General features: G+C 42.5%; 89 protein-coding genes and 1 riboswitch (1 of these 90 running past the window's edge). Of the genes, 13 read left to right on the forward strand and 76 right to left on the reverse strand.

Annotated features, from left to right (window positions below; all coding sequences use genetic code 11):
- The 10 genes from resB to ACGTNI_RS04460 all read right to left on the reverse strand — a co-directional run.
- On the reverse strand, positions 1-1,456 hold the 5' portion of the coding sequence (gene resB, locus ACGTNI_RS04415) for a cytochrome c biogenesis protein ResB (RefSeq protein ID WP_085508735.1). The gene continues 170 nt to the left of window position 1, outside the view; 1,456 of the gene's 1,626 nt are visible here — the first part of the coding sequence; it begins with the start codon at positions 1,454-1,456; its stop codon lies off the left edge, out of view.
- A gap of 25 nt (positions 1,457-1,481) precedes the next feature.
- The gene (resA, locus tag ACGTNI_RS04420; protein WP_085508736.1) at positions 1,482-2,030 is read right to left on the reverse strand and encodes a thiol-disulfide oxidoreductase ResA; all 549 of its coding nucleotides are present in this window, start codon (positions 2,028-2,030) and stop codon (positions 1,482-1,484) included.
- Between the two features lie 54 nt (positions 2,031-2,084).
- Positions 2,085-2,828 (reverse strand): pseudouridine synthase, encoded by a 744-nt coding sequence (locus ACGTNI_RS04425; RefSeq protein WP_394460302.1) that lies wholly within the window; start codon positions 2,826-2,828, stop codon positions 2,085-2,087.
- Positions 2,829-3,092: 264 nt separating this feature from the next.
- On the reverse strand, positions 3,093-3,611 hold the full coding sequence (locus ACGTNI_RS04430) for a spore maturation protein (protein ID WP_062446466.1): 519 nt from the start codon (positions 3,609-3,611) through the stop codon (positions 3,093-3,095).
- Positions 3,608-4,198, reverse strand: coding sequence for a nucleoside recognition domain-containing protein (locus ACGTNI_RS04435; protein ID WP_394460304.1), 591 nt, complete (start codon positions 4,196-4,198; stop codon positions 3,608-3,610). Before ACGTNI_RS04435 ends, ACGTNI_RS04430 begins: the two co-directional genes overlap by 4 nt.
- On the reverse strand, positions 4,192-5,280 hold the full coding sequence (locus ACGTNI_RS04440; RefSeq protein WP_394460306.1) for a D-alanyl-D-alanine carboxypeptidase family protein: 1,089 nt from the start codon (positions 5,278-5,280) through the stop codon (positions 4,192-4,194). The genes ACGTNI_RS04435 and ACGTNI_RS04440 overlap by 7 nt, the downstream gene beginning before the upstream one ends.
- Before the next feature lie 281 nt (positions 5,281-5,561).
- Positions 5,562-6,077: a DUF3907 family protein gene (locus ACGTNI_RS04445; protein ID WP_394460308.1), complete on the reverse strand. Its 516-nt coding sequence runs from the start codon at positions 6,075-6,077 to the stop codon at positions 5,562-5,564.
- Positions 6,078-6,118: 41 nt separating this feature from the next.
- Entirely contained in the window at positions 6,119-6,532 is a 414-nt protein-coding gene (locus ACGTNI_RS04450) for a hypothetical protein (protein WP_394460310.1), read from the reverse strand.
- A 64-nt stretch (positions 6,533-6,596) separates the two neighbouring features.
- Positions 6,597-7,196 (reverse strand): SMC-Scp complex subunit ScpB, encoded by a 600-nt coding sequence (gene scpB, locus ACGTNI_RS04455; RefSeq protein WP_394460312.1) that lies wholly within the window; start codon positions 7,194-7,196, stop codon positions 6,597-6,599.
- A 3-nt stretch (positions 7,197-7,199) separates the two neighbouring features.
- The gene (locus ACGTNI_RS04460) at positions 7,200-7,946 is read right to left on the reverse strand and encodes a segregation/condensation protein A (RefSeq protein ID WP_085508743.1); all 747 of its coding nucleotides are present in this window, start codon (positions 7,944-7,946) and stop codon (positions 7,200-7,202) included.
- A 308-nt stretch (positions 7,947-8,254) separates the two neighbouring features.
- Between ACGTNI_RS04460 and ACGTNI_RS04465 the strand changes: the two genes are divergently transcribed.
- Positions 8,255-8,767 (forward strand): DUF309 domain-containing protein, encoded by a 513-nt coding sequence (locus ACGTNI_RS04465; RefSeq protein ID WP_394460314.1) that lies wholly within the window; start codon positions 8,255-8,257, stop codon positions 8,765-8,767.
- A gap of 52 nt (positions 8,768-8,819) precedes the next feature.
- Here the strand turns inward: ACGTNI_RS04465 and ACGTNI_RS04470 are convergent, their stop codons facing one another.
- The 23 genes from ACGTNI_RS04470 to ACGTNI_RS04580 all read right to left on the reverse strand — a co-directional run bounded on the left by ACGTNI_RS04470 (position 8,820) and on the right by ACGTNI_RS04580 (position 27,416).
- Positions 8,820-9,197, reverse strand: coding sequence for a GNAT family N-acetyltransferase (locus ACGTNI_RS04470; RefSeq protein WP_085508745.1), 378 nt, complete (start codon positions 9,195-9,197; stop codon positions 8,820-8,822).
- Between the two features lie 322 nt (positions 9,198-9,519).
- Positions 9,520-9,966 (reverse strand): site-2 protease family protein, encoded by a 447-nt coding sequence (locus ACGTNI_RS04475; RefSeq protein WP_176224045.1) that lies wholly within the window; start codon positions 9,964-9,966, stop codon positions 9,520-9,522.
- A 77-nt stretch (positions 9,967-10,043) separates the two neighbouring features.
- Complete coding sequence (locus ACGTNI_RS04480) at positions 10,044-10,481, reverse strand: peptidylprolyl isomerase (protein ID WP_085508747.1); 438 nt, start codon at positions 10,479-10,481, stop codon at positions 10,044-10,046.
- On the reverse strand, positions 10,478-11,791 hold the full coding sequence (gene lysA / locus ACGTNI_RS04485; RefSeq protein WP_085508748.1) for a diaminopimelate decarboxylase: 1,314 nt from the start codon (positions 11,789-11,791) through the stop codon (positions 10,478-10,480). The genes ACGTNI_RS04480 and lysA overlap by 4 nt, the downstream gene beginning before the upstream one ends.
- 231 nt (positions 11,792-12,022) lie before the next feature.
- The gene (locus tag ACGTNI_RS04490; protein WP_085508749.1) at positions 12,023-13,489 is read right to left on the reverse strand and encodes a spore germination protein; all 1,467 of its coding nucleotides are present in this window, start codon (positions 13,487-13,489) and stop codon (positions 12,023-12,025) included.
- Positions 13,490-13,536: 47 nt separating this feature from the next.
- Positions 13,537-13,887 (reverse strand): stage V sporulation protein AE, encoded by a 351-nt coding sequence (gene spoVAE / locus ACGTNI_RS04495; protein ID WP_085508750.1) that lies wholly within the window; start codon positions 13,885-13,887, stop codon positions 13,537-13,539.
- Positions 13,887-14,900, reverse strand: a complete 1,014-nt coding sequence (gene spoVAD, locus ACGTNI_RS04500; protein WP_394460318.1) for a stage V sporulation protein AD — start codon at positions 14,898-14,900, stop codon at positions 13,887-13,889. Before spoVAD ends, spoVAE begins: the two co-directional genes overlap by 1 nt.
- A gap of 11 nt (positions 14,901-14,911) precedes the next feature.
- Positions 14,912-15,367, reverse strand: coding sequence for a stage V sporulation protein AC (gene spoVAC / locus ACGTNI_RS04505; protein WP_062446497.1), 456 nt, complete (start codon positions 15,365-15,367; stop codon positions 14,912-14,914).
- Between the two features lie 17 nt (positions 15,368-15,384).
- Positions 15,385-15,801 carry a stage V sporulation protein AB gene (locus ACGTNI_RS04510; protein ID WP_062446499.1) on the reverse strand — a complete coding sequence of 139 codons (417 nt, stop codon included), beginning with the start codon at positions 15,799-15,801 and terminating at the stop codon, positions 15,385-15,387.
- Positions 15,782-16,405: a stage V sporulation protein AA gene (locus tag ACGTNI_RS04515; RefSeq protein WP_085508752.1), complete on the reverse strand. Its 624-nt coding sequence runs from the start codon at positions 16,403-16,405 to the stop codon at positions 15,782-15,784. Before ACGTNI_RS04515 ends, ACGTNI_RS04510 begins: the two co-directional genes overlap by 20 nt.
- Positions 16,406-16,524: 119 nt before the next feature.
- Positions 16,525-17,277, reverse strand: a complete 753-nt coding sequence (sigF, locus tag ACGTNI_RS04520; RefSeq protein WP_085508753.1) for an RNA polymerase sporulation sigma factor SigF — start codon at positions 17,275-17,277, stop codon at positions 16,525-16,527.
- Positions 17,278-17,286: 9 nt separating this feature from the next.
- A complete protein-coding gene (spoIIAB, locus tag ACGTNI_RS04525; RefSeq protein WP_394460321.1) occupies positions 17,287-17,727 on the reverse strand; it encodes an anti-sigma F factor in 441 nt (146 codons plus the stop codon).
- Positions 17,724-18,077, reverse strand: a complete 354-nt coding sequence (gene spoIIAA, locus ACGTNI_RS04530) for an anti-sigma F factor antagonist (protein WP_062446508.1) — start codon at positions 18,075-18,077, stop codon at positions 17,724-17,726. Before spoIIAA ends, spoIIAB begins: the two co-directional genes overlap by 4 nt.
- Positions 18,078-18,196: 119 nt before the next feature.
- Positions 18,197-19,360 (reverse strand): D-alanyl-D-alanine carboxypeptidase family protein, encoded by a 1,164-nt coding sequence (locus ACGTNI_RS04535; protein WP_394460324.1) that lies wholly within the window; start codon positions 19,358-19,360, stop codon positions 18,197-18,199.
- A 223-nt stretch (positions 19,361-19,583) separates the two neighbouring features.
- Complete coding sequence (locus ACGTNI_RS04540; protein ID WP_085508755.1) at positions 19,584-20,885, reverse strand: pyrimidine-nucleoside phosphorylase; 1,302 nt, start codon at positions 20,883-20,885, stop codon at positions 19,584-19,586.
- An 18-nt stretch (positions 20,886-20,903) separates the two neighbouring features.
- The gene (locus tag ACGTNI_RS04545) at positions 20,904-21,728 is read right to left on the reverse strand and encodes a purine-nucleoside phosphorylase (protein ID WP_085508756.1); all 825 of its coding nucleotides are present in this window, start codon (positions 21,726-21,728) and stop codon (positions 20,904-20,906) included.
- Between the two features lie 13 nt (positions 21,729-21,741).
- On the reverse strand, positions 21,742-22,920 hold the full coding sequence (gene deoB, locus ACGTNI_RS04550; protein ID WP_394460326.1) for a phosphopentomutase: 1,179 nt from the start codon (positions 22,918-22,920) through the stop codon (positions 21,742-21,744).
- 97 nt (positions 22,921-23,017) lie between these two features.
- Positions 23,018-23,908, reverse strand: a complete 891-nt coding sequence (xerD, locus tag ACGTNI_RS04555) for a site-specific tyrosine recombinase XerD (RefSeq protein ID WP_085508758.1) — start codon at positions 23,906-23,908, stop codon at positions 23,018-23,020.
- A 6-nt stretch (positions 23,909-23,914) separates the two neighbouring features.
- Positions 23,915-24,133, reverse strand: coding sequence for a YqzK family protein (locus ACGTNI_RS04560; RefSeq protein WP_085508759.1), 219 nt, complete (start codon positions 24,131-24,133; stop codon positions 23,915-23,917).
- 282 nt (positions 24,134-24,415) lie between these two features.
- Complete coding sequence (gene fur, locus ACGTNI_RS04565; RefSeq protein WP_062446520.1) at positions 24,416-24,868, reverse strand: ferric iron uptake transcriptional regulator; 453 nt, start codon at positions 24,866-24,868, stop codon at positions 24,416-24,418.
- A gap of 117 nt (positions 24,869-24,985) precedes the next feature.
- Positions 24,986-25,624 (reverse strand): stage II sporulation protein M, encoded by a 639-nt coding sequence (gene spoIIM / locus ACGTNI_RS04570; RefSeq protein WP_139823844.1) that lies wholly within the window; start codon positions 25,622-25,624, stop codon positions 24,986-24,988.
- 71 nt (positions 25,625-25,695) lie between these two features.
- Positions 25,696-26,871: an endonuclease Q family protein gene (locus ACGTNI_RS04575; protein ID WP_139823845.1), complete on the reverse strand. Its 1,176-nt coding sequence runs from the start codon at positions 26,869-26,871 to the stop codon at positions 25,696-25,698.
- 2 nt (positions 26,872-26,873) lie between these two features.
- Complete coding sequence (locus ACGTNI_RS04580; protein WP_085508761.1) at positions 26,874-27,416, reverse strand: NUDIX hydrolase; 543 nt, start codon at positions 27,414-27,416, stop codon at positions 26,874-26,876.
- A 93-nt stretch (positions 27,417-27,509) separates the two neighbouring features.
- Between ACGTNI_RS04580 and ACGTNI_RS04585 the strand changes: the two genes are divergently transcribed.
- Positions 27,510-28,430, forward strand: coding sequence for an aldo/keto reductase (locus ACGTNI_RS04585; RefSeq protein WP_394460406.1), 921 nt, complete (start codon positions 27,510-27,512; stop codon positions 28,428-28,430).
- A 704-nt stretch (positions 28,431-29,134) separates the two neighbouring features.
- Here the strand turns inward: ACGTNI_RS04585 and ACGTNI_RS04590 are convergent.
- From ACGTNI_RS04590 to ACGTNI_RS04615, 6 genes are all read right to left on the reverse strand, one after another.
- On the reverse strand, positions 29,135-29,359 hold the full coding sequence (locus ACGTNI_RS04590) for a YqkE family protein (RefSeq protein WP_394460330.1): 225 nt from the start codon (positions 29,357-29,359) through the stop codon (positions 29,135-29,137).
- Positions 29,356-29,688, reverse strand: coding sequence for an iron-sulfur cluster biosynthesis family protein (locus ACGTNI_RS04595; RefSeq protein WP_394460332.1), 333 nt, complete (start codon positions 29,686-29,688; stop codon positions 29,356-29,358). The genes ACGTNI_RS04590 and ACGTNI_RS04595 overlap by 4 nt, the downstream gene beginning before the upstream one ends.
- Positions 29,689-29,754: 66 nt before the next feature.
- Entirely contained in the window at positions 29,755-31,029 is a 1,275-nt protein-coding gene (locus tag ACGTNI_RS04600; RefSeq protein ID WP_394460334.1) for a Y-family DNA polymerase, read from the reverse strand.
- A 135-nt stretch (positions 31,030-31,164) separates the two neighbouring features.
- Positions 31,165-31,959, reverse strand: coding sequence for an SDR family NAD(P)-dependent oxidoreductase (locus tag ACGTNI_RS04605; protein WP_394460336.1), 795 nt, complete (start codon positions 31,957-31,959; stop codon positions 31,165-31,167).
- Positions 31,956-32,933: an MBL fold metallo-hydrolase gene (locus tag ACGTNI_RS04610; RefSeq protein ID WP_394460338.1), complete on the reverse strand. Its 978-nt coding sequence runs from the start codon at positions 32,931-32,933 to the stop codon at positions 31,956-31,958. The genes ACGTNI_RS04605 and ACGTNI_RS04610 overlap by 4 nt, the downstream gene beginning before the upstream one ends.
- 175 nt (positions 32,934-33,108) lie before the next feature.
- Entirely contained in the window at positions 33,109-34,728 is a 1,620-nt protein-coding gene (locus tag ACGTNI_RS04615; RefSeq protein WP_394460340.1) for a M20/M25/M40 family metallo-hydrolase, read from the reverse strand.
- Between the two features lie 79 nt (positions 34,729-34,807).
- Between ACGTNI_RS04615 and ACGTNI_RS04620 the strand changes: the two genes are divergently transcribed.
- The 4 genes from ACGTNI_RS04620 (at position 34,808) to ACGTNI_RS04635 (ending at position 38,999) form a co-directional block, all read left to right on the forward strand.
- On the forward strand, positions 34,808-35,539 hold the full coding sequence (locus tag ACGTNI_RS04620) for a glycerophosphodiester phosphodiesterase (RefSeq protein ID WP_394460342.1): 732 nt from the start codon (positions 34,808-34,810) through the stop codon (positions 35,537-35,539).
- A 25-nt stretch (positions 35,540-35,564) separates the two neighbouring features.
- A complete protein-coding gene (gene namA, locus ACGTNI_RS04625) occupies positions 35,565-36,584 on the forward strand; it encodes an NADPH dehydrogenase NamA (RefSeq protein ID WP_394460344.1) in 1,020 nt (339 codons plus the stop codon).
- Positions 36,585-36,685: 101 nt separating this feature from the next.
- Positions 36,686-37,615 carry a ribonuclease Z gene (gene rnz, locus ACGTNI_RS04630; protein WP_394460346.1) on the forward strand — a complete coding sequence of 310 codons (930 nt, stop codon included), beginning with the start codon at positions 36,686-36,688 and terminating at the stop codon, positions 37,613-37,615.
- A gap of 13 nt (positions 37,616-37,628) precedes the next feature.
- Positions 37,629-38,999, forward strand: coding sequence for an aldehyde dehydrogenase (locus tag ACGTNI_RS04635; RefSeq protein ID WP_085508770.1), 1,371 nt, complete (start codon positions 37,629-37,631; stop codon positions 38,997-38,999).
- Positions 39,000-39,242: 243 nt separating this feature from the next.
- Here ACGTNI_RS04635 and ACGTNI_RS04640 read toward each other — a convergent pair whose 3' ends face one another.
- The 3 genes from ACGTNI_RS04640 to ACGTNI_RS04650 are packed head-to-tail and all read right to left on the reverse strand — an operon-like array spanning position 39,243 to position 42,436.
- The gene (locus ACGTNI_RS04640) at positions 39,243-41,177 is read right to left on the reverse strand and encodes a DUF6449 domain-containing protein (protein ID WP_394460348.1); all 1,935 of its coding nucleotides are present in this window, start codon (positions 41,175-41,177) and stop codon (positions 39,243-39,245) included.
- A complete protein-coding gene (locus tag ACGTNI_RS04645) occupies positions 41,155-42,054 on the reverse strand; it encodes an ABC transporter ATP-binding protein (RefSeq protein WP_085508772.1) in 900 nt (299 codons plus the stop codon). The genes ACGTNI_RS04640 and ACGTNI_RS04645 overlap by 23 nt, the downstream gene beginning before the upstream one ends.
- The gene (locus ACGTNI_RS04650) at positions 42,047-42,436 is read right to left on the reverse strand and encodes a GntR family transcriptional regulator (protein ID WP_085508773.1); all 390 of its coding nucleotides are present in this window, start codon (positions 42,434-42,436) and stop codon (positions 42,047-42,049) included. The genes ACGTNI_RS04645 and ACGTNI_RS04650 overlap by 8 nt, the downstream gene beginning before the upstream one ends.
- Before the next feature lie 307 nt (positions 42,437-42,743).
- Between ACGTNI_RS04650 and ppc the strand changes: the two genes are divergently transcribed.
- Entirely contained in the window at positions 42,744-45,503 is a 2,760-nt protein-coding gene (gene ppc / locus ACGTNI_RS04655; RefSeq protein ID WP_394460350.1) for a phosphoenolpyruvate carboxylase, read from the forward strand.
- A 101-nt stretch (positions 45,504-45,604) separates the two neighbouring features.
- Here the strand turns inward: ppc and ACGTNI_RS04660 are convergent, their stop codons facing one another.
- The 7 genes from ACGTNI_RS04660 to ACGTNI_RS04690 form a co-directional block, all read right to left on the reverse strand.
- Positions 45,605-45,952, reverse strand: a complete 348-nt coding sequence (locus ACGTNI_RS04660) for a DUF4260 domain-containing protein (protein ID WP_085508775.1) — start codon at positions 45,950-45,952, stop codon at positions 45,605-45,607.
- A 195-nt stretch (positions 45,953-46,147) separates the two neighbouring features.
- A complete protein-coding gene (locus ACGTNI_RS04665) occupies positions 46,148-46,474 on the reverse strand; it encodes a CHY zinc finger protein (RefSeq protein ID WP_085508776.1) in 327 nt (108 codons plus the stop codon).
- Positions 46,475-46,633: 159 nt separating this feature from the next.
- Entirely contained in the window at positions 46,634-47,887 is a 1,254-nt protein-coding gene (locus ACGTNI_RS04670; RefSeq protein ID WP_085508777.1) for a DNA polymerase IV, read from the reverse strand.
- A 159-nt stretch (positions 47,888-48,046) separates the two neighbouring features.
- A complete protein-coding gene (locus ACGTNI_RS04675; RefSeq protein ID WP_394460354.1) occupies positions 48,047-49,174 on the reverse strand; it encodes a M20/M25/M40 family metallo-hydrolase in 1,128 nt (375 codons plus the stop codon).
- Positions 49,175-49,271: 97 nt separating this feature from the next.
- On the reverse strand, positions 49,272-50,819 hold the full coding sequence (locus ACGTNI_RS04680) for an acyl-CoA carboxylase subunit beta (RefSeq protein ID WP_394460356.1): 1,548 nt from the start codon (positions 50,817-50,819) through the stop codon (positions 49,272-49,274).
- 6 nt (positions 50,820-50,825) lie between these two features.
- On the reverse strand, positions 50,826-51,647 hold the full coding sequence (gene mce / locus ACGTNI_RS04685) for a methylmalonyl-CoA epimerase (protein ID WP_394460358.1): 822 nt from the start codon (positions 51,645-51,647) through the stop codon (positions 50,826-50,828).
- Positions 51,648-51,662: 15 nt separating this feature from the next.
- Complete coding sequence (locus tag ACGTNI_RS04690; RefSeq protein WP_085508781.1) at positions 51,663-53,327, reverse strand: acyl-CoA mutase large subunit family protein; 1,665 nt, start codon at positions 53,325-53,327, stop codon at positions 51,663-51,665.
- 239 nt (positions 53,328-53,566) lie between these two features.
- On the opposite strand from ACGTNI_RS04690, the gene prli42 reads away from it, so the two are divergent.
- Positions 53,567-53,677 (forward strand): stressosome-associated protein Prli42, encoded by a 111-nt coding sequence (gene prli42, locus ACGTNI_RS04695; RefSeq protein WP_254901837.1) that lies wholly within the window; start codon positions 53,567-53,569, stop codon positions 53,675-53,677.
- Positions 53,678-53,733: 56 nt separating this feature from the next.
- Here the strand turns inward: prli42 and ACGTNI_RS04700 are convergent, their stop codons facing one another.
- The 6 genes from ACGTNI_RS04700 to ACGTNI_RS04725 form a co-directional block, all read right to left on the reverse strand.
- Positions 53,734-54,246, reverse strand: coding sequence for a L,D-transpeptidase (locus tag ACGTNI_RS04700; protein ID WP_394460361.1), 513 nt, complete (start codon positions 54,244-54,246; stop codon positions 53,734-53,736).
- A 45-nt stretch (positions 54,247-54,291) separates the two neighbouring features.
- Positions 54,292-55,245 carry an aromatic acid exporter family protein gene (locus ACGTNI_RS04705; protein WP_085508783.1) on the reverse strand — a complete coding sequence of 318 codons (954 nt, stop codon included), beginning with the start codon at positions 55,243-55,245 and terminating at the stop codon, positions 54,292-54,294.
- Between the two features lie 94 nt (positions 55,246-55,339).
- Complete coding sequence (locus tag ACGTNI_RS04710; protein WP_394460364.1) at positions 55,340-56,644, reverse strand: PucR family transcriptional regulator; 1,305 nt, start codon at positions 56,642-56,644, stop codon at positions 55,340-55,342.
- A 195-nt stretch (positions 56,645-56,839) separates the two neighbouring features.
- Positions 56,840-58,387: an L-glutamate gamma-semialdehyde dehydrogenase gene (gene pruA / locus ACGTNI_RS04715; RefSeq protein WP_394460366.1), complete on the reverse strand. Its 1,548-nt coding sequence runs from the start codon at positions 58,385-58,387 to the stop codon at positions 56,840-56,842.
- Between the two features lie 34 nt (positions 58,388-58,421).
- Positions 58,422-59,339, reverse strand: coding sequence for a proline dehydrogenase family protein (locus ACGTNI_RS04720; RefSeq protein WP_394460368.1), 918 nt, complete (start codon positions 59,337-59,339; stop codon positions 58,422-58,424).
- Positions 59,340-59,598: 259 nt separating this feature from the next.
- Positions 59,599-60,036, reverse strand: coding sequence for a BrxA/BrxB family bacilliredoxin (locus tag ACGTNI_RS04725; RefSeq protein ID WP_166761427.1), 438 nt, complete (start codon positions 60,034-60,036; stop codon positions 59,599-59,601).
- Positions 60,037-60,199: 163 nt separating this feature from the next.
- A riboswitch (SAM riboswitch) is annotated at positions 60,200-60,310 on the forward strand.
- An 85-nt stretch (positions 60,311-60,395) separates the two neighbouring features.
- On the opposite strand from ACGTNI_RS04725, the gene ACGTNI_RS04730 reads away from it, so the two are divergent.
- Positions 60,396-61,448 (forward strand): homocysteine S-methyltransferase family protein, encoded by a 1,053-nt coding sequence (locus ACGTNI_RS04730; protein ID WP_085508787.1) that lies wholly within the window; start codon positions 60,396-60,398, stop codon positions 61,446-61,448.
- Positions 61,449-61,525: 77 nt separating this feature from the next.
- Here the strand turns inward: ACGTNI_RS04730 and ACGTNI_RS04735 are convergent, their stop codons facing one another.
- From ACGTNI_RS04735 to ACGTNI_RS04770, 8 genes are all read right to left on the reverse strand, one after another.
- Positions 61,526-62,842 (reverse strand): dihydrolipoamide acetyltransferase family protein, encoded by a 1,317-nt coding sequence (locus ACGTNI_RS04735; protein ID WP_394460370.1) that lies wholly within the window; start codon positions 62,840-62,842, stop codon positions 61,526-61,528.
- A gap of 18 nt (positions 62,843-62,860) precedes the next feature.
- On the reverse strand, positions 62,861-63,844 hold the full coding sequence (locus ACGTNI_RS04740) for an alpha-ketoacid dehydrogenase subunit beta (RefSeq protein WP_085508789.1): 984 nt from the start codon (positions 63,842-63,844) through the stop codon (positions 62,861-62,863).
- Between the two features lie 14 nt (positions 63,845-63,858).
- The gene (locus tag ACGTNI_RS04745) at positions 63,859-64,851 is read right to left on the reverse strand and encodes a thiamine pyrophosphate-dependent dehydrogenase E1 component subunit alpha (protein ID WP_085508790.1); all 993 of its coding nucleotides are present in this window, start codon (positions 64,849-64,851) and stop codon (positions 63,859-63,861) included.
- 18 nt (positions 64,852-64,869) lie between these two features.
- On the reverse strand, positions 64,870-66,291 hold the full coding sequence (lpdA, locus tag ACGTNI_RS04750) for a dihydrolipoyl dehydrogenase (protein WP_394460373.1): 1,422 nt from the start codon (positions 66,289-66,291) through the stop codon (positions 64,870-64,872).
- 15 nt (positions 66,292-66,306) lie between these two features.
- Positions 66,307-67,395: a butyrate kinase gene (gene buk / locus ACGTNI_RS04755; RefSeq protein WP_394460375.1), complete on the reverse strand. Its 1,089-nt coding sequence runs from the start codon at positions 67,393-67,395 to the stop codon at positions 66,307-66,309.
- Between the two features lie 30 nt (positions 67,396-67,425).
- Positions 67,426-68,520 (reverse strand): branched-chain amino acid dehydrogenase, encoded by a 1,095-nt coding sequence (gene bcd, locus ACGTNI_RS04760; protein WP_085508793.1) that lies wholly within the window; start codon positions 68,518-68,520, stop codon positions 67,426-67,428.
- 12 nt (positions 68,521-68,532) lie between these two features.
- Positions 68,533-69,438: a phosphate butyryltransferase gene (yqiS, locus tag ACGTNI_RS04765; RefSeq protein WP_394460377.1), complete on the reverse strand. Its 906-nt coding sequence runs from the start codon at positions 69,436-69,438 to the stop codon at positions 68,533-68,535.
- A 108-nt stretch (positions 69,439-69,546) separates the two neighbouring features.
- Positions 69,547-71,616, reverse strand: coding sequence for a sigma 54-interacting transcriptional regulator (locus tag ACGTNI_RS04770; RefSeq protein ID WP_394460379.1), 2,070 nt, complete (start codon positions 71,614-71,616; stop codon positions 69,547-69,549).
- Positions 71,617-71,774: 158 nt separating this feature from the next.
- On the opposite strand from ACGTNI_RS04770, the gene ACGTNI_RS04775 reads away from it, so the two are divergent.
- From ACGTNI_RS04775 to ACGTNI_RS04785, 3 genes are all read left to right on the forward strand, one after another.
- Positions 71,775-71,999: a DUF2627 domain-containing protein gene (locus ACGTNI_RS04775; RefSeq protein ID WP_062446592.1), complete on the forward strand. Its 225-nt coding sequence runs from the start codon at positions 71,775-71,777 to the stop codon at positions 71,997-71,999.
- A 736-nt stretch (positions 72,000-72,735) separates the two neighbouring features.
- Positions 72,736-74,646, forward strand: coding sequence for a DUF294 nucleotidyltransferase-like domain-containing protein (locus ACGTNI_RS04780; protein ID WP_085508796.1), 1,911 nt, complete (start codon positions 72,736-72,738; stop codon positions 74,644-74,646).
- Entirely contained in the window at positions 74,646-75,413 is a 768-nt protein-coding gene (locus tag ACGTNI_RS04785; RefSeq protein WP_085508797.1) for a 3'-5' exonuclease, read from the forward strand. The genes ACGTNI_RS04780 and ACGTNI_RS04785 overlap by 1 nt, the downstream gene beginning before the upstream one ends.
- A gap of 43 nt (positions 75,414-75,456) precedes the next feature.
- On the opposite strand, the gene ACGTNI_RS04790 is transcribed toward ACGTNI_RS04785, so the two are convergent.
- From ACGTNI_RS04790 to nusB, 13 genes are all read right to left on the reverse strand, one after another.
- Entirely contained in the window at positions 75,457-76,803 is a 1,347-nt protein-coding gene (locus ACGTNI_RS04790) for an aspartate kinase (RefSeq protein WP_085508798.1), read from the reverse strand.
- Positions 76,804-77,084: 281 nt separating this feature from the next.
- Positions 77,085-77,864 carry a sporulation transcription factor Spo0A gene (spo0A, locus tag ACGTNI_RS04795; protein WP_085508818.1) on the reverse strand — a complete coding sequence of 260 codons (780 nt, stop codon included), beginning with the start codon at positions 77,862-77,864 and terminating at the stop codon, positions 77,085-77,087.
- Between the two features lie 293 nt (positions 77,865-78,157).
- Positions 78,158-79,450, reverse strand: a complete 1,293-nt coding sequence (spoIVB, locus tag ACGTNI_RS04800) for a SpoIVB peptidase (protein ID WP_394460383.1) — start codon at positions 79,448-79,450, stop codon at positions 78,158-78,160.
- A 160-nt stretch (positions 79,451-79,610) separates the two neighbouring features.
- Positions 79,611-81,353, reverse strand: coding sequence for a DNA repair protein RecN (recN, locus tag ACGTNI_RS04805; protein WP_394460385.1), 1,743 nt, complete (start codon positions 81,351-81,353; stop codon positions 79,611-79,613).
- A gap of 67 nt (positions 81,354-81,420) precedes the next feature.
- Positions 81,421-81,870, reverse strand: a complete 450-nt coding sequence (ahrC, locus tag ACGTNI_RS04810) for a transcriptional regulator AhrC/ArgR (RefSeq protein WP_062447998.1) — start codon at positions 81,868-81,870, stop codon at positions 81,421-81,423.
- A gap of 160 nt (positions 81,871-82,030) precedes the next feature.
- Entirely contained in the window at positions 82,031-82,855 is an 825-nt protein-coding gene (locus ACGTNI_RS04815) for a TlyA family RNA methyltransferase (protein ID WP_394460387.1), read from the reverse strand.
- Between the two features lie 4 nt (positions 82,856-82,859).
- Positions 82,860-84,752 (reverse strand): 1-deoxy-D-xylulose-5-phosphate synthase, encoded by a 1,893-nt coding sequence (dxs, locus tag ACGTNI_RS04820; protein WP_085508821.1) that lies wholly within the window; start codon positions 84,750-84,752, stop codon positions 82,860-82,862.
- Positions 84,753-84,771: 19 nt separating this feature from the next.
- Complete coding sequence (locus ACGTNI_RS04825; RefSeq protein ID WP_085508822.1) at positions 84,772-85,371, reverse strand: hypothetical protein; 600 nt, start codon at positions 85,369-85,371, stop codon at positions 84,772-84,774.
- Positions 85,372-86,070: 699 nt separating this feature from the next.
- Complete coding sequence (locus tag ACGTNI_RS04830; protein WP_394460390.1) at positions 86,071-86,955, reverse strand: polyprenyl synthetase family protein; 885 nt, start codon at positions 86,953-86,955, stop codon at positions 86,071-86,073.
- Positions 86,955-87,191 carry an exodeoxyribonuclease VII small subunit gene (locus tag ACGTNI_RS04835; RefSeq protein WP_394460392.1) on the reverse strand — a complete coding sequence of 79 codons (237 nt, stop codon included), beginning with the start codon at positions 87,189-87,191 and terminating at the stop codon, positions 86,955-86,957. Before ACGTNI_RS04835 ends, ACGTNI_RS04830 begins: the two co-directional genes overlap by 1 nt.
- Positions 87,184-88,533 (reverse strand): exodeoxyribonuclease VII large subunit, encoded by a 1,350-nt coding sequence (gene xseA / locus ACGTNI_RS04840; RefSeq protein WP_394460394.1) that lies wholly within the window; start codon positions 88,531-88,533, stop codon positions 87,184-87,186. The genes ACGTNI_RS04835 and xseA overlap by 8 nt, the downstream gene beginning before the upstream one ends.
- Before the next feature lie 14 nt (positions 88,534-88,547).
- Positions 88,548-89,402: a bifunctional methylenetetrahydrofolate dehydrogenase/methenyltetrahydrofolate cyclohydrolase FolD gene (folD, locus tag ACGTNI_RS04845; protein WP_394460396.1), complete on the reverse strand. Its 855-nt coding sequence runs from the start codon at positions 89,400-89,402 to the stop codon at positions 88,548-88,550.
- Between the two features lie 20 nt (positions 89,403-89,422).
- A complete protein-coding gene (nusB, locus tag ACGTNI_RS04850; protein WP_394460398.1) occupies positions 89,423-89,803 on the reverse strand; it encodes a transcription antitermination factor NusB in 381 nt (126 codons plus the stop codon).
- A gap of 582 nt (positions 89,804-90,385) precedes the next feature.
- Between nusB and ACGTNI_RS04855 the strand changes: the two genes are divergently transcribed.
- Positions 90,386-91,346 (forward strand): IS110 family RNA-guided transposase (locus ACGTNI_RS04855; protein ID WP_394460400.1); only part of this gene is annotated, 961 nt, incomplete at its 3' end.

The following is a 91,346-nucleotide window of genomic DNA, read 5'->3' on the forward strand; positions in this document are numbered from 1 at the left end:
GGACGACCCCAATCATAAAGATTAATCCCCCTACAGCCATAAACGGCAGCGTATAATCTTTTTTCACAGCCAGTCCAGTAACATCCCTTGTATCGTAACCTGCCAGGCTCAGCTTATATTGATTTTCATTAGTCGGATCGATATTCATTCCGATACCGGCAAAACTGACCTCTGGATCGCCTCCATCTGGAGGATAAACGTAAAATACAAATGCCGGATTTTTAGGGAATTTAGATTTAGAGCGTGGCTGATTCTCGTCCATGTAATATTCTGGAAAATATTCATCGATTACTACCCTGGCACCGCTATCCAGCTCGTATTCCATCTCCGGATCCGTCAAATCGACAGTAAATTCACCCAGTACTGCTGATTCATCGTCCGTTTCATGGAGGGTAAAAGACATAGCAGAAAATTCATCTAACTGATAGCTGGATTGATATAGGGCAAAACCATCAAACTTAGCCGGTTTATTGACAACAATTTCTTTTTTTTGAATTTCTTCGAGTTCCGGCTCAGCTCCTACCACGTCATTGTTGGTACGCTCGTATATCACAGCATTGGTTTGATAGTTGCTGGCAACGGGAGCATTTTGGTTCATCAACGCTTCCTGGAATCGTTCGTCTTTATCAGGATCATAGTTTTCAAGAATGAAGTCTTCATTTTTAACATAATATTGACCGTCTGTGGACGGCACTACAGCAGTCTCACCTTCCCGAACCCATACGAAGTCATCGATATACATAGAAGGTAAAAAGCGTAACAATGCCCCTAAAAGAAAGATAATAAGCCCGATATGATTGACATAAGGACCCCACCTGGAAAATCTACCTTTCTCTGCGAGGATATGTCCATCTTCATCCCAAACTTTATACCGCTGCTTTCTCAGTTTTGTTTTAAAAGCTTCAACATCAGCTTGTCCGTTAGTTTCCCCAAAAACACGCTGGCGTTTCAAAAAAGTATGATGGCGTTTAGGCTTTTGTTTTTTTAGTGCCCTATGTAATGGAACCACCCGGTCAATGCTGCAAATGACCAAGGAAACACCAATGAGTGCAATCATCAACATAAACCATACCGTGCTGTATAAATTGTGGAATCCTAATTGATAATAGATTTTGCCTGCCAGTCCATATTGGTCTTCATAAAATGTCGCCGGGTCAGAGCCCGGAGGGATATACATCTCCTGGGGAAAAATCGTACCAAGGGATGACGCAACCAGGGTAATAATGATCAGCCAGACCCCGACTTTAACAGAAGAGAAAAAGTTCCATACTTTATCTACTATATTACGATTATAAGTCTGGGAACGACGAGCACTTCCTTCATAACGCATATTCAATAACGAGTCTTTCTTATTTCCATCAATATGCTGGTTGCCTTCAATCGGCTTCCCGCAGGCTTCGCATAATACTGTACCTTCCGGGTTGACGTGCCCGCATTCGCATTTGATCTTTTTCATAGTAAAACCTCTCTATACCTAAGACTTATGCTTCCGGTTGAATCTCTTTCAAATGTTCTTCCAGTTTTTCAAGTGTCAGAGGTCCGATGACTTTATCTACAATTTCGCCATTTTCATCAATGAAAAAAGTGGAAGGAATCGGGCTGATTCCATATTGATCCATTACCTGCCCGTTTTTATCATGAAGATTAGTAAAAGTGAGCTCATATTTATCAATAAAACGATTGACTACCAGTTTCGTGGAATCAAGGTTGACGCCCACTATCTCTACACCTTTTTCCTTATACTTTGGGTACAGCTCTTGCATGTAAGGCATTTCTTCTTCACAAGGCTTGCAATATGTAGCCCAGAAGTTGAGCATTACTCCTTTTCCTTTGAAATCATCCAGAGATTTTCTTTCACCCTCTGTACCGAATTGTTCCAGTTCAAAGTTCGGAGCCTGTTCACCTTCCGCAACAACCGCATCATCTTGAGACAAATTTCCAATAATCGCAAAAATGACAAGACCGACCAACACAGCTAATGTCAGGGTGCGAAATATCATCCGACGTTGTTTTTTCTTCTTTTTATCCATTTTCACCACTCCTTTTGCGATTATAACATTTAACACTATTGGTAAATGTGAAAGTTATTTAACATTTTTCTCCGCTAAATGCCTTAGCTGTTTCACTTCATGGGGGGTCAACTCACGAAGCTCCCCTGCATTTAAACCATGAAGATCAAGGAAACCATAACGTTCCCGTTTCAATTTATCGACAGGAAACCCGATGGAATCAAACATTCGACGCACTTGTCTGTTTTTCCCTTCGTGCAGGATCAATTGAATAATAGCTGTGTTCTTCTTTTTATCCACCGACTTTGTTTTGACATGTGCAGCTTTTAATACTTCACCATCAGACCGTATTCCTTTTGTCAGCTTAGCTAAATCTTCTCTTAAAGGGATTCCTTTTGTCTTCGCGATATATACTTTTTCAATTTCATGTTTAGGATGCATCAATTGATTGGCGAATTCCCCATCATTTGTTAATAATAAAATCCCGGAGGTGTCATAATCCAGACGGCCGACTGGAAATACACGTTCCTCTATTTCTTCAGGAAGAAAATCTGTTACTACTTTACGGTTTTTATCGTCTTTGACACTGGAAATTACACCGCGTGGCTTATATAGAAGAAAATAAACCGGTTCTTCTTTGGTCAATGGCACACCTTCCACTTCTACTTTATCATCGGCTGTCACTTTCGTCCCCAGTTCCTTAACGACCTTTCCGTTGACGGATACCTTTCCTTCCACAATCAGCTTTTCCGCTTTTCTTCTTGATGTAACACCACTTTTAGCAATTACTTTCTGTAAACGTTCTAATGAACCTGTCATACTAATCACCTACTTAGTTATTGTTATATAATATAATGGATAAATAATAGACGTCATTTCCCCCTTCATTAAGTGATTAACTCCATTAACTATTTCTATACAAACTTAATGAAAGCCATATACAATTTATAGTACGGGAAAAATGTTAACGCCTTATGAACACATGAGAGGAAATTAACTGACCAGGCAAGAAGCATCCAATACCCGACAGTAAGCCACGCTGAGATTTTCAGCGTGGCTTACTATCTGGTCTCCTTATCCTGCTCAACTGAAAAGGATGGTGACAACTATTATTGAAGCTATTATACCAATCATGTCAGCGGCTAGTCCAACTTTAAGCGCGTCCCCCATCTTTTTTATTCCGACTGCACCAAAATAAACGGTCAGTATATAAAAGGTCGTATCGGTACTCCCTTGCATAACAGATGCCAAATACCCGATAAACGAATCAGGTCCATAAGTTTTTATTAATTCACTTGTCATCCCTAATGCAGCGGTTCCGGATAACGGACGTACAAGTGCTAATGGCAATATTTCTTCAGGCATGCCCAGCAACACTGTAAGTGGTTTTACTAAAGTGATGAATGCTTCCATTGCTCCGGAAGCACGGAAGATAGCAATGGAGACCATCATCCCAATCAAAAAAGGCAGCAGGGAGATAGCTATATCTATCCCTTCCTTGCCTCCTTCCACAAACTTTTCATACGTTGGGACCCTTTTGTAGGTCGCTGTTAAGAGAATCAGCAATATAATAGCGGGGATTATCCAAATGCTGATACTCATTCTGCTCCCCTCCTGTATCTTCGCCAGTAAAAATAACGATCAATCAATAGAGCTCCTGTTGTGGAAATAGTGGTAGCTATAATAGCCGCTCCGACAACCGCCGTCGGATCAACAGAGCCATATTTCATCCGTATCGCTATTACCGTCGTCGGTATCAATGTAACGGAGGAAGTATTGATTGCCAGAAATGTAATCATCGATCGGCTTGCTGTATCTTTACCATGGAGCTGCTTTAATTCTTTCATCGCCTTCAAACCCATTGGCGTAGCAGCATTGCCTAACCCGAACAAATTGGCGGTCATATTCGATAAAATATAACCCATGGCTGGGTGATCTTTGGGGATGTCAGGGAATATCCGCTGAACGACGGGACGGAACAAAGCGGCAAGACCTCTCAGCAAACCAGCCTCTTCGGCAATACGTGTTAACCCTAACCAGAATATCAGCACCCCCATCATGGTCAGCGTTATCATAATCGCATCATCAATGGTACTGAAAATGGCTTTATTAACCTCTTCCATCGTCCCATTAAAAGCAGCAAATACAATTCCTATTACTGCGAGCAACGACCAGATAATATTTACCATGACGCCAACCCCATAAACCGATTGGCTCTTTCCCGCCAGTAAGAAAGTAATGTTCGCTCAGAAGGACTATCCACAACAGCTGTGGCCATGATTGGACTGTCCTCGAGATAGATTACATGCCTTCCGACAAGTGAGCTGTCAGTATTCGACAGCAAATTCAACTTTGAATGAAGTGACTGCTTCTCAGAAGCGGTTACCGGCCAAATAACATCTCTTGTATAATATAAAGATTTCTTATCGGGGACGTTTACTGGAACTTTACCTTTTTCCTGAAGGAGGACGTGATCAAAATTTTCAAAGCCCCACTCGTACATCCGTTGATGATCATTCCAGTCATCTCCTGCATTCAATGTCACAGCGACCAGTTCCATATCCCCTTTTTTTGCTGTCGATACTAATGTCCTGCCTGCTGCTTTGGTATATCCTGTTTTCCCTCCGGTACAATAATCATAATATTTTGTGAGGAGTTTATTTTTATTGAACCAGTAATAATCTCTGTTTTCAGATAAGTACCGGTCCGCTCCTGTTATTTCACGGAATGTATCATTCTGCATGGCACTTCGCATTAATACTGCCAAATCATACGCAGTAGAATAATGATTGTCCGAATCGAGACCATGCGGGTTATCAAAGTTGGAATGGTTCATTCCAAGCCAGGCCGCCTTTTCGTTCATCAAAAATGCGAACCCTTCCTGAGACCCGCCCACATGCTCTGCAATTGCCATAGCCGCATCGTTACCGGACCGGAGCATCAGGCCGTAAACGAGATCCTTAAGGGCCATCTTTTCTCCTTCTTTTAAATAGATGGATGACCCTTCGGTATAAACAGCATTATGACTCGCTTTCACTTTTTCTTCTAATTTTCCAGATTCAACGGCTATTAGTGCTGTCATTATTTTTGTCGTACTTGCAATCAACTCTTCTTCGTCAGCGGCCTTCTCATATAAAACTCTCCCTGACTGCATGTCCATAAGCACAGCATTCCTGGCAGAGACAGAGATCGCTGCTTCCGCTTGAAATGGATGAATAAGACTAACGATGAGGAAACTATAAATCAACCATATAATTGTGCGCTTCTTCAAAGCCGCTCCTCCTTCAATTCATAACTTACTATTTAATCTATGCGAAGGAGACGAGCGTATGATATAGATGGGCCTCTTTTAAATAGGAACAGCCGAAAATAAATCGTTTTGAACGAAACGAGCAGCAACATTTGCGAGCAAGCCATATCTCCTGGATAATTTTTTAATCTTACTTCTAACATATAAAAAGTATGAATCAGATCAAAAAAACTGCCTCATACGTCTATTACAGACTTATGGGGCAGTTCCTTTCTTATTCTTGTCATTTTGTTTCCTATCTCTCAGGATGCCGGACCCTCTTTCTTATTTCCTTCCAGGGCAGCTTTCGACTGGTTATTTGTCTCATAACATTCCAATTCTTGCCGGACTTTTTGAAAAGATGACTCCAGTTTCAACATCAAGTTTTTAAAGGAATGCGGTGGCTCGTAATGATAAAGGATTGCACTTTCTCCAGTATACGCGGCACGGCTGTCCTCATACCAAGTATCACTTTTAGGAGCAAAAAACTCTGCGATACATTGATGGTATATACCGTACAACGTCCGCTCTGCTGCTGCCGTTTTAAACCCTTCCGATTGAAGCAGGACAGCAATGGCGTCTTTAGCTTCATCACAAAACACTTCTAACCTGCGAAGCGACTTCAATAAAGAACGGTAGTATCTTTTTTCTTTACTTCCTTGTTCTTCCATTAAACTATCCAGTTGATGATAATCAAGATAGGCATCTAACTGCTCAACTATTAATGTTAAATAACTTCCTGCCACATTCAGTTGTGCCCGTATCATCTGTTTGCGCATAGCCAGCCTCCTAAGTGGTGAATATCTCATGAAGGTCAATCTCAAGCATGAAGAAATTCCAGGGTGGATTCGAGATCGAATCGCTTGCCATCGCTAAGCTTTAAGAAGGCCTGTTTGGCAGCTTCCCAATTCACATTCGTATACAGTTCCTTATATTTCTCATAATCATTAATATACACTTTTTTGCGATGTTTATAGCCAGGATTTTTCACAAGTGCAATAAAAGCTGCCATGTCCTTAAGCATGATTTCTTCCTCACCGAACACCATTACCGGGTTCTCCGAAAAAGGTGTAAACTCTTCAGGCTTTTCATCAAAATACCGTAAATATAGTAAAGAAAAACTGTGTTCTTTGCCCTTATCTTCATAAATTACTTCGGAGCGATTGAAAAATTCTTCAGGTGAATTGGACTTTTCTTTTACCAACTCTACGCCTTTCGCAGATATGATTTCCATAGGCTCCCCCTTATCAACATATGATAAGTATATTTTACCATAACCCTATTGAAAAAGTTGTATATTATTCTTCATCGGGTTGCTTCTCTGAAGCTGGTGCTTTGAATTCTTCAAAGAAAAGGTCGGCTTCTGTCTCCACATCTTCTTCATTCCCTTCTGGTAAAGGGGGCAAGTCTTCTAAGGAGCTTATTCCAAAGTAAGTTAAAAAATCTTTCGTAGTACCATACAAAATGGGACGCCCTATCCCCTCTTTCCTCCCGACTTCTTTAATCAGGGAGCGGGTAGTGAGGGTCTGAATTGCGCGTTCACTCTTCACTCCTCGCAGTTCTTCAATTTCCGACCTGGTAATTGGTTGTTGGTAGGCAATGATAGCAAGCGTTTCCAGGGCGGCTTGTGACAACCGGGATGCATACGGTGTATCTAATAATCGCTTCAAATAGGGAGCATGTTCAGCTTTAGTAGTCATATAGACCATATTGTCCACGGCCATAAGGGCAAGACCGCGTTTATTATCTCTGTAGTCAATTTTCAGGCTATCAAGTATTTCATCTAGCGCTTCTTGTTCTACTTCGAGTACATTTCTGAGTTTATTTGTGTTTATTCCCTCTTCCCCGGCAGCAAAAAGAAGCCCTTCTACTATCCCTTTATACTCATGAATGTCCATTAATTAATCCTCCATTTTATATACCAGCAATTCGTCAAAGTGCTTTTCTTGCACACAATAGATTTCTTTTCCTTTCATCAATTCCAACAAGGCCATAAAAGTTACGACAATATGTTGGCGGGATGGCTCCGGAAAAAGTTCAAAAAAACTAACAGCGTTTCCTGAGCTGTTAATATACTCCTTAATTTCAGTCATTCTCGTTTGTATCGGGATTTCATCACGTTGAATTTTGGTGTCGGTACGACTCCTCTCCTGTTTTTTACGGCCTTTCAGTATTTTAGCCATAGCTCCCAGGATGTCATAGATCGACCCCTCGCCTTCACGCACCACAGGCTTACCATCTTGAAAATCTTCGAGGTTCGAAGGGGGTTTTGTATACGTTCGGTCAGCATTTTCTTCCTTGTGTTTAAGGTGCAACGCGGCATCCTTATATCTGCGGTATTCAATCAAACGCCTCATTAACTCTTCCCTGGGATCTTCTTCCAGATCTTCTTCATCATCCAAATCAAAAGATTGATTGGGTAAGAGCATCTGGCTTTTCATTGCTAACAGGCTTGCTGCCATGACTAAATATTCACTTGCTATATCCAGCTCCAGTTCTTGCATCGTATGGATGAAAGTCATATACTGTTCTGTTATATCAGCGACAGGAATATCGTAAATATCGATTTCATACTGGTTGATCAAATGTAAAAGAAGATCCAGCGGTCCCTCAAATGCGTCTATCTTTACTTGATAACTTTGTTTCATATATGTATTTCCTCCACATTCCATTGGAATGATATCAATACCGCCTAAACAAAGAGCGGTATACTCCTTTAGTATCGTAAGATGTATCTTACCAAAAAATCAAAGCTTCGTTAACTGCAAGATACAAGGTGCGGTGAATAAAGTGGCGTTTTTACATTAAACCTCGTATTGTTCATTTCGTTTATACTTATAAAGCCGTTTAGTCCAGAAATAGACAGATAACAAACACTTGTCATAAAAATTTGGTGATTCTTTCTTCGCCCTCATATATGTTACACTCATGGTATCTTCTAAGAAGGAGCAATGTAATGATTTATCCCCAAGCCTATACAGATTTTCTAGTCCATTTCAATGGAACGAAGGACTTTTTTGAATGTCATGAAGTATTAGAAGAATATTGGAAAGAAACTACCCCATGCCACCGTGAGTCTGTCTGGGTATGGTTAATTCAGTTCGCTGTAAGCCTATACCATTACAGACGGGGTAACGAAAGTGGCGCCATCAAGCTGTTAAAACGTTTGGAACGCACCTGGAATGTCCAGGCAGACAATTTAGAAAGCCTGGGATTACATGCGCATGATATAAAGATTACATTAACCGAAGTTCACGAATCACTACGACAAAAAAAGCCTTATTATAATGTTAATATTTCAATACTGGATCCTGACCTGCAGGCTATCGTCCAGAGAAAATGTCTGAACTGGAATGTTCCTTATAACAGGGAAACAGACCCTGGCGACTACTTCCTTACTCATAAACATAAGTTAAGAGACCGTCATTCAAGCGAGGCGGTACAAGCAGACCAGCTAAGCCAAAAGTAAATCCCTTACCCAAATGAAATAAGCGCATGTCAATGACATGCGCTTATTTTTATCAGGCTTCAGCAGATTTAGCATCTGAACCAGTTGTGCAGCACTTTTCTAAAAAACCACTTGTGGCTTCGTCAGCACATACGTGATATTGGTCCTTATAAAAGCCCTTCACGCCTTGCACCATCTTTTTACCAATGCCCATATTTCGATGAGAAGGGTTGACAGTGACATGTTGAATCACCGCTCGTTCGCCTTCTTCTAATCGGACACCGACTGCCCCGAGGATATCTTCGTCCTTCCAAAGGAATAACTGCCAATCCTCATTGGTTTCATATTCTTTTATGGTTTGCTGGAGCTTCTTGACATCCTTCTCTTCTGGCATGAATGACAACAGCCCCATTGCAATTTTTTCAAATGTTTTCTTATAACGAATTAACATAGTAACCCCTCATTATGAAAATAACTTTCCTACTCCCATGATGGGCAGGATAAAGGCTGTTTCCTTAATAACCAGCCAAGATCATCTTATTACTATTTACCGCTTCAACCGATCATGGACAGGTGAAGCAATCAATCATTTATGGCTGAAATATATGCATATTTTTATAGTGCTATGAAAAACCAGTAGTATAATCCCCATAGTATGCTAAAGGTTAATAAAACGATAAACAAAATCACATTTTTCTTTCTCATTCAGCTTCCCCCGTGTTAATAACCTTTTTAAGCTTCAACGAATAGCATAAGCTAAACTAAAAAATTATTCAAGTTGTCTTATGTAATTGTTTATTTAATAATATATGGAAAAAACGATAGCCATCCGAATATTTTCCCTTCCAATAAAAGGGGATCAGATTGACAACTGATAAATATAAATTGAACCATAGAAAGGTATTACCTTCTTCTAACCATAGATAGAGCAAGAAAAAAAAGAATAGGTTCATCAGCGGTCCGCTTAAGGTAATCATCGCCTCTCTCCAAAGAGAAATTCCACAGTTATGCCTGCTCTCTGTATGACCGCCAAGGAAGAATATAGCGTGTATATATAAATGAAGCTTCCCCATTTTGATTTGAATCAATTTCGGTCCAAAGCCGATCCGTACCTTGGCTTCCCCCTGGTTGATTAGCACTGTCGGAATGGCATGCCCTAATTCATGGATTAAGATACCCAAAGGAACTACCCAGATCATAGCTGTCAAAAATTCCAACAAACGGTAATCTCTCCCCTCCCGTAAGGATATCATAGATAGAAAAATAGTGAGCCGAAACAGGCCCACTATTCTCCTACTTACTCTTCATCCCACACGCGGACTTCTTTCATTGTATCTCCCGGTTTGATATTCAAGACTGTATCCATTCCTTCAGTAACTTGTCCGAATACAGTATGGACGCCGTCTAAATGCGGCTGAGGTTCATGGACCAGAAAGAACTGACTGCTTCCTGTATCTTTCCCGGCATGGGCCATTGAGAGTGACCCGGCAACGTGTTTGTGCGGATTCCCTTCCGTTTCACATTTAATTGTTTTACCGGAGCCACCACGGCCGGTTCCGGTCGGGTCTCCTCCTTGTGCTACAAAACCAGGGATTACACGGTGGAAAATGACTCCATCATAGAAACCACTGTTGGCTAATTCTTCAAAGTTGGCTACTGTTCCCGGTGCATCTTCCGGGTAAAATTCCAATAAAATTTTTTCTCCTGTTTCAAACGTAATGCTGCCTTTTTTCATGTAAGACTCTCCTCTCCTTTTTTATAAGAGCAATCTAACCTTAGCAAATCTTCATAGCTTTCCCGCTCAATGACCAGTTGATGTTCGCCATTTTCCACGAAAACTACAGCAGCTCTTGGAAAACGGTTGTAATTATTAGACATCGAATAGCCATAAGCGCCAGTACTCATTACAGCAAGAATGTCATGATGAGATACTTCCGGTAGCTCCACATCCCATATTAGCATATCTCCGGATTCACAGCACTTCCCTGCTACGGAAACTTTTTCATGCAATGGAGCGTCCATTTGATTGGCAACAACAGCTTCATATTTCGCATGATACAATGCCGGCCTTAAGTTATCAGTCATACCGCCATCCACAGAAATATACTTTCGGACCCCGGGAATTTCTTTTATAGAGCCGATAGAATATAAAGTAACCGCGGCATCACCGACAATCGCACGGCCCGGTTCTATCCAGATTTCCGGTATTGGATAATTACGCACAGCAGCCTGTTCATTAACTTCATTAATAAGCGCGTGGGCATAGGCATCTAATTCCAGGGGATCATCATCTTTCGTATAACGGATGCCGAAACCTCCTCCCAGGTTAAGTACATCAGCTATAAACCCGTATTTCTCCCGCCATTCTCCCATGGAAGTGAACAGCTTTTTAGTCGCCATTAAAAACCCGCTTGTTTCAAAGATCTGTGAACCGATATGGCAATGGAGACCGATTAGATGTATGCGTTCAGTTGCATGGATACGTTCAAACGCTGCGTCAGCCTGACCACTGGATAAGTCAAAACCGAACTTAGAATCCTCCTGGCCGGTCAGAATATAGTCATGGGTGTGTGCTTCAATACCCGGTGTCACTCTTAACAGCACATCCATTTCTTTCTGCTTCTCTTCAAGGATAGCGGTTAGCAAATCAATTTCATAGAAGTTATCGACCACGATACAGCCGATTCCTTGTTCTACAGCCATCTCTAATTCATCTACACTTTTATTATTGCCGTGGAGATGGATCTTTTCTACCGGAAAGTCTGCCTTAAGCGCCGTATATAATTCACCTTGAGAGACGACATCAAGACTCAGGTTTTCCTGTTTAGCTACTTGCAGCATCGCCACAGAAGAAAAGGCTTTGCTGGCATAGGCAACCTGAGCCTTCATTCCTCTATCTTCAAATGTTTTTACGAATGCACGGGCATTTTTACGGATACGCTCGACATCATATACAAATAATGGAGTGCCATACGTTTCTGCTAATGACACTGCATCAATTCCTCCAATAAGTAAATGGCCTTGCTCATTATATGGTAAACTCATGTAGTTCCTTCCTTCCTCTATCAACCATCCAAAATATTTTGATTACTTTCTCCTTTATCATACGGATTGGACCAGTTCAGGGAAACGGCTTCATTTCCTTTTTTCGAAATGTACAATAATTGTTTCAGGAGAGCCACAATCAAAAAAGAATGCCCCCAGTGAGGGAAAGACATTCTTATTTGTAAATTATATTAAATTTATCATATGGTGCTAAAACCGGCAAATACCAAATTACGGCTGCCGGTTATTATTTTGTGGATGGACGATACTTGGCCGGACTTTGGCTAATGGAACAGAAAGACGGAATAATATTTGCATCATTGCCTTCATATTGAATGGCAAAAACGGCCAAAAATAAGGCGTGTTTAATGATTTTGTTCGTGCCAAGGCAAGGATATATATCGTAAAACCAATAGTAAATCCTTTCACTCCAAAGAATGCAGTAAACAACAATAGAAGGATTCTGCTGATTTTATTTGCTACACTCAACTCATAACTAGGCGTAGCAAAAGTACCTATAGCCGCTACCGCCACATACAATATTACTTCAGGTACAAACATGCCAACATCAATGGCAATTTGTCCGATTAGTACAGCAGCTATCAAACCCATCGCAGTTGATAGGGGGGTGGGGGTGTGGATGGCTGCTATCCTTAAAAATTCAATTCCGATATCTGCTATTAATATCTGAATGACGACAGGTATACTGCTTTCTTCATTTGGACCAATGAAAGCAAGTGGTTCAGGAAGCAGAGAAGGCTCCATAACCATCAGCAGCCAGAATGGCAGTAAAAACACGGAAGCAAACATACCGATGAACCGAATCCACCTGATGAACGTCCCAACCACCGGCGATTGCCGATATTCCTCCGCATGCTGGACATGATGAAAAAAAGTAGTAGGAGTAATGATCATACTTGGGGTTGTGTCTACCATAATTAATACATGCCCTTCAAAGAGGTGGCTGGCAGCAACATCAGGTCGCTCTGTGTAGCGGACCAGCGGAAAAGGATTAAACCCTTGTTTCACAATATATTCCTCTACCGTTTTATCAGCCATTGAAAGACCATCAATTTCAATATTCTTCACCTCTTCTTTTACAAGTTTCACTAATCCTGGATCAGCCACGTCTTTCAGGTAAGATATACATATATCTGTTTTTGACCTTGTACCTGATTTGACAATTTCATGACGCAGCCTTCCGTCCCTGATTCTTCTTCGTGTCAAAGCTGTGTTTTCAATAATATTCTCTGTATAACCGTCCCGTGATCCACGGACGACTTTTTCGGTATCGGGCTCCTCAGGTGACCTGCCCGGATAGGATCTCACGTCAATGATGAACGCTTTTTTCTCACCCTCAACAAAGATGACAGCCAACCCTGATAATAGTTGAGTAATACATTCTTCCATCGATTCAGCAATTTCAACTTGTTGATGGACAAGGTGTTCATATATCCCTTCAAACACTTTACGTGTTCTTGGTTGTTCCGCTTCCCACTCCATCAATTCTTTCATCAACTCAATGACATAGGCAGTATCAACAAGACCTGTGACATAATACATATTCAGCTTTCGGCCTAAAATCGGAAACTGCCGGAAACCTACATCAAAGGATTCTTCGATGCCTACTTGTTCATCCATGAATTTTTCAATATCATGTAAACGTGACATCACACTGGTTTCTTTTTGCTTCTCCATGACGTTCTCCTTTCTCTATCGCAGGTCTAAGTTAAGATCCGGATTCTTTACCCTTTTGGTTTGAAAATGACAGCGACCAAAAATCCGAACAAAATCGCTGAGGCGATACCGGCTGAGGTAAGCTGGAATATTCCAGTTGCTATTCCGATAAAACCGTGCTCTTTCGTTTGCTCCATGGCACCATGAAGTAAGGAATGGCCGAAGCTTGTAATAGGGACAGTCGCTCCCGCTCCAGCAAATTCAATCAAGTTATCGTATAAATCAAAAGCATCCAGAACGGCTCCCGCTACGACAAAGGATGACATGACATGGGCTGGCGTCAGCTTTGCAATATCCAGCAGCAGCTGCCCGATGACACAAATGCCTCCTCCAACCAGGAATGCCCATAGATAAACCATCATGCTCCCTCCTCTCGCATGAGTACCACACCATGAGCAATCGCTGGAATGGACTCCTTCTGCTGAACCATGGTCGGACTCATCAACGCCCCAGTAGCTACTACAAGAATTTTGTTGTATTTTCCTGATGCCAGGTCATCCAGCAACTTCCCATAGGTCACAACAGCTGAGCAGGCACATCCACTACCTCCACTGAAGACAGGCTGGTCACTATGATAGATCATCAAGCCACAATCATTATGCACCTCTTCGACATCAAATCCATCTTCCTTCAGCATATCCCGTACGATAGGAGTTCCGACAGAAGATAGATCCCCAGTGGCAATCAAATCATAATCTTTCGGGGAGCGGCCCATGTCCTGAAAATGGTTCTTGATCGTATCGTAAGCAGCTGGTGCCATCGCCGAACCCATATCGAATGGATCCTTTGTTCCGTAATCCATGACCCGGCCGATTGTGGCAGCCTCCACTCGTATGTTTGATTTCTGTTTAGAGATCATTACGGCACCACTTCCTGTGACAGTAAATGTGGCTGTCTTTGGTTTTTGCCCACCATATTCCGTTGGATAACGGAACTGCCTCTCTGCTGTGGCGTTATGTGAACTTACAGCCGCAATTACTTGATCTGCAAAACCTCCATCTATTAATGAAGCACCGGTAGCCAGCGTTTCCATGGATGTCGAGCAGGCACCAAACATACATAGAAAAGGTATACCCAACTCCTTAGCAACATAATTCGCAGTAACATTTTGATTAAGTAAGTCACCGGCAAGGAACAAATCCATCTCTGAGCGATCTTTTCCAGATTTTTGTAAACAGGCATTGACTGCATCCTTCATCAATTGGCGTTCAGCCAGCTCCCAATTGTCTTGATTGCAATGTAATTCCTGGTACGTTCGATCAAAACTCTCTCCTAAAGGTCCAGCTGCTTCCAGCGGACCTACAGCTGTGCCTGCAGCGTTAATATAGATGGCACTGTTATATAACCAAGACTGCTGTCCCATTTTACCCATGATTGTTCCTCCTAGAAGAAATGTTGCCAAGTATATCTCAGCATGCCAAGAACATATGCTGCTACTACTCCAAATACGATGACTGACCCGGCAAGCTTGAACAAGTTGGTTGCTACGCCAAGAACTAAACCCTCACTCTTATGTTCAAGAGCGGCAGATGTTATCGAGTTAGCAAATCCAGTGACCGGCACTGCCGATCCCGCACCAGCAAACTGGCCGAGTTTATCGTATACACCGAAGCCGGTTAACAAAGCAGCTGTAAAGATTAATGTCGTTACTGTAGGATTGACCGCTTCTTTTTCAGAAAAGTTCAGTACATTCACGTAAAAGTCTGTCACCGCCTGGCCGATGACACATATCAACCCTCCAACGATAAAAGCCTTCAGACAGTTCCAAAAGTAATTTGGTTTTGGCTGGTAATTTTTAATGGTTTTATTATATTGAGCCTGCACAAATTTATCACTCATGTTATTACCTCCAAGTTTCATTTCACGAATAGAAGCCAATGGAATAATGAGCCGGTTATTTTACCCAGCACTAGAGCCATCATTAATAACAACAATTGCCCCTCCATCCCGATTCGTTTCGTAAGGAGGGGAAAGACATTCAATACTTCCGTAAGCGCTGCGGCCAGCATACCGATAAATATCCCGTGTAGTAATCCCCAAATGCCAATGACTACATCAGGCAGAAATATAGCCTGATCACCGAAAGAGAGATATATTCCAGCAAAGGTTCCTATGATTACAGCTGATTCGTAGCTTCGTACTTTATTAGTGGCACCGCTTAATTGCATCAATCGCGGGATGATTCCTAAGACAGTCAGGAAAGCAACAAAACCAGTCCCTACCGCTATTCCTGCAGCCAGTCCTATCAGGATTTCAAGAAGAATGGTTATCATCGTCGTTTTCCACCTTATTTTCATTAACGGCTACATAGGAATCCATACTCTGTTGATACTTAAAAACTTCTACTTCTAACGGAGACGGTTCTTCATTGATTTTTTTATTAAAAACATGATTAAAAAATAGGATCATACCAAGTCCAAGCCCTATCGAATAAGGGATTTGAATCCAAACAGGATGTTTTTTCTGTTCTCCTGTAAGCATAAAATGAAGTTTTTGATGCACCGCTTCCATACTCACATCATAGTGAAAGTTCATGATTGCCATAGCTGCACCTACAAATAACAACACCCATATGCCCGCCACCATCCATAAAGGAGGTTTTCGCTTCTTGGTAGCAATAGTAATGATCGTCTGCGGAGGCCCTATGAGCTGAACTTCAACTTCTGGAAATGACTCAGCAATTTTTTCTATTACTACAAAACCATCAATAACAATGAGGTTTTTGTCTTTTTTCGTTATATAGTGAAGTGGCAGTGTTTCCATCTTTTCTTTTAAAGTTATTGAACAAGCGAGATAGGCGATGTCTTTAAGGAGAACAGGGCGATAACTTGTCATATCCACCTTTTTCCGCAGCCGAACATATACAATATTTCCCATAAAAACTACCCTTTCGACCTGAGCCTTTATTTCTTAGTATGGATAGTAACCGGAAAAACATGCACTTGTAGGAAGACATACAAAAAGACGCATCGTAGGCAATGCGTCCATCGTAGAGATTAATCAGGCTCCATTTGCTCTTTAATCTCTTTCAATATTTTCTTTTCTAACCTGGATACCTGTACTTGGGATATGCCAAGCCGTTCTGCCACTTCCGTCTGTGTCTGATCCTTGAAATAGCGAAGATAAATAATCAGTCGTTCTCTTTTATCCAGTTTGCGGATGACATCCTGGAGCATCATTTTATCAAACCACTTGGTATCATCTTCAGCCATCTGATCCAGTAAGGTAATAGGATCACCATCATTTTCATATACGGTTTCATGTATAGATTGAGGCGCCCTGCCTGCTTCTTCAGCAAGTACCACTTCTTCTGTAGTCATTTCCAGCGCCTTAGCCATCTCCTCGATGGTCGGCGATCTGCCAAACTCTTTGGTCAATTCTTCTTTTTTCCGCCGAATCTTATTGTTTGTCTCTTTCAATGACCTGCTAACTTTTACACTGCCGTCATCACGGATGAAGCGTTGTATCTCACCAATAATCATCGGCACTGCATAAGTAGAGAACTTCACTTCATAGTTCAAGTCGAATTTATCTACGGACTTCAACAACCCGATACAGCCGATTTGGAACAGGTCTTCCTGATCGTAACCACGGTGGATGTATCGCTGCACTACCGACCATACCAATCGGACATTTCTTTCGACTAACAAATCTCTTGCTTCCTGATCACCCTCTTGACTCCGGGCGATCAATGCCCTGACATCTTCATCAGTCAACCGCTTATTTTTTTGACTCACATCCACATTCATCGCAGACCCCTAATTACAATACGCTTTATTTGTACTTAAATGCTTGATCAAGCGGACCGTCGTGCCTTCTTCAGGGCTAGAAATGACATCGACTTTGTCCATGAAGTTCTCCATGATCGTGAATCCCATTCCTGAGCGTTCTAATTCCGGTTTCGATGTGTATAATGGCTCTCTCGCCTCTTCAATATCCGCGATCCCTTCTCCGTGGTCTTGAATCATCAGCTCCATCTCGCCATCATCGAGCGAGCAGGAAATATATATTTTCCCATCCGGACGTTCATGATAGCCGTGGATAATCGCATTAGTAACTGCTTCGGATACAACCGTCTTAATTTCTGTGAGTTCTTCCATCGTAGGGTCAAGCTGGCTTACGAATGCGGCAACTGTCACACGAGCGAATGACTCATTTTTACTGATACTGGAAAACTCCAGGTTCATACTATTTTTCATGAAGCCACCCCCAGCATTTCTAATGCGAACTCTTCATTATCGACAAGCTTCATGATTTTGAACATGCCCGATAAATCAAAGAGTCGTTTGACTTCAGGAGATATAGAGCAAATAACCATTTCTCCTCCCATTGCATTGATTTCCTTGTATCTTCCTAAAATCACACCAAGACCAGAGCTATCCATGAAATCAAGCCCCTCCAAATTCAAAATAACATTTCGTACCTGGTGCTGATTAAGAATCGCTTTCCATTCTTTCTTAAGACCCTCCGCTTCATGGTGATCCAATTCACCAACCAACCGAACAAGAAGGACGTCTTCTTTGCGGGCAAAATCGACACTAAGACTCACTATGCTTACCTCCTCTTTCTTTGCGTTAGTGAGTCTTTTTCTTTACTGACTACCTGATTTCCTGCATGGTGACAAAACTAGTGAAGATACGCTAAATGTTTAGCTTAATTGACATTTCGTCATCGATGAGCCATCTTACCCAGCGTCCTTTTGAAGAGCTGCCACACGCTACCTTGTTTAATATTCGTTTCCGCTACCAAAGGAACTTCAGTAAGTACTTTTTCTCCCTGCATCACCTTCAAGGTAGCTAATTGACTTCCCTTTTCAATCGGAAGCTTAACCTCACTTTCGTACTCTAAAGAGGTCGTGATATTTTCCAAATTCTCACCCTTACGCTTCAATAAAGTGACAGGTGTTTTGGTGACAAGATCCAATTTAGGAGTATCTGCTCGATCTAACTGTAAAGAGGTCATCGCATATCCTTTATCATACAGTTGTTCTGTTTCAAACTGGTTATAAGAGTAATCAAGCATCCTGGCAATATTCGCATTTCTCTCTTTTGGTGTCTTCGCCCCCATGACTACCGCTATCATACGCATGCCATTCTTCTCAGCAGTCGCAGTCAGACAATATTTAGCTTCGTTCGTATAGCCGGTCTTCAGCCCATCGACACCTTTATAGTGCTTGACCAGCTTATTCGTGTTTACCAGCCAAAACTCATTTTCCTGACCTTTTCTCAAGTAATCTTCATAGATGCTCGTGTATTTTGTTATATCTTCATACTTTAATAAATTCTGAGCCATTACTGCCATGTCATAAGCTGTACTGTAATGGTTTTCTTCTGGAAGCCCTGTCGTATTTTGAAATTTGGTATTTTTCAGGCCTAGTTCCTTAACCTTATCATTCATTTTTTGGACAAAGGCTTCTTCACTTCCCGCTATTCTCTCCGCTAATGCAACACTGGCATCGTTACCAGAGGCCACAGCTACTCCTTTGAGCAGATCTGCTACAGTCATTTCTTCTCCGGCTTCAAGAAATATTTGAGACCCTCCCATTGATGCAGCACGCTCACTGATTCTGACACTTTCTTCAAGCGCTATGGTTTTATCCTCTAAGGCTTCCATAATCAAAAGCAATGTCATTATTTTTGTCATGCTTGCCGGGGGCAGTTTTTCATGGGCATTCTTATCATAAAGGATGGTCCCGCTACTGTTCTCCATCAGTACTGCCGACTTAGTTCCTTCCGTAAGTTCTATTTGATTGGACTCCTGTCCATAGGTTACGGGGATGAGTAACGTATTTACCAGCAAGAATACTGTAAAATAAATGGCTATCTTCTTCATTCACTTTTCCCTCCATTCATAGTTATAGTTATATTTTCCAACCATCTATCGTTTTATTACGAAACATGGAGAAAATTATTTAATTAACGATATATTCATTATGTAAACAGTATTGGGGTAATCAATTCGAAAAAAACAGCGGGGAGCATTTTTAATCCCTCTAATTCAGAATAAAAGCGCCTCTATCCTTCAAATGGATAGAGGCGCCTGTTGGAGAGACGGTTTAATTAATTACTTTATGAATCAAAGTAGGTGCTGGAACTGTTTCTTTTGTGATGGTATATGCCTCTTTCACTTTAGTGATAGAGTCTGTTGGATTTTCTTCATCACTGTTTAAAACCACGAGAGGTTCGCCCGCTTTAACTTGATCGCCGATTTTCTTTTTAAGTGTAATGCCTACTGCATGGTTGATGGTATCATCTTTTGTCGCTCTTCCGGCTCCCAGATACATGGCTGCTACACCGATAGATTCGGCGTCGATAGCTGAGACATAGCCATCCGCTTCAGCAGGAACTTCGACCTCATACTTGGATTGTGGAAGTTTGTCCAAATCATCAATCATCGCAGTATCACCGCCCTGAGCACCAATAAAGTTACGGAATGCTTCGAATGCTTTCCCGTTTTCCAGGTTCTTCTCGAGCGCTGCATAGGCCTCTTCGTAATCAGAAAATACTTCTGCTAAGACGGTCATATGAGATGCGATTTCGAGAGATAAGTTTCGGAGGTCTGCCACATTCTTACCTTGCAAAATCTCTGCCGCTTCTTTAATTTCATTGGCATTACCGACTTCGTAACCAAGCGGCTGGTTCATATCACTTATGACAGCAACCGTGTTTCTGCCGAGGTTTTTACCGATATTCACCATTTCACGCGCTAACGCTTCAGAATCTTCCAATGTTTTCATAAATGCTCCAGTACCCGTTTTAACATCCAGGACGATACTGTCTGCTCCAGAAGCAAGCTTCTTACTCATAATGGAACCGGCAATCAAAGGAATGGAATCCACTGTTGCAGTAACATCACGTAACGCATAAAGCTTTTTATCTGCAGGAGCCAGGTTACCCGTCTGTCCCGCTACTGCCAGCTTGTGGGTGTTGACGTTGTTGATGAACTCTTCTTTCGTCATTTCAATATGGAAATTTTTAATTGCTTCTAATTTATCCAGCGTTCCGCCGGTATGTCCAAGGCCTCTTCCCGACATCTTCGCAACCGGGACGCCAACAGATGCAACCAATGGACCTACGATGAAAGTTACTTTATCACCTACCCCGCCGGTAGAATGTTTATCAACAATATGGCCTTCGATACCAGAGAGGTCGATTGTTTCCCCAGAATCTACCATCGCCTGTGTCAATGTTGCTGTTTCTTTTTCTGTCATTCCTTTGAAATAAATAGCCATAGTTAATGCGGAAGCTTGATAATCAGGGATATCACCTTTCGTATATCCTTCTACAAAAAACTTGATTTCTTCCTCATTAAGCTCAAGCCCGTTCCGTTTCTTCTGAATTACATCTACCATTCTCATTGTGCTCATCCTTCCCAATTAAGATGCGGGTATTGACTTTAAGATTTCTTTTACAAAACCAAGAAAATCTTCCCGGACCTGTGCTGTCGTCTCAATAACCTCGTCATGAGTAAGCGGCTGATCCAAAATACCAGCTGCCATATTTGAAATACAGGATATGCCCAGAACTTTAATGCCAGAATGGCTTGCTACAATAACCTCTGGTACCGTAGACATTCCTACCGCATCTCCCCCCACAGTCCGCAGCATTTTGACTTCGGCTGCTGTTTCATACGCTGGGCCAGTATTCCCTACATACACTCCATTTCTCACCTTAAGGCCTAAATTATCCGCACACTTCTGAGCAGTTTCGATTAATTCCTTATTATAGGCTTGTGACATGTCAGGAAAACGGGGACCCATTTCCTCGTCGTTTTTACCAATCAGTGGACTATCTCCCATATTGTTAATATGATCGTTGATGATCATAAGATCACCTGGATTGAAGTCCTTGTTCACACCACCTGCAGCATTGGTTACAAACATGGTTTCAATGCCCAATTGTTTCATGACACGAACCGGGAAAGTCACTTGTTGCATGGTGTAGCCTTCATAATAGTGAAAACGACCTTGCATTGCGATAACTTGATGCCCTTCCAGTTCCCCGATAACTAATTGACCTTTATGGCCAGATACTGTGGATTCAGGAAAATGAGGGATGTCGCCGTATGGTATGACGACCGGGTTTTTGATCTCCTCTGCCAACACCCCAAGACCTGACCCGAGTATCAAACCTACGCTTGGTGTTTCTGACACCTTGTCCATTATAAATGAAGCCGATTGTTTAATTTCTTCCATATTCATGGTTAACCCTCCATTACTTAATATCATTCAAAAAGCTTTGACCGTACTCTGGCATTTTAATATTGAAATTATCGGATACCGTAGCTCCGATATCAGCAAATGTTTTACGCTGTTCCAAACGTTTCCCTTCCTTGATTCCTTTATGATACGCAAGCAATGGCACCAATTCACGGGTATGATCTGTACCATGATGGATTGGATCGTTGCCATGGTCTGCTGTTATCAACAACAAATCATCTTCCTTTAGTTTCTCGAACACTTGTGGAAGTCTTGCATCAAAAGCTTCCAATGCTTCCCCATACCCTTGAGGATCACGGCGATGACCGAATTTCGCATCAAAATCGACAAGGTTAAGGAAATTCAAACCACGGAAGTCTTTATCCATAGAGGTCACTAATTGATCCATCCCGTCCATATTATCACTCGTACGAATGGATTCCGTGACACCTTCTCCATCATAAATATCCGAAATTTTCCCTAGAGCGATGACATCTAATCCTTCGTCTTTCATTTCATTCATAACAGTACGGCCAAAAGGCTTTAATGCATAGTCATGTCGATTAGGTGTCCGTTCAAATGCACCTGGCTCCCCTACAAACGGACGTGCGATGACACGACCGACCATATATTTTTCGTCGCGAGTTAATTCTCTGGCTGTTTCACAGATTTCATATAATTCTTCAAGGGGCACAACATCTTCATGAGCTGCGATCTGCAATACCGAATCAGCAGATGTATAGACGATCAACGCCCCAGTCTTCATGTGTTCTTCGCCTAACTCCTTTAAAATCTCTGTACCGGAAGCAGGCTTATTACCGATGATTTTCCGTCCAGTACGTTGAACCAGCTCCTGGAGCAGCTCATCTGGAAAACCGTCAGGGAAGGTACGGAAAGGCTTATCAATGTACAACCCCATGATCTCCCAATGGCCAGTCATGGTATCTTTCCCATTAGAAGCTTCCTGCATTGTAGTATAATGAGCTTTTGGCTTATCAGCCTCTTCAATACCTTTAATATTGCGAATGTTGCTCAGGCCTAACTCACCCATATTCGGCATATTCAATCCGTCCATATGTTCAGCGATATGACCAAGCGTATTCGCTCCTTCATCATTGAATTTGGCAGCATCAGGTGCCTCACCGATTCCTACTGAATCCATTACAATTAAAAATACTCGCTTGAATTCATTCATGATAAAACCTCCTATTGATTACATTCCTTATCCTTACCATTTTCACACAAAACATCGAGATGTAGGATGTCAGACAACTACTTTTGTAAAAAAGAGTTTATGCCCGTGGATGGTACGAGCGATAAACGTCTTTTAATCGTGTTTTGCTGACATGTGTGTATACCTGTGTAGTTGAAATATCAGCATGCCCAAGCATTTCCTGGACAGCTCGCAAGTCAGCCCCATTTTCTAACAGATGTGTAGCAAATGAGTGCCTTAATGTATGAGGGGTTATTGGCTTTTCAATCCCGACGTTACGGGCAACCGCTTTCAATATCTTCCAAAAACCCTGCCTTGATAATGAATTACCATGGTGGTTGACAAAAAGTTCTTCCGTCTGCTTTTTCTTAAGCAGGCTTGGACGGGAAAGGTTTAAATAGGCTTCGACAGCTTCCTTAGCCATATCTCCCAGCGGAATAATACGCTCCTTCGCCCCTTTTCCGAAACATCTGACAAATCCCATGGTAAGATGAAGGTCTGTCACTTTCAAAGAAACCAGCTCAGACACACGCAAACCAGTAGCATATAACATCTCCAGCATCGCCCGGTTACGAATGGTAAGTGGATCATTCCCTTGCAAGTTCAACAACTTGTCCACCTCTGCCATGGAAAGTACTTTTGGCAGCTTGCGCTCTTTTTTGGGAGTCTCGATATGCAGGCTCGGATCATGGCTGCTCAGCTTTTCCCTGACTAAAAATTGATGGAAAAGCCGAAGGGATGATAAAAGCCGAGCTATCGTAGCAGAAGAGCGGCCTTCATCCGTCAAATGATACATGTACTGCATGATATGCGACCTTGACACTTCATCCCAATCATTAATCGAAAAACTATCATCCAAAAACTCACCATATTGTCTTAAGTCACGTTGATAGGATTTAATTGTATTCTCCGATAACCCTCTTTCCACCGTTAAATAGTGGAAAAAATCCTCCAATGCATGCTTCAGCATACGTCTCTACTCTCCCAATTGAAAAAAAATCGATAACCGTTCCGGCCAGCTGATATCTTCCTGATTGAATACTTTCACAGCAGCCCCTTTCGGTTCATCATAACGATGATAGCGCTCATATTCCTGATGTACCATTCGTAAAGCCATATAAAAAAAGGAAGTACAAAGGACAAATATAATAAGAACCTTCAATGTATCCTTGAGGAACAACCAAACGTGTTTCATCAGCACGCCCCCTTGTCTATCTCCTTAACAAGGTATGCCATTCCTATCGGAAAATATACATAAAAAGAAGATTCCAATCTACTTTAAACGTACAATAATTCTAATAGAATGTAAAGAAATTCCGGTTCTCCCTGGAAAACACCTTGATATCAGTGTCCTGCCAGCCTTTACACCTATATATTTTATCATACTATGTACCCTTGCCCAGCAGCAAAAAACAACAAAAAAGTGAACACGATTACCGCATTCACCATTGTACGTTTTATACTATTGACCAGTCCATCAGGATTTAACTGTTTCTTTTTGACAGACTCTGCATATCCCGTGAAAAGTCAAACGATGATCCTTCACCTGGAATCCCCACTGGTTTTCCACTATTTTTTCTACATCCCCAAGAAGGTCTTCTTCAATTTCTTCCACTGATCCACACTCGATGCAAACGAGGTGATGATGGAAATGTTCCGCACCTTCTTTTCGTAAATCATACCGGGAAACACCGTCCCCGAAATTTATTTTATCAACAATTTTCAATTCAGATAATAGCTCCAATGTCCGGTAGACTGTAGCCAGTCCAATTTCGGGCGCCTTCTCTTTTACAAGGAGGTAAACATCTTCAGCACTTAAATGATCCTCTTCATTTTCCAGCAATACTCGTACCGTCGCTTCTCGTTGAGGTGTCAGTTTGTAGCTTTGAGAATGCAGCTGCTTTTTTATCCGTTCGATCCGATGTTCCATGTAGCGTCCCCCTCCCGCGCAATTCCATTTTAATTATAAGCACAGAAGGAACCAGTGTCAAATTACAATCATTATAATTTATTATTTATAATTGTTATTAAATGATATTTATTATAATTAGTTGTAAAGCCATTTCACAACCCACTCCAGCGTTTGGTTAGATAGAAAAGCTTCTATAAAAGCAGCAATGACAAGACATGCGATTAAGATAGAAAAAAGAATCCCATATTGAAGAAAAATTGTCATGATCGGTTGATGTACCCGCTTCGAAAAAAGCTGCCGGAATAAAGTGATGGAAAAAATCATAGCTAATGCTCCAGCTATTAAATAAATCGGAATAATCAATAGATTCTGTGGTGCAATCGAAACGGAAGAAATCAAAAGCCCATACCATCCCATCTGATTGACGAGAAACCCTACAGAGAACCCCACGACCAGCCCTTTAATGAATAGCAATACGGTGATGATCGGCATACCGATGACAGAAATTCCTAATATAAATATCAGCAACATATATTTCAAGTGATAAGCAAGGCTATCCCAAAACAGAGTCGGCTTTGAAACGATATCTGTATTCATCATCTGCTGAAAAAATTGATTCAAATAAAAGTACAAGTCCTGTTTTTGAATAAAATTCATACTATTAACGATAATGGCTCCAAAAATGATTCCAATTAAAAATAGCACGGAAATGAAAATATAAATATTCATATAACTGGTAAAATGATTCTTCAAAACCCGCTGCTGTGCGTACATCCGTTCCTCCACCCCTTCCAAGCTATCTATTACAACTCTATGAAGTGATGGAAGAAAGTAGACCAATGTTTCTATGAATTTCTCCTGACCTTCCCATACTTGCCTCCTCCGCCGGCATCAATGGCTAGTTCCCCATTCCTCAATGCGATAATCCCTGTCGCAAGTTTATCCGGAACGACCTCTCTTAATTCCGTACTCTTCGCATGATGAATCACAGCCATTTCCGTACCGAACACATCAAGAAGCTTTTCATAAGTCTTCGGGCCAAGAGAAGGCAAATATTCAAGTGGGACCTGGTAGATGTATGGGGGGCGATTCATAATAGTGGCGTTCGGAGAAGCAAGTTCTTCTATCCTTTCCGCCACACCTTTAATTACCTTTTTGGAATGACAGACCGGGCAAGGAACTTCGTACTCGGCTAACGTAGCACCACAGTCGTTGCAGACGGTTTGATGATACTTACCTAATAAAGGATTCATACCATAATTGGCCAATACTTTCCTGTCTTTCCGGCCTTTGAGGGCTAATTCTAATTCCTGAAACGTAGGTTCAAGAAGTTCTACCCTCTGATATTCCCGTCCGATTTTCCCTAAAGAATGAGCATCTGAGTTAGAAACGAATGGATAACGGGATAATTCCTCAATACTATCCGCCATGTCTGTGTCAGAGCTTAACCCTAATTCTATCGCATCAATCTTTTCCGGGTTCAGTACTTCAGCTAATGATTTATGAACACCTTTGCCGTAAAGGCTTTTGAACGGAGTGAACACATGGGCGGGAATAAACCAGCCACCAAGGCTTTTCACATAATCCTGCAGTTCATGTGCTGTTCCGTAATAACGCTGGGAGCTCAAGTTAATATTTTTCATTCGTTCAGACAGCCAGATGGTGAACTTTCTCATCAATGAAAAATAAGGGAAATAGCACAACACGTGAATCGGTCCCTGGCAGGAATCATCATAGACTTCTATTTCTGAACCTAAAATCAATGTGGTATTCTCATAGCGGATCCCCCCTCCCGCCATTTCCTGAGCCCGTCCGCTCGAAAGAAAATCTTCAAGCTCCGCCTGTACGCTGGGTGCGTGGCTGTCAATCACTCCAATGATATCCATTCCTTTACGTCTGCTGGCTTCCCTCAAAATATTTGTCAGCGTGAGCGATTTGCCCCCACTGATTTTGACCGGGCGTCCATTCCAGTCTCTTCCAACATGAATATGAAGGTCGACGTTATAGATTGAAAAAGACATCTTCATTCTCCCCTGGATTTCAAATAAAGCAGCGCATAGGCAGTTTTGGCATCATGAATACGCTTTTCTTCCATTAGACGTTCCGCTTCCTCAAGAGGAAGTTCATACTTTTCAACAAATTCATCATCGTCTCCTGCAATGTCCTCCTGCAGGCGTTTCAGCCGGTTTGTAAAATATACATACACAAGCTCATCTGCGAACCCCGGCGAAGTATAAAACGAAGTGACAAGTTCCAGGTGGTCCGTCGTATATCCTGTCTCTTCTTCCAGTTCGCGTTTAGCAGTAACCTCAGGTGCTTCTCCATCTTCCAGCTTTCCAGCTGGTATTTCCAGGATGGTTTTCTCCAAAGCTTTGCGGTATTGTTCAACGAAAACGATGTTATTTTCCTCCGTCAATGCTATAATCGCTACAGCACCAGGGTGTTTGATTAATTCTCGTTTAGATGTGTTGCCATCGGGTAAAGTAACACTGTCTACCTGAAGTTTTATTACTTTCCCGTCAAATATCTTCTTTGTATCTATTGTTTTTTCTTCAAATTTTTTCACAAAAAAACCCCTCTCTGCTATCGCGCACACTACCGCCATTCTAACATATTGAGAATGGCGGTTATAACTATTTTCTAGGAAAGGGATGGTATGATGAATAAACGACAACTGGGAAAATCAGACCTTTATCTATCGGAAATCAGCCTGGGCTGCATGAACCTCGGTACAGATGAAAATCAAGCAAAAGATATCATCGACCGAGCGCTGGATGCCGGAATCAACTATTTAGACACCGCTGATTTATATAATTTCGGCGAGAATGAAAAGATAGTAGGAAAAGCGATCAAACACCGCCGTGAAGATATCATTCTCGGCACCAAAGTTGGAAACCATTTTGATAAAGAGAAAGAAGATTGGCATTGGGACCCATCGAAGGAACATATCAAAAACGGCGTAAAAGACAGCCTCCAGCGGCTTCAGACCGATTACATCGACCTCTATCAGCTCCATGGGGGTACGATAGATGATAACATCGGGGAAACAATAGAAGCTTTTGAAGATTTGAAGCAGGAAGGTCTCATCAGAGAGTATGGAATTTCATCCATCCGGCCAAATGTCATCCGTGAATATGTCGAGCGTTCTAACATGGTAAGTGTGATGATGCAGTATAATATGTTAGATCGCCGGCCGGAAGAAGAAATTCTCGACCTGCTTCACAACAATAACATCAGCGTTCTCGTTCGCGGACCGCTTGCCAAAGGGATGCTCAGCAATAAAGGAGCAAAAGTTGCAGAGGCGAAGGCAAAAGACGGGTTTCTGGATTATAGTTATGAAGAGATGCTGGCACTGACTGAAAAACTTGAGGATTATGGTAATGAAGAACGTACACTCAACGCTCTGGCTCTACAATATGTCCTGCACCACCCAGCTGTAGCGACAGCCGTATTTGGAGCAAGCTCAGTGGAACAGGTAGATGACAACGTGAGCTTCTTAGAAGCCGCTCCGTTGACCGAGCAGATTTTTGGTGAAATCCAGGCGTTGACAAGCCCGCTCACCTATCAAAAACACCGGTAATGTCTGAACAACCAGAGCTTCCGCCAGTTCTTAAGTGTGCTTTAAGAGGCTCAGATAAACGTTGTAGATTTTAGACTTATTCAACTATCGGGCCGAATTGTGGAAGACTCAGTTTCAAGATAGTGAGGGTTCTTTACCATAATAGCGTCAGGGATGTCCGGGAAACTACTCGCTTTCCTGCGGGGGAACCGGCAAGCCTCCTCGGTCGTTTTCACTCCCTGTGGGGTCTTGCCTAGTCCCTTCTCCCGCGGGAGTCTCGCAGTTTCCCTGCCACCCCATCCGAAGGATGGGAGAAAAGAACCCCTGTTATATTGCAGATGTCTTCTACTTTTAATGAATAATTGAATAAAGACGCGGTTTTAAGCTCACATTTCATGCATAGCTCACTCTTGGTTTGAAGAACGATATACCGATGTTTCCGTATCTCTCATAAACGCAAGGAGGTCCGGGAAATTGCGAGACTCCAGTGGGATGGACATGAGCGGTGAGATCCCGCAAGGCGAAGCCCGAGGAAGCTCACCGTACGCCCATGGAAAGCGAGTAATTTCCCGGACCTCCTAACCGTTACTATCGTAACGGAAACAATTTATCTCGAAACTGAGTCTTCAAGAAAAGGGAGCTTTACTTTAACATCTACAGTGAGGTTTAACAAAGCCTTAAATAAAATCAGGCTGCCTGATGGAGTATGCTCCACAGGCAGCCTTTCACTTGAACTTTTTCCAGTCCATTTCACTTTCTTCCAGCAGTTCTTCAAAGCTCTTATTTGCTTCTTTCTTCTTTCGTTCCTCTATTTTACGCTGTCTCTCCCGTTCCTTGTCCTGCTCTTCCTTTTGTTTCAGCTGGGTTTTTTTTGACTTCAATTGGGTTACGATATCGGCATTCAACCGGTCACTTAACGAACCTTGCTCATTAATACGTTTCTTGCTCATGCGCTGTCTCCTTTCATCACTTCCGAACCTGGGATTACAGGATTGAGAACCCCGTTCGGGCTGCTTAAGCGGAGCTTCCCATTCACAATTTCCAGCCGGAGACGCTTCTCAAAAAAGACGGCCTGCTGTTTGTGAAGGATCACTTCAAAATCCTCATTATCTACACCTTGATCCCAATCGGTTCTTGTGTCCGTCCAACGGAGGGTGGGAACGCCATTCACCCCGCACCCACAGCCTTCCGTGTCATAATACAACCGTAAATACCTGCGGTTATCAGGGTTCAACGCTCGCAATTGTTCTTTCGCTTCATTGGTTATCCTCAATTCCATTTCTATCCCCCCTATGAGTATAATCATAAGAAATTTTTTATTTCCTGGCAAAAAAGACGTTCTGACTTACTCTGCAAAGTGCCCTCCCACAAGTTTGCTTCGATGAAGCGCGGTACCTGCTTCCGTATAAGAAACACCCCGGAGCAGCGCATCACTGCCATATTTGTCCCGGATAGCATCCATGACGTAACCGAGCTCCCGTTTACGATCCCTTCCCGTATCGAATAAATCCAATTGGATGCTCGTGTCTTCACTGATATTAGACAAAGATATCGATATGCTCCGAACCGTCTTTTCTTCATAGAATTCCTTAAACAGCTGCAGGCACGTATAATAAATATCCATGGTAATATTGGTCGGCTGGTCGAGGCTGCGCGAACGATGAAAGCCGCCGCCTCCTTCCGTTTTACTATAGCCGATCCCCAGACTGATTGTCCGTCCCGCTTTATCGTTGCTCCGCGCACGCCTCGCCACCTCTTCACACATTTCCAGCATGACGTGTTTCACTTGGGACGGGTCATGGTAGTCACGCAGCAGAATCTGGCTTTTCCCATAACTGATCTGCCCCTGGATGATAGGAGCACCAAGCTCCGATAAATCGACCCCGTGCGCATGGTAGAACAATTGGTTGCCCATGACGCCGAATACTTTTTCGAGCCGCTCCAGCGGGTAATGCGCAAGCTGGCCGACGGTCGTAATCCCCATCCGATTCAATCTTCTTTCCAGGCGCGGACCGATTCCCCACATTTCTCTGAGCGGGGCAACCGGCCACAGTTTTTCCGGAACGTCCTTATAGGTCCACTCGGCGACGCCTTTTTTCTTCGCTTCCAAATCAAGACATAGCTTGGCCAACAGCATATTCGGGCCAATTCCAATTGCCGCTTTGAGATGGAAGGTATCTTCCAGTTCCTTCAAAATCATCGTTGCTATTTCCTCTGCTTCTCCGAACATCCGCTCGCTTCCATCGACCTCCAGGAAACTTTCATCGACGCTATAGGTGTGGATGGCTTCTTTCGGGACGTATTTATGAAACAGCCTCGTAACCTCAGTGGAAATTTCTAAATAGGTACTCATCTGCGCGGATACAATAACAATATCCGGGTCATCCGGTATTTCAAACAGCCGGCTCCCTGTGCGGATGCCGTAGTCTTTCTTCATCGCCGGGGATGCGGCTAATACTACACTCCCCCTGCGGCTCGTATCCGCCACCACTGCCAAATGGCAGGTCATCGGGTCAAGGCCGCGTAAAATGGCGGCACAGCTGGCATAAAAACTCTTCATATCGACACACAGGACTCGACGTTCCGGAAATAAATTGTAATCAATTACCGGATTACTCATTTCCGTCACACCTCTCTTTTGATCTCACCTTATATTATGCGAATATACGTTCGCATATGCAAGAGGGAATCATTGTAAAAAAAGAGACTGCAGGCTGAACTCAATAGAAAAAGCCCGGCAAAATACGTTGCCAGGCTATTTTTTATTGAATTGTTTGTTGAGGAGTTTTTCAGTCAAGCCAGGGAATTGGTAGTGCAGCTTACTACCCGCTTCCATCCAGACTGGAAGATTGATTTCCCTGGCCGGTCTGAATAATTGCTTAACGATCCGGTTGGCAACCCTGTTGGCGTCAAGCATCCATGGATCGACAGCCTTGCGGTAAGCACCTGTAGGATCAGCCTGGTCGAAGAAACCAGTGCGGACAGGGCCAAGATTTACTCCTGTGACCAATATGCCCTGATACTCCGTTTCCAGGCGCAAAGCATTGGTGAAACCCAGTACGGCATGCTTCGTTGCGGCATAAACGGCAGACTTAGGCGTTGCCATCTTTCCTGACTGGGAAGCTATGTTGACGATGTGCCCGGAGCCCTGCTCGATCATCCGGGGGAGCACCTGGTGTGTCACTCTTAGCAAAGATGTAATGTTCAACTGGATCATCCGGTTGATATCCTGCCATTCAGACTCAGCAAAATAGTCAAAGATGCCCATCCCGGCGTTGTTGATTAGAGCATCAATCGATTCATGTTCTGCTAAAATTTGTTCACTAATCTCTTTCGATTCTGTGTCTCTGTTAAGGTCAGCCTGATACCAGTGGCAGGAGACATTGAATTTTTCTTCCAGTATATTTGCTATTGTCTCCAGCTTATTTGCAGATCGTGCTACCAGGATAGGGATGCCTCCGTTCCTGGCAACATGAATCGCAATGTATTGGCCAATTCCCCCTGATGCTCCGGTAATCAACACTTTTTTATCTTTTACAAAAGGGTTCATAATAAAGAACCCTCCACATTTTCATAAATAATCACGCCATTGTCCACTTTTGTTTTTACAGCCTTTATGTCCTCCAGGTAATCCAGCTGTCCGATGGTTTCAGACATGGTAAGTCCGAATTGTTTTTCGTATTGGTTCGGAAACAAACGAGTGCAGATCTGGAACATGTTCATTTCAGCCTCGCCAATGATTTCCCGCACTTTAGCCGCCCGTTTTTCCTGACTCTCTAGACGTCGGTGAATCAATTCAGCCGCATTAGTGAATGTCTTTCCATGACCAGGGTAGACATGTTCAATATCGTACGAAAGCAATTTTTTTAAGGAGCTGCGATACTGGAGCATCGGCCTGGGTCTCTCTTCATCAGGTTGAAAAGGTGGTTCGAGCAATGGATTAGGAGAGATATGTTCAAGCAAATGATCGCCTCCCAGGAGAGCTCCGTCTTTTTCGCGATAAAAAGACAAGTGGCTCTGTGCGTGGCCGGGTGTAGCAATTACTTTCCAATCTCCATGTCCCGGCAGTGCGTCGCCTTCAAGTATCGTGCTGGTAAGATTCCCTTTTGCTACGTCACCAAGAGGGTTGCGCAGTTGTTTCAAAAAGCTGAGGTAGTGAGCCGGGACCCCCGCCTGGTGATACAAAGTTTGAAAAAAGCTTTGATAATTTTGCAGGAATTCCGGATCTCTCTTAAGCCATTGATCTACCTGAGGATGAGCAATCACTTCTTCAAGACGCGGAAAGTATTCCATAAGACCGATATGGTCAGGGTGATGGTGAGTCAAAATCACCTGTTCAATATCTTTTGGTTCATAACCAATCTGCTTCAATTGATAAACAAATGCCTCCCAGGCCTCATCGGTCTTCACACCTGCGTCGATGATCGAGAGACGTTCTCCGTTCAGTACATAAATATGGACATCTCCTACCGCATAGGGAGTAGGTACGGTTATTTGGCTGATTTTTTGTTTCACGATAGTCATCTGAATTCCTCTCTCTTACTGAATAGTCATTCATTTAATTATACCATTGTAGCATAAAATTTCCATTCCCTCACTTTATTTCATCGTCGCAGGTTGGGCAGGGAAATACCTCGCTTTCCTCCTTCACTTACAACGATAAAAGCTGATCCGATGGATTTTCGGACCAGCAGTGGGGTCAGTTATTGAACAGCTGCTTTAATGTATATTGCAGCAGTTCGGGCAGATACTCAAACGAATAAGTAAGCTCAAGCCGTTCTGTCCATTGATGCGGATCCTTCCCTAACGGACCAACATTAATGACCGGCATATTTAAGGTTTTCATCACATTCTCGGGCAGTTCAAACCCCCGCCCCTGGATCGGCATCAACTTCAAAAGATCTTCAAGTGGGGAATCCGAAGATACCGGACCTAGGAAACTCAAGTCAGACAGCCCGGCAAAATATTCGACATTTTTAAGAGCAACTCCATAAGTTTGGCTGGCATATGCTTGACAATCCTTCACCGTCGCTTCAATGAGCGGATCTTTTTTTGATGAAACGGATGGATAGAACGGCGGGCTGTAAAACAGAACGATCATTGGCCCGATATCTTTACATAACGAAGCAAGATCCTGAACGAGCAGGGTAGAAAAATCACGATCCCCTTGATCTCTTTGGGAAGTCAGCAGGTTCTGACGCCTTTCTACCTCTCCTTTTCCATACCTTTTTTCAGCCTCGCGGTATAATTGTTCATAAGTAAGGACCGTTACCGTCATGTCAAGGTGATCACGTTCATTTTCTGAAATATAATGCGCTGCCTTGTTATCATAGTGCTGGAGAATTTTTCCCCTTGCTCTTTCTGCTGCGGTAAGCAGCTTTTCATTTATATCTGCAATCGTCTGCTCCATATAAAGGACGTTATACATAGCTACAGCAGATTGAGGAGTCTGTACGGAATATTCCTCTTTAAGATCACGCTGCATCAGGCTGATTGGCGGTGGTGTCGTTTCCTCACCCACCGTCTCGATAAAATCCTCACTTAATTCCAATTCTTGCGCAAGATAACTGATCATCAGATTAGTATTCAACCCGGCAAAGGGCTCTCCTACATGTGTTTCTTTTCCATAGCAAAGAAAACCAGGAAGCACCTTTCCGATAGAACCCGTATATAAGTAGTAAGCAGTATCACCCGGGAATTTCCGAAACATTGGTTCCCCGTTCATCGTTGCTTTAAAATTCAGGTCATGCCGTTTCTGTAATTCGTCTAATGCCGGCAAAGCCGTAAGCATTCCAAGCGAATTCACTTCCTCATCAGGGACCGCGAGTAACAAAAGATTCCCATCAAACTCTCCATTCATCGCCTTTTCCAGCATAGATAAATGGACAGTCAGGCCTGCTTTCATGTCCATAGTTCCACGCCCAAACAACCAGTCACCTGTTTTCAAATCGTCTGCAGCTTCTTCCGGCAGCTCTTTTACACGATGTTGTAACTCTCTGGTCAGTTCTTTTGGATGGAAGGCCAGATTTTGAAAGGAACCATAATCTTCAATCCCCACCACATCTACATGGGAAAGCAGTACGATTGTATCTTTTGCTTCCGGTTTTTTTACTAGAGCAGTCAGGAGCTGACGCCCATCCTTTAACGGATAGGTTTGCAAAAAATCAGGATTTTCCTTGAAATAGGGTTTTGTCGCTAATAGGTGCTGCAGATATTCGATGATTGCAATTTCATCATTACTACTTGTAATACTCGGATAGTTGACAAGGGAACATAATAGGTCCGTCAACTGCTCTTTTGTCTTCCATTGTTGTTCCATCTTGATCCACTCCTTTAAATTGACTTTTACTAGTAAATGTCACACAATCAAAAAGAGTAGATAGCGAGAGGTGACATAATTGGTAACTTTGATTTATGCCCATAGAGGCGCCAGTAAACTTGCCCCCGAAAATACCATGCCGGCGTTTGATCTAGCCTACCAGGCAGGTGCAGATGGTATTGAAACGGATGTCCAGCTGACTAAAGACAGCGTTCCGGTTTTGATTCATGATGAGAATGTGCGTCGCACCACAAATGGTACCGGTTTCGTTCAGGATTATACATATGAAGAAATAAAAAAGCTGGATGCAGGCAGCTGGTTTTCCTCGAAATTTTCAGATACACCTATTGTAACATTAGAAGAATTTTTAGGTTGGGTACAGGACAAATCTATGGTGTTAAATATCGAGCTCAAAAACAATGTAATTGATTATAAAAATATGGAGCGAATCGTTTATGACCTTCTACAGGCCCACCAACTGCTTGATCAAACGGTGGTTTCCTCATTCAATCCCGAGAGTATGAGACGGATGAAGGAAATCGATCCAAAGGTGGCGACGGCCTTTTTAACTTCTCAGAAGCTCCCTGACCTTTTGGGATATTTGAGAAGGTTACAGGTGGATGGTTTACATGCAAAGTATCGGCTGCTGAACAAAAAACTGGCAGAGAATTGTATGCAGCAAAACCTGGCCTTGCGCAGCTACACGGTAAACCGACCTGCCCAAATGAAAAAGTGTTTTAAGCTAAAATGTGAAGGAATTTTCACAGATGTGCCCCACTTGGCTAAAGAATACCGTGAGTTATATCAATAATATAAAACCATAAAGGAGAAATAGCATGGAATCAAAATTATTTTCCCCTTATAGGATAAAAGATGTCACACTAAAGAATAGAATCGTTATGTCCCCGATGTGTATGTATTCTTCTGACACTCAGGACGGGAAAGCTGCTCCCTTCCACTTTACGCACTATGAAAGCCGTGCTGCCGGACAAGTCGGTCTTGTCATGACGGAAGCTACTGCTGTGGTACCGGAAGGGAGAATTTCCTATGAAGATCTTGGTATTTGGAGCGATGAACATATATTGGGATTGAAGCAGATCAATGAAGGGATACACCGCCATGGTGCTGCTTCTGCCATCCAGCTTGCCCACGCCGGAAGAAAAGCTGACCTGAAAGATCCTATTTATGGACCCAGTCCGCTCCCTTTTAATGAGCAGTTACAAACTCCGAATGAGATGTCCATGAAAGATATCCAACATGTAATCACCGCTTTTAAAGATGCTGCCAGAAGAGCTGAAGAAAGTGGGTTTGATATCATCGAACTCCATGGTGCCCATGGTTACTTGATCAATGAATTCCTATCTCCTCTTACTAATAAACGAAGCGATGATTATGGAGGTTCTACAGAAAACCGCTACCGTTTTCTGAAAGAAGTGATTACAGCTGTCAAGGAAGTATGGAATGGCCCTTTGTTTGTTAGAATTTCAGGGAATGAATATCATGAAGAAGGCAATACGATGAATGATTTTCTCTACTTTGCAAGGGAAATGAAAAAGCAGGGTATCGACTTGATCGATGTCAGTTCAGGCGGTGTCGTCCCGGCTTCCATTAATCCATTTCCCGGCTACCAAATATCCTACGCGGAGGAAATCAAACGCAGGACCGGGATTCCCACAGGAGCTGTGGGGCTAATAACACATGGAATTCAAGCAGAAGAAATTGTTCAAAACGAACGCGCTGATTTGGTATTCATCGGCCGCTCTTTATTGCGTAATCCATACTGGCCGATGCAGGCAGCTGAAGAGTTAGGATTCGCCCTTGAAGGACCCCGCCAATATGCAAGGGCGTGGAAATAAAAAATTCTCAAAAGGTCCGTCCATTTCATTGGCTCGGACCTTTCTTTTTACGTGTCACGTGGCTTAGCCAGTGATAAGATAGCGGTATAGGAGGAAAGAATATGGAATTATTTTTTCTCGGGACTGGTTCCGGAGTCCCTTCAAAAGAACGGAACGTTTCCGCATTAGCCTTGCAGATGCTTCAAGAACGGCAGAGCACCTGGCTGTTCGACTGCGGGGAATCCACCCAGCACCAAATTCTGCGTACCAATATCCGGCCGCGCCGGGTTGAAAAAATATTTATTACCCACCTCCATGGCGATCATATTTACGGCCTGCCAGGTTTTTTAAGCAGCCGTTCTTTTCAGGGTGGAGAAACCCCCTGTACGATATATGGACCAAAAGGGTTGAAGGAATACATCACGATAAGTCTCCGTGTCAGTGGCACAAGGCTTACGTATCCCCTTGAAATTGTCGAAGTGATTGAGGAAGAGACGATTTTTGAGGATGAAGGCATTACAGTAAAGAGTGTGCCGCTTGAACACGGGCTTGAAAGCTTCGGTTATATTATCCAGGAAAAAGATCAGCCCGGGGAGCTTCTGCCTGAAAAACTGAAGGATGCAGGGATTTCGCCTGGACCTATTTACCAAAAAATAAAACAGAACGAAACGACGGAGCTGGCTGATGGCACTGTAATTCGCAGGGAAGATTATCTCGGTCCTGTTAAGGCAGGAAGAAAAATCGCCATTCTTGGGGACACCCGGTACCTGGAAGGATTGGCGGATATTTTAAAACAAGCCGATATTCTTGTCCACGAAGCCACTTTTGCAGGAGCAGATGAGGAATTGGCCCATGCGTACTTTCATTCCACCACCCGTCAGGCGGCTCACCTTGCCAAACTTGCTGAGGTGAAGCAATTGATAATCAGCCACATATCTTCCAGGTATCAAGGAGATAAAGTTAAGGATTTATTGCGGGAAGCACAGGAAATCTTCCCTGATACAGCAATCGCCTATGACTTTTACCACCACCCTGTTCCGGCTAATAAGTAAGGAGGAATGTTCGATGTCCGTCATCTCGAAAGCGACAGCAGACCAAAAAGATTTTTTTCGCCAGGGTCACACGAAGCCATACGAGTTTCGTCTCGCTCAGTTAAAAAAGTTGAAAAAGATGCTGAAAAAATGGGAGTCTGCTATTCTTGAAGCAGTAAATGCCGACTTGAATAAATCAGAGTACGAGGCTTACACTACCGAAGTCGGCTTCCTCTATAGTGAAATTGATGACCATATGAAACACTTGGAAGAATGGATGGAACCAATTGATGTAAAAACTCCTCTTACTCATAAAGGCTCGAAAAACTATATCCTAAAAGAGCCCTATGGAAATGTGCTCGTTATTGCTCCATGGAACTATCCGATCAACCTGGCTTTCGCTCCGGTCATTGGAGCCATAGCTGCTGGCAACACTGTGATTCTTAAGCCATCCGAGCTTACCCCGACGGTTTCTTCGCTGCTGGAGGAGATGGTTGCTGAAACCTTTGAACCCGGTTTCTTCACCGTAATCGAAGGTGGGAAAGAAACCAGTCAGGCTTTACTCGACCAACGCTTTGATTACATCTTTTTCACCGGAAGCATTCCAGTCGGAAAAATTGTAATGGAAAAAGCGAGCAAGCATCTGACACCTGTCACACTGGAACTTGGCGGAAAAAGCCCCGCAATCGTCCATAAAGATGCCAAACTTGACCTGGCTGCCAAACGGATTGTCTGGGGAAAATTTACTAACGCAGGACAGACCTGTATCGCACCTGATTTCCTTTATGTTCACCAGGATGTGAAAGATAAACTATTAGCTAAGATTAACAAGCATATAGAAACCATGTATGGGAAAGATCCATTGAAGAACCCGGATTTCACCAGTATTGTATCCAGTGGACACTTTGACCGATTAACTGGCTTTTTGGATAATGGTCAAGTTTTCACTGGTGGCCGCGTGGACCGGGAACGATTAATGATCCAACCGACCATCTTAGATAATATCGATTGGAAGGACCCAGTCATGGAAGAAGAAATATTCGGTCCGATTCTGCCTGTACTGACTTTTGAAAATCTATCTGAAGCAGTGGATAACCTCCAAGATAAAGAGAAACCCTTAGCTCTCTACTACTTCGGCCAAAAAGAAAAACAGCAGAAATTTGTGACGGAAACGCTATCCTTTGGCGGCGGTTGTATCAATGACACCCTTTATCATATTGCCAACCCTCACCTTCCCTTCGGCGGGGTAGGGAGCAGCGGCATGGGGGCCTACCATGGAAAAGCAAGTTTTGAGACATTCTCCCATCAAAAGAGCATGACAAAGCAAACAACCAAATTCGACTATAGCTTTCGCTACCCAGGCTCAAAAATGGGATTGAAAATCATTAAGAAATTATTGAAATAGTGTAAATAAACCGCCTGATTACGATATGATCAGGCGGTTTTCTCTTGGTCTAGGAAATTATAAAATTCAGTGTTGGTGGTTAACCCCTTTGGAACTGGCTGCATCCAGCTCCAGCGCCTACCCCCTCGAGGTCTTAAGTCAATCCTCTCTGTGACAAAGAACGTCACGCCGAGGCTTGTCTTAAGCTTGTCGGGGGTGAGCAAGGCGCTTGCGCATTTGTTCTGCTAAGCACTCATTTTTTCTTTATTTGATGATTCGGGAAACAAAGTCTTCCGGTACACGATAGATCATTTCCGGATAGCCTCCCTTGTAATAAAGGGCAACAAAATAACTTCCTTGATTGTCATTCCCGCTTCTATTCAGCAGCATCTCGACTTTTTCCGGGTCCGTTATCGTCCATACGTGGTCGCTCGATGCAGCCGCTTTTTCGAATCGATTATAAATCGTACCCTCATCCCCTTCCCCATACATGATCACGGCTTTTGAAATGTCATCGGCTGTAAGGATGATGTCTTCGTACATTTGCTGTTCCTGAAGCCAGTCATTAAATCGGTCATACGAGCGCTTTATTGGTACGTGAAATTCTGTTCCATCACTTAATGAAAAACTGATTTCACCCTGGTCTCCAATCAAGGGATACCTCTTATCAAAGGTTTCTTCATCCAAATCCTGCTTCAATTGTTTCACCAATGAGGCAATCTTTTCAGCATTTGTTATTACAATGTTCTCGTCCTCTTTTCCGGGTACATAAAACCGGATATTCTCGATATCTTCACTGTCCACATGTAAGACAGGGTATTTTAACAGTTTATATTCTTCTGATTCATAGATTGGTTTCAGTGCAGACTGAAGCTGGTCTTCAGAAATTATATATTCTCTAATGACACTTCCCTGATCTTTTTCCTCATAGGCAAGGAATATATTTCGCTTTCTGTTGGCATGATCATCAGGCGGGCCGGTTTCCACAATCTGCTGATGAAGGTTCCGAATCGCCTCGATATTTTCCGCGCTGGTCAGGTATCCTGCTTCTGACATCATCATCTCGTTTTTGTTTTTATACGTATAGGAACCTTCCCCTATAAATACACGTTCCACATTCCCAGCTTCCGGTATTGCTTTTTCATAACCGGTGACATCTATTTCCAGCATGAAGAAAACAAGGAATGTGACAACGGAAAAGCCAAGATAGCCTTTCCATTTTCCGAAGACCCGCCATGTTTTTTGCAATACCATCTCAGCAACCGTATACCCAACCAATGAACCGACGACATATCCGAAAATCACCCACCCCGCAGGCTGGCTTTGGAAGTACAATCCTCCCACAAGCATCATACAGAATGTCAATCCGTATTTGAACAATGGTCTCAAGCCGTTATAAACGATTGCCTGCCCGGCCATTTCTAATTTTCTATGTTTGTAAATAACCCATGCTAAGCCATAGAAAAATACAGCGATGCTTGTATAAATGATAAACCGGATTGCTGGTAAGGACCCATTAAACAGGTTTAATGAATCGCTGAGTGGTGAAAGCATTTCTATACTGCTGTCCATATAATAATTTGTAGAAAAACCATATAAAAACCGGTCTAGAACAAAATAGAAAAGCACTGTGATCCCAGCCGGGAAAAGCAGCATGATATAGGTCAGGACTCCCTGGACTGCCGACATGCCGGTCAACATACCGACAAACACGGTGGAAAAAAACAGCAGCAATGTATAGGACAGCGTTCCTCCTGCCCAATACCAAAGGTCACTCCACTCATAAATACCACTTAAATCATAACTAACAGTAATGATGGCAATAATTAAGGTTGTGATGAGAATGGGTGAAACTAAGATAACAAGGCCATTCCAAATATTAATATGGTAAAGCTCCTTCCGCTTTAATGGCAGGCTATGTATAAAGTCGGAGGACTCTTTCATATGAAGATAACGAAATAAAAACACTGCTAATAATACGGGCAGAACAATCATCAGCAGCTGCTGAATCTCAAAGTTAACCTGGAATAGGCCTCTCTGATAGAAATACTCACCTAAAGGTCTGTCACTGGATACTTCCATCATTAACTTGAGAGGAAGGGCGAATAGCAGACCTGCCAAATATACGATACCGATCCAGCCGACACTGCGGAAGTTCTGTTTTGTAACTTCTTTTTTAAACGAGGATGTTTTCAACATTGTAGCCGACACCTCCCATTTCATAAATGAAGATTTCTTCTAATGTAAGCGGCAGCAAATCAAAAACTACCGGACTATAAGCTTCAACCTTCTCCGTGATGACTTCTTCACTCCCCCGTACGATCCATAACCGGACACTTCCCCGCTTTTCTTCGTGCAGGAGTGTTAATTCCTGTTTCAATTTGGCTGGTACGTGATTTCTGAAAGCCGCCTGGACTTTATGGATGTCCGCTTTCAAATCATCGAGGTCTTTTTCTAAAAGAATGTCTCCATTATGCAAAATCCCAACATAATCGCAGATGTCTTCTACTTCTCTTAAGTTATGCGAGGATATAACAATGGTCATTTGCCGTTCTGCAACATCCCGGATCAATAGATTTTTCACCTTTTTCCGTACTACTGGATCCAAGCCGTCAAACGGTTCATCGAGAATCATAATATCCGGCATTGCTGATAAAGCAAGCCAGAATGCTACCTGCCTTTGCATGCCTTTTGAAAATTGACTGACTTTCTTTTTGATATCAAGACCGAATATATCTTTTAATTCCTCGAACCTTGACTGGTCCCAGCCAGAATAAATATTTTGATAGAACTTTGCCATTTGTTCAATCGTGTAATGAGAGAAAAAGTAAAGCCGATCAGGGATGAAGACCATTTTATTTTTCACCTCATTATTTTCATAAACAGGAGCCTCCTTCATCTGCACACTGCCTTCCTCCTGCTTTAATATTCCAGCCATGATTTTCAGCAGGGTGGTTTTTCCTGCCCCATTAGATCCGAGAAGACCATAGATGGAACCGGTCTTAATCTGTAATGTAATATCATTAAGCACCCTTTGGTTTTGAAAGGATTTCTCTACACCCCGTAATTCAATCATTTGTCTTTTGCCCCCCTATCGATTCCTCTGCTTTTTTAATAAGCTGTTCGATTTCCTTCCGTGTCACGCCAAGGTACAACGCTTCAGAAATATCCGCTGTCAGTTTTTCTTTAATCTTCATAAGTTCCTCCTGATTAACGGCATCATCAGAAACCTGTACGAAGCTCCCTTTTCCTTTTACGGAATAGATGTAGCCTTGGGTTTCCAGCTCGCGGTAGGCTTTTTGAATGGTATTTGGATTGATCGTCATCTGTTTCGCCAATGTTCTCACCGAAGGAAGCTTCTCGTCTGCCTGCAGAATCTCTTTGATAATTAATTCCTTGAATTTCTCGACAAGCTGTTCGTAGATAGGCTTTCTGCTTCGTAAATCCAAATCAAACATGGCCTTCTCCCTCCGATCCATGAACCGTGTTAACTGTATTAGTATCCTTAGTACAGTTTAAGTATATAGGATAATATGGAATTTGAGAAGCAGTTTTTTACTTTTTATGAAATTATTTACCATGAGCAAGCAGAACAGTGGAGAAACTTAAAAAATTTTGATAGTTTAATACTTCAACAAAAACTAGTCTGGTTAAATTTTTATAGTTAATAGATTTGACTATCCTAAAAATTCTGATAACATAAGAAAACATACATCGGCCATAATTTGGCCAGTAATTTTTAAAGAAAAACAGGAAGGTGAAATCATGACAACAACAAGACAATCCAATGACAGTACTATCCCCTTACGACGTGACGTAAGTGAACTGGGTAATATGCTCGGTGACATTTTAATTCATCATGGCGGTCAGGAATTGTTCGATAAAGTAGAAACAATCCGCCAAATGTCGAAAGAGCTAAGAAGCAACCCGGATGAAGCAACCTATCAAAAGCTGAAACAAGAAATCGAAAACCTCCATCCTCCGATGCGCTCCCAAGTCATCCGCGCATTCTCAATTTATTTCCATCTTGTTAATATAGCTGAGCAGAACCATCGTGTTCGCCGGCGCCGCGAATACCGGCTTCATGAAGATCATGGAATACAACCATTCTCCTTGGAGAGTGCCGTCGAGTCACTTCGCAAGAATGATATTTCCAGTTCCGTAATCCAGGATGTCCTCGACCAATTATCCTTAGAGCTGATTATCACGGCCCATCCTACAGAAGCGACAAAACGAACGGTATTGGAAATCCAAAAACGAATCGCTACCATTTTGCAACAATTGGACAACCCTCAACTCACTTCCCATGAAAGGGAACAGTTGCAGGACAGTTTAATGAATGAGGTCACTGTCCTCTGGCAGACAGATGAGCTCCGGGAACGGAAACCGACAGTCATGGATGAAGTGAGAAATGGGCTTTATTACTTTGATGAAACACTTTTTGATGTGCTTCCTGACATCCATCAGGAACTGGAAGACAGGCTGGAGGAAAGCTATCCAGGCGAGGAATGGCAGATCCCTAACTTCCTTCGTTTCGGCTCCTGGATTGGGGGAGACCGTGATGGGAACCCGAATGTTACTCCTGATATTACCTGGAGTACATTAAAAAAACATCGAGAGCTGGTACTCGATAAATATGAAGAAGTCCTGGTAGAACTGATGAAGCGATTCAGTCATTCGACCAAAATTGTTACAGTCACTGATGAGCTGCTTACCTCGGTAGAAAAAGAGGAAGCCCTTATAGGTGCAAATAAAAAATGGCGTGTAGAAAAAGAAATTTACCGACGGAAATTCGCCATCATATTAGAACGACTTCGCAATGTTGGAAAATCAGAATTAGGTTACGATTCTGCTGATCAGCTATTGGACGACCTGTATATGATTCAACGAAGTGTAAAAAGTCATCAGCCAAACCAGCGGGAATTAAAGATGCTTCGTAAACTGGTACGCCAGGTGCAGCTGTTCGGCTTTCATTTAGCAACTCTCGACATTAGGAACCATAGTGGTGAACATGAAGCCGCCATTACAGAGATTCTCCAGAAAGTAAATATCTGCGAAGATTATGCTTCATTAAGCGAACAAGAAAAAATTAAAATGCTGGAAGGTATCCTCGAAGATCCTCGTCCGATCACTTTGTTGGATGAAGATTATTCAGAGGAAACACAACAAATGTTGCGGGTTTTCAATTTAATTCGTGAAGCCCATCGTGAATTCGGGGATCGTGCCATCGAGGTATACCTTGTAAGCATGACAGAAGCAGCCAGTGACCTGCTGGAAGTATTAGTGCTTGCCAAAGAAGCCGGAATTTACCGTCTGCATCCCGATGGAAGAGTGGAAAGCAATCTGAATGTCGCACCTCTTCTGGAAACAGTGGACGATTTGATAGCAGGACCTGAAATTTTGAAAACCTTATTTGAAATGGATGCCTACCGCAAACACCTAGGCGAGCGAAACAACCACCAGGAAGTCATGTTAGGCTATTCCGATGGAAGTAAAGATGGCGGTACCCTGACTGCCAATTGGAAGCTTTACAATGCACAGCAGGAGATTCATGATATGGCCAAAGAATATAACATTGGACTTAAGTTTTTCCATGGCCGTGGCGGATCACTAGGCCGAGGTGGCGGGCCATTGAATAGAAGTATCCTCTCCCAGCCAGCGGAAACCCTGGGAGACGGCGTAAAAATTACAGAACAAGGTGAAGTATTGTCTTCCCGCTACCTTATCCGCGATATCGCTTATCGAAGCCTGGAACAGGCAGCATCTACCCTCGTTGAAGGAGCTGCACATGTATCGAAAGAATCAGAACAAGGGCATCACCGGGAAGCTACATGGGAAAAAGCCATGGAAGAAATATCAGAGGTTTCCCTTAAGAAATATCAATCTCTAGTATTTGGCGACAAAGACTTCCTCACTTATTTCAATGAAGCAACACCATTGAAAGAAATCAGTGAACTAAACATCGGATCCAGACCGATGAAACGGAAAGACAGCTCTAAATTTGAGAATTTACGCGCGATTCCATGGGTATTTTCCTGGACACAAAACCGCCAGCTGCTCCCGGCATGGTATGCTGCAGGTTCCGGCCTGACTTCTTATGCAGAACAAAGCAGCAATCACCTGGAGACATTGCAGCAAATGTATGAACACTGGCCATTCTTCCGCTCCACCATCGATAATCTGCAAATGGCTTTGATGAAAGCGGATCTTCAGACAGCAAATCACTACAAGTCGCTTGTAAAAGATAAAGACCTTGGTGAACGGATCTATAGTGACATTGTAGATGAATATAATCGAACGAAAGATATCCTATTAAAGATCAGCGGGGACCAGGAATTATTGGATAAACAAGTCACAATCCAGGATTCGGTAAGATTACGTAATCCTTACGTGGATCCATTGAATTTCCTTCAAGTCGAATTGATCAAAGAATTAAGAGAAACGGAAAGCCGCGAAGAAAGTCTGCTTACCGAAGTCCTCCTTACTATCAGTGGGGTAGCTGCCGGACTTCGTAATACAGGTTGATTAAATGAATCATTATGTTACCGATGTTTTCCCCACCTAAATGGGTATAACATTAAGAAGATAAGTAAAAAGAGCAGTCGGCATTTAAGCCGGCTGCTCTTTTATATTTTTTGTATATGGGTATCTTTAAATCCGCTCGGATACTTCAACCCAAAGCCAAGACCTCGGTCCATCCCGATGTGCGCTATCCAGATTAATCCCACCATTAACATGGTGTCAACATTGAAAGTCAGCCCTGACAGACATAAACATATCGGGAACAGATAACTATGGAATGCATTATAGCTGTACGCCCCTACCGTTTTGTTTATAAGATAACCTAACATCGAGATATCAGGGGTAAACAATACGAAAATAAATAATACCCAACTGAATTCATTACTACCATAGAAATAAACGGAGGATAAAAAAATTATGAATCCTTCCAATTGAAGGAGCGCCCTATTCATCTTCAGTTTCCTCTCTTATATAGTCTACAACTTGCACCCTTCTCCTATCTTCTGGTTTAAACTATCGGGATATTATGTATACTCGTCTAACCAACGTAGTATTCCTTCGGGGGTCTCTTTTTCATAGGTTTATCCTCACTTGTGTAACTCCAGTGGCTTTCAATAGTAACTACCTTTTCTAATTTTTACATCATCTTAGATATCAAAATATAATGGGTAGTGGATACTGCATTTTTCATTAAAACGATGGAGGCACTGCGGACATTGAGAGAGTTCCAAATATTCATGAATGGTCAATTCCTTATCACAATTTCCACATAGAATGGCTCGTTCATTCCAAAGTTTCTGCGGCCATTTTTCCTCCCGGTGATCCGCCTTTTCCTTATGGCAATAATAGCAGGCGTAATATTCTTTGCAGCAATAGAATTTGATGGCAATGATATCTATGTCACTATGATAGTGTCGGCAACGCGTGTAAGGATCTACCTGTACCCCTTTAACTATCTTATTGCTGGACACCATGATGCCTTTCCCTCCTTTTTACTCTCCTATATTTATTGTAATCTGGTCTATAATTCCACTAACAACTGATTATTCGTTTCCTATCTAATGATTTCCTTCAACGAAGATAAATTTCCGGCTAAATAATAACATCCAGTACCTGAAAGGTCCTGGATGCCGTTATTTTTTATAGTCATCTAAGAAGTCTTTTTGAAAGCTGGTACTGACTTTATGTGAGCGATCGTTTGTAGACGTCAGGTCCTGAAAAGGGTTTTTTCCATAACGCTCGGTCAAATCATCGATGGTTTTATAGAGCTTTTCTTTTTCAGCGTATTGCTCGAAGCTGAAAATGTCCAGTTGTTGGGTCACTTCTTTCTGTTCGGCCAAATCTCCTGCAGTTATTCCTAACAGCCGGACAGGTTCCTGGTTCCAATGTTCATCAAATAACCTGGAAGCAATATGAAACAGGTCATCCGAGGTATGGATATAATCATTCAATTGTCTGCTTCTTGTGATGTTTTTCCAGTCGTGATAACGGATCATCAACTGAACATTTCTCGCCAGTACTTTTTTGCCACTCATACGGGCAGCCACTTTATTAGCAAGCCTTCTCAACACTTGGCGGATCTCCATGTCATCGGTAGTATCCTGGGACAGAGTGGTTGAAGACCCGATACTTTTGAATTCATGTACAGCTTCTGGATCCACAGGACGGTTGTCTTGTCCATTAGCACGGTTTCTCAACCGCTCGCCATTAATACCCAATAATTGTTTCAGTTTAAATACATCATAATTGGCAAGGTCGCCAATAGTTTCCATGTTATAATTGCGAAGTTTTGCAGCTGTTTTATCGCCGACGCCATACATTTCTTCAATCGGAAGCGGCCACAATTTCTTCGACAGGTCACGCTTTCGCAAAACAGTGATGCCCATTGGCTTTTTCATATCCGAAGCCATCTTAGCCAGGAACTTATTTGGTGCGATACCGATACTGCATGGGAGATCGAGTTCATCAGAAATCCGCTGTTGGATTCGATCAGCTATTTCCAATGGAGAACCAAGATGTTCGCAGGCTGTGATATCCATATACCCTTCATCGATGGATACCGGCTGGATAATCTCTGTGACATCTGCAAGTATTTTAAACATTTCTTTAGAAGCTGTACGATACCGGTCGAAGTTCGGGCGCATCACGATCAAATCAGGACAATGCCGTTTGGCTTCCCATAACGGCATCGTCGTTTTTACCCCGTGCTTCCTTGCCTCGTAGCTGCTGGTTACGACAATCCCCTTTCTCTCTTCCGGGTTTCCTGCGATAGCCAGAGGTTTACCCTTTAAGGTGGGATCGAACGCCATCTCAACTGAAGCATAGAAACTATTCATATCAACATGAAAAATGACCCTGCCATTTTTCGGGTACCATCTAGAAGACATGATGATCCTTCCTTCTTTACGAACTTTTGTTCTTCTATTATAGCACGCAGATACAACCTATTTCGAGAAGCATCCCAGGTCCTCCAGAATCTGGATGTCCCGGGGTGAACAGAAACTAAAAATCGATCATGCTTTTTTGAGCATGATCGATTGGTTCATTTATACATTGGCTGCTTCCTGGATAATAGCGGTGACAAACTCAGCAACTTTTTCTAATTCAGCAACTGGCATGCGTTCGTTAGTTGTATGAATTTCTTCATACCCTACTGCGAGGTTTACTGTCGGAATGCCGTGGCCGGCAATGATATTGGCATCACTTCCGCCGCCACTTTGCAGCAGTTCACTGTCACGGCCTATGTTCTTAGCAGCACTACGTGCCACTTCAACGACCTTGTCACCAGCCTGATGTTTAAAACCAGGGTACATGACGGTGACCTCGACATCTACTTCACCGCCCATTTCCTTGGCTGTGTTATGGAATGCTTCTTTCATTTTTTCCACTTGAGCTTCCATTTTTTCCGGAACGAGTGAACGGGCTTCTGCTAAAATTTCCACATGATCGCAAACAATATTTGTCTGTTTCCCGCCTTCAAAACGGCCGATATTTGCCGTGGTTTCATCATCAATCCGGCCAAGCGGCATTTTTGCAATTGCTTTAGCAGCAAGCGTGATCGCAGAAACACCCTTTTCTGGAGCAACTCCGGCATGGGCTGTCTTGCCTTTGACGATGGCATTAATTTTTGCTTGTGTCGGAGCAGCAACGATAATGTTGCCGACCTTTCCGTCACTGTCGATGGCATAGCCATATTTAGCTTTTAATAGGGAAGCGTCAAGTGCCTTGGCACCGACTAAGCCGCTTTCCTCCCCAACAGTAATGACGAACTGGATGTCCCCATGTTCGATATCATTTTCCTTCAGTACTCGGATGGCTTCCAGCATAGCTGCAAGACCTGCTTTATCATCCGCACCCAAAATGGTAGTTCCGTCGGTTACGATGTAGCCATCTTCGATCGAAGGTTTGACGCCATTTCCAGGAACGACGGTATCCATATGGGATGTGAAATAAATCGTATCGACGCCTTCCTTTGTCCCTTTCAGGTTACATATCAAATTGTTGGCATCGTGATCTGTCTGGCTGCGCGCATCATCTTCCAGCACTTCCAAGCCAAGATCGGTAAATTTCTTTTTCAGTACTTCCGCAATTTTAGCTTCGTCTTTTGTCTCGGAATCAACCTGAACCAGCTCCAGGAACTCCTCAATCAGACGCTCTTTATTTACTGCTGCCATTCGTATGCCCTCCTTTATGTATCATACAGTCCAACTAGTACGTTAGCGGAACAGCCTGAAACTGTCAACGATAGCAGTTTACAGGCTGCTGGCAACGTTAAAGTGGAATATTGCCGTGTTTCTTTTTCGGTCGCTCTTCCTTTTTGTTTTTCAGCATATCCAGTGCTTTGATCAAAGTGCTCCGGGTTTCCCGAGGATCGATGACATCATCAACCATACCCAGGGAAGCTGCAACATACGGGTTAGCAAAACGTTCTCGGTACTCGCTGATTTTCTTCTGGCGTGTTTCTTCCGGGTTATCACTTTCTTTTATTTCTTTAGCGAAAATGATATTGGCAGCACCTTCAGGCCCCATTACGGCAATTTCAGCATTCGGCCACGCATAGACCAGGTCTGCACCGATAGATTTACTATTCAATGCTACATATGCCCCACCATAAGCTTTTCTTGTAATAACCGTAAGCTTTGGTACAGTTGCTTCGGAATAGGCATACAAAATTTTTGCTCCGTGACGTATGATGCCTCCATGCTCCTGCTTGATTCCCGGGAAGAAACCGGTGACATCTTCAAAGGTGATGATTGGTATATTGAAGGAATCGCAGAACCGGATAAACCTTGCCGCTTTATCACTGGAGTCAATATCGAGACCACCGGCCATATACTTCGGCTGGTTACATACAAGGCCGACCGTCTTCCCTTTGAGTCTCGCGAACCCCACGACGATGTTCTTAGCAAAGTCTTTATGAATTTCGAAAAACGAATCAGGGTCGACTACTTCATCGATGACAACCCGTACATCATATGGCCGGATCGGATCGAATGGTATCTTGTCTGTCAAATCAGGAAGGTAGTCATCTTTCTCCTCCAGCTCTCGTACTGGAGGTTTCTCTTCATTGTTAGCCGGGAGGTAGCTCACCAGCTGACGGACAGCATCAAGTGCTGATTCTTCATCCTTTGTTTTCAAATGGGCGTTTCCGCTCTTCGAATTATGAACATAAGCACCACCAAGGTCTTCCGATGAAATTTTCTCACCTGTGACTGTTTCAATGACCTTTGGCCCAGTAATGAACATCTGGGACGTTTCTTCCACCATGATGACAAAATCTGTGATAGCCGGAGAATATACCGCTCCCCCGGCACACGGGCCCATGATTACTGAAATTTGAGGTATAACTCCAGAGTATATAGAATTTCGATAAAAAACATGGCCATAGCCATCAAGAGAAGAAACTCCTTCCTGGATGCGAGCACCCCCAGAATCGTTTAATCCGATAAATGGCGTACCATTTTTAACTGCTAAGTCCATGACGGCAGCAACCTTTTTCGCATGCATTTCGCCTAAAGCGCCGCCGAATACAGTAAAGTCCTGTGCGAATAGATAAACTTCTCTCCCATCAATTTTACCAAACCCTGTAACAACACCCTCTCCCGGTGCCGACTGCCCATTCATGCCGAAGCTGTCTCCGCGATGTTCCATAAATGGGTTCAGTTCAATGAATGTTCCCTCATCCAGCATGTAATCGATTCGCTCTCTTGCTGTCATTTTTCCTTTGGCATGCTGCTTTTCAATTCGCTCGTCTCCACCGCCAAGTTCTGTCTGACGGCGTTTATCATAAAGTTCATTTATTTTATCGTAAATATCCATGATGTATCACTCCTTCTCACTATGCTGACACAATTCATATAAGACGCCGTTTCCAGCTTTCGGATGAAGAAAGGCGATTTGACTGTTATGCGCTCCTGTTTTTGGCGTTTCATGAATCAATGCAACACCGCTTTCCCTATATTGTGCCAGTCGTTCGTGGATATCATCCACTTCCAGTGCAATGTGATGGATGCCTTCCCCACGCTTATCTATGTGTTTCTGGATAGGTGATTCTTCACTTATCGGCTCCAGCAATTCCAGCCTGGTCTCTCCTATTTTAAGAAAAGCAACGCGTACCTGCTCCGAAGCTATTTCCTCCACATTTTCAAGCTTCAGACCAAGCACATCCTGATAAAAAGGAAGCGCTGCTTCCAATTGCTTGACTGCTATCCCGATGTGGGCGATTTTCTCAGGAGAAGTAATCAGTCCGGCGTCGGGATCCACCAGTTTTTCTATATAATTAGCGATAGCTTCCGTCGGCGTACCGCTCGTGAAAATTTTTGCCACTCCCTGTTCCTCTAAGTAAGCAATGTCTTCAGCAGGAATCACTCCTCCTCCTATGACCGGGATATCTTCTGCTCCTTTATCTTTCAAAGCCTGTACTACTTTGGGAAACAGAGATTTATGTGCCCCCGATAAAGATGACAAACCTACCACGTCGACATCTTCCTGGATGGCAGCTTGTGCGATTTGAATTGGTGACTGTCTCAACCCTGTGTAAATTACTTCCATCCCATGATCTCTTAATGCCTGGGCAATAATTAAGGCGCCACGATCATGGCCGTCTAATCCTGGTTTAGCTATCAATGCGCGTATTTGTTTTTTCATGTCCGTTTCCCCCTTTTACATCCCCGTATATTCGCCAAATTCTTCTCGTAACACATTGGCGATTTCTCCAACGGTAGCATAAGCTTTAACCGCTTCCAGGATATATGGCATTAAGTTTTCATTCGCATTCTGTGCTGCCTGCTTCAAATTCAGCAGGCAATCTTCGACCAGCTGCTGATCTCTTGTTTCTCTTATATTTTTTGTCTGTTCGATTTGTCTTGCTTCTAACGCTTCGTCCACTCGAAGCAAATCAGGGTTGATTTCTTCATCAATGCGGAAATCATTCATCCCTACGATGATATCTTCTTTAGATTCAATTCGTTTTTGTGCCTCGTATGCTGATTGATGGATTTCCCGCTGCATATATCCGTCTTCTACCGCCTGGACGGCCCCGCCCAGTTTCTTGATTCGCTCCAGGTAATCGTTAACTTCTTCTTCGATTTTGTCCGTCAAGGATTCAACATAATAGGAACCGCCTAATGGATCAATCGTATCAGCTACCCCACTTTCATTGGCGATGATCTGCTGGGTACGGAGCGCGATCCGGGCAGAATCTTCCGTAGGTAAAGCTAATGCTTCATCCCTGGAATTTGTATGGAGGCTTTGTGTTCCTCCCATGACAGCTGCAAGCGCTTGCAATGTAACCCGAACGATATTGTTATCCGGCTGTTGTGCTGTCAGTGTAGATCCACCAGTTTGTGTATGGAAACGAAGCTTCCAGCTTTTCGGATTTTCTGCTTTGTAATGCTCTTTCATGATTTTCGCCCAAATACGTCGTGCCGCTCTATATTTCGCTACTTCCTCAAAGAATTGATTGTGAGCATTGAAGAAAAACGCAAGTCTTGGTGCAAACTGGTCTACTTCCAGGCCAGATTCAATAGCAGCATCTACATAAGCCATGCCATTCGCAATTGTAAAAGCGACTTCCTGCACAGCCGTAGACCCCGCTTCACGGATATGATAACCGGAAATACTGATGGTGTTGAACTTTGGCACGTTAGTCTGGCAATAGCCGAATATATTTGTAATCAGACGCATGGAAGGTTTTGGCGGAAAAATATATGTCCCACGCGCAATATATTCCTTAAGAATATCGTTCTGGATGGTGCCTGTCAGCTTCTCCATCGGTACTCCCTGCTTTTCTCCTACCGCTATGTACATGCAGAGTAAAATGGAGGCCGGAGCATTGATCGTCATGGATGTGCTGACTTTATCAAGAGGAATTTGATCAAAAAGCTGCTCCATGTCCTTTAAAGAATCAATGGCTACACCTACCTTACCAACTTCTCCTTCCGCCATCGGGTCATCGGAATCATAACCGATTTGGGTTGGCAGGTCGAAGGCTACGGACAATCCCGTCTGCCCTTGTTCTAATAAATATCGAAACCGTTTATTTGTCTCTTCCGCAGACCCAAACCCAGCATATTGGCGCATTGTCCAGTATCTGCTTCGATACATGGTTGGCTGGATACCACGTGTGTAAGGGTATTGCCCCGGAAAGCCTAAATTTTCCTCATACGAATACACGGAAGAAGCATCCTCCGGTGTATAAATTCTTTCTACTGGAATGTCAGAGCTTGTAACAAAGTCTTCTTTGCGCTCAGGGAATCGTTGGGTGGTTTTATCCACGTCCGTTTCCCACTGTTGCTTTTGTTGTTGATACTTTGATTGATCACTCATTCGATTGACCCTCCCTCTCCCTGAATATCTTCCTTACTAGCTTACCAAAAAATCAGACATCTTTTCACCAAAAAACCTGAAACAATCCCATGATTTTTCAAATTTTTGAAAGATTTCATAATTCTATTTTGAAATACTTTTCCGGTCTTGTCCAATCTCGCAATAACATGTAAAATACAGATAACGTGTGTCCAAAGTATTTTCGGACATCCCGAGGATGTATAAAGGAGGTAACAACCTTGGCTAAAAAACAGTCTAAACGTGAACGCCGAATGAAAATCGTTATTTATATCATGATTTTATCTATGGTACTGTCATCTCTATTAGCAGGAGCAGGAATGTTTCTTTAATAAAACGAAGTCTAAACTGAAAAAAAGCGGAGCTTGCCCTCGCAAGCTCCGTTTTTTTATTGCAGTCTTTTCTTCATTTCCTGCTTTATATAATCCTCGAATAGACGTAAAAAGTCCCGATCATTTTCTACTATCAAAATTTTCGTCCCAATTGGAACGTGTTCATACAGTTCTTCTACCTGATCATTATTCGAACGGATACATCCCTGGGAGACATTTTCCCCAATCGAGGAAGGCTGATTCGTACCATGAATACCGTAAATCCGTCCATCGGTTCCCTTAGCATCGAAGCCGATCCACCTTGAGCCTAACGGGTTTTTCGGGTCCCCTCCTGGTATATTCTTTTTACGATAATAGGGATCTTTAGCTTTTACAGTAACCGTAAATAACCCCGCAGGTGTAAGATCTTGTGTTGCCCCGGTAGCGACCGGATAAACCTTTTCCAGCTTGCCGTTGTTAAAAAAAGCAAGCTGGTTCGTTTCTTTACTGACAATAACGAATGGGTCGGTAACTTCCGGATGATAAGGAAGAGAGAAAGCTAGCATAAGAAAAATAAGCAGCATTTGCATGGTCATTTCTCCTTTTTGCTTAGCATCCCCTCTCTGCTCCGGCTTCTATACGTCACTCTTTTTGAAAGAACGTTTAATAATCAAATATTGTTCGATTTCATTAAGTAAATTAAACAGGCTAGCCCTCACTTCAAATTCCTGCCTGGATTCCGGTAATTGATCTTCCCGGAACTCTTTCCTTAACTCCTGGATCTGTTTCAAGTAAATGACTGCGGTATTTCCAGGATGAACGGCTTCTGAAAGCTCCTCAAAGAAAGCAGCTATTTTAATCGAATGCTTATAAGACCCTGACACACTGCTTACGAGCGGCAGCATTCTCTCCAACAACTCAAATTGTTTCAATCGCATATTAAAATAATGATAATGCTGATTATGAGAACGAAGCAAATGATTTTCCACATCCCGGAATGCCATCGATTTAGACGCTTCCAGGAGTTCCGCTGTTTCGGTCAATTCTTTGCCAGACCAGTCATTGTCCCCTTCACGAAGGTACGTGGCTAATTGTTTTAGGATAATGGAAAAGTTTCGCTCAATCTTTTCCTGATATTCATAAAGCTTATTATCTAAACTTGGCATATACAGGTTCAAAATCAAAGCGGTTCCGATCCCGACGACGATCAACATAAATTCATTTGTGATTACCGAGAAATCAATATTTTTCGAGCCATAAAGGTGTAAAATAATAACAGAACTGGTCACTATCCCAGGAGAAACCTTTAATTTCACAGTAGTAGGAATAAACAAAAAAAGCATGAGACCAATGGCAATAGGATTATATCCTAACGTCTCAAAAAACACATAAGAGTAAACCATGGCAATCATACAGGCAGCAAACCTGTGCCATGCCGATAATATCGAACGTTTTCTAGTTACTTGTATACATAAAATGGTCAGAATACCGGCAGATGCAAAGTTTTCCAGGCTCATCAATTGGGCAATCCAAATAGCAACCGGTGTACCGATAGCTGTTTTTATCGTGCGATAACCGATTTTCACAATAGACGGCTCCTCTTCCTAGTTGTACTAAAATATTTTAAAATCATAACATGACTTCCTATACTCTGAAAAGGCAGCCGTCCCTTTAATAAGAGTTTCAGCTGCCTCCTCTTTCTGCTGCTTCCTTATATCTTTGATAGTAGGCCGGGACGTTATTCAAAAGTAACAATTCTGTATATAGGTAACTTTTCATATTGAAGTCATTAAAATCGATATTCGTCAATTCCAGTATTTGTTTAATCCGATAATTAAGTGTATTGGGATGTATATACAAATCATTTGCCGTCTGTTTGCCCTTCCCGTTGTTAGCAAGGTAAACTTCCAGAGTCTTCAGCAGGTCGGTCTGGCTTTCCCTATCCTTTTTCATCAATCGCAGCAAGTCCTCACTAAAATAATCTTCTGAGCTATTCTTTTCATACAAAGCTGCCAGATAACGATAGACCCCTAATTTAGAAAATTCCCGAGGCATCGTTTCCGGTCGTGGAGTGATAAAGTTAGCCGTTTCAATAACTTCCAAAGCTTCAAGAAAACTCTTTCTCATCTGAATAAGTGACGTATATTCCTTCCCCAGACCAATCAAAAAACGATAAAAAACCTTACTGCCAGCAATATCTCTTACTTCATGGATGAATTCACGTGCGAGATTTCTTGAAGAAAACTCTTTGTTTGCTTCTCCTTGGACAATCAATACTATTTGATAGTCAGATTTCAGCAAATATATTTTTCTCCTGAGGTAGAAACTTTCCACTACTTTTTCTAAATAATCTAACCGATAATTTTCACCGGGATCGGAAATGGCGAAGACCAATACGGAAAAACATTCCGGCAATTGCAGTTTTGCTAAAGTCGCTTCATTACGCAATTGATTTTCACTGCCATACTCATGCTGCAGCAAGTTCCACAATAATTCCTCACGTCTTCCTTCTTTGGCATTCACTTTCGCATAGGTGTCATAAACAAGCTTACCTAAATGAGCATTGATTTCTTGTAAAAAATCAAGCTCCTCGTCCTTAAGCAGTGTTTCCGATTCCTGTACCCATATATATCCCATCGTTTGCCCCAGGTGTTTAGCTGCGATGACAATTCTTTGATAGAAACCAAGCTCTTCGATTGGTTGTACTCTGATGGGCGTCGGCTGTTTCTCCAGACGCTGGACGATCCCTTCCTTTTTCAGCCGGTCGATGATAAAAATCGGACATTTTTTGGAGAGGATTGTCTTTTGCTGTGTCTGATCAAACTCATCCATGGACGCACTATAAGATACCAGCTCAAAGTTTTTATTCTCAACAATGACTGGCTTATTCAATTTTGAGCTGATCAGTTCGGTCACTCTATGAATATCATCTGTACGATAAATCATATCTGTTATATCCATAGCCTGCTCTACCCTCCTCCATGCCACCCAGGATCCTCCATTTTTTGGAGGGCTGCGGGGTACGTAAAATTTAGTTACTGCTAATTATATCGAACTTCAAGCGAAAACCGAAAGAAGAACCATTTGAAAATCATGATCTTTAGACGACTTTTCAAATTCTGATTCGATTTTTCCAAGAAAAAAGCAGCACCCCCTCCCTGGGAGTGCTGCTTTTCTTGATACTTAATATTTTTCTGAAATAGTTTTTGGATTCATATGCAGGGCCAAGTAATCTGGCCCTCCTGCTTTGGAGTCGGTACCGGACATATTGAAACCTCCGAATGGCTGATACCCGACGATAGCTCCAGTGCAATTACGATTGAAATACAGGTTACCGACATGGAAATCTGTTGCAGCCTGATCAAGATGAGCGCGATTATTTGATATCACAGCACCGGTCAAGCCGTATTCTGTATTATTAGCAATATCAATCGCTTCATCGAAGTCTTTCGCTTTCGTGAAGCAGACGACTGGTCCGAAGATCTCTTCCTGTTGCATACGGGAGTTTGGATCAAGGTCTGCGAATACGGTTGGTTCGATGAAATAACCGGTAGAATCATCTCCTTTACCGCCAGTTACCAATCGGCCTTCTTCTTTTCCAACTTCGATATATCCCATGATTTTGTCAAATGCTCCCTGGTCGACAACTGGTCCCATATACACATTTTCTTCTGAAGCATTACCGACGGTTAGTTCTTCTGTCCGCTTTTTCACGCGTTCTAATACTTCATCATAGACATCCTCATGGACGACGGCGCGCGAGCCGGAAGAACATTTTTGACCAGAAAACCCGAATGCTGAAACGATAATAGCTTCTACTGCTATATCAAGGTTTGCTTCGTTATCGACGACCACTGTATCTTTACCGCCCATTTCAGCAATCACTTGCTTTAAATGCTGCTGGCCAGGCTGTATTTCAGCTGCGCGTTTAAAAATACGAGTACCAACTTCCCGGGAACCTGTGAAGGATATTAATGCTGTTTTAGGATGATCGACAAGGTAATCACCGACTTCCCCGCCACTTCCAGGAACAAAGTTCAATACCCCTTTAGGAAGTCCCGCTTCTTCCAGCACCTCTACAAATTTCGCAGCAATAACAGGACTGTTACTGGCAGGCTTCATTACCACCGTATTACCTGTAACAATAGGGGCGATTGTAGTACCAGCCATAATTGCAAAAGCTAAGTTCCATGGCGGAATAACTACACTTACACCAATCGGCGTATAAACATAACGGTTATGCTCCCCATCACGACTATTGACAGGCTTTCCATCTTTTAGTTCCAGCATTTGACGACCGTAATATTCGAGGAAATCAATCGCTTCTGCCGTATCCGCATCGGCTTCCTTCCATGGTTTACCTACTTCATAGACAAGGTAAGCAGAAAATTCATGCTTACGCTTGCGCACGATGTTAGCAGCACGGAATAGAATCTCAGCCCTGGATGCAGCATCCCACTTTTTCCAGCTCTTGAATGCTTCTGCTGCTGATTGAATTGCTTTCTCAGCAGTCTCCTGATTGGCTTTTGAAACATTTCCTACCACCTGCTTTGTATCAGCAGGGTTCGTAGAAACAATTTTTTCTTCCGTGTGAATACGCTCTCCATTCACCACAAGGTCATAGTCTTTCCCTAGTTCATCTTTCACTTGTTTCAATGCAGCTTCAAATGCCTGCTTATTCTCCTCAATCGTAAAATCTGTGAATGGTTCATGACGATAAGCTGTTACCATTTATAAAACCCCTTTCAAGAAATTTATTTATCATTTATTTACTGAAAACACCTTTAATAGCAAAGGCGATATTCGCTGGTCGTTCAGCCATCCTTCTCATAAAATAACCATACCAATCATCTCCATAAGGCAAGTATACTCGTACGGTATAGCCCTCCTTAGCAAGGTCAAGTTGTGTCTGATTCCTCATCCCATATAACATTTGGAATTCAAATTGATCGGTTGGTATCTGATGTTCTGCTGCCAGCTCTTTCGTGTAATTGATGATTTGATCATCATGGCTGGCGATAGCTGTATAATTGCCATTCAATAAATTTTTCTTAATCAGATGCTTCAAATTGGCATCTACCTTTTCTTTATCCGGAAAAGCAACTTTTCCAGATTCTTTATATGCCCCTTTTACTAATCTCAAATAAGGATCATATTCATCGAGATCATCTATATCACAATCAGAGCGGTACAAATAAGATTGAATGACTGTACCAAGGTTGTGATAGGTTGTTTTTAATCGTTTATAAATATCCAGGGTACGTTCGCATCGCGATGAGTCTTCCATATCTATGGTGACAACTACCCCGTGCTTCTCGGCTGTATCAAGGATTTGCTCCATGTTTTCGATAACAAGTTCTTCATTGATGTCGAGTCCAAGGGAGGTAAGTTTTAACGAAACTTCAGAACCTAACTGATGTTCAGCGATCGTACGAATGGTTTCTATACATTCTTGTGAACGCTTTCTCGATTCTGCTTCGGAATTTACAAATTCTCCTAAATGGTCAACGGTCACTTGAAGACCTTGCTGATTCAATTGCTTAATCAAGGGTACGGCCTGGTCAAAGGTTTCTCCGCCGACTATTTTATCAGCTCCGAATTTTGGCCCCCACTTTTTCGCTAATTTATCCAGCAGCCGGTTATTCGATAAAAACAAGAAAAAGTTCTTACTAATGGCTTCCACTACCATCACATCCCTTCGCTTCACTTACGTAAAGAAGATGTTTCCCTATTCCTTGTAACCCTAACCTAATTATTTATCTCTTAAGAAAATTGTAACGATTATGACGGCTTTTAGACAAGGTGTGCCACTCACAAACATCTCCCTTCGGTTTTGTGGTTTAAACACAATCACAACTGAGATATATGGAAATGTCCTTCTCAACGCAAAAAAATCCGGTTACAAGGCACTAACCTTGAACCGGATTTTTTCACTTTAAATCTTATATTTCTTCACAATGCTCTTCAAATATGTTTTGGAGCTTTCCAATGACTTCCATTGGTTCAAATCCTTCGATATCATGACGCTCGACCATTGTAACGATTTCTCCGTCCTTCAAAAAAGCAAAAGAAGGTGAAGAAGGCGGGTAGCCGACGAAGTGCTGGCGAGCACGTTCCGTCGCTTCTTTGTCCTGCCCTGCAAATACGGTGACCAGGTGGTCTGGCCGTTTATCATAATGGATAGAATGTGCTGCTGCAGGACGTGCTACACCACCTGCACACCCGCATACAGAGTTAATCATCACCAATGTAGTTCCTTTTTGATTCAATGCTTCATCCACTTCGTCTGGTGTAGTAAGTTCTTTATAGCCAGCCTGGGTGATTTCGTTACGAGCCTGGTTGACGACATCGTTCATATAAATATTGAAATCCATGCGTATATCCCCTTTATAACAAGATTATCTTCTTAGATAATAGTATCAATATTTCCAGTTGCTTTCAATCAATCAGTAATTGCTAATTGCTTTCTATACAAAATTCTCTGAAAATACAGTTGACATTTCTGATTACACCCACTTATAATACAGGACAATTGCATAGCAACTCTTATCAAGAGTGGCGGAGGGACTAGGCCCGATGATGCCCGGCAACCATTCAGGCAGCTGCTTGAAAAGGTGCTAATTCCTACAGAAACCATTTTCTGAAAGATAAGAGAGGACTGGATACATAACTTCCCTCTTCTTATCAAAAGAGGGAAGTTTTTTGTAAAAGAAGAAAATACACCTGAGAGGATGATTGGATGACAAAAAGAAGTTTAGAACAACGATTGCAGGAAGGGCCGGTTATTTGCGGGGAAGGATACCTATTTGAATTAGAGCGTCGCGGATACCTTCAAGCTGGTTCATTCGTTCCGGAAGTCGCCTTGGATAATCCACAAGCCCTTAAACAGACTTATCGCGATTATATGCTGGCAGGTTCGGACGTCGTTTTAGCATTCACTTACAATGCCCACCGGGAAAAAATGCGGATTATCGGCAAGGAAGATTTATTAGAGCCATTGAACCGCCAGGCTATTAGGCTGGCCAAAGAAGTAGCAAAAGAACATCCGGAAGAAGAAGCATTAGTGGCTGGTAACATTTCAAATACTAATCTTTTCAATCCCGACGACCCTTCTTCAAAAGAAGACGTGCGTGCTATTTTTGCTGAAATGGTTCGCTGGTGCAAAGAAGAAGGGGTAGACTTTGTCAATGGTGAAACCTTCTATTATTACGAGGAAGCAAAGATTGCTTTAGAAGAAATAAAAAGACAAGGCCTCCCTGCTGTCATTACGTTTGGATTAATGGGGGAGAATGTATTACGGGATGGATATACCGTAGAGGAAGGCTGTCAGTTATTGAAGAAACATGGAGCTTTGGTAGTAGGAATGAATTGTTTCCGTGGACCAGCTACGATGCAGCCTTTTATGGAAAAAATTCGTGCAAATGTTGAGGGTTATGTAGGTGCACTACCCATACCATATAGAACAACGGAAGAACACCCTACCTTTTTCAATTTACCCGATGGGGGATGCTCTTGTACCCTGCCGACCGAGACTACCTTTCCAACATCGCTGGACCCGCTTTATTGCAACCGGTATGAACTTGCTGCCTGGGCAAAGGAAGCCCATGATATTGGAGTCAATTACTTAGGGTTATGCTGCGGGGCATCTCCAAGTATGCTGCGTGAAGTCGCAGAAACTGTAGGGAGAGTGGCCGTCAATTCCACTTATTCCCCAAATATGGAAAAGCATTTTATGTTTGGAACAGATAAAACCCTGCAATCTCATATCACTTCCTATAAGACAAAAGCATAGAGAGAGACCTTTTCAAAATTGGTTAGATATAATAAAAAACTCCCGTAACCATCTTAGGTACACGGGAGTTTTTCTTATTAATAAATTGGTGTATTATCTTTCGTTACCTTTTCCAGTATATCTTTAACACGCGCAAGGAAATTACCGGCAACCAAGCCATCAAGCACACGATGATCTAATGATAAACATAGATTCACCATATCTCTTGCAGCGAACATCCCATCTTTGATAACAGGCTTTTTCACAATGGATTCCACCTGTAAGATTGCTGCCTGTGGGTGGTTGATGACACCCATGGACTGCACAGAGCCAAAAGATCCGGTATTATTGACCGTAAAGGTGCCTCCTTCCATATCTGCAGAAGTCAACTTACCATTTCTTGCTTTCATAGCAAGGTCAGTAATGTCTTTCGCAATCCCCTTGATGCTCTTGTCATCAGCATCCTTAATGACTGGTACGAACAATTGATCTTCTTTTGCAACTGCAATATTTAAATTAATGGCTTTACGCTGGATAATTTTATCACCAGCCCACGTGCTGTTCAATTGCGGGTATTCTTTTAATGCCTGGGCTACTGCTTTGACAAAAAAAGCAAAGAACGTCAGACTGTACCCTTCTTCTGCTTTGAACTTATCTTTCATCGAATTCCGGTACTCTACTAAACCGGTAACGTCCACTTCGACCATCATCCAGGCATGAGGTATTTCCGTCTTCGATTTGACCATATTCTGAGCAATTGCTTTTCTTACACCAGTAACTGGAATCTCTTTATCCCCAACTTCTGTTTTCACATTTATTGGAGCTGGCGCAGAGTGGGATGGAGATGGCTGAGATGTTTGTGGTGCTGCTTCCTGTACTGATTCCTGCGGCTGTTTATCTTTTGTGCCGCCTCCAGCAATTACTTTCTCGACATCCTTACGAGTGATACGGCCACCTTTGCCTGTACCTTCTACCTGCTCAAGATCTATATCGTTCTCCTGAGCCAAACGCATGACTGCTGGTGAAAAACGCTTCTTCATCGGCTTCTCGCTGTCAGCTGATTCACTCTGATTCTCACTCTTCGTTACAGGAGCTGATTTCTCCTCAGCTACAGGATCTGCCTTGGCCGGTTCCTCTTTCACCGGTTCGTCTGTATCCTCTGTAGAACCGCTGCCTTCTACTTCCATATAGCACATCAATTCACCAACAGCAATGGTATCGCCTTCCTGTGCGACTAATTCTTTGATTACACCTGTATAGGATGATGGTACTTCCGCGTTTACTTTATCTGTCATTACTTCTGCAATCGGATCGTACTTATTAACTTTATCTCCCACTTGGACCAGCCATGTGCTGATTGTGCCTTCGGTGACACTTTCGCCCAATTGTGGCATTTTTATTTTTTCAACGCCCACAGAGACTCCTCCTTTAATTTAAAATTCAGCAAGCTCTCTCATGGCTTTTTCAACTTTATCTGGATTGATCATGAAATATTTCTCCATTGTCGGTGAATAAGGCATGGCTGGGACATCCGGTCCAGCCAGTCGCTGAACAGGTGCATCCAGGTCGAATAAACAATTTTCACTAATGACAGCTGACACCTCGCTGATGATGCCGCCTTCTTTGTTATCTTCTGAAACGAGCAGGACCTTCCCTGTTTTCGATGCCGCTTCAATAATCGCATCTTTATCTAATGGATAAACGGTACGCAGGTCGAGGATATGGGCATCGATCCCATCTTCCGCCAGCTTCTCAGCTGCCTGTAATGCAAAATGGACAGCTAAACCGTATGTAATCACGGTAATATCAGAACCATCACGTTTTACATCCGCCTTACCAATCGGAAGCGTGTAATCCTCTTCCGGAACCTCTCCCTTAATTAGACGGTACGCCCGTTTGTGTTCAAAGAACAGCACGGGATCAGGATCGCGAACAGCTGCTTTTAATAACCCTTTCACGTCATAAGGAGTGGAAGGCATAACGATTTTCAACCCTGGCTGGTTGGCAAATACAGCCTCAACGGATTGAGAATGGTATAAAGCCCCATGAACCCCGCCTCCATAAGGAGCACGGATAGTAATTGGGCAGCTCCAGTCGTTGTTGGAACGGTAGCGGATTTTAGCCGCTTCAGAGATTATCTGATTGACCGCAGGCATGATGAAATCAGCAAACTGCATTTCGGCTACGGGCCGCATTCCGTACATAGCAGCACCAATTCCAACTCCGGCGATTGCGGATTCAGCTAGTGGAGTGTCGAGTACCCGGTCTCCGCCAAATTCATCGTATAACCCATCTGTAGCGCGGAATACACCGCCGCGTTTCCCGACGTCTTCCCCTAAAACAAACACTTTCTCGTCACGCTGCATTTCTTCACGCAACGCTTGTGTAACTGCTTGGATATAAGAAATTACTGGCATTGTCGTTCCCCTCCTTACTCTTCGTATACGTACTTCAACGCAGATTCCGGCTCAGCATACGGTGCGTTTTCCGCATAATCTGTCGCATCATTGACCAACTTAGTGATCTCTTCGTTCATTTCCTTCTCAAGGTCTTCAGTCAAAATACCCAGTCCACGCAAGTAATTGCCGAATGTAATGATGGAATCTTTCTTGCGCGCTTCCTCTACTTCTTCTTTTTCACGATACGTACGGTCATCATCATCACTGGAATGGGCAGTCAGGCGATAAGAAACGGCTTCAATTAGTGTAGGACCTTCACCGTTACGGCCGCGTTCGGCTGCCTGCTTGACTACTTCATAAACCTCCAGCGGATCATTCCCGTCCACTGTATAACCAGGCATCCCATATCCAATAGCACGGTCGGATACTTTCTCACAGGCGAGTTGACGTTCCACTGGAATAGAAATAGCGTATTTATTATTTTCTACCATAAAGATGACAGGAAGTTTGTGAACCCCGGCAAAGTTTGCCCCTTCATGGAAATCACCCTGATTTGAAGAACCTTCTCCAAAGGTAACGAGGGAAACGAAATCCTTTTTCTCCATTTTTCCAGCAAGCGCGATACCAACAGCATGGGGGACCTGGGTCGTTACTGGAGAAGAACCAGTGACAATTCGGTTCTTCTTTTGGCCAAAATGTCCTGGCATTTGACGGCTTCCTGAGTTAGGATCTTCCGCTTTAGCAAATCCGGAAAGCATTAATTCTTGCACGGTCATACCAAAAGCAAGCACAACCCCCATATCCCGGTAATATGGAAGGACATAATCTTTGTCCCGGTCAAGCGCATATGCTGCCCCAACCTGTGCTGCCTCTTGCCCCTGGCAGGAAATGACAAATGGGATCTTTCCCGCTCTGTTCAATAGCCACATTCTTTCATCAACTTTTCTAGCTGTAAGCATCGTCCGGTACATGTCTAATACTTGTTCATCCGTTAAACCAAGTTTTTCATGGCGATTTTCAGCCATTTCAACCCCTCCTTTGCATTATCCGTGAATTTGTTTACCATCAACAGCCATCGCCGCTTCCCCGATTGCTTCCGATAAAGTCGGGTGAGGATGGATGGATTCAGCAATCTCCCATGGAGTCGCATCGAGAACTTTGGCAAGACCGGCTTCCGAAATCATATCAGTTACATGCGGGCCGATCATATGGATTCCTAATAAATCATCAGTCTCTTTATCAGCAATAATTTTGACAAAACCATCCGATTCACCGAACACTAACGCTTTACCGATTGCTTTGAAGGAAAACTTCCCTTTTTTGATTTCGTAACCAGCTTCTTCGGCTTGTTGCTCTGTCAATCCCACACTGGCAACTTCAGGATTAGAATAGATACATGTCGGTATTTCTTCGGCTTTCAATTTGTCCGGCTTTTTCTCTGCCATATGCTCGACAGCCGTTATTCCTTCGTGTGAAGCGACATGGGCAAGCTGAAGGCCTCCAATAACATCACCAATGGCATAGATGTGGCTTTCTTTGGTCTGGTAATAATCATTCGTTTCAATGAAGCCATTTTCGACTTTGATATCCGTGTTTTCCAGCCCGATATTAGTCACGTTTGCCGAACGGCCAACAGAAACTAATAATTTATCAGCCTCATAAGTCTCCTGCTTTTCTTTAACTTCAGCCTGGATTACCACGTTGCCGTCTTTTTTCAGTGTTTCAGGAAGCACCTTTGCACCAGTTACGATTTTGATGCCTTTCTTCTTCATCAAACGTTGCATTTCCTTAGCTATTTCTTGATCTTCTGTAGGCAGGATTTGCGGAAGATATTCAATGACAGTCACTTCTACTCCAAAATCAGCAAGCATGGAAGCCCATTCTATACCAATGACTCCTCCCCCGATAATGATGATCGACTTTGGAAGTTCTTCCATTTCAAGCGCTTCATCGGAAGTCATCACAAATTCACCATCTATATCGAGACCTGGCAGGGTTTTGGGTTTAGAGCCGGTAGCAATCAAAACGTTTTTGGGAATCAGCATTTCATTCTCTTCCCCGTTATTCATCTCCACCGAAATAGTACCCGGCATCGGGGAAAAAATCGAAGGACCTAAAATTCGGCCAAAACCTTCATACACATCGATTTTACCCTTTTTCATCAGGCCTTCTACTCCTTTATGTAAGGTATCAACGATCGACTGTTTTCTCTTCTGAACACGATCGAAGTTGATTTTCGGCTGTTCCGTGATAATTCCATATTCGTCCGCTTCTTTTGTCTGCCGGTATACTTCAGCACTTCTGAGCAGTGCTTTGGAAGGAATACAGCCTTTATGCAGGCAGGTACCGCCCATTTTCCCCTTCTCGACAACTGCTGTTTTCAAACCAAGCTGAGAGGCTCTGATTGCTGCGACATATCCACCAGTACCTCCGCCCAGTATGACTAAATCATAATCTTGAGCCATGGTTGACTCTCCTTTCTATTCTGTGAAATTTGGATACTGTTTTGGCAGCTCTTCCTGACGAAGCACACGTAATGTGCCGGCATTCAGAGCTTCCAGCTCATTCTCGCCAGGATAAACCAGGATATCAGCAATCCACTTGACTCTTTCAGATATTTGCTCAACAAAGCCTTTTCCGTACGCCAGACCCCCAGTCAGAACAATAGCATCGACTTTTCCTTCCAATACCGTGCTCATTGACCCAATTTCTTTTGCTATTTGATAAGCCATCGCGTCATAAATCAATGCTGCTTTTTTATCGCCGTGTTCCAAACGCTTTTCTATTTCTACCGCGTCGTTGCTATCTAAATAGGCCATTAATCCGCCTTTTCCGACTAGCTTCTTCATAATTTCATCCCGGTAATACTGTCCAGAAAAACACATGGCAACGAGATCACCAGCGGGTACCGTCCCTGCACGTTCCGGAGAAAAAGGACCGTCGCCATGCAAACCGTTGTTCACATCGACAACCCTGCCATTTTTGTGTGCCCCTACTGTAATACCGCCACCCATATGGGTCACAATCAGGCGGGATTCTTTATAAGTTTGCCTCAAGTCACTTGCTGCTCTTCTAGCTACGGCTTTTTGGTTCAATGCATGGAAGATGCTTTTTCTTGGAATTTCAGGAACCCCTGAAACCCTTGCAATCTCCTGTAGTTCATCGACGACTACCGGGTCCACAATAAAAGCTGGTATGTTAAGCCCTTGCGCAATTTCATTCGCAATGATGCCACCTAAATTAGAGGCGTGCTCGCCATTATAGCCGGCTTTTAAGTCCTCAAGCATTGCATCATTGACTTCATACGTACCACCTTCAATAGGTCGTAACAAACCGCCACGACCACACACGGCACTCAATTTACTGATATTAATTCCTTCTTTATCCAGTTCATCTAATATCACTTGTTTCCGAAACTCAAATTGCTCAATGATTCTCGAAAAACCCGCCACCTCTTCAGTCTTGTGGCGGATTGTCTTTTCAAAAATACAAGTTTCTTCCTCAAAGACTCCGATTTTTGTAGATGTCGAACCTGGATTAATAACAAGTATTCTGTAAGCTTGCTGCACTGCCTTAAACCTCCGATCAACCTTCGCTGTTTATCTTCTGCTGAGAATATGGTGTCCATTTTGCAAAAACTGGCTTCTTGAATGACGCATGCGCTGAATACGTTCTTCAGCCATTTTGTCAGCAGCTGCATATGTCGGAATATTGTCCCGCTTGGATATTTCGAACACTTTGGATACATTATCGTAAATTGTTTCTACCCGCTTCATCGCCCGCTCTTTATTATAACCATTCAACTCGTCGGCAACATTAATTACCCCTCCGGCATTGATGACGTAATCAGGCGTATAAACGATTCCTTTTTCATGGAGGATATCACCATGTGATGTATCTTTCAGCTGGTTGTTAGCCGCTCCAGCGATAACTTTAGCCTTCAATTGTGGAATTGTATCATCATTGATTGTTGCACCCAGGGCACATGGCGCATAAATATCACAGTCAACGCCATATATTTCATCAGGATCAACCGCTTTGGCGCCAAAGTTCTCGACAGCCTGTTGAACGGCATCTTTGTTGATATCCGTTACGATTAAACTTGCGCCTTCTTCATGAAGATGGCGGCAAAGGTTGTAAGCGACGTTTCCGACGCCCTGTACTGCTACTGTTTTTCCCTCTAGTGAATCTGTTCCAAATCCCTCTTTGGCAGCAGCTTTCATTCCGCGATATACACCATAAGCCGTCACAGGCGAAGGATTTCCTGAAGAACCAAATGCCGGAGAAATACCGGTCACATAATCTGTTTCTTCATGAATTAAATCCATGTCCTGCACTGTAGTCCCTACATCTTCAGCCGTAATATAACGGCCATTAAGTCCCTGAATATACCGTCCAAACGCACGGAACATTTCTTCGTTCTTATCTTTTTTAGGATCTCCGATAATAACAGTCTTACCGCCACCAAGGTTCAAGCCTGCAGCTGCATTTTTATAGGTCATACCTTTGGCAAGACGAAGGGCATCTTCAATAGCCGCATCTTCGGAATCATACGTCCACATTCTGGTCCCACCTAATGCTGGGCCTAACGTTGTATCATGAATAGCAATGATCGCTTTCAAACCAGAAGTTTCGTCCTGACAAAATACCAATTGCTCATAGTCATATTCTTTCATATAAGTGAAAATTTCCATCTCGTATTCCTCCTAATGTGTATCAGATGATAGTAAAGCAAGTGCGAGTGAATATATTTTACTCTCTGCTGAATCAGCACGAGAGGTGAGAACGATTGGTGCTGCAGCTCCGCTTATAATTCCGGCAACTTTCGCATTGGCAAAATACATAAAAGATTTATACAACGCATTAGCTGTTTCAATAGCTGGAGCTACCAGTACATCTGCTTTTCCAGCAACAGGGGAGATGATCCCCTTCTGCTCGGCTGCTTCTATACTAACGGCATTGTCAAACGCAAGCGGTCCATCCACCTGGCAATTTTTTAGCTGGCCCCTTTTTGCCATCTGGGTAAGCAGTGCCCCATCCGTTGTTGCAGTCATGGAAGGATTCACTACCTCAACCGCAGCCAGGACTGCTACTTTCGGTTGTTCAATCCCTAAACTCCTTGCCACTGAAACTGTATTTTCAATGATTTGTGCCTTTTCTTCCAAAGAAGGGGCAATGTTCATGGCAGAATCCGTCAGGAATATCAACCTATCCTTATTCGGTATTTCAAACAGGGCTACGTGGGATAATACATTCCCTGTACGGAGCCCATATTCTTTGTGAAGTACCGCCTTCAATATTTCTTTCGTAGAAAGGTTACCTTTCATAACTACTTGTGCCCGGCCTGTTTTTACTGCTTTCACTGCAACAGCTGCCGCCTCTTCCTGGTTGGAGTCCAAGACTTCGATTGAGGGGTGATTTAAACTTAGTCCAATCTCGCCCGCAAGCTTCTCGACTTCTTTATGTTCCCCAACCAGCAAAAAACGACAGAGATTGTTTTCTATAGCTTTGTTGACAGCTTTCAGTACTTCCCGATCTGCCGCTTGAGCTACGGCAACAGTTTTGAAAGCGTTGTTATCCAATTGTTTGAGTAATGTTTCTAAAGTACGCAAACTCTCACCTCTTCACTATTAACATGCAAATATCATGCCAAATCTCCAACCAATGAAAACGCTTCCCGGTTTGTCTTTTACCTATGCAAAGATTATCGTATATGCAATTTATTGCATGCTATTTTTGTCTAAATTGTATTTATCAAGTTTATAATAAAGATTTCTAATCGATATTCCCAGCGCCTTTGCTGTCTGTGTTTTATTATAATTGTGTGCCTGATAAGCTTCAGCCAACAATTTTCGCTCGTATGCGTCCACAGCCACCTGCAATGTTTCTCCCAGCCATACTTGTCCGGCATCTTTTTGCCCCTCTCTTTCTGGAGCCGTATGCTTTAAAGGCGGGATATGAGAAAGTTGAATGACTTCATCATAGTTCTCCATATAAATCATTGCTCTTCCGATAATATTTTCAAGTTCCCTTACATTCCCCGGCCAGTTATAACCTTTAAGCTTTTCTAATGCATCGTCATCCAGCCTCTTAACGTTGCGCCCATAATTTTCGTTCAATTTCTGTATCAAATACTCAATTAATAACGGGATATCTTCAATTCTCTCCCTTAATGGAGGTATATAAATAGGCAGTCGATTAAGTCGGTAGTAGAGGTCTTCCCGAAAGCTCTTGTTCATGATCGCTTTCTCTAAATTGACATGCGTGGCTGCTATGATTCGCACATCCACCGGAACTGGCTTAGTTCCGCCAACCCGTACGATTTCTTTTTCCTGCAGCACACGGAGTAATTTTGCCTGCATTTGAAGTGATAGCTCTCCGATTTCATCCAAAAAAATACTGCCATTATGCGCTTCTTCAAATAAACCTTTTTTACCGCCTCGTTTGGCGCCCGAGAAGGCACCTTCTTCGTAACCGAATAACTCGCTTTCCAATAGCGACTCTGCAATAGCTGCACAATTGACCCGGATAAACTTATTATGCCTTCTGCCGCTCTCATTATGGATGGCGTGAGCAAAAAGTTCTTTTCCTGTACCAGATTCTCCTCTTAAAAGAACCGTGGCAGGCGTTTTCGCTCCCACCTTCGCTTGTTCTAATGCGAGCGTCATTTCTTGCGAAGTGCCAATAATGTCATCAAAGGTATATTTCGCTTCCAGCTTCCTGATAATCTGCCTTGCCCGTTTCAGCTCACTGGTCAATGACTTAATTTCAGTCACGTCATGCAGGACACCGACACTCCCCTTCAGCTTTCCATCCACGATTACCGGCGCAACATTGACAATGACATCCTTTTTGGCAGGACCGACTTTCATCCTCACACCTCGAACAGGTCTCCTTGTCTGAAGTACCTTCATGTGCATACTCTCGCCTTCATAAATATCCACGGTTGCCGGCTTTCCTACAATATCTTTTTCCGTAAGCCCCGTAATTCTGGTGTAGGCAGGATTAATCATCAATCCCTTCCCATCTTCATCAACGACCGTGATTGCCTCATCGGAAGATTGGATAATCGCTTCCAACATCGTTTTTACTTCCTTGAGATCAGTTATTTCTTCTGCAAGATCCACCACTTCGGTAATATCTTTAAAAACAGCAAAGGCACCCATCACTTCACCAGCACTATTTATAATAGGAATTCTAGTGGTAATCACCTTTTTGCCATTTTCCAGTATGAGCTTCTGGTTAACCTCTTTCCGGCGCGTTTTCATGATTTGAGGAAGTCTGGTGGATGTTATGATCTCATCCACTTTCCGCTTAAGTGCATCTTTTTTATCCATCCCTAAAATCTTCGCAGCACTACGGTTCATGAACGTCACGTTTTCCTGTTCATCTATCACAATCATTCCATCATGAATACTGTTTAATATCAGTTCCTGATTAATTGTTTGCGTTTTCAATTCAGTCAATAACGTTTCTTTTTCTTCTAAAAGTTCAGCGGTGATATAGGCTACCGCCCCTGGGATCACTACCGTTTTCCCTTTTCTTCTGGAAAGGATAGCTTCAAATGTCTTCTCATCCCCAGTGGCTTCGATGACTATATCAATGTCTTTATGTATCCATTGCTTCCAGTCCGAACCCGTCTGGATGTCGAGTTCGGCAGCCAGACGCAAACCATCCGCCTGATTATTAATATCTACAATAGCGACAATCTCCATTCGATTAGTCGCTTTCAGCAACTTTAATAACGCAGTTCCGCCTTTTCCCGCTCCTACGATTAGTACTCGTTTCACTGTACCACTTCCTGCAATTTTTTGCGTACTTTCATCATAATCTAACCTGCATTTATTAGCAAGATAAAAATGTTTTCAGAAAAAAGCTTGTTTGCTATACTAAAAAGCAGTGAAAGGTTTTGCAATAAATTATTGATAGTAAAGGGAGATAAAGCACAATGCGATTGATAGCTTTATTAATTATGCTGATTCCGGGTATTATTGCTACATTAGGAATTAAACTAATCCGGGACACGTTATTTGGTATTATGCATCCGATCTTTTTTCATATTTCTATCCAATTCATATTTGGAGTTTTATTTATATTAGGCGGTATAGGATTTATAGCCGGATTTATTCGTCACCGGGATAGTAAGAGGAAAAATACGAATGGGAAATTTTAAAAAAGGGCTAAAGAGCTCTTTTTTTATTGGTTAAAACCAACATTGCATTTCTCCAGTAAAGCTCCCTTTTCTTGAAGACTCAGTTTCGAGATAAATTGTTTCCGTTACGATAGTAACGGTTAGGAGGTCCGGGAAATTACTCGCTTTCCATGGGCGTACGGTGAGCTTCCTCGGGCTTCGCCTTGCGGGATCTCACCGCTCATGTCCATCCCACTGGAGTCTCGCAATTTCCCGGACCTCCTTGCGTTTATGAGAGATACGGAAACATCGGTATATCGTTCTTCAAACCAAGAGTGAGCTATGCATGAAATGTGAGCTTAAAACCGCGTCTTTATTCAATTATCCATTAAAAGTAGAAGACATCTGCAATATAACAGGGGTTCTTTTCTCCCATCCTTCGGATGGGGTGGCAGGGAAACTGCGAGACTCCCGCGGGAGAAGGGACTAGGCAAGACCCCACAGGGAGTGAAAACGACCGAGGAGGCTTGCCGGTTCCCCCGCAGGAAAGCGAGTAGTTTCCCGGACATCCCTGACGCTATTATGGTAAAGAACCCTCACTATCTTGAAACTGAGTCTTCCACAATTCGGCCCTATTGTGGAATAAGGCTATTATGAATAATCAACAAAAACAGTTAGCGAAACCTCGGGGAGAATTCCTTTAAACGGCTTGGGAAGCATTCGTTATACTTAATTTGCTATACTAAGACTACTAAGAATATCACGAAGGAGTTTTTAGATGGAAAGTTACCAGGATATGTTCAAAGAGCAGTATCCCTTCAACTTGTTAACACCTGAAGAATTCAATGAAATTTTCGGTGATGCTTCCATGAATGAATATAATAAAAATGAATTCATTATCCATGAAGATCAAGAAGAAGATACAATAGAGGTGCAATTTATATTATCAGGACTTGCCAAGAATATTATGCACCGTTCGAATGGTCAGCAGTTGTCCGTCAACTTTTTTTATCCCGGAGACCTGGTAGGTGTCATGATGATGCTGACAAGCGGGGAGATGAAATTTTCTGTACAGGCACTTGAAGCGACCAAGACACTACGTTTTGATAAATCGAAATTCTTTGATGTCATGTCCACCAATACACACTTCTCAAAAGTAGTCGTCGATGAAATCAGCAACATGATGAAATCGCTCTATAATGAGATTAAATATAAAAGTTCTACATCTGATGAAAATGATGAGAAAGAATTGTTTAAAAAGCGTGCCGATACCTTTATGGAGCCGCCCACTTTCATTCATCCAGAAAAAACGGTGGAACAAGCAGCCAGGATTATCCAGGAAGAAAAGGTAGAAGCCTTGATCGTAAGTGAAGACCGTCAGACTATGCTCGGTATGATTGGTTATTCAGAAATTTTAAAGGCTTATTTTGAAAATGGACATACCAGGCCGGTAAAAGCATATGCGACCGAAGAATCGTTCGCCATTGCCTCTCAGTCCTTTATATATGATGCATTAAGTTACTTGAAGCATCACCCTACGGAGCTTATCCCGGTCCTGCACCGGGATACCATTGCAGGGGTGTTGAGGCAGTCCTCTTTCTTTACGATTCAAAACTCTGTATATTTCGATTTGACTTACAGGATTTCAAATGCCACTAGTGTAGAAGAGCTAAAATTATTATCTCCCAGCAATAATCAACGCTTCCAACAATTTGTGGCCAGTCTTGTCGGTGAGAACATGTATGCCTATGACATCACAGAATTAATATCCAATTATAATGAACGTATCCACAAACAAATTATTCAGATTGCTGAGGAAGAGATGGTAAAAGAAGGGTATGGCGCTCCTCCAATCAACTATTGTTTTATAGTGATGGGGAGTCTGGGGAGAAAAGAACAAGCTTTCAGTACAGACCAGGACAATGGTCTGATACTGGCAGATTATAAACACCTGCATGCCGCCGAAAAAATCGAAAACTATTTTAAACGATTGGGCGAAAAGATTAATCACATGCTTCATTATTGTGGCTTTCCATTATGCACCGGAGGAATTATGGCAAAAGAAGAAAAATGGAGGAAATCTACAGAGGAATGGTATAACAGCATAAATGAATGGATCGAAAAAATGGATGGAGAGGAAATAAGGGATTTTACTATCTTTGTCGATTTTCGGCCGGTATTCGGTGACTATTCCCTCGCCTATGAACTTCGGGAATATGTCGTGAAAAGAATCCAACGTTCCTTAAATCTTCATCAGTTATTAATGAAGGATACCTTACGATTCAGAGTACCGATTCAGCCATTCGGCAGGATCACCGGCATAGGCAAAAAAAGAGGGTTAAATTTAAAGAAATCTGCGATAATGCAGATTGTCAATGCTATCCGAATTTATTCTATCAAGTACGGGATTGATGAAATTAATACGGTAAAAAGGCTGACAGCACTCACCGAACAGGAACGATTCCACCCTAGAGATGCCGAAAATGCTAAATTAGCTTTCCATCGCCTGCTTACCTTCCGATTACAGGAAAATTTGCGGCAGTTAGACGAGAACCTGCCGTTAACCAATGAGTTAAACCTGGCCCGTCTCAAAAAAGATGAAAAAAGGCTGCTTCGTGACGCCTTGATTATAGCTAAACGTCTGCAACAAGTACTGGAATTAAGTTATAACAGGAATCGGGTGGTTTAATGCTTCCTATTGACCTGCAAATACTTAAATATCTGTTCTTTGAAAAAGCAATTTATTCCTATAAAATCCGCCCATACCGGAGGCAGGATGCTTATCATACGTTATATCGGAAACTAGAGAATTACCAGCCTCCAGGCGAATTACTTCAACAGCCGCTGGATCAAGCAACTTATACAATTTTCGATTTAGAAACCACCGGCTTTCTTCCGGAGATAGGTCATGAGATTATATCGATCGGTGCCATCCAAATCGAAGGTCTGCAATCTTGTCATATAAAAAAATTCCATCAAATTATAAGGCCGATTCGCCCTGTACGCAGGCATACATTGGACTTGACCGGACTGACGCGCACTCAATTAAAGAATGGAACGTCTTTCATTGAAGGGTTTGACCGTTTTTTATCGTTCAGTGATAATTCTATTTTAGTTGCCCACCCTGCAAAGTTTGATATGCGTTTTCTGCGTGCAATGTTAAAACGCTGGAAGCTTCCTGACTTTAATCCTCCTGTGATCGATTCCCAATTAGTTGCCCAATGGCTGCTTCCTGAAATACGTCACCAGCTGGATCCCTTATTAAGATACTTTGATATTGAACAGATGGAACGTCACCATGCATTGAATGATGCGATTATGACTGCAGAGTTGTTTGAGCAATTATTAAAAGGGGCTATAGAATCAGGTGCAAAGGATTATTATTATTTACAAAAACAATTGGACTCCCTTGAGCCATCCAAAAAGAAGGGTTCCTTACTATTAAGTTCAAGCTGATCAGAAAAAAAGCAGCCAGGGTTCCTGGCTGCTTTTTTAACCTTTATTCAAAAAATTCTTTATATAAATATTGAACAACACGTTCCATACCTTCTTCATAGACGCCAAACATCATGGATACTTCTGATGACCCTTGGTTGATCATTTCGATATTAACATCCGCTTCACGGAAAGCACGGGTAGCCTGACTTGCCAGACCTATAGTATTATTCATCCCTTCTCCAACAAGCATGACCATTGCCATATTCCGCTCGATGTTCACCATATCTACATTCAACTCATTTTTAATTCGTGCAATGACTTGTTCTTCCTTGTCTATAGGCAACTGGTCTTCACGTAAAATGACAGACATATCATCAATTCCAGACGGAGCGTGTTCAAAAGAAATTCCTTCATCTTCTAAAATTTGCAGTAATCGACGACCAAACCCTATTTCCCTGTTCATTAAATATTTACTTACATAAAGTGTCAGGAATCCTTTATCACTGGCTATCCCTGTAACACGTCCATAACCAGCTTCGTTTTCTGAAACAATCATGGTCCCTGGCGCTTGGGGATTATTTGTGTTCTTAATACACACTGGAATCTTTGCTTTAAACGCGGGAATTAAAGCTTCATCATGAAAAACAGAAAAGCCTGCATAGGAAAGTTCACGCATTTCCTTATAAGTCAAGGAAGTAATTTGTTTAGGGTTAGAAACAATCGTTGGATTTACACAATAGACCGAATCTACATCCGTGAAGTTTTCATATAAATCAGCTTTTACTCCTGCGGCTACAATAGAGCCGGTAATATCAGAACCTCCCCGTGGAAAAGTCACCAATCTGCCAGCTTTGCTGTACCCGAAAAATCCCGGAATGACAAGAATACCATCACGTTCCCGAAGTTTATACAGTTGTTCCAGGCTTTCATCCAGCACCTGCGCCTGACCTGGTTCATCACTCACAATAATGCCGGCATCTTTTGGATTCACATAGGAAGCTTCTACATCTTTTGATTGTAAATACGCGCTGAGGATTTGTGCAGAACCATCCTCTCCACAGGACTTGAGGGCATCTAAGGTCCATTCTGCAGATTCATGTGTTTGGATGATATATTCGATGTTCTTTTGAATCGTTTCAGTCAAATCCTCCGAGAGCTCCAATTCCTGGATGATTTCACGGAAACGATCCATGACTGCAGATAAAGCTGCATCATGATTTTCCTTGCCTATTACCTTACCAGCAAGTTCAATCAGTAAATCAGTCATTTTGACATCATCACTGAACCTTTTACCAGGTGCAGATACTACCACCACTTTTCTTTCTGTATCATCTAACATAATATTTGCAACTTTTCTTAGTTGGGCTGCATTTGCTACAGAGCTTCCCCCAAATTTTACTACTTTCATTATTACATCTCCCTGCTACTTTGATAAAGTGATTAATAATTTAAAATTGTAACATAGATATACTTGGTTCTCCATTATTTGTAGGGAGAATTCTGATTTTTTATAAAATATCATAATAATTCCTTTGCGAAGTTACAGACACGCCTACACAATAACCTTAACTACCCTATATGGAAAAATTGACTTTTATGAAAATCCGGAGTGAATGAAAAAAGCTTCCCACACTCTCTTTATGAAGAGTGGGAAGCTTTATCTTATTTAAGCAAACGTATTTACCATAATTAACTTGCTTTATGTTCCAGACGCAGGCGGTCGGCTACCATCGCAATGAATTCGGAGTTCGTAGGTTTTGCTTTAGTATTTGAAATGGTATAACCAAATAAAGAAGAAATAGATTCCACATTACCTCTGTTCCATGCTACTTCAATGGCATGGCGAATGGCACGTTCTACCCGGGATGCAGTTGTCTGATATTTTTTTGCGATGTCCGGATACAATACTTTAGTGATCGATCCCAACAGTTCGATATCATTATACACCATTGAGATTGCTTCACGTAAATACATGTAGCCTTTAATATGAGCAGGTACTCCAATCTCATGGATAATATGAGTAATGCTTGTATTAAGGTCAGGCTTCTGGCCAGCTTTAGCGCTTGTTCCAATTGCTTTACTGATTGGATCATTAGAACCATGGATCTGACGGATCTGATCCGTCAGGGAATCAAGGTCAAATGGCTTCAGCATGAAATATGAAGCGCCTAAATCCACCGCTTTTTTCGTTACTTCTTCTTGACCAAAAGCAGTGAGCATGATTACACTAGGTTTTTTCTTTAATTCCAACTGCTTCATTTGGCTCAAAACAGCTAGTCCATCCATATGCGGCATAATAATATCCAGTACCAGTACATCAGGCGTCGTTTCTTTCAGCATCTCAAGACATTCTTTTCCATTATATGAAGTGCCGACTACTTCAACATCCTTAATGTCTTCAAAATAGTCCTCCAGCAACTTGATCAACTCACGATTATCGTCTGCCAAACCAATTTTGATTTTTTCCATTTTACTTAATTCCTCCTTGTAATTTCCGCCTGTGCTTCCAAGTAATGTATTCGACAATCGTGCAGATAATCCTTTTAATTTAGTGAGAAAAATTTATTTATTTTTAAAATGCTTCTATTTACTCTTATTTTCTTTAGTTTTCGATTATATTCTACAATTAGTGCATAAGTGAATCCTGGTTTTGTCGAAAAATCTTTACTGTTAACATAATAACATAAATTTTCCAAAAGAGGAATATGTTTTTATGCAATGACCCAGTTGCTTAATATAAAAAAGCCGTAGTAACTACGGCTTTAACTGGCTTGATCTTTATAAATATCTATACCTGCTTCTTGCAGCATCCATTCAATATGGACACCATAACCTGATGTCGGGTCATTGACAAATACATGCGTAACTGCCCCTATAATTTTTCCATTTTGTATAATTGGGCTTCCACTCATCCCCTGAACGATCCCACCTGTTTCCTTCAGTAATTCCGGGTCAGTTATTTTAACAACCATCCCTTTTGTAGCAGGTTGCTTTTGTGGAACTGTACTAACTACCTCCACATCGAACTCCTGTACTTCTTCACCTTTAACGACTGTCAAAATCTTAGCAGGGCCTTCCTTTACTTCATGTGACAATGCAATCGGAAGAGGCTGATCATTGACACCGTTAGTTATGCTATCATCCAATTTACCAAATATACCAAATGGGCTGTTTTTGGTGATTTCTCCGATACGATTTCTCTCAGCGGAAAACTCTGCCCTTTTTTCACCTGGTACACCTTCACTCCCTTTTTGAATGGAAGTAACATTAGATCTTACAATGGTACCATCATGAATTTCGATAGGCTTTTGCGTATCCATATCGGAAATGACGTGTCCTAGTGCTCCATATTTTTTAGAAGCAGGGTCATAAAATGTCATGGTTCCAATTCCTGCTGCTGAATCGCGGATATAAAGACCAATACGATATTTCTGGTCTTTTACGTCATAAGTGGGTGTAAGATTGGTATCAAACACTTCCTCCCCACGTTTCACGGTCAATTTCAGGTCTTTATCATCTTCACCTGCTGTTTTTACTAATGGAGCCATGTCAGCCATTTCTTCTAACTCTTCACCGTTGACCTTCAATAAAATGTCGCCGACTTGTATTCCTGCTTTTTCTCCTGGCGATACCTGTTCAGAGTCTGTCTTGACTTGATGGTGCCCTACAACTAACACTCCTTTAGTATGCAGTTTAACACCAATCGATTGTCCTCCAGGTATAACTTTGAAGTCATCAAGATAGTCCACATTGATCTTTTTCAAGGGGAATCCTGCAACATTGTAGAAAAATTCGTCGGACGAAGTGATCTCATCACTTGATTGAAGAGAGTGAAGCGAAGAACCTTCAGCCTCATCGATTTCTTTTATAGCTGGCACACTGGAGATGCCTTGTTCTTGAAAGGTGGTCCATTCTGTGGGAATGGATAAATATTGTTGTACAGGGCTTAGAAACGGTAATACAATCATGGTGAGCAAAAGGATTAATCCAGCTGCTTTTCTCATCTGTTGCTTATATTTCAAATGTTCCAACTCCTCGCCTCTAACCCACACCATCGCAATCGAATGGTTTACTTTTAATGTGGTCTAAGGAGGAGCATTTTAAACACACACAACCTCAGAAAAAAGAGGGAACTATTCCTGAAACAAATCTGTTGCTAATCAATGGATAAAAAGTTTAAATCCTCCCATAATAAAGGACAACATTACACTGGATTCAGTGTGTTGTTGAGTGATCTCCCACCTTATATCTGGCTGCTAATTCCAATAATTCTTTGGCATGTTCTTTTGTAGTTTCAGTTAGTTCAGCGCCAGTAATCATTCTGCTGATTTCCTCCACTTTTTCCTTTTCCTCCAGTTCATGGACAGATGTGGCAGTACGTTCTCCAGTAACATGCTTTTCAATTTGTAAATGTGTATCAGCCATGGACGCCACTTGAGGAAGATGAGATATACAAAGCACCTGGGAACCTTCAGCGATTCCATATATTTTTTCCGCTATCGCTTGAGCAACCCTGCCGCTGACTCCTGTATCAACTTCATCAAAAATGACACTAGTCACGCCCTGATGTTTGGAGAATATTTTCTTTAATGCCAGCATTACCCGTGATAACTCCCCGCCTGAGGCTACTTTATGGATCTCCTTCAATGGTTCACCAGGATTGGTGGTAATTAAAAATTTCACTATATCAAACCCATTAGGCAGTAGTTTGACATTCTTCCCCTCAAAAAGAGGATCTTCCTGCTGGCCTTTCTTCGTTTGAATATCAACAGCGAAAGCAGCCTTATCAAGATAAAGCCCTTTTAATTCCTGCTGGATAGCAATAGCAAGTTCTTTTGATGCTTTCATCCTGATATCCTGAAGATGCTTAGCTTCTAACGCTGCATCCTGGCCAACATCTTTAATATCGCTTTCCAGTTTGGTCAAATGAGAGTCCTTGTTCTTAATTTCACCCATCTCTTCTTCTATGCGGGAACTGTATTCGAGAATCTCCTCAACGCTTTCTCCATATTTTTTCTTTAAGCGATTAATTTCATTCAAGCGACTTTCGATGACATCGAGCCGTTCTGGATCAAATTCCAATTGTTCAAGCTGAGAACTGAGCTGGAATGTCATTTCTTCCATTAAATAATAATGATTAGACATTTCTTCGGTCATTTTTTTTATCTGTTCATCATAATCCTGGGCGCCCTCCAACGCGTTAAGAGCATGAGACACCCAGTCCAAGCCTTTTTGTTCCCCATAAAGAGCCTGGTACGCTCCATGAATGCCTGCGTATATTTTTTCATAATTGACCAGCCGGTTACGTTCTTCTGTCAGTAAAATATCCTCATTTGGCTGTAGCTCTGCAGCTTGAAGTTCATTCCATTGGAATTCTAATAAATCAAGCCGTTGCGCCATTTCCTGTTCATTGTCATTTAACTCTCTGTATCGCCTCTGCAAGCTTTGAAATTTATCATACAACTTCCTATATTCTTGTTTTGCAGGACTAATTTCTTTATGGGCGTACAAATCGAGGAGTTCGATGTGTCGCTCCGCGTCCATCAAAGATTGTGTTTCATGCTGACTGTGAATGTCAATCAGCGTTTTACCGAATTCACGAAGTATAGCTAACGTAACCAGTTTTCCATTGATGCGGCAAATGCTCTTTCCCTGAGAAGTAATGGTGCGGTGCAGTACCACCATGCCATCTTCTTCGATTTCTACCCCGAATTCTTCACCTTTATCATAGACAGGATGGTACCCTTCAATTGAAAATAAACCTTCAATCTCAGCCTTCTTACTGCCATGCCGTACAAACTCCACCGAACCACGACCACCAGCCAGTAACTGAATCGCATCGATGATAATCGACTTACCTGCACCGGTTTCTCCCGTCAATACAGTCAATCCATCCCTGAAATTCACAGAAATTTGATCAATGATTGCAAAATCACGAATTGAAAGTTCCATTAACATTGTAGAGCCACCTCAGTTTCCCCATTTCAAAGATATTTAAGAATGTCCAGGTTATGGTTTCTTCTACTTACAGCATTTCTAATAATTGATCAGAAATCAACCGGGTCTGTTCTTCACTTCTGCAGATAATCAAGCAAGTATCATCCCCACATATCGTTCCCATGATTTCTTCCCAGTCCAGATTATCAATCAAAGCGCCGACAGCGTTGGCGTTACCAGGCAATGTTTTTAAAATAATAAAATGACCAGCCCGGTCAATACTCACAAAAGCATCCATCATGAGACGACGAAGTTTCTCTAAAGGATTGAAGCGTTGGTCTGCTGGAAGACTGTATTTATAGCGACCATCGATCATTGGTACTTTGACAAGGTGCAATTCTTTAATATCCCTTGAAACTGTAGCCTGTGTAACATTGTATCCCAGACTTTTTAAACGATCGACAAGTTCATCCTGTGTTTCAATATCATTATTAGTAATCAATTCACGTATTTTTATATGTCGTTGACCTTTATTCACGTTAGTTTCCTCCAATCTGAGTCACTCGAATCTATATTTGACAAGCTTGGATGAACACCAAGTCCTGATAGCAATTAGCATCCATTATATCTTTTAACCAATTCAAGGTTTTTAAGGCGTAAAAAAGGAGGGCTACACACCAAGGCAGCCCTCCCCATTACTACGCATGCTTCCGATGTGTCTCATGTGCTTCTTTCACAATATTACTTATTTCGACATCGGAGCTGCGATTACCTTCCTTATTGGATTTCCAACGAAAATGCGCTAAAAACTCAATGTTCCCGTCTCCACCTGTAATAGGAGAGAATGAAAGGTTCGCAACCGTGTAACCCTGCTCTTCAGCAAAATCAAGAATCCTCTTGACCACTTCTTCATGGACCTTTGCATCGCGGACAATCCCTTTTTTCCCTACTTGTTCTCTTCCGGCTTCAAACTGCGGTTTTATCAATGCCACGATATCACTTTCATCTTTCAACAGGTCTTTCAACACTGGCAAAATTAAACGAAGTGAAATGAAGGACACATCAATAGAAGCAAAGTCAGGAAGCCCGTGTTCTAAGTCCTCTGGGGTTACATAACGGAAATTGGTGCGTTCCATAACATATACACGCGGGTCGCTTCTTAGTTTCCAATCAAGCTGATTGTATCCGACATCAATGGCATAACTGTTCTTCACACCATTTTGCAGCGCACAATCCGTAAACCCCCCTGTAGAAGAACCTATATCAATCATAATTTTATCTTTTAAATCTAAATCAAACTGCTTAATAGCCTTTTCAAGTTTCAATCCACCACGGCTGACATAGGGGATCAGCTTTCCTTTTACATGTAATGGAATATCATCTTCCACTTTCATCCCCGGCTTATCCAGGCGAGCATTTTCCGAATACACAAGCCCTGCCATTATGGTTCGTTTTGCTTTTTCTCTTGTTTCTATTATGCCTCTTTCGACGAGTAATATATCCAGACGTAGTTTCTTTGCCATATGTTCAAGCCCTTTTTTGTTTACTTGGTGTCATTTCTTTTAAATTTGAAACGGCAGCTTCTTTAGTAAGGTCAATTTCTTTCAGTAATTCCGGTACTTTTCCATGTTCAATGAAACGATCAGGAATCCCCATACGTTTAATCACTTGATTTCTATATAAGTTTTCTTCAGCAAATTCAAGAATGCTTGAACCGAAACCACCTTGTAACACGGCCTCTTCGATTGTAAGAATTGGCAGGTCTGCCTGCATAATGTCATGCAGCATTGCCTCATCCAAAGGCTTGATGAACCTTGCATTTACAACCCTTACTGAAATCCCTTGCTTTTTTAGTTCTTCGCTTGCTTCTAAAGCCAGTTCAATCGTTGTCCCGAAAGTAAGAATGACGGCATCTGAGCCTTCCTGGAGTACTTCCCAGCTCCCAATATCAATCAATTTATGTTCCGGATCTACCTGAACGCCTTTCGCATTACCTCTCGGGTAACGGATTCCAATTGGCCCGTCTTCATGCTTCATTGCTGTATGAACCATATGCTGAGCTTCGTTCTCATCCTTAGGCATCATTAAGGTCATATTTGGCAGACTTCTTAGAAAAGCTATATCGAATACACCCTGATGTGTTTCGCCATCTGCTCCTACAAGTCCAGCCCGGTCGATACCGAATACAACATTGAGTTTTTGCCGGCATACATCGTGCACCACCTGGTCATAAGCACGTTGTAAGAAAGTAGAATAAATCGCCAGGAACGGCTTCATACCCTGTGTAGCCAACCCTGCCGCCACTGTGGTTGCATGCTGCTCTGCAATTCCAACATCAAATAAGCGATCAGGAAATTCTTCACCGAATTTTTCTAATTTAGAGCCCAGGATCATCGCTGGTGTAATAGCAACTATACGTTCATCGCCTCTTGCCTCACGACGAAGTGCTTCTGTTATGACAGAACTCCATGCAGGCGGGGCGGCGTCAGGTTTGATTTTCTCTCCAGAATCGATTTTATACGGCCCGACCCCATGCCATTTGTCTGTTTGGTCAGACTCTGCCGGATGGTAACCTTTCCCCTTTTGTGTCATAACATGTACGATTACTGGTCCTTCTGTTTTCTTGGCATAATTAAGGTTTTCTAACAAATCGTTAAAATCATGACCATCCACTGGACCATAATACGTAAATCCAAGTTCTTCGAAAAACATACCAGGCACAACAAAATACTTCATACTATCTTTAAGACGTTCGGCAGCCTGGGCAAGCCTTCCACCGACAGCAGGAATTTTTTTAAGTAACCATTCCAGGTCATCTTTTGCCCGGTTGTACTTCCCTGCACTTCTCATTCGTCCTAAAGCGTTATGAAGCGCTCCGACATTTTTGGCAATGGACATTTCATTATCATTGAGAATCACTGTGATGTTCTTTTTTTCATGTCCAATATGATTCAATGCTTCAAGAGCCATTCCACCCGTTAATGCACCGTCCCCGATGATTGGCAGAATAGCATGTTTTTCATCTCTTACATCCCTGGCAATCGCCATTCCCATTGCTGCTGAGAGGGAGGTGGAACTATGACCCGTTTCCCATAGGTCGTGCTCGCTTTCACACCGTTTTGGGAAACCGCATAATCCTTGATATTGCCTTAATGTATCAAACTGACCTGCACGGCCTGTCAATATTTTGTGAATGTAGGATTGATGACCAACATCAAAAATAAACCGGTCTTTGGGACTCTCGTAAACCTTGTGAAGTGCTAGTGTCAATTCCACAACGCCTAGGTTGGCTCCAAGATGACCGCCTGTTTTTGAAAGGTTTTCAATTAAAAAAGTTCTGATGTTTGAGGCTAGCTGTTTCAAGTCTTCGTTGGATAGATCCCTGACAAACGAAGGATCTTGAATTTTTTTTAGATCCATAAATGGACCTCCTATCTTATTAACGTGTTTTTCTGGAAGCCTCGGCTGGTTTCGATACGATATTTATTTTCAATTTATTTTCAATCCATGCGATCACTCTTGCCGCAAAAAAAATAATTTTCGTAGAAGAATGAATAGCTAAAAACTTGCCGATAGCTTTACCGCCGACAGTCAGTGCTGCAACTATACTAGTCATGATAACAGAAATAGTTATTTGCAATGTGGATCCTTCCGAATGCCCAAAGGAATTGGCCAGCTGGATAACCACAATAGCAGAGGCTGTCCCACTAACGATACCGGAAATATCCCCTATAACGTCATTACAGAAGCTTGCGAACCGGTCGGCATTTCGGACTATGAGAATAGCTTGTTTGGCTCCCGGCACTTTTTCTGCAGCCATTGCATGGAATGGCGGTTCTGAGGCAGCAGTTGCTGCAATTCCTAACATATCAAATATAACACCAATCAGCACTATAATGAAAACGATAACTAACCCTATATACCAGAATACACCGCTCAGCACCGAAGAAGAAATCACTGAAAAAATAGCCGCTAACACAAATGTGATAACGGCGATACTTATACTGAATCTTAATGATTTTTTTAATTGATTATCCATTTATACCCTCTATCAGTTTGGTAATAATTTTATGTAAGGAAAGGAATGGTCACCCAATAGGTAAAAATTGCAGCTTAGGTCCAGTAGGTTTTCCCATCCAGGTACCGAATGTCACCATTCTGGCGGTTCCCCATTAAACCCGGATCGACTTCGTCTCCGAAAGTCGGACTGGATTACCACTTAGTCCGCACTATAATTCCTATTGTGTGTCTTGCCAAACAGTCTAGGAGATTTCCTCAACAGCCTTCGACCGTTCCTTAGCCTCTTTTGCAGGCTTGATTTCATATGGCGAAAAGGCTGCATAAAATGGTGGCCATCCATTTTTATGCATCTTTAATTCCATAATCCCCTCAAGCCCACTCAAGGCAGGCTACGCTGCTCATACAGAATTCCTCCATATAAAGCAGGTTCATACCCCATTCCATCGTGGCTTCCGGCTAAGAAACCACCACAGATATGGGCCTCCGCGGAAGCGGGGTCAACGCCCACATGCCTTTGTGGATCGCCCCACTACCTTAACTCCCAGCATCGACCCAAGGCTGGGCGCCTCAAGCCAACACAAGGAACTTCATCGATATGCCCTTTGGCGGATTTTTAGGCCCGCCTTCAGGAACGGAGGGCTGACTAGAATACTGCACCATCCCTTATGTAATTAATAATATACCATAAACGTCAGACTTCCTCAATTAAACAATACTATTAATGATCCCTGTCGCTAAGGTGATCAATCAAGGTAAACAGCATCGTATTTCCCACCTCAGCCTTTCTCAGCGAATTTTTTGCCCGATTCACATAGATATTTTTAGTTTTGAGGGAACCTTCTATTCCAAGTATACCTGGATAAGTACTTTTGTTATTAATAGTATCGCTGCCCACAGGTTTACCCAGTTTAGCTGCGTTACCACTAACATCTAGGATATCATCCTGGATTTGAAAAATAATTCCTAACAAGTCAGCGGTCTCTACGAGCGATTGGTGCTGCCTTTCATTTGCCCCTCCAATGTATGCCCCGGACATTAAAGCGAAACTGATCAGCCTTCCAGTTTTCAAGTGATGAATCTTTTCCAGGCTTTCCAGTGGAATTTCTTTGCCCTCGCTTTCCATATCCATTAATTGACCTGCCACCATTCCAAGGGCACCGCTTGCGATCGAAAGCTTTTTCACCAGGTGTACCTTCTGTTTATCAGATAGACCTTCCGCTTCCATGATCGCTTGGAAACTTAAAGTTAATAAAGCATCTCCGGCAAGGATAGCTGTCGCTTCATCGAACTTTTTGTGATTGGTCGGCTGTCCCCGCCGTAAATCATCATCATCCATAGCTGGCAGGTCATCATGGATCAAAGAATACGTATGAATCATTTCCAGGGCCGCCGCTACGGGGAGAACATCCTTTTTCTTACCGCCAAAGGCTTCACAGGAAGCCATCATCAGAATAGGACGCAGCCGTTTACCCCCGGCCCGGATAGAGTATAGCATGGAGGTTTTTAAGCTGGGCAGGATTGGTTTATTGGTAATATAATCTTCCAGATAATCATTGATGAGAGCCTGGTGTTTTTCTAAATATAAAGAAAGTGACTGATCCACTATTCTTCCTCCTGCACCGAAAACGGTTCGAATTCGCCATGTTCATTCATGATCTGCTGCATTTGCTGTTCCACGCGATTCAATTTTTCACTGCATGTTTTCGAAAGTTTCATTCCTTCTTGGTAATAATTGATTGCCTTCTCCAAAGGGACATCGCCTTCTTCAAGTTTTTCTACTAGAGACTCCAGTTGCTCAATCGCTTCTTCAAAGCTCAGCTCTTTTTGGTTTTCACTCATGTTCATCCTCCTCTATCCCCCAGACCTGACAGTCCAAACTTCCATTTTGAAGTTTTAATTGGATGGCTTCTCCAGGCTGAACCGATTCTACTCCCCTGATTACATTTCCGTTTTCATTGAAAGGAATAGCATACCCTCTTTTCATTATTTCCAGCGGATTCAAAAGGGTCATTTTTTCCAGTAAATTATTAAACTGTTTTTGTTTTTCATTCAATTGTATACCTATTTCCCGGTTTAAACGCTGACTCAATTGTTCGAGCCGTTCCTCCGTTTGTTTTACTTGTCGTTCAGGGTGATGCTGTTGCAGCCTGGTATTCATATGCTTTAAAGTATCTAGTTTTTGCTTTTGATGTGCTTCCATACGCTTGTTCAATGAATCAATCAACCGGTCAAGTTGTTGTTCTTTTTGACGCGTCAGTTGTGCCGGGTATTTAAAAGCATAAGATCGTTTAAGGCGGTCCAGACGCTTCGATGCTGCCGTGTGTTCATTTAACAAAGCACGCTGAAGACGCTGATTCAATACCATGATTCTTTGATTTAGCTCCACTTGTGATGGAACCGCTAATTCCGCTGCACCGGTGGGCGTAGCTGCACGAATATCTGCTACAAAATCACTGATGGTATAATCCGTTTCATGTCCTACAGCTGAAATGACAGGGATATGAGATTCTGCAATTGCACGAGCAACCGCTTCCTCATTAAAACTCCATAAATCTTCAATCGATCCACCGCCCCTGCCGACAATCAAGACATCGAATGCCCCTATACGGTTAGCATATTCAATAGCTTTGACGATTGAATCTTTCGCTCTTTCTCCTTGCACTAACACTGGCAATACGGATCGTTTCACCACCGGATATCTTCGCTTTATGGTGGTTAGAATATCCCGGATGGCGGCTCCTGTAGGAGAGGTGATAATGCCGATATGCTTCGGATAGACAGGCAGCTTCTTTTTAAAGGCTGGCTCAAACAGTCCTTCTTTTTCAAGCTTTTCTTTCAATTGTTCAAAAGCGAGATACAATGCTCCTATTCCATCAGGTTCCATTTCGTGGATATATAACTGATATTGGCCCATCGGTTCATACACTCCGAATTCTCCTCTAACGAGGACATTCATCCCATTTTCTGGCGTGAACTTCAGAAATCGATTATTCCCCGCAAACATCACAGCCTGTATTCTCGCTTTATCATCCTTTAAGGAAAGGTACATATGCCCCCTGCTATGATGTTTGAAGTTTGAAATTTCTCCGCGGAGCCATACTTCCTTCAAATGAGGATCTGATGAAAATTTACGCTTGATATATTTTGTAAGAGCTGTAACTGTTAAATAGCGATCGTCCACGTGAAAAGCTCCTTTTATATGACATTATAAATTTTTTTGGCAGCTTTAATCGTGTTATGTAATAACATGGTAATTGTCATCGGCCCAACACCTTTTGGTACTGGAGTAAGATAGGATGCAATCGGCTCAACTGAATTAAAGTCGACGTCACCTACTAGTTTTCCATCCACCCGGTTGACACCTACATCAATAACGACCGCACCTTCTTTAATATGCTCCCCAGTAACAAGCCCAGCTTTTCCTGCCGCAACAATAACAATATCCGCTTGTCTTGTATGAAAACCCAGATCAGGAGTTTTAGAATGGCAATAGGTAACGGTTGCGTGTTCGTTCAATAGCAGTTGACCTACGGGTTTACCGACGAGGTTACTGCGCCCAACCACTACTACATGCTTTCCTTTTATGTCAATTTCCGCCTTTTTCAACATCATTAATATCCCATATGGGGTACAAGGATAAAAAGTATCCTGCCCTGTCATCATTCTTCCGACATTTATCGGATGAAAGCCATCAACATCTTTTTCGGGATCTATCGCTTCAATCACTTTCTGTTCCGATATATGTGCTGGTAACGGAAGTTGAACGAGAATGCCATGTACAGATTCCTTGGCATTTTGCTCTGCTATCAAATCTAATAACTCTTGTTCAGAAGTTGTTTCAGGCATTTCAATCAAGTTGGATTCCATGCCGACCTTTTCCGAAGCCTTTTGCTTTCCTCTTACATAGGAAAGTGATGCTGGATCTTCCCCGAGAATGATGACGGTCAAGCCTGGTATAATATTTTTTGTTTTTAACTCTGCTACTTCCTGCTTCATTTCTTCTCGAAGCTCTGCTGCCAGTTCTTTTCCATATATGATATTTGCACCCACACGAAACAACCCCTCTACATTTATTTGGTCATTTTAGATAATACACCGTTGACGAACTTTCCGGATTTCTCGTCTCCGAAGACTTTCGCCAATTCAACTGCTTCATTGATAGCTACCTGCTCAGGCACGTCTTCCACAAAATCGATTTCATAAACTGCCATTCGTAACAAGGTTTTTTCCACCAGTGGAAGACGCTTTATTGTCCAATTTTCCAGGTGATTTGAAATTTTTTCGTCTAATGCTTGCTTTTGAGCAAAAACACCATGGATTAATTGCTCCATAAATGCATCACTTTTTGTTTCTTCTAATACATGTTCGATTGCCTCTTCCATATCGATATCATTGACGTCCACTTGAAATAATACTTGAAAAGCTTTCTCGCGAGCTAGGTGTCGTTTCATGTTTTAATCTCCTTTAAATCCTCTTTAACGTTATATCCGTATGCATGATAACATTTTATCACTCGAAAAGCTATATTAAACCCACACCTGGCCTGCATTCAGAAGAATCATTTTTAATGAATCCCTTTTCATCTCGCCATATTGAATCTTGGGGACAATAACGTAGTTATTATTTCATAAGATGCTTATTCAACTAAAGGGCCGAATTGTGGAAGACTCAGTTTCAAGATAGTGAGGGTTCTTTACCATAATAGCGTCAGGGATGTCCGGGAAACTACTCGCTTTCCAGCTTCATCGCCTAGACACTCGCGACATAAGCAGTCCATCAACGGGAAGAAAGACCACTTCCCTTTTGCTGTTCTGCTTATGCGTGTCGTGTCTCCCAAGGCGATTACGCATTCATTTCTTTCCTGTGGGGGAACTGGCGAGCTTCCTCGGGCTGTCGCCCTGTGGGGTCTTGCCTAGTCCCTTCTCCCGCGGGAGATTCCTGTGGGATTCAGTAGAAGGATCCTTGAATGAAAAAAAGCCCTCCGTTATGATGCATTTGTACCCAAATACAAACATCAAAAGGAGGACTTCCCCTTGAATTCTAATAGGAATGCTAAAATAAATCAAATCTCTGGAGAATCCTTAGTGATCGGTATCGATATCGCTAAAAAAACCCATTATGCATGCGCGGTCGATGATCGCGGACGGGAACTCCAACGTCCCGTTGGATTTACTCAGAGTAGGGCTGGCTTCGAAGGGTTTCACAAACAGATAAAGGAATGGCTGCACCAACATGGAAAAAGTAAGGTTATCATCGGGTTTGAACCCACAGGTCATTACTGGATGAACCTGGCTGCTTTCCTCCTTGAAGAGGACATCTCTTTTGTGGTCGTCAATCCTGCGCATGTGAAACAATCGAAAGAGTTTGATGATAATCTTCAAACAAAAAACGATAAAAAGGACGCAAGATTGATTGCGAAACTCATGATTGGTGGTAATTTCAGCTATCCCAGAATTCCAGAAGGTATAGAAGCTGAACTGAAAAACGGCTCCATAACGCGGTGGAAACTGAAAGACAAACAAGCGATGTTGAAAAACCAAATGACGGGGTTGATCGACCAGTACTTTCCTGAATTTAAAACCGTCATCAAAGGGTTTGGTCAATTGGCTTGCGCCATTTTGAAATACACGCCTTTTCCTGAGGATCTACTAAACCAGGAGGTAGAGGAACTGGCACTGATGTATAAAGAAAAAGCGGGTATATCCTCTCCTTCGAAAAGTAAGATTCGAGAGATGAAACGGGCAGCTGAAAACTCCATTGGTATTTCGACAGGCAAAGAGGTGGCACGCTTTGAAATCGCCGCACTTGTCGATCAGTTTCTTCTAATCGAACGTCAACTGACAGAACTCAATCATCACTTAGAAGATTTAGTCACCCAGCTGGATGAATACGAATACCTGATATCGATTCCCGGCATTGGAAAGCATACGATCATTGATTTGATTGCGGAAACGGGTTCACTTAAGCAGTACACACATTCACGCCAACTCATTA

The organism is Thalassobacillus sp. B23F22_16 (genome assembly GCF_043496955.1).
Lineage (GTDB): Bacteria > Bacillota > Bacilli > Bacillales > Halobacillaceae > Thalassobacillus > Thalassobacillus devorans_A.

Bases quoted from the DNA above. Each gene is read 5' to 3' on its own strand.
- ACGTNI_RS04645 (WP_085508772.1), bottom strand. From the start codon at position 42,054: ATGATTGAATTACGGGGTGTAGAGAAATCCTTTCAAAACCAAAGGGTG.
- ACGTNI_RS04510 (WP_062446499.1), bottom strand. From the start codon at position 15,801: ATGATAACCATTCTTCTTGAAATCCTGATAGGACTGGCTGCAGGAATA.
- nusB (WP_394460398.1), bottom strand. From the start codon at position 89,803: ATGAAACGACACCTAGCTCGCGAGAAAGCTTTTCAAGTATTATTTCAA.
- ACGTNI_RS04635 (WP_085508770.1), top strand. From the start codon at position 37,629: ATGTCCGTCATCTCGAAAGCGACAGCAGACCAAAAAGATTTTTTTCGC.
- ACGTNI_RS04460 (WP_085508743.1), bottom strand. From the start codon at position 7,946: ATGAAACAAAGTTATCAAGTAAAGATAGACGCATTTGAGGGACCGCTG.
- xerD (WP_085508758.1), bottom strand. From the start codon at position 23,908: ATGCTGAAGCATGCATTGGAGGATTTTTTCCACTATTTAACGGTGGAA.
- recN (WP_394460385.1), bottom strand. From the start codon at position 81,353: ATGTTAATGGAACTTTCAATTCGTGATTTTGCAATCATTGATCAAATT.
- scpB (WP_394460312.1), bottom strand. From the start codon at position 7,196: ATGGACATTCATGAGTATAAAGGGATAGTAGAAGGGCTTCTTTTTGCT.
- deoB (WP_394460326.1), bottom strand. From the start codon at position 22,920: ATGAATGAATTCAAGCGAGTATTTTTAATTGTAATGGATTCAGTAGGA.
- pruA (WP_394460366.1), bottom strand. From the start codon at position 58,387: ATGGTAACAGCTTATCGTCATGAACCATTCACAGATTTTACGATTGAG.
- ACGTNI_RS04560 (WP_085508759.1), bottom strand. From the start codon at position 24,133: ATGAAACACGTTTGGTTGTTCCTCAAGGATACATTGAAGGTTCTTATT.
- fur (WP_062446520.1), bottom strand. From the start codon at position 24,868: ATGGAACATCGGATCGAACGGATAAAAAAGCAGCTGCATTCTCAAAGC.
- ACGTNI_RS04700 (WP_394460361.1), bottom strand. From the start codon at position 54,246: ATGCAAATGCTGCTTATTTTTCTTATGCTAGCTTTCTCTCTTCCTTAT.
- ACGTNI_RS04575 (WP_139823845.1), bottom strand. From the start codon at position 26,871: ATGTCTTTTTCAATCTATAACGTCGACCTTCATATTCATGTTGGAAGA.
- namA (WP_394460344.1), top strand. From the start codon at position 35,565: ATGGAATCAAAATTATTTTCCCCTTATAGGATAAAAGATGTCACACTA.
- ACGTNI_RS04535 (WP_394460324.1), bottom strand. From the start codon at position 19,360: ATGAAGAAGATAGCCATTTATTTTACAGTATTCTTGCTGGTAAATACG.
- spoIIM (WP_139823844.1), bottom strand. From the start codon at position 25,624: ATGTACGCACAGCAGCGGGTTTTGAAGAATCATTTTACCAGTTATATG.
- ACGTNI_RS04825 (WP_085508822.1), bottom strand. From the start codon at position 85,371: ATGGATAATCAATTAAAAAAATCATTAAGATTCAGTATAAGTATCGCC.
- spoVAD (WP_394460318.1), bottom strand. From the start codon at position 14,900: ATGGGTAAAATGGGACAGCAGTCTTGGTTATATAACAGTGCCATCTAT.
- ACGTNI_RS04640 (WP_394460348.1), bottom strand. From the start codon at position 41,177: ATGTTGAAAACATCCTCGTTTAAAAAAGAAGTTACAAAACAGAACTTC.
- resA (WP_085508736.1), bottom strand. From the start codon at position 2,030: ATGGATAAAAAGAAGAAAAAACAACGTCGGATGATATTTCGCACCCTG.
- ACGTNI_RS04650 (WP_085508773.1), bottom strand. From the start codon at position 42,436: ATGTTTGATTTGGATTTACGAAGCAGAAAGCCTATCTACGAACAGCTT.
- spoIIAB (WP_394460321.1), bottom strand. From the start codon at position 17,727: ATGAAAAATAGTATGAACCTGGAGTTTTCCAGTATCAGTAAAAATGAG.
- ppc (WP_394460350.1), top strand. From the start codon at position 42,744: ATGACAACAACAAGACAATCCAATGACAGTACTATCCCCTTACGACGT.
- ACGTNI_RS04745 (WP_085508790.1), bottom strand. From the start codon at position 64,851: ATGGCTGAAAATCGCCATGAAAAACTTGGTTTAACGGATGAACAAGTA.
- ACGTNI_RS04595 (WP_394460332.1), bottom strand. From the start codon at position 29,688: ATGGAATTGAGGATAACCAATGAAGCGAAAGAACAATTGCGAGCGTTG.
- ACGTNI_RS04480 (WP_085508747.1), bottom strand. From the start codon at position 10,481: ATGAAAAAAGGCAGCATTACGTTTGAAACAGGAGAAAAAATTTTATTG.
- ACGTNI_RS04790 (WP_085508798.1), bottom strand. From the start codon at position 76,803: ATGAAAGTAGTAAAATTTGGGGGAAGCTCTGTAGCAAATGCAGCCCAA.
- ACGTNI_RS04540 (WP_085508755.1), bottom strand. From the start codon at position 20,885: ATGAGAATGGTAGATGTAATTCAGAAGAAACGGAACGGGCTTGAGCTT.
- ACGTNI_RS04445 (WP_394460308.1), bottom strand. From the start codon at position 6,077: ATGCGCAAACAGATGATACGGGCACAACTGAATGTGGCAGGAAGTTAT.
- ACGTNI_RS04590 (WP_394460330.1), bottom strand. From the start codon at position 29,359: ATGAGCAAGAAACGTATTAATGAGCAAGGTTCGTTAAGTGACCGGTTG.
- ACGTNI_RS04465 (WP_394460314.1), top strand. From the start codon at position 8,255: ATGATTTATCCCCAAGCCTATACAGATTTTCTAGTCCATTTCAATGGA.
- lysA (WP_085508748.1), bottom strand. From the start codon at position 11,791: ATGAGTTTACCATATAATGAGCAAGGCCATTTACTTATTGGAGGAATT.
- ACGTNI_RS04815 (WP_394460387.1), bottom strand. From the start codon at position 82,855: ATGGCAAAGAAACTACGTCTGGATATATTACTCGTCGAAAGAGGCATA.
- sigF (WP_085508753.1), bottom strand. From the start codon at position 17,277: ATGAATGTGGATGTGAGTCAAAAAAATAAGCGGTTGACTGATGAAGAT.
- mce (WP_394460358.1), bottom strand. From the start codon at position 51,647: ATGAAAAAACAAATACGCGCATTGATAGCTAAACCAGGATTAGACGGC.
- ACGTNI_RS04835 (WP_394460392.1), bottom strand. From the start codon at position 87,191: ATGAGTGAAAACCAAAAAGAGCTGAGCTTTGAAGAAGCGATTGAGCAA.
- ACGTNI_RS04450 (WP_394460310.1), bottom strand. From the start codon at position 6,532: ATGGAAATCATATCTGCGAAAGGCGTAGAGTTGGTAAAAGAAAAGTCC.
- spoIVB (WP_394460383.1), bottom strand. From the start codon at position 79,450: ATGGTGTGGGTTAGAGGCGAGGAGTTGGAACATTTGAAATATAAGCAA.
- rnz (WP_394460346.1), top strand. From the start codon at position 36,686: ATGGAATTATTTTTTCTCGGGACTGGTTCCGGAGTCCCTTCAAAAGAA.
- ACGTNI_RS04585 (WP_394460406.1), top strand. From the start codon at position 27,510: ATGAATAAACGACAACTGGGAAAATCAGACCTTTATCTATCGGAAATC.
- ACGTNI_RS04610 (WP_394460338.1), bottom strand. From the start codon at position 32,933: ATGACTATCGTGAAACAAAAAATCAGCCAAATAACCGTACCTACTCCC.
- ACGTNI_RS04785 (WP_085508797.1), top strand. From the start codon at position 74,646: ATGCTTCCTATTGACCTGCAAATACTTAAATATCTGTTCTTTGAAAAA.
- ACGTNI_RS04660 (WP_085508775.1), bottom strand. From the start codon at position 45,952: ATGAATAGGGCGCTCCTTCAATTGGAAGGATTCATAATTTTTTTATCC.
- spoVAC (WP_062446497.1), bottom strand. From the start codon at position 15,367: ATGAGTGATAAATTTGTGCAGGCTCAATATAATAAAACCATTAAAAAT.
- ACGTNI_RS04600 (WP_394460334.1), bottom strand. From the start codon at position 31,029: ATGAGTAATCCGGTAATTGATTACAATTTATTTCCGGAACGTCGAGTC.
- ACGTNI_RS04470 (WP_085508745.1), bottom strand. From the start codon at position 9,197: ATGTTAATTCGTTATAAGAAAACATTTGAAAAAATTGCAATGGGGCTG.
- ACGTNI_RS04435 (WP_394460304.1), bottom strand. From the start codon at position 4,198: ATGGTAAATATTATCTGGTCGTTGCTCGCAGTAATAGGAATTGTATTT.
- ACGTNI_RS04425 (WP_394460302.1), bottom strand. From the start codon at position 2,828: ATGACAGGTTCATTAGAACGTTTACAGAAAGTAATTGCTAAAAGTGGT.
- bcd (WP_085508793.1), bottom strand. From the start codon at position 68,520: ATGGAAATTTTCACTTATATGAAAGAATATGACTATGAGCAATTGGTA.
- ACGTNI_RS04490 (WP_085508749.1), bottom strand. From the start codon at position 13,489: ATGGAGAAGCAAAAAGAAACCAGTGTGATGTCACGTTTACATGATATT.
- ACGTNI_RS04665 (WP_085508776.1), bottom strand. From the start codon at position 46,474: ATGGTGTCCAGCAATAAGATAGTTAAAGGGGTACAGGTAGATCCTTAC.
- lpdA (WP_394460373.1), bottom strand. From the start codon at position 66,291: ATGGCTCAAGATTATGATTTAGTCATACTGGGCGGAGGTACTGGTGGA.
- ACGTNI_RS04690 (WP_085508781.1), bottom strand. From the start codon at position 53,327: ATGAGTGATCAATCAAAGTATCAACAACAAAAGCAACAGTGGGAAACG.
- ACGTNI_RS04730 (WP_085508787.1), top strand. From the start codon at position 60,396: ATGACAAAAAGAAGTTTAGAACAACGATTGCAGGAAGGGCCGGTTATT.
- ACGTNI_RS04545 (WP_085508756.1), bottom strand. From the start codon at position 21,728: ATGAATATGGAAGAAATTAAACAATCGGCTTCATTTATAATGGACAAG.
- ACGTNI_RS04740 (WP_085508789.1), bottom strand. From the start codon at position 63,844: ATGCCAGTAATTTCTTATATCCAAGCAGTTACACAAGCGTTGCGTGAA.
- ACGTNI_RS04775 (WP_062446592.1), top strand. From the start codon at position 71,775: ATGCGATTGATAGCTTTATTAATTATGCTGATTCCGGGTATTATTGCT.
- ACGTNI_RS04680 (WP_394460356.1), bottom strand. From the start codon at position 50,819: ATGGATATTTACGATAAAATAAATGAACTTTATGATAAACGCCGTCAG.
- ACGTNI_RS04615 (WP_394460340.1), bottom strand. From the start codon at position 34,728: ATGGAACAACAATGGAAGACAAAAGAGCAGTTGACGGACCTATTATGT.
- ACGTNI_RS04515 (WP_085508752.1), bottom strand. From the start codon at position 16,405: ATGGGAAATATTGTATATGTTCGGCTGCGGAAAAAGGTGGATATGACA.
- ACGTNI_RS04675 (WP_394460354.1), bottom strand. From the start codon at position 49,174: ATGGCAGCAGTAAATAAAGAGCGTCTGATTGAGGAGTTCCTGGAGCTG.
- dxs (WP_085508821.1), bottom strand. From the start codon at position 84,752: ATGGATCTAAAAAAAATTCAAGATCCTTCGTTTGTCAGGGATCTATCC.
- ACGTNI_RS04670 (WP_085508777.1), bottom strand. From the start codon at position 47,887: ATGTCTTCTAGATGGTACCCGAAAAATGGCAGGGTCATTTTTCATGTT.
- spo0A (WP_085508818.1), bottom strand. From the start codon at position 77,864: ATGGAAAAAATCAAAATTGGTTTGGCAGACGATAATCGTGAGTTGATC.
- ACGTNI_RS04780 (WP_085508796.1), top strand. From the start codon at position 72,736: ATGGAAAGTTACCAGGATATGTTCAAAGAGCAGTATCCCTTCAACTTG.
- ACGTNI_RS04430 (WP_062446466.1), bottom strand. From the start codon at position 3,611: ATGAGTATCAGCATTTGGATAATCCCCGCTATTATATTGCTGATTCTC.
- ACGTNI_RS04605 (WP_394460336.1), bottom strand. From the start codon at position 31,959: ATGAACCCTTTTGTAAAAGATAAAAAAGTGTTGATTACCGGAGCATCA.
- spoVAE (WP_085508750.1), bottom strand. From the start codon at position 13,887: ATGGTTTATCTATGGGCATTCCTGGTTGGAGGAGGCATTTGTGTCATC.